Genomic DNA, 93,410 nt, shown 5'->3' on the forward strand with positions numbered 1-93,410 from the left:
TCTTTCTTTTTTGGTCGAAAGATCCGATCACCTCAAGGGCATTTAGTTCATTTGTTCTTATGCGCAGCTCAGGTTAAGTAACTCTTGGGCCATCCAGGCTGAGCGCATTAACCAGCGACATTGTGTGCAGTACATAATTTCAACTTTGTAAGACATACGTGTTCCTAATCGTTATTGCATCAGGTTTTAAACAGGCCAATTTCCCTTTGCTTCTGGTTGAGCCAGCTTGTGAATATTTGACTTCCTGAAAACTCAATGGTGTAGTCTTTTTCATCTGAAATAAAGACTAGTTGAGAACTTGTCATTCTAAATTATTCGATAATTTACCCAAATAGAAATTATTATCATTTATTATGATGTCACAGGTATGTTGATGTTGGCCGGTAACTGTTGGGTAAGATGCAATATACCTTGTATGTAATGAGTTACAGGATTCACCTCCGGGGAACATGAGCAATCAATATCACCGTGAACTTTACTTTTTCAGAGAATTACCGAGCAGATATGAAAACTAAATCAGATATTGGCCTTATTGGGCTGGCTGTGATGGGAGAAAACCTCATCCTAAATATGGCGAATAAAGGCTTCACCGTGACCGCCTACAATCGTTCGACTGACAAAGTCTCGCATTTTATCAATGGCCGGGCGAAAGGTTTAACTATTCGCGGTGCGGATAGCTTAGAGGCACTGGTTGATTCATTAGCTGTGCCGCGAAAAGTGATGTTGATGGTAAAGGCCGGCGCCGCGGTAGATGCTGTGATTGAGCAGTTGATCCCGTTGCTGGACGAAGGTGACATTATTATCGATGGCGGTAATACCTACTTCCCTGATACAAACCGTCGAGTCGCCTGGCTAAGAGAAAAAGGTATTCACTTTATTGGTACGGGGGTCTCTGGTGGTGAAGAAGGGGCTTTAACTGGCCCTTCAATTATGCCAGGTGGTGCAGTTGAGGCCTGGCCTGAGGTTAAACCAATATTTCAGCGCATTGCCGCGAAGGTCGAAGGGGATTTTCCTTGTTGTGATTGGGTGGGTGAAGATGGTGCCGGCCATTTTGTGAAAATGGTACACAATGGCATTGAGTACGGAGATATGCAGTTGATTTGTGAGGCGTACCAGCTCATGAAGCAATACGTAGGGTTAACCGCTGATGAAATTCACCAGGTGTTCGCGGAATGGAATAAAGGCGACCTGGACAGCTACCTGATGGAAATTAGCCGCGACATCATGGCATTTAAAGATACTGATGGCACACCGCTGGTCGAGAATATATTAGATACCGCAGGACAAAAAGGAACCGGCAAATGGACGTGTGTTGCTGCGCTGGAGCTGGGTGTGCCATTAACCCTGATTGGTGAAGCGGTATTCGCCAGATGCCTTTCCGCACAAAAAGATGAACGCGTTGCTGCTGCAAAAATCATTTCTGGCCCTGAGTCAACGTTTGATGGCGACCGACAGACTTTCATTGAAGATCTGCGCCAGGCTGTTTTTGCCGCCAAGATTGTAAGCTACGCACAAGGCTATGTATTGATGCGAGAAGCGGCTAAAGAACATGGCTGGCATCTCAATTATGGTGGAATAGCCATGATGTGGCGAGGCGGTTGTATAATCCGCTCAGCATTCCTGGGCAATATTAAAGAGGCTTTTGATAAGCAGCCCGGGCTTGCCAACCTGATGTTGGACAGTTATTTCAGTGAAAAATTACAAGCCGCTCAGGCGGGTTGGAGAAGAGTGGCGGCCGCTGCATTAATGAATGGTATTGCTGCCCCCACCATCAACTCAGCGCTGAGTTATTTCGATGGCTACCGCAGTGAAAGATTGCCGGCAAACCTGTTGCAAGCACAACGTGATTACTTTGGTGCTCATACCTACGAGCGCCTGGACAAAAAACGTGGTGAGTATTTTCACACGAACTGGACCGGACGCGGTGGTGATACCGCGTCAACTACCTATGACGTATAAGGCTTCAGAGCGATAGATGATAGCCATACGGTGTCTGACAAAATGACAACTCAGTTGCAACAGGCACCGGGTGATTCAAATGTGGGTGACACCTGGTCACCTGCATTACTATTGGTTACAGCAAATACTTAGACAAATACCTGGTCCTCGTTTAGAGTCTCAGTAAATTGTTGCCGGAGTAACCATATGAAAAAGCTCATTATTATTTTTATTGCAGCGCTGCTTTTAGTTGCCTGTTCCAGGTTGACTAAAGAAAACTACGATTTACTTAAATTAGGCATGAGTCAGGATGAAGTTCAGGCCATTATTGGGGCACCGAGCAATTGTTCTGAGACGTTAGGCACGACATCGTGTATCTGGGGCAGTGAAGATGGCAAACACATCAAAATCATTTTCCTGGGCGATAATGCCACAACCTTTAGCAACAACGGCTTAAAATAATCTCAAAGGAGTTTTACGATGAGAATTGCACTGTTTCTGGCTTGCTTTTGTCTGATATTTTCTTCAACTGGCTTTGCTCAAAATATCCTGAGAGTCTCAGGTCATGGCACCGTATTGACCGCGCCTGACGGCCTGCAATTTGACGTGATTATGCGTGAAAAAGGCCCCTTAGTGAGTAAGCTTTTTGCTTCTGTTTCACAAAAAACGGAACAGGTGCAAAGTCTGTTAATCAAGCAGGGCGTTGAAAAACAGCACATCCAAAGTATGCAGATCTTTGTTTCCCCGTGGATTGAATATGAAAACCAAAACAGGGAACAAAAAGGCTTTGAATTAACGCGCATCATTAAAGTAAATATCAAAGAAACTGAAGCATTAAGTTTGATTTTTGACCATGTTTTTCGCATCGCAAATGTTGAAATTAACAACATTCAAATGCTGGTCAGTAACGAACAACAACACTATGAAACCGCGTTGCTTAATGCTATAGCTGATGCCCAGGAAAAAGCTAAACAAATGGCTGGTAAGTTAGGGGTGTCTTTGGGGGACGTTGTTGGCGTATCAGAGATCTCTGCTAACCTGCCAGTGCATGAATCCGCAGGTATGATGCGGGTTGCTGCAAAGGATAGCTTTATGCCGGGCGAAACTGGAATTAGCGCGATAGTGGAAGTGCAATTCGCTATCAATTAGTGCCAGTTGATATATCTATATAATTAAGCAAACCTTGATCTTTGCTTAATTTCCCCAATATCGCTTTTCCCGAAAAAACAAATGCGTAATACAGCCCCTTTTTCTGTTTTACGCATACGAATGTAATTTGAAATCTGTTTTAAATTAATGCAAAACAAATTAAATTAGCATTCTCTTGAAATTGCAGGAAAGAATTATGGCGAAAACGAAAGAGCAGTTATACGATGAATTAGCGCAGGAAGCCGAAGCTATTTTGGCCGGTGAATCTGATATGATCGCTAATCTCGCGAACGTTGCCTCTCTTGTCTGGAATAAACTACCGTCCGTTAACTGGGCGGGTTTTTATCTTCTGAAAGGTGATGAATTGGTTTTAGGACCATTCATGGGTAAACCGGCTTGTGTGCGTATCCCGGTTGGTCGTGGCGTATGCGGTGCCGCCGCCAAAACTAAATTCCCACAGGTGGTTGAGGATGTTCATGAGTTTGAGGGGCATATCGCCTGCGATCACGCTTCAAATTCTGAAATTGTTATCCCGGTAATGGTCAATGGGGCGTTAATCGGTGTGCTGGATTTAGACAGCCCTGAAAAAGCCCGCTTCGATAAGATGGATCTGGTGGGATTGCAAAAAGTAGTTAAAATCGTAGAGGCTGCTTTAGCTTGAAGGAATTCTTTGATATTCACGTAGTTTTAGCTACGGCTGAAGACATGGATGTCTTTGATGAAGAGCAGGCAGAAGAAGCTGCTGAGCAGTTGAATACGATATTGCACCTGTTGTACGACAAAGCCGATGAAGACATCCCGGTAGAACAATTAGAGAATATGGTGCAGCACGTATGGGAAAATTGGCGAGAAGATGCCGATTTATTGTCAATTGATGCCCAGGATTTAAGTGATTGGGTTGACCAATTGCTGGCAACTTGGGATGATGCGCACATCTGAACAATTATTAACACAAGACTATTTCCATTAATGGATACTTCCGAAAAATTTTCTGACTCAAAACAAGTCATCCAATTCCTGACCGAAACATTTCCAGCGTGCTTTACCAGTGAAGGTGATGCAAAGCCGCTTAAGATCGGTATTTTTCAAGATCTTGCCGAGGCACTGAAAGATGAGCCACGGGTAAGTAAGACCCTTTTACGTAGTTCTTTGCGGCACTACACCAACAGCTGGCGTTATTTGTATTCCATCAAAGAAGGTGCAGATCGCGTAAGCCTTGATGGCAGTGCAGACGCTAAAGTTGAAAAAGACCATGAAGATCATGCGCAGTTGCAACTCAAAGAGAGTAAGCAAAAAGTCGCTGAGCGGAAAAAATCTGAAGCGAAAGCGCGGCAACAGGACGGTGAAAAGAAAAATTACAAAAATAAGTCAAAAGCTAATGGCAAGACTGCACCAGATAACGCTAAGCTAAAAGAACGCAAAGCGCCAGCTAACAGACCTAAACCTGAAAAGTTAACGGATTCAGATTTAGTAGCTGGTACCAAAGTGTCCGTAAAAGTCGGCAAGTCTCCGATGCCTGCGACGATAGTTGAAGTGGGCAAAGATGGCATTCAGGTTATACTTGATTCTGGAATGCAGATAAAAGTACAGCAAGACAACCTGCGACTTATAGCCAAAAAAAGGTAGTTGTATGAGAAAAGTAGTTCGTGTAACAGTTCTGTCAGCATTGCTGGCATCAATGGTATCCGGGAGTGTTTTCGCTTCTGACAATGCCCCCGAAGCACTGCCAGAGTTGAATCCGGAAGGACAACACAAGGTAGCTGCAAAGCGGATATCTGATCTGTTTACACGAGCTCACTACAAAGAAATACAACTCAACGACAGCACATCTGAAATGATCTTTGATCGCTATTTGCGTTCCCTTGATGCAAATAAATCGGTGTTTTTGGCATCTGACATCGAGCAACTGCGCAAATTCAAAGATGATTTTGATGAAGCCCTGTCAAAAGGCGATATGTCTGTCGCCTATAAAATGTATGAACAAAACCTGGAAAAGCGACTGGAACGATTTCAGTTTGCTTTGACACTGTTGGAGAAACCTTTCGACTTTGAAAAGGAAGGGGATAAATATTACTACGACAGAGAAGATGCCCAGTGGCCTGCAAATAATGCTGAATTAGACGAAATTTGGCGTCAGCGCATCAAATACGATGCGTTGAATCTGAAACTGGCGGGTAAAAACCAGGAAGAAATTAAAGATTTACTGGAAAAACGCTACAACCGCGCCATAAAACGATTACACCAAACCAAGAGCGAAGATGTGTTCCAGACGGTGATGAACGCGTTTGCACGCAGTATCGAAGCGCATACCAGCTATCTTTCGCCTCGCAACGCCGAACGTTTTCAGATGGAAATGAACCTGTCTTTTGAAGGCATCGGTGCCGTGTTGCAACTGGAAGACGATTTTACCGTGATCCGCAGTATTGTGCCTGGTGGACCGGCGGATTTATCCAAAAAAATAAAACCGGAAGATAAAATTGTCGGTGTTGCTCAGGAAGGCGAAGAGTTTATTGATGTCATCGGTTGGCGTCTCGATGAGGTGGTAGAGCTGATCAAAGGGCCAAAAGGTACCGAAGTTCGACTACAGGTTGTTAAAGCCACCGGCGATGTTGCTGCACCTGAGGTCGTCGCCATTGTACGCGATAAGATTAAACTGGAAGATCGCGCCGCTCAGTCGAAAGTGTATGTACCTGAAGTCGGTGTGCACAAAGGCAAAAAAGTCGGCGTGATTACCATTCCATCTTTTTACAATAACCTGCATCAGGATGTGAGAAATGAGCTGGCCTCTCTGGAAAAAGATAACGTAGAAGCTGTTATTGTTGATTTGCGCGGTAATGGCGGCGGTTCATTAACCGAAGCTACGCTGGTGTCCGGATTATTTATTGATGAAGGCCCAGTAGTCCAGGTGCGTTACAGTACCGGTAAGATCAGTGTAAACAGTGATACTGATGGTGTGACATACTACGATGGCCCGTTAACGGTTATGGTGGACAGGTACAGCGCATCCGCATCCGAAATATTTGCAGCGGCAATGCAGGATTATGGACGTGCTCTAATTGTCGGTGAACAGACCTTTGGTAAAGGCACGGTGCAACAGCATCGGGGACTGGGACGTATCTATGACTTTTACGACAATCCGCTAGGCAGTGTGCAATTTACTATTGCGAAATTTTACCGCATTAATGGTGGCAGTACCCAGCACAAGGGGGTAGTGCCCGATATTCTTTTCCCATCGCCAATTGAGGCTGCAGAATGGGGAGAAAGCCAGGAAGATAATGCGTTGCCATGGGACAGCATATCACGAGCGAACTACACGACTTTCGGTGAAACCAGCTCAGCTGTCACCCAGGTGAATAGCAAATATCAACAACGCATAGCCACTGACCCTGAGTTTGCTTATATCTTTAACGATATTGAGCGTTATAAAGAGAGCAAAGATAAAGACTACATCAGTATTGTTGAATCAGAGCGTAAGAAGGAAAAAGAAGATCTGGAAGCGCAGCAATTACAACGGGTAAATGAAAGACTGGTGAGAATGGGCAAAGAAAAGATCACGACATTAGATGATGTACCAGAGGATTTAGAAGAGTTAGACCCATATCTGGATGAAGCGGTAAATATTACTCTCGATGTGGTAAATACTGGCAAGTATGCCATTAACCGTTGATCTCGATTTAATTCACTAAAAAGGGCTTTCAGGCCCTTTTTTATTGGTTGCAAAAAATTCCGTACGCGGTGAAGATTGCAGATTAATTACAAAAATAACAACATAACAACAAGGAATTTACATGAATAACAGAGGCGAGTTTTCAACGAGAATAGGTTTTATTCTTGCCGCTGCCGGCTCAGCTGTGGGCCTGGGAAACATTTGGGGCTTCCCTACACAAGTCGCCAGCAATGGTGGTGCTGCATTTGTTTTGGTATATATCATTTTAGCGTTTGTACTGGCCTATCCGGTATTGATGGCTGAACTAATCATCGGCCGTGCCACACGTGCAAACATGGTGGATGCGCTCGGGCAGGTAACCGGCCACAAAATTGGGCGGGCAACAGGGGTATGGGGCTTTATAACCGTCTCTCTTATTTTGTCCTTCTACGCTATTGTCGCGGGTTGGATGATTTCCCATTGTATTGAAGCGCTGATGTCTTTCCTGGGGCAAGATTCATTGTCAGACTGGCTCACCAGCCAGTCCCAGTCACGTAACCTGATATTCTGCGCTATATTCATTTCGTTAACTGCATCAATCGTGGTTGGTGGTGTCAGCGATGGCATAGAAAAATGGTCAGTGCGTTTGATGCCAACCCTGTTTGTTATTGTCGGTATTCTGATTTTGTATGTTGCGATGCAGGACGGTGCATCGGAAGGAATGCGGGCTTATTTACTGCCGGATTTCAGCAAAATAGGTAATCCCGACCTGCTCATTAGTGCGATGGGGCAGGCGTTTTTCTCTATGTCGCTGGGGGTAGGGACCATGTTGGTGTATGGTTCGTACGTCAGTAAAAAAGAGAATCTGCCATCGTTAGGGGTGTCAGTGGCTCTGGTGGATATTGGCGTTGCCATTTTGGCCGGTCTGCTTATTATTCCGGCTATGTATGTTGCGATGCATAATGGCGTCACCATTTTCAATGAAAGCGGTGTGCTAATCGAAGGGTCTAATCTGATATTCGCGGTTCTGCCTGAACTGTTCAATACTATGGGTGATATCGGAAGCCTTGTTGGCTTTGCTTTTTTTGCGCTTATGATTATCGCAGCATTAACCTCGTCTATTTCAATGCTGGAAGTGCCGGTTGCCTATGTGGTCGAAAGTAAAAATGTAGCCCGTACAAAAGCGGTATGGCTTATCGCCGGAGCGATTTTATTGATCAGCGCCACGTTAGTATTTAATTTTGATTGGCTATTTGGCCTGGTGGTTTCACTGACAACAGAATATAGTCAACCCTTGTTAGGGCTTGTATTGTCTATTTACGCCGGTTGGGTTTGGAAAAGAAACGAAATTCTGCAAGAACTTAAAAATGGCAATGAAGCTGCCGAGCACTCATTTTTCTGGCGGGTATGGCCCTGGTACATTAAGTTTGTATGTCCGGTCATTATTGTCGTTATGTTTGTCCGCTCTTTCTTTTAAATTACCCGTTGTATCGAAGAGAATAAAAGATGTCAGAATCACAATATAAAGAACCTTCACTACTGGATTCCATTATCCCTATTGTCGTGCTTATTTCCCTGTTGGGCACGTCAGTGGTGGTATTCGGGAGTGACTCTTCCAGCGGACCCAATCAGATTGCATTACTGTTAGGTATGGCAGTAACGGCCATTGTTGGATTAAAGAATGGCTTTACCTGGAAAGAAATAGAAGAGGGGTTGATCAAGGGGATTTCAATCTCATTAGGGGCCATACTGATTTTGTTAGCTGTTGGCTCCCTGATTGGCACCTGGTTATTGTCCGGGACGGTACCCACGCTAATTTACTACGGCCTTGAGCTACTTAATCCTACGGTGTTTTATACTGCCTCTGTGGTTATATGTGCTGTTGTTGCCATGAGCATTGGCAGTAGTTGGACCACTGCTGCAACTGTGGGTGTCGCCTTAATTGGTATCGCCAACGGGATGGGAATGTCCGAAGCGATTACTGCAGGTGCCATTGTGTCTGGTGCGTATTTCGGTGACAAGGTTTCACCTCTCTCAGAAACCACCAACCTGGCACCGGCCGTCGCTGGTACGGATTTGTTTTCTCATATTCGATACATGCTGTGGACTACGGTACCGAGCATTGTAATCGCATTAATCTTATTCACCTTCCTGGGCTTTAATGCCTCCAATAACGTTGACTCAGAAAATATTGCTCAAATGCAATCTTTGCTACAGCAGGAATTCAATATTGAGTTTCATATGCTCATTCCCTTGTTTGTGTTGTTGGCAATGGCCATTAAAAAGGTACCGGCATTTCCTTCTGTGGGTTTCGGGGCGTTGCTCGGTGGCCTTTGGGCGATTTTATTTCAGCCAGAAGCCATAGCCCGGTTAGCGGATGGCGATTACTCCATTCCGATGGCGATTAAAGTCGTGTGGATTGCGTTGTTTGATGGCGTGTCGTTTACTACCACTGACGCTAATCTCAATGATCTACTTTCCGGTGGTGGCATGTCCAGTATGCTCAATACCATCTGGTTAATCATGTGTGCCATGTGTTTTGGTGCGGTATTGGAAAAAGTAGGCCTGTTAAAACGCGCTGTTAGCGCTATTTTGAAAGGGGCAAAATCCGCAGGGGATATGGTGACCAGAACTATTTTAACCTGTTTTGGAACTAACCTGATTACCGCTGATCAGTACATTTCCATAGTCATGCCGGGACGCATGTACAAAGAAGAGTTTAAAAAGCGCGGTTTACACCAGCTTAATTTGTCTCGTAGCCTTGAAGATGGAGGCACCATAACGTCACCGCTAATCCCCTGGAATACTTGTGGTGCTTACATGCACAGCGTATTGTTGGTACATCCCTTTGAGTATGCGGTGTTTGCCTTCTTTAATCTGATTAATCCGGTATTGGCAATTATTTATGCTTATCTCGGCATTAAGATATTGAGATTAGAGCCGCCTGAACATATACAAGTTACTACGAGTGATTCCCCAAATGGGACTTGCGGTCCCAATAACTAAAACAGGCAATAGATGGATAATTCTGCAGTAACGCCAGCCGCCAAACGGCTGGCTGACTATAAACCCTATGGCTTTGAAATTAAGTCAGTGGATTTGGTGTTTGATTTAGATCCACAGCGAACCCGGGTTACCAGTCGATTAAAAATTAAGAAAACCAACCTCAGCCAAAACAAGTTAATGCTTGATGGTGAAGGGTTGGCGCTGTTGTCTTTCAAAGTAAACGGTCAGGTTTACGAGGCATTCCGTGTTGTTGAAAATGGCCTGCAGGTGGTATTTCCCTTCGAAAACGCAGACGTTGAAATTGTTACAGAGTGTCTGCCGTCTGAAAACAAGTCGTTAGAAGGCCTGTACTATGCGGCCAATACTTTTTGTACCCAATGTGAAGCCGAGGGCTTCAGAAAGATAACCTACTTTCCTGACCGGCCAGATGTGTTGACAACCTACACGGTGAAAGTCATTGCCGACCAGGAAAAGTATCCCTATCTATTGTGCAATGGCAATAAAACCGGGCAAGGAGAGCTGGCAAACGGGCGTCACTGGGCGACATGGCATGATCCCTTTAAAAAGCCCTGTTATTTGTTTGCTTTGGTGGCAGGTGATTTTGACCAGGTTACCGACCAATATACCACTATCTCAGGACGTGATGTTGCACTTGAGTTGTACGTAGATAAAGGCAATGGCAGCAGAGGTCAGCACGCACTGGACTCCCTGAAAAAATCAATGCAATGGGATGAACAAACCTTTGGTCTGGAATACGACCTGGACGTGTACATGGTGGTTGCTGTTGATTTCTTTAATATGGGGGCAATGGAAAACAAAGGGCTGAATGTCTTCAACAGTAAATTTGTTCTGGCGAATGCGGAATCTGCCACCGACGAAGATTATTTCAACATTGAATCTATTATTGCCCATGAGTACTTTCACAACTGGACCGGAAATCGGGTTACCTGCCGGGACTGGTTCCAGTTAAGCCTGAAAGAAGGCCTGACGGTGTTCCGCGATCAACAGTTTAGTTCTGATATGTCTTCCCATATCAGCAACCGTATCAAACAGGTGCGGGTCATGCGGGAGCATCAGTTTGCTGAGGATGCCGGGCCAATGTCACATCCTATCCGCCCCGACGAAGTGATTGAAATGAACAATTTCTATACGGTGACGGTCTACGACAAAGGTGCTGAAGTGATTCGCATGATCCACACTCTGCTGGGGCAGGATGGATTCAGGAAAGGGATGGATTGTTATTTTGAACGTCACGACGGCCAGGCCGTAACCTGTGATGACTTTGTGCAGGCTATGCAGGATGCCAGCGGTGTTGATTTATCGCAATTCAGACGTTGGTATAGCCAGTCAGGTACGCCGGTAGTATCAGTGTCTAAACACTACGATCCGGCGAATAACACCCTGACGATAAGTCTAAAGCAAACTCACCCGCCAACAGCAGGTCAAAAAGAAAAACAAAACTTACATATTCCGGTGGCCTGGGAATTGTTCGATAAGCATACCGACGAGGTAAAAAGCGGGGTTTTCAGTTTATTGAATGACGCTGATGATCTGGTCATTGAAAATGTAAATGCGGAACAAAATATCGCGTTGTTTACCGACTTTTCTGCGCCAGTAAAGGTGCAGCAGGCAATCGATAACAGCGAGTCGCTGGAAATCATGTTGTATGCCAAAGACAGCTTTGCGCGTTGGGATGCTGCGCAGTCGGTATACTCTGATTTAATCTGGAAGCGAGCTGATACCGGGGGGGATGTTGCAGGTGACATAGCCGCCATTGCTCAACAATTGATATCTGCCGGTATTTCCGACCTTGGTCTGCTGAGCGAGCTGTTGTCTTTACCTGGCTTTGAATACCTGAGTGAACAACGTGAAAAAGTGGATGTTTTAACGCTGTATAGCGCCAGAGAAGCGGTTCGAAAATCTTTGGCCGATGCACTCAACACATTCGCTGTCGACTATATTGAAGGGTTTGAAAATAAGCCGTATCAGTATGAGACCAGCGATGCAGAAAAGCGCCGGTTGAAGAACTTATTGTTGCAATACCACACATTGGCCAGTGGCCAGACTGATTTGGCACAACAGCAATTTTCTTTAGCGAATAACATGACCGATTCGCTGGGCGCGTTACATGCGCTGAGAACCCCAGGGACCCTGGGTTGTTTTGAAAACTTGATGTTAGACTTTGAACAAAAGTGGCATGACGACGTACTGGTACTTGATAAGTGGTTTGCGCTACATGCCGGCACCGACAGAGACGATATCTTGCCCACTTTGGATTTGCTCACCAGCCATCAACGCTTTACGTTTGATAACCCTAACAGAGTGCGTTCAGTTGTTGGTACATTTGCTTTTTACAATGTTCCGCAGTTTCACAAAGAGGATGGTTCCGGTTACCAATATGTCGCCGATAACATTATTCGACTTAACAGTGTTAATCCCCAGGTTGCATCGCGCATAATTACACCACTATTGAAGTGGAAAAAGCTCACAGGTCCTCAGGCTGAAAATATGCGTCTGCAATTAACGCGTATCGCCGATACGTCAGGATTAAGTAAAGATGTGTACGAAAAAGTAACCAAAAGTCTTGGCTCTGATTAAATCAGAGCCATTTATTTAAAAAATATTCACAAAAATGAAAAGTTATTTTTTCAGCCTCAATATCAGTTATTTCGATTGTGAAAATCTTTATCGACCTCAATTGAACACCTGTTTGATGACGTCCGACTCAGGCGAAAAAGTGCAACTTCCCACCAAGAATCTCAGGCCGTATGTAACGAAAACAGGGATTCAGGGGCGATTTCGTCTAATCGTGGATGAAAATAACAAGCTCAAATCCTTTGAAAAAATTGCCTAGCCAGGCTATTACTTCGTTTACCTAAAATAAATAAATGTTGATATAACCGAACCTTACCATCATTTTAACTGGTACGATTAGTTCTTGCGTCCGTATTAAAATGATGTAATCATTTTGTTAATTATAAGCATGCACTCTGTGTTTATAGGGTACACACAACACCAGCCTGCAGAGACAGGGGAGAATAAAAATCATGATCAAAGGGCCTCGTATCTTCAAAAAGTCGCCTCTTGCCATTGGACTGGCCGCTGCTACCGTTATGTCGGTTCCAGCCCACAGTGCAAATTGGGAAGTCGGTGGTTTCAATATTACGTTCGATTCAACCTTTTCACTGGGAACCAGTTATCGGGTTGAAGACCGTGATTTCGGGAAAATTTCTAACAGTAGCCAACCCAACCTTGACTGGACCGGTTATAACATGACCACCAATATCATTTATGAGGGTGAGGATATCTGGAGACTGAATGACGGTGTTGGTGCCTATTCAGCGAACGGCGACCTGGGAAATTTAAACTTTGACAGGGGTGAAGCTTTTTCAACCGTATTTAAAGGCGTGCACGAATTAGACATCAATAAAGGTGACTGGGGTGTCTTCTTACGTGGCATGTACTACTACGACTTTGAATTGATGGACGGTGATCGTCCGTGGCAAAACCCTATCTCCAGCCAGTTGTCAGGTAACGATGGCCGCAGCGATCTGTGTGATGACCCAAGAGCGAAAGAAAACGCCTGTACTGACGTGCGGTTATTGGATGCGTTTTTCTATTGGGACACCTATCTGGGTGAAAAGCCATTCAGCTTGCGTATTGGTGACCAGGTGATTTCCTGGGGTGAGAGTACCTTTATTCAGCATGGTATCAATACAATCAACCCGGTGGATGTAGGTCGTGCCAGAGCACCAGGTGCGGAACTAAAAGAAGTATTTATTCCGGTGGGAACGGTATTTGCCTCATTGGGCCTGACTGACAGTTTTAGTGTCGACGCTTATTATCAGTATGAGTTTGAACGCAGTGTTTTACCCGTGTCTGGTACCTATTTTGGCACCAATGATTTCGCCGGTGACGGCGGTCACTTAAATAACATCCAGTTGAGCTTTACCCGTAACCCGGATATAGACCAGGCGTTTTTAATTAATTCTCTCAATCAAATTGGCGCAGCGGTACGTGCCGGTGCAGATCCAACAGCTATGGGCTCTGCATTGTTAGCACATGCAACCAAAGTGGCGATTCGTGCTGAAGGCGACGACTTCTACAACGACGCCAGTGACAGTGGTCAATACGGTGTTAAGTTTACCTACTTCTCTGAAGCGTTAAACAATACAGAGTTTAGCTTCTACCATCTGAATTATCACAGCAGCCGTCCATTACTTTCCGGACTTAGTGCTGACTACAGAGGACAGACTATTGCGCAAGATATAGGATTTCTTGCTGCTAATGAGATCACAGCGTCAAATATCACAGATTTAAAAATCTTCCCCAAAGCAGCGGCATACTTCCCGGAAGACATCAAACTGTACGGTATGAGCTTTAACACCAGCGTGGGTGAAACCTCTCTGGCGGGTGAAATTTCATTCCGTCCTGATGAGCCGATGCAGATTGACGATGTAACCCTGCTTTACGCGGCATTCCCGGAACAGTTAGCTGCAGCAGGACTGCGTCCTGATCTGGCGGGAATTTCTCAGTACGACTCGTACATAGGCCATGCACCGACTCCTGGTGAATTCATTGAAGGTTTTATTGAACTGGATAGCCTGCAGTTGCAGTTAACCGCGTCTCATTTATTTGGGCCGGTTGGATTCATAGATAACCTGATTGTTTTGGGTGAAGTGGGTTACGTAGAAATCCAGGATATGCCAGATCCAAGTGTGTTAGCGTTGGAAGCTCCAGGCACACACCGTTCAGTACCTCTGGTACCCATTACTAATCCTGATGGCTCAGTGTCTACCCGTGAAGGCTTACATGTCGGTTTATCTAACGGTCCGGAAACCGGTGCTCAGTTTGCGACTGATAATGCATGGGGTTACCGCTTACTGGCTGTAGCAGACTTTAACAACGTGTATAGTGGTATCAACTTAAGAGTGCGTTCTACGTTTGCCCACGATGTTGACGGAACCACACCAAATCCGTTGTTCCTGTTCACTGAAGATAGAAAATCGGGCAGCATCAGCTTCACTTTCGATTATCTGAGCAAGATGTCCGGCACCTTCTCCTACAATGCATTCTGGGGTGGTGGTCAGGCGAATGACTTATCCGATCGTGACTTTATCTCTTTTGACTTTAAGTATTCCATCTAAGGAGCGAATATAATGAAAAAACTGGCCCTGATTGCATCTGCAATTACCATGGCGCTGTCAGTAAACGTGGCAAATGCCAAAGTTTCTGAAGCAGAAGCCGCCAAGTTAGGAACCGAATTAACTCCGTTAGGTGGTGTCAAAGCTGGCAATGCTGATGGCAGTATTCCCGCGTGGGGCGGTGGTATCACGAAAGCGCCGGATGGTTACACACCCGGCGATTTCCACCCTGATCCATTTACTGCTGACAAGCCATTATTTGAGATCACATCCGCTAATCTTGAACAGTACAAAGCTTTTCTGACGCCTGGTCAGATAAAGCTGTTTGAAACCTATCCAGACACTTACCGCATGCCTGTGTACGAAACGCGACGCACAGCATCGAATCCACAATGGATCTACGATCAGGCAAAAGTAAATGCGGTTAACGCCGAACTGGTGCAAGGTGGTAACGGCATCAAAAACGCCTCAGGAGCAATTCCATTCCCGATCCCTTCAAATGGTCTGGAAGCTATCTGGAACCACTTATTGCGATATCGTGGCCAGGGAGTGCAGCGCTTCGGTGGTCAGGCAGCGCCGACTGCCAGTGGAGATTTCACTGTTATCGGGTTTGATGACGTTTTAATGATTAAATATTCTCAGCGCGATGCGACACCTGAGTCTCTGTTTGAAGAAAACGTACTGTTTAAATTCAAACAAAAAGTGACGGTACCAGCGCGTCTGGCAGGCACAGCGTTGCTTGTTCATGAAACCATGGACCAGGTAAAAGAGCCGCGGAAAGCCTGGACGTACAATACTGGTCAGCGCCGTGTGCGCCTGGCGCCAAACGTGGCCTATGATGCCCCGGGAACAGCGGCTGATGGCCTGAGAACCAGTGATGATCTGGATATGTTTAACGGTGCTCCGGACCGCTATAACTGGGAGTTAAAAGGTAAGCAAGAATTATATGTTGCTTACAACAACTACAAGTTGCACAGTGATCAGGTAAAATACGACGACATCTTAAAACCTGGTCATATCAATCCTGACCTGACGCGTTTTGAAAAACACCGTGTTTGGGTTGTTGAAGCCACACTGAAAGAAGGTGTCAGACACATCTACGAAAAACGCGTGTTCTTCATCGATGAAGATAGCTGGCAAATCCAGGTCGCGGATATGTATGATAATCGCGGCGAATTGTATCGGGTTAATATTGCTTATGGCGTAAATTATTATGAAGTTCCTACTCATTGGTCTACGCTTGATGTTAACCATGACCTCAACTCACGTCGTTATCTGGCGGTGGGACTTGATAATGAAGAGAGTATGTATGACTTCTCTGTAGAACTTCAGGATCAAGATTTCACTCCACAGGCGCTAAGAAGAGAAGGGCGTCGCTAAAATCTGTGTTGTTTGGTGGCCCACAAATGGGCCACCTTTTTCTATGTTGAAGGATTTATGAAATCAGCAAAAAGTATTCTCGTTTCTTGTCTTTTATTTTGTTCCGCGTTATCGGCAACTGAATCCTCTTATCTTGCCCCACTAGCTCACAAATCAATGTTATTGGATATCGTCACGTCAGACAGCCGTTTATTGGCCGTTGGTGAACGCGGCCATGTCCTGGTATCAGATGATAATGGCGCAAACTGGACGCAAAAGGTTGTGCCTACAAAATCCACGTTGACCGCTGCATTTGCAATGGGTGAGCAGCTCTGGGCGGTTGGGCATGATGCCGTAATACTTCATTCTGCTGACAATGGCGAAACCTGGCAAACTCAGCAGTTTCTACCTGAATTAGAGCGTCCTTTGCTGGATGTTTTTTTCTTCAACCCTGAGCAGGGAATTGCCATTGGCGCTTACGGGGTATTTTTCAGAACTCAGGACGGGGGACAAAACTGGGAGCGGGAATACCACCCAACGTTTCTGCACCCGGATGATCAAGCCTATGTTGAAGAGTTGAAAGTCGAGGATGAGGAATTTTACCGTCAGGAAATGGCGTCCATTTTACCGCATCTCAACCGAGTTACTGCCGATGGACAAAGATTGATTGTTGTCGGCGAATCTGGATTGGTGGCTTACAGCGAAGATTTTGGTCAGAGTTGGCAACGGGTAGAAACCAATTACTATGGTTCATTTTTCGGTGTTGCTAAACTGGCTAATGGTCACGTGATGGCGGCAGGATTGCGGGGTAGCCTGTATGTCTCTGAAGATGACATGGAGAGCTGGCGTCGTGTAGAAACTAAAACCACGGCGACGTTTAATTCTGTTATTCCAGTCAATGACTCCGGTGCAATACTCGTGGGTAATAACGGAACGATTGGATATTATCAAAACGGAACAATGCGACTCAAAAAACAGAAAGACGGTGAAAATGTCATCGATGCGATTGCTGCCGGGCAAAAGGCCATTGCAGTATCGGCTGTAGGTTTTAAATCTCTCCCTCTGAATTAAGGACATAAAACAGATATGAATTCGTTAACCGATCTTCTTGAGAAATTGCTGTTCAGGCATCGGCTTGCCGTTATCCTGCTGTTTTTTGTTGCGACAGGCTTTCTGTTTTTCCAGGCGATGCAACTTAAAATGGACGCCGCGTTTACCAAAAATATCCCGTTGAACCATGATTACATGGTGAACTACATGAAGCACAGCAAAGATTTTGGTGGTGCTAATAATGTGTTAGTTGCCGTGTGTGAAAAAGACGGTGACATTTTCAATGAGAATTTTTTCACTACCTTAAAGAATGTTCACGACCAGTTGTTTTTTATACCCGGTGTGGACAGAAGCCTGGTAACTTCGCTGTACTCACCATCTACACGTTTTACTGAAATTGTTGAAGGTGGCTTTGACGGTGGTCCGGTCATTCCTGCTGACTTTTCTCCTTCCAGTCCTGAAGCCTTAGAACTGGTTTCGGAAAATATCACCAAGGCAGGCATCGTTGGCAGACAAGTTTCCACTGATTTTCAATGCGCAATGGTGACGGCGCAGTTACTGGAACTGGACCCGGAAACAGGGGAAAAACTCGATACCCTGAAATTGGCCGCGCAGTTTGAAAATGAACTACGAGGTCAGTTTGAATCCGATACTATCAGTATCCATATCATTGGTTTCGCCAAGATGATTGGTGACGTGGCTGATGGTGCTAAAGACGTGGTGTTGTTCTTTACTATCGCGATTGCCATTACGGCCGTCATGGTTTACTTCTTTTCCAAGTCACTTATGCTGACCTTCCTGCCGCTGCTGTGTTCTGTAATTGCGGTGGTTTGGCAGTTGGGCTTGCTAACGGTAATAGGATTTGGTTTAGATCCTATGTCGATTCTGGTGCCGTTCCTGGTGTTTGCCATCGGTGTGAGTCATGGCGTGCAGATGATCAATGCCGTGGGCAAAGAAGTGGCCAATGGCTCTACTGCCAAATTGGCATCACAAAATGCTTTCAGAAAATTGTTAATACCTGGTGGTGTTGCACTGATATCAGACACTGTCGGTTTTATGACCTTGCTGGTGATTGACATTGGTATTATCCGCGAACTGGCTATCACGGCATCTATGGGGGTTGCAGTCATTATTCTGACCAACCTGATTTTGTTGCCGGTGTTAATGTCTTATCTGAAATTAAAAACCAAATGCGCCGAAGATGTTGTTAACAAAACAGAAAGTACAATAGACGCCATTTGGGAACGTATTTCATGTTGCTCATCAATGGGGGTTGCTAAGTATATTCTGGCGATTACCGCTGTATTGTTTGTACTGGGCTGGATACAGTCAAAAGAAATGAAAATTGGTGACCTGCATGCAGGTGCCCCGGCGCTGCACGAGTCGTCCCGTTACAATCAGGACACGTTTTTGATCACGGATAAGTTTGAAATCACGGTGGATTATATGTCCGTCCTGGTGGAAACTGATGCGGAAGCCTGTACGTCACACGATGTTATGAGCGCGATTGATGAGTTCCAGTGGAAAATGACCAACATTGATGGGGTGCAATCTGCTATCAGTTTACCGTCGGTAGCTAAACGTGTGAACGCCGGGTACAACGAAGGTAACTCTAAGTGGAAGGTATTACCAAGAAACGAGCAAACCATGGTTCAGGCCATTGGTCGGGTGCCCACATCCTCAGGCTTGTTGAACAGCAATTGCTCTGTTATGCCGATTATCTTGTTCATGGAAGATCACAAAGCCGAGACAATCAATCGTGTGGTTGATGCGGTCAAAGCGTTCAGAACCGAATATGAAACAGACAATCTGCAATTTAAACTGGCTTCCGGGCCGGTCGGTGTAATGGCAGCAACCAATGAAGCGGTTGCGGCGGCACAAGACCCTATGATGTTATATGTCTTTGGAGCCGTGATCATTTTGTGTCTGATGAGCTTCCGCTCACTACGGGCAACCTTATCCGTGGTTATACCCTTGTATGTGGTGTCAGTATTGGCTCAGGCATTGATGACATATCTTGAGATTGGCCTGACAGTATCGACCTTACCCGTTATTGCTCTTGGCGTAGGCATTGGTGTGGACTATGGAATTTATATCCTGTCTACCATGAGCCAAAAACTGAAAGACGGTATGTGTTGTCAGGATGCTTACCTTGAAGCCCTGAAGGAGCGGGGAAGTGCAGTACTATTCACAGGTATTACACTGGCTGTCGGCGTCAGTACATGGGTATTTTCGTCACTTAAGTTCCAGATGGATATGGGGATATTGCTGACATTTATGTTTGTGGTGAATATGCTGGGAGCTATACTGGTATTACCAGCTATCGCAGCCCTGTTCTGGCGTAAGCAAAAATAATATATTGCATAGCAATGCAAAAAATTAATAAAAAATGACCTTTCAGGTCATTTTTTATTTGAGAAGCCTGAATATTTATTTTTGGTGCAGTTTTGTGTTGTAAATTTCTCTTTAATATTCAGTAATATTCATGGAAAATATTGCAAAATCTAGTCTCTGAACCAGGCTTATCAGAGACTGGCAATTACCCTACATTAAGCCCAACATCACAAGGTATTGAAATGACGGTATCTACAAGCGCACATTCTGTTCTTTTGAACAACGTGTACCAACTTATTAAAAATAAAGTAGATAAAGAAAAACAAGAACTGGTATTTCAGTTCGCTAAAAATTTATATCAAAACGTCGCAAACACCGATCTTGATGGTCGTAGCGATAGTGACCTTTATGGAGCAGTACTCAGCTTATGGAATGAGTTTGCTACCTACAACAGTGATAAATCCTTTATTCGCGTATTTAATCCGGATGTTGCTAAGCACGGGTGGCAATCCACATATACCATCGTAGAGATTATCGTAAAAGATATGCCGTTCCTGGTGGATTCGGTGCGCATGTCGCTGAATCGATTGGGCATCACCTCGCATCTGTTGATCCATAGTCCTCTGAGTCTGGTGCGTGACGAGCATGGAAGCCTGGTTCAGTTTGGCGAAGGTGCCAAAAACCAAAACACCACTAAAGAAACGGTGTTTCTGATTGAAGTTGACAGACAAACTTCCCGTCGTAAATTGGACGCTCTGGCGAAAGAAATTGAGTCTGTAGTGGATGAAGTTTGTTTAGCGGTTGATGACTGGCAAGCAATGCGGGAACGCCTTAAAAGCATTATTGCCGATTTCAAAAAAGCCCCGGCGCCTTGTAGCAAAGAACAAAAACAGGAAGCGGAGCGCTTTTTGGCCTGGGTAGAAGATCACAATTTTACATTAATGGGTTACCGTCATTATGGTGCGAAGGCAATCAAAGGCGATTACCGTTGGATTGCTGACAATGAATCCAGTTTAGGATTGATGAAAAACTCCATCAGTGATCGGGAGCGCGTACTGTCCAGATTACCTTTATCTGCTCGCCAGGAAACCCTGAGCCATAAACCCCTGATCCTCACTAAAACCAATTCCAGAGCCCGTGTACATCGTCCTGCCTATATGGATTACATCGGCATCAAAACATTTGACGACAAAGGCAACGTGATTGCAGAAGATCGCTTCCTGGGTCTTTATTCCGCGTCTTTTTACAACAGCAGTGCCTTACAACTGCCGGTTCTTAAGGATAAGATCCAACGCATTTGTGATGCGTCGGGTTTTGAGCGAGGAACACACGCTTACAAGGCCCTGTTAAATATCATGGAAACCTATCCCCGTGATGAGATCCTGCAAACCACAGACGAAGAGCTGCTTAAAATTGTCGTGGGCATTTTCCAGATGCAGGAGCGCGGTATTTCCAGAATATTTGTCAGAAAAGATATCTTCGGTCGATTCTTCTCTTGCATGGTATTTGTTCCCAGAGAGCGCTACAACACGCAACTGCGTAAAGAAACCCAGGCGTTGCTGAAGAAGTCTCTTGGCAGTGACAAAGAAGTCGAATTTACAACCTATTTCTCTGAATCGGTTTACGCCAGAACCCATTACATTGTTCGTGTTGAGAACAATAATGTAGAAGTTAACGTGAAGGACATAGAGAAGAATATTGTGGAACTATCTAAATCGTGGGATGACAAACTGGGCTCCGCAATCAGAGCCAGCTATGGCCAGACGAAAGGCAAAGCGTTAGAACAAAAATATGAAAGCGCTTTTTCCCGTAGTTATATGGAACAAAATCTGCCAGGCACAACGGTAGTAGACATCGAAAAGCTGGAATTGCTGGATGATAGTCACCGTCTGGACATGCTGTTCTACAAACCTCAGGAAGAGTCCAGAGACAGTGAGGCTGTTCGTCTGAAACTCTTCCATAAGAAAGAGCCTATTCACCTATCTGCAGTGTTGCCGGTATTGGAAAACTTCGGTCTGCGCGTTATCGATGAAACGCCTTACGAAGTGAAGAGTGCCGACGGCGATGTTAACTGGATCATGGATTTCTCCATGTTACACAGTACCAGTGCAAAAATGGATATGGTGAAAGCGCAATCCTTGTTCCAGGACGCGTTTTCCAAAGTCTGGAATGATGATTTGGAAGATGATGCCTTTAACCGATTGGTTCTTGGAGCAGGGCTGACGGGGCGCAAAGTCACCATTTTGCGTGCCTACGCCAAGTATATGCGCCAAACCGGCAGCTCTTTCAGTAATAGCTATATTGCCCGTACTTTGGACAGATACCCAGATATTGCCACACTGATTATCAGTTTGTTCGAAGCGCGTTTTGATCCGAGCAAAGAGCAAGATGCTGACAAGATTGAGGCATTACAGCAGGATATCAAACACAAATTAGATCAGGTGGCAAACCTGGATGACGACCGTATTATTCGCCGTTATCTGGACATGATAATGGCCACACTGAGAACTAACTTTTATCAAACGGATAAAGAAGGGTTTGAAAAACCGTATATCTCCTTTAAGTTCCTGCCGGAACTGATTCCGGATATGCCCCTGCCGTTACCTAAGTTTGAGATTTTTGTTTACTCACCGCTGGTTGAAGGTGTGCACCTGCGTGGTGGCAAAGTGGCTCGCGGTGGCTTGCGCTGGTCCGATCGTCAGGAAGACTTCAGAACCGAAGTGCTGGGATTGGTAAAAGCCCAGCAGGTAAAAAATACCGTTATTGTTCCGGTTGGCGCTAAAGGCGGGTTCGTTTGTAAAAAACTACCGGTATCTGAAGGTCGCGATGCGATATTTAAAGCCGGTCAGGAATGCTACAGAATCTTTATCCGCAGCTTATTAGATATCACCGATAACATCGTAGATGGCAGCATTGTTCATCCGGAAAATGTAGTACGCCACGACGAAGATGATCCATACCTGGTGGTTGCCGCTGATAAAGGTACTGCTACTTTCTCAGATATCGCCAATGGTATTTCAGAAGAATACGGGTTTTGGTTAGGTGATGCATTTGCCTCTGGTGGTAGCGTAGGTTATGACCACAAAGGCATGGGCATTACAGCAAGAGGCGCGTGGGAGTCGGTTAAACGCCATTTCCGGGAAATGGGAGTTGATTGTCAAACCACAGATTTTACCTGTTTAGCGGTAGGTGATATGGCTGGTGACGTATTCGGCAACGGCATGTTGTTGTCTAAACACACGCGTCTGGTTTGTGCCTTTAACCACCTGAATATTTTCTTTGATCCGGACCCGGATGCGGCTAAAACCTGGGTAGAGCGCAAGCGTTTGTTTGATAATCCAAAATTGGGTTGGGATGATTACGATAAGTCTTTAATTTCTAAAGGCGGCGGCGTGTTCTCTCGCTCAGCGAAATCTATTCAGTTAACGCCGGAAATGCAAAAGTGGTTGGATACCAAAGCCACCAGTATGACACCGAATCAGTTGATCAATACCGCACTTAAGATGCCGGTTGATCTTATCTGGAACGGCGGTATCGGCACCTATGTGAAAAGCTCTAAAGAAAGCCATGCAGATTGCGGCGACAGAGCCAATGACGATGTACGGGTCAACGGTAGCCAGGTTAAGGCCAGGATTGTCGGTGAAGGTGGTAATCTGGGTCTGACTCAGTTAGGACGGGTTGAATATGCGTCAACTGGCGGACGGGTCAATACCGACTTTATTGATAATGTGGGCGGTGTCGATTGCTCGGACAATGAAGTTAATATCAAAATTTTGTTGAACTCTGTGGTCAATGCCGGTGATCTGACAGTCAAACAACGTAATCAGTTGTTATATGACATGACCGACGACGTCGCAGACCTGGTGATTCAGGATTGTTATCGTCAGACATTAAGCATGTCGATTACCCATCAAACCGGCGTCGGCTCCCTGAAAGAGCAGTTGCGCTTTGTACATGGCCTGGAGCGAGACGGGGTGCTTAACCGCGAGTTGGAATTTATCCCTTCTGACGATGATTTATCCGAACGTCTGACCCGTGGTAAAGGGTTTACGCGTCCGGAGCTTTCGGTACTGATTTCCTATGGCAAAATGGTACTTAAAGAACAGCTCAATATTCCTGAAATTACGGATAATCCTTATCACGCAAAACTGCTGCTTAGTGCATTCCCGAAAGTGCTGCAAGACAAATTTGCCGCCAAAATGGAAGAGCATCCATTGCGGGCAGAAATCATCGCTACGAAATTGGCCAATAACATGGTTAATGACATGGGACTGAACTTCCTGTTCCGTATGCGTGAAGAAACCGGCGCAGCAGTGCATGAAATTGCCAATGCTTATGCCGTGATCAAAGGTGTGTTCAAGATTGAAGCGCTGTGGGGCAGTGTCGAAGATTTGGACAACAAGGTCTCTGCTGAAGTGCAATTGCAAATGTTTGACAGCATACGTCGCACGTTGCGTCGCGGTTCTCGCTGGTATATGCGTCACGGTAAAAAAGGTCAGGAATTACAAGCCTGTATCGACAGTTATGCCGACACGTTCGACAACATCAGTGAAAATCTTGAAGCTTATTTAGTTCCGGCTGAATACAAGCAATTACAGCTCAATATTGACAATTTCGTGAAGCTTGGGGTTCCCAATGAAATAGCGACCCGAATTGCCAGTATGAGTAATCTGTTCTCATGTCTGGATCTGGCGCAAATCGTCGCGGAGCAGGATCGCGATACTTCGCTGATTGCCAGCTTGTATTACATGCTGGGTTCTGAGTTGGAATTACATTGGTTCCTGGATCAGATCAATAAACAGGCGGTTTCAAATCACTGGCAAGCACTGGCGCGTTCCTCTTATCGCGAAGAGTTAGACTGGCAACAACGCTTACTAACGGTTGGCATTCTTAAACATGCACCGGAAAGCAGCGATGCCAGGGAAATTTTAGATAAATGGATTAAAGAGCATCAATTCTTGCTGGAACGCTGGTATCATATGATGGCCGAGTTTAAAACCAGCACAACTCATGAGTTCGCTAAGTTCTCAGTTGCTTTACGAGAGTTGGGCTTATTGAGTTTGAATTGCGATTAGTAATAGTACTAAATTTGAATGTTTGAACGAAGGCCCGGTATTAACCGGGCTTTTTATTTTATTAAGGGATACTGAATGTATTGGTTAGCACAAAAGTTGCTGTTTAATCTGGATGCTGAAGTCAGTCACGACTTAACGCTTAATTTTTTAAAGCGTGCGCAAAACACACCTTTAGAGAACTTGTACAAACAAGACGTAGACGCTAAACCAACTCAGTTTCTGGGTATGACGTTGCCTAATCCGGTAGGACTTGCTGCTGGCCTGGATAAAAATGGCGAATGTATCGACGCCTTTGCTGCTATGGGTTTTGGCTTTATTGAAGTTGGAACCGTGACCCCATTGCCTCAGGCCGGTAATGATAAACCCCGGTTATTCAGGCTTAAAGATGCCCAGGCCATCGTCAATCGTATGGGTTTCAATAACAAAGGGGTGGATTACCTGGTTGAACAGGTAAAACGGTCGCAATATCGCGGTGTGCTGGGTATCAATATTGGTAAAAACAAAGTCACACCAGAAGAAAACGCGTTGGATGATTATCTGATTTGCATGCGTAAGGTTTACGAACATGCCAGTTATATCACGATCAATATTTCTTCTCCTAATACACCGGGCTTACGCAATCTGCAATATGGCGAAGCGCTGGAAGCCTTGTTAAGTGGTATTAAGCAGGAGCAACAGGTTTTAGCTGACAAGCATGGTAAACATGTCCCGGTTTTGGTGAAAATAGCACCGGATCTGAGTGCGGAAGAAATTGAAGGCATTGCCGATTCACTGAAAAAGTCGCAGGTGGAGGGGGTCATTGCCACCAATACCACTATTTCCCGTGACGGTGTGGAAGGATTGCGTTGGGCAAAAGAAGCCGGGGGATTAAGCGGTGGACCGCTAACTCAAAAAAGCCTTGAAGTTACCCGTTTACTGGCGAACGCCTTAGCCGGTGAAATCCCAATCATGGGGGTTGGAGGGATCGATTCGGCTCAGAGCGCCCAAGACAGATTAGATGCTGGCGCACAAGTCCTACAGGTTTATTCATCCTTTATTTACCAGGGGCCACAACTGATCACAGATATCGTGTCCGGTATTCAGGTGGCTCATTGAGTTTTTTGCTACCTTCTCCTCATTGGCAATGGGAGCTGGATCCTGAGTTTAAGTGCCTGACGCTCAACCTTGATACCGGGCACAAGGTGGTTACCGGCATTGCCGCTAAACAGTTGCGAGATAAAAACCTGAGCAGTGTCGCCTTTTCGGTAACTGATACCGAAATTTACAATGAACTGGTGGAGTACATCGAAATCTCGGTGTTAAATCAATGGCCTGAATTGGCCTTTCAGGTTGTGATCAACGCCACTGCTGCCCTTGTCTTTCACAAGGAAATTGCCGCAAAAAACTGGCTGTACGAAGAAAATGTGGACGCAAACTCAATGTCTGTCACCATACCCGGTCTGGCTTCAGTCACCTCCCGGTTCGATGGCGCTGATATATTGCTGTTAAACCCGGAAGGGCATTATGTGTTGGCCATGTTGTTGCAACCATTTCAGATTAATGAAACCAAACAATTAGCCGCTTTTTCTCTGATAAAGGTGGGTGTTGACAGATTATTTGCGTTTACCGGGGATAGCCTTGAAAACGCGGGAACAGATGAATATGTATAAAATTCTTATCACAACAGCATTGGGTCTGGAAGAGTTACTGGCGGCAGAAATAAAAGAGTTACTGCCAGAGTTGGAGTGTCAGCAAAAGCCCGGGCAGGTCATTACCAGCGCTGAGCTTGAAGCCATTTATTCTATTTGCCTGTGGTCACGGTTAGCTAACCGCGTCTTACTGGAATTAACCTCGGGCAGAATAGAGACAGGGGATGACCTGTATCAGTTGGCTTGCGAAGTCAACTGGCCTGGCCAGTTTGACCTGAAAAACACCTTTGCTGTAGATTTTTTCGGCACTAACAAAGAAATACGCAATACCCAGTTTGGCGCTCTGAAAATAAAAGATGCGGTGGTGGATAAATTCTCTGAAAACCACTCAACCAGGCCAAACGTAGACAAAAGCAATCCGGATATTCGCATTCAGGGTAGAATTCACAGTGATAAAGCCGCTATCTATCTGGATATGTCCGGTGGCAGCCTGCATCAACGCAATTACCGGCAGGAAACTGGCCCGGCACCCATTCGGGAAAACCTGGCTTTTGCCATGTTAATGCGCAGTGGCTGGACAGAGAATACTGACAAGCCTTTATGTGACCCCATGTGTGGTTCAGGTACTGTGGTGATTGAGGCGGCCCTGTACAAGGCTAAAATTGCCCCAGGGCTGCAACGCAAACAATGGGGCTTTAGTCATTGGGCAGGGCACAGTGAAAGTGTATGGCAAGTTATTTTGGGGTCTGCTGAGAAAAGGCAGAAACAAGCCGTTGGCAATATCTTTGCCGGTGAAATAAGCCATAAACTCATTAATATTGCGAAGCAGAATGCCAGAGTCGCAGGCGTGGCTGATATGATTCAGTTTACCCACAAAGATGCTACAGAATATGCGCCGGCAACTGAAGTACCGGGCTATCTGGTGAGCAACCCACCCTACGGTGAACGTTTAAGCGACTTCAACCGTTTATTGCCGATTTTCCAGCAATGGGGTAGCTGGTTAAAGGAGCATTATGCGCAGTGGCACTTAGCCTTGTTAACCTCAAACCGCGAACTGCTTAAACAACTCAAACTGGCTTCTTCCCGCAGTTATAAATTTAAAAACGCCAATCTGGATTGTGAGTTAGTGCTGTTTCACATGGCTGACAGAAATCTGGCTGAACTGAAACACGAAGCAAAACTGGAAGGTGATTTTGCCAACAGGTTACGGAAGAACTGGGATAAAACGCGACGTTGGTTGAAAAAACAAAACACCGAATGCTATCGCATTTATGATGCGGATTTGCCAGAGTACAATGTGGCAATTGACCGGTACAAGGATGCATTGGTGATCCAGGAGTATGCTGCGCCGAAAAACATTCCGCAGCAAAAAAGCCGTGCCCGCCTGCAAGAAGTGTTATTGGTGGCGCCTAAAGTCCTGGACATTGAGCCGCAAAATGTTGCGTTAAAAGTGCGCGAAGTTAAAAAGGGCAAAAATCAATACGAAAAAGTCTCCCGTCAAAATAAGATGATGGAAGTTCAGGAAAATGGCGCTAAGTTCTTAGTTAATCTGTTTGATTACCTGGATACCGGATTATTTCTGGATCATAGAGATACCCGGAGCATGATCCGCAATATGAGTAAAGGCAAGCGGGTGTTAAATCTGTTTTCCTATACCGGTTCTGTGTCGGTCTATGCGGCATTAGGAGGTGCTAAGTCGGTTACCACGGTAGATATGTCTAATACTTACCTTGATTGGGCAAAACAGAATTTTGCTCTAAATAAGTTGCAGGGAGATTTTGACTTTGTCAAAGCCGATGTCACCAGTTGGTTAAAACAAAACCGCTATCAATATGATTTGATATTTATCGATCCACCTTCTTTTTCTAATTCCAAAAGCATGGAAAACACCTGGGATGTACAGCGAGATCACGTCGAACTGTTAAGGGATGCGAGCAAGTCTTTAGCCACCGATGGCGTTATTGTGTTTTCCAATAATTTACGCAATTTTAAATTGTCTGGCGACGTGACGGAAAAACTCAATCTGACGGTGAAAAACATCACAGCAGATACTATTCCCGAGGATTTTAAACGCAATAGTAAAATTCATCATTGTTTTCTTTTACAGGGTAAATAATCCACATTTGTATGCATAAATTAACTTTGTTCTCAGGCACTGATTGCCATTTGTGTGACATCGCCAAAAGTATGTTGTCCACGTTGTTAGCAGACAGCATTACGCTTTCTGAAATTAACGTTAAAGCCGAGCGCCAGTATTTTCATCAATACGGCGCCAGAATACCGGTGTTAAGAAACGATGAGTCAGGGGCTGAATTAGGTTGGCCGTTTGATGAGGGGCAGTTACAGGAGTTCTTAAGATAATGTTGTTACAACTAAAAGACGCCTGTATTGCTTTTGGTCACAAACCCTTAGTTGAAAAAGGCAATCTGACATTAAACCCCGGTGAAAGAATGTGTTTAGTCGGACGCAATGGCACGGGGAAATCCACGTTACTGAAACTGATTGCCGGGCAACAGGCACTGGATGATGGCCAGCGCATAGTGAACAGTGAAACGGTGATTGCTGTACTGCCGCAGGACCCGCCGGCATTGGCTAATATCACGGTGTTTGACTACATCGCAGAAGGACTGCAGGAAATCGGTATATTGCTCAAGCAGTATCACGAAGTGGTAACGCTTGTGGCTGAAGATCCGTCAGATCAAAACCTGGCGACGCTGGATACCTTGCAAAAGCAACTGGATGCCCGTCAGGGCTGGCAATTAGAGCAGCGCATTGAGCAGGTGATTTCTCTGTTACAGCTTGATGCTGATGTCACACTGGAATCATTGTCTGGTGGCTGGCGCAGAAAGGCCGCGCTGGCTAAAGCGCTGGTGCGTAAGCCGGATATTTTATTATTAGATGAACCCACCAACCACCTGGATATTGAGATGATCAATTGGTTAGAAAATCAATTGATGGAATACCAGGGGGCCATGGTTTTTGTCAGCCACGACAGGGCGTTTATCCGTCGTGTGGCGAATAAAATTGTTGATTTAGACCGGGGTGTGTTGACCGAGTACCCGGGAGATTACGCAAAATACCTGATTAAAAAAGCAGAGGATCTGGAAGTGCAGGCCACTCAGGATGCGCTGTTCGACAAAAGATTAAGTCAGGAAGAAACCTGGATACGTCAGGGAATTAAGGCTCGCCGAACCAGAAATGAAGGTCGGGTGAGGGCCCTGAAAGCAATGCGCGACGAATATGCTCAGCGACGCAAAGTGCAAGGTAATGCCACTATCCAGTTAAGTGACGGTCAGAAATCTGGCAAACGGGTATTCGAGGCCAAAGGGCTTACCTATGCCATAGATGGACAGCCACTGGTAAAAAACCTGGATTTACAGGTAATGCGAGGTGATAAGTTAGCTCTGGTGGGCCCTAATGGGTGCGGAAAAAGTACCCTGATCAAATTATTGCTGGGGCAGATTACCCCTGATGCCGGTACAGTCAAGCAAGGCACCAATTTAGAAATCGCCTATTTTGATCAACACCGCGAGCAACTGGACCCTGACAAAGCGGTGATCGATGTGGTTGCAGATGGCAAACGAGAAATAGACATAAATGGTCGCGGGCGTCATGTAATTAGTTATTTGCAAGACTTTTTGTTTTCACCTGAACGGGTACAATCCCCGGTATCTTCTTTGTCAGGTGGAGAAAAAAACCGTTTATTGTTAGCCAAGATCTTGTCACGTCCCGGTAATTTGTTAATTCTCGATGAACCCACCAACGACCTGGATGTAGAAACGCTGGAATTACTGGAAGAAACCCTGGCAAATTACCAGGGAACCTTGATTCTGGTTAGCCATGACCGCGAATTTGTGGATAATGTAGTCACTTCGAGCTGCTTCTTTGAAGGGCAAGGTATCATTCAACAGTTTGTTGGCGGCTATCAGGAAATTCATCGCTGGTATGCACAGCAACAAAAAGACAAAAAAGCCAATGTAAAGATTGAAACTTCTGCCCCGCAGGAGAGTCGAAAGAGCGTTTCAGGTAATACAAAGGCGAAAAAGCTCAGTTACAAATTACAGCTGGAGTTGGATGAGTTACCGGAAAAAGTGGAACATCTTGAAAATAAAACTCAGGAAATTCAGGAACAAATAAGTGCTCCTGAATTTTACAGCCAGGATCAGGATAAGGTCTCAGCCACGCTGACCTTGCTGGCAGAAACAGAACAACAATTGGAACAGGCTTATTCTCGTTGGGATGAGCTTGAAAGTATGAAACAGGAATCAACGAGTTAATGAAATATTTTAAATTTGCCAGGGTTGCCTTGGTTTCAATGGCGGTATTTTCTCAGGCTTCACATGGTGCACTGTACCAGGTTACAGAAATTGATACTCATGCGGTGTCAAAAAATGCCTTCCCGGTGGATATGAACGAGTCAGGTGACATCGTTATGTCACTTACTTACAGTTCACAGTTCCCGTTAGCGGAATACAATATTCCCATTGATTTGTCGCTGATAGATTTTGAAAGTGAGACCTTACAGGATAATTTAACCGACATTGAAGCGGCTCAAAATGGCAACTTTAATCTCGAAGATTATCAGACTATTTTGAGTGTTATTCGCGCCGGTCAGGGTGTGAGAACCGTGCAACGACTGGTTCCCTGGCTTAGCTATGTGTCAGACACCGGGGCAGTGTCCTATATTCCCGGGTTTGATGTTGAAGACGCTGACTACTCAGGCTACACAAAGAGTGTTGATACCCGCGTTAAGGGGATTAACGACAGTGGTGTTATCGTGGGTAACTCTGAAGGAAACCCGGTAAAAGTTGAGTACGTCAATGAAGATGATGAGGAAATAACCTATCTGGTACGTGGACATACTACCCGAGGTTTTGTCGACCTCAATGGTAATACTGTCGGTCTGGTTTCCGATTCTGATTTGGTGGGCGGATACACTGAAGCCCGTGATGTTAACAACAGCCTGATGGTGGCGGGATTAGAAATCTTTAATCCCAGAGAAGCCATCACTGAAGCGGTAGAAACCTGTAATGATGAAGAGGACCGTGGTGACCAGCCATTGGAAACCTGCTTACAAAATTTACATGCGACGTTGTTCAGTACACACCACCGCAGAGCCGTAATCTGGCAGTTAGACACTGATGGCAATGTCACTGATACCATGACTTATGAAGTGCCTTTTGAGCCTGAAGAAGACGATGACCGTTTGTTTTCCAGTGAGGCACTTGCAATAAACGAAAATGGTGTGGCCGTAGGCCGAACCACCAATTTCTTTGAAGACAATACGGATTTTATGAGCCAGTATGCCGCGGTATTTTCCGGTGACGAAATCATCAGCATCACAGACAGAAATGAATACCGAAGCAGTATTGCGACAGACATCAATGACAGTAATCTTGTGACGGGATATGCGGTAAAACGTATTAACGGTATCGATCGCAGTAAGTTTTTCGTGTACAACACGGATTCTAATGAGATTAGCTTCCCCGATGACTTTTTCCCTGGTTCTTCCAGTGTCGCCCGGGGAATCAACAATAATGGTCAGGTTGTGGGCGAGGGCGAGGTAGAAACCACCCTAAGTAGCACGCGACGCAGAGAAGCGTTTGTCTATGATGTGAACGACAGCACCTTTCAGAACCTCAATGATTTATTGAGTTGTGATTCACCTTATACGATTATTCAGGCGCATAGCATCAATGACAGTGGGCAAATTGCTGCGCTGGCCAGAGTCAGACGGGCTGAAACTGATGTTCAGGGTAATCTGGCATTAGCTGATGATGGTTCTGAAAACCTGGTTGATACCTTTATCACTGTACGTTTAAATCCGATTCCCGGTGGCGAAATTGATTCCTGCGATGACGATGATGACGATACCAGCGCGCCTGATCGTCAGGGTGGCTCAACGGGATGGGGCTTGTTGCTGTTACCCCTTGTATTACTGATGAGAAGATTTAAACGCTAATAAACCAGTTGTTTTTACTTTGTCTGAAGCCGCGATTCGCGGCTTTTTTATGCGTTTTTAATCATAAAAATTAACCGCTAATTGCATGTAATTAAAAATGTAATTTTTATGAAAAAATGTTGTAAAGAAAAAGCTGTATGGATTTCATTTACTTATGTGTTGTCAAGTAGTCAGTGTAAAAATTAAACCTTGAACACAAGGTCAGGATCCTCTATTTCATAGGGGTGGGCATAAAGCCTACAAACAGCAATTGATAAAGAGGTGAAAATGAAAAGACAAAAGCGCGATAAATTATCTCGGGCCCACGCAAAAGGGTATCAAGCTGGTATTTCTGGTAGGGCTAAAGACAACTGTCCATTCCAGGCTGTAGAGGCGCGTTCTCAGTGGCTTGGTGGTTGGAGAGCTGCAATGGAAGATCGAAGCTTAGGTCTTGTAAAATAAAAACACAATCTTCAGTATTTTAGAGAGAACAAAAGCCCCGGTAGAGGGGCTTTTGTATATCTGGCACTAAATTAAAAGTTGCTGGTATCCTGAAACAGACCCACTTTCAGATCTTTTGCTTCATAGATTGGACGGCCGTCTACTTCTACTACTCCATCACCAATGCCCATAAACAGTTTGCGCTTGATGACGCGCTTCATGGTAATTTTGTAGGTGACTTTTTTAGCTGTAGGCAAGATCTGGCCGGTAAATTTCACTTCGCCCACACCCAGTGCACGGCCTTTGCCGGGGCCGCCACTCCAACCCAGAAAGAATCCAACTAGTTGCCACATTGCATCCAAACCCAGGCAACCGGGCATGACAGGATCGCCCGGAAAATGACAATCAAAGAACCACAGATCAGGTGTGATATCCAATTCAGCATGGATGTAACCTTTGCCGTTGTCTCCGCCATCTTCGCTAATTTCTACAATGCGATCCATCATCAACATATTGGGCGCAGGCAACTGGCTGTTTCCTGGTCCAAAGAGTTCGCCGCGACTACAACTAAGTAGGTCTTCTTTATCAAACTGATTCTTTCTTTCTGACATTTTTGCACTTCACTGTTTAAAAATTTGCGGCTAATTTAGCGAACACTTGTGCGCTAAACAAGTCTGATTAGTCTTTTTCGCCAGTATTTTTATGGTTTGGAGGATGACACAGGGTATTAATTGTGCAAATTTTCTGTGAAACTTTCATTCGTCGTGGGAAAGGGTATAGTTGCATAAAAGGGATGACTTTTCATAGACATGAGCAACGTTAAAAATCGTCTGAAAGCAAACGCAGATAAACAAAAGCGGTTCAGAGAAAAGCAAAAAGCTGAAGGCAAAAAAATGTTAAGAGGCTACGTAAATCCTGAAGCGGTTGATTGTTACGCCGAGTTGCGAGACAAGACTGGGTGGACTGACAGCGAAATTTTAAGTAATTCTCTGAGAATCACCTATGCAGCATATAAATGTGGTCAAATTAAACTGTTAAACGAATGGCTTAAAAAGAATCAAAAATGAGTTGGACAATCGTTTTCTGGTATACCTCAATATTGGTTGTGGTTTCTGTCATTGGACGCCTGTTTGATCTGTCTAATGGGACATGGCAGCAAAATACCAAAGGCTATAAGGTTCAGGATGTCATTGATGTCATCGTGGTGCTGTTTGGCCTTATCGGCTTGTTCGGTTTGGCCTTTAACGAGCGCTACTTTAGTCAGTCTCTGTGGCAAGGTTATTTTGTTGTTACCATGGTCTATATTCCCTTGTCTTTTTTCACCCCTAAATTCTCCGGTATGCGCCAGTTATACGGTAACTTTAATGTGTTTAAGGCGGTTGTCTCCAATACCTTGTTGATGGCACCTTCCCATATTGGACAGTACATTTACGCGTTTAATGTAAGCTGGGCTTAGTTTTCAAATCTCCATAGGAATTTAAATGAACACACTCGCAAACAAAGTGGCTATTGTCACGGGTGGGGCCTCAGGTATTGGTCTTGCTATCACTGAAGCGCTGCTTAAAGCCGGCGTTAATGTAGTTATTAGCTCTCGCCGTCAGGCACTGCTGTCAGAAACTGCGGATAAATTTAATGCCATATATGAGGCCAGGTGTTTACCAGTGGCTGCCGACGTACGAATAAAAGCGGATATTCAGGGGCTGGTTTCTAAAACGTTACAGTCATTTGGTACAGTAGACATTTTAATTAATAATTCGGGCCTGGGTGTTACGGATAAAATTATTGATTGTCCGGAAGAAAACTGGGATTTAGTCATGGAAACCTGTACCAAAGGGACTTTTTTGCTGAGTCAGGCAGTGTTACCCACGATGCAGGCGCAGAAAAGTGGATTTATTATCAATATCGCTTCTCAGGCTGCAAAAAATGGTTACGCAGAAGCTGGCCCTTATTGTGCGGCAAAATTTGGTGTATTGGGGTTGGGCCTGGCTCTGCAGGAAGAAGTCAGAGAGTTTGGCATCAAGGTCCACAGCTTGTGTCCCGGGTTGGTGCAGGTGCCGGCGGCAAACTCGGAAGACAACCAAAAGTCTGGTTGGTTACAACCGGAAGATCTGGCGCAGTCAGTATTATTTTTACTTCAACAACCCAAACGTGTCCATTTTGACAATATTGGTCTTTGGGGTTTCCCGGTATAAATGAGGAGCAAAGAAATGATGAAATCTATTCCGTTATCAAATTATTTTCCATCGGTGAGTTCGATTGGGCTAGGTTGTATGGGATTTGGCGGTGACTGGAGTGCAGAGCCGTTTACACCTGCACATATTACGGAATTGCACCAAGCTTTAGATGCCGCACTGGAAGGCAACATCAATTTTATCGATCACGCTGATATTTATACATTGGGCAAAGCCGAAGCGGTGTTTGGCGAAGTGCTTAAACAGCGTCCGGAATTGCGTGAACAATTCGTGATCCAAAGTAAGTGTGGCATTAAATTTGATGACGACAAAGGCCCGGCGCGCTATGACTTTTCAAAATCCTGGATAACACAGTCAGTGGAGGGCATTTTAGCGCGATTAAATATCGAGCAACTGGATATATTACTACTACATCGCCCAGATCCTCTGATGGAGTTGGATGATGTTGCAGAAGCGTTCAATCAGCTTATCGAACAGGGCAAAGTTAAGCACTTCGGCGTTTCTAATATGCATGATTATCAAATGGCATATTTGCAATCTGGTTTGCAACAACCCCTGGTCGCCAATCAGTTAGAAATGAGTCTGCGCAATCTGGACTGGTTAAATGAAAGTGTAAACGCGGGTATGCCATCCGGTACAACAAATCACTTTTCACCGGGTATTGTTGAGTATTGCCGCAGCAATAATGTGCAAATACAGGCCTGGGGATGTCTTGCACAAGGATTGTTTTCGGGGCGCAATCTCGATGGTCAGCCTGAAAATGTGATTGCTACCGCGAACCTGGTGGCTATGATGGCGGCAGAATTTAACGTATCTAAAGAAGCTATCGTGCTTGCCTGGTTAATGCGTCATCCGGCAAATATTCAGCCAATCATAGGTACGACAAACCCACAACGCATCCAGGCCTGTGCACAAGCCACTAAGGTGCAATTAAGCCGTGAGCAGTGGTATCAGCTTTACGTTACATCTCGTGGCGAGCGTATGCCGTAAGACGTATTATTCCAACGATGATCAGGTATTGAGCCAGATAATAACTGGCCATGATCCAAACCGTTGCGAAAGGGATGGGGTGCCGAAAGGCATTCCAGGCTATCAGGCTATCTGAGACGGCAAAAATCAGGGCGCCGTACAAATGAAGACGATGGGACGTTTGTGCCGAAAAGATTGCGCTGATACACATAAAACTGATAACGCCAACGTACACAATAACCGCATATCTCAAAACAACTTCCTCCGGCATCACCCACTGGGCCATAAACCAGGAGTAGATCAGCACCGCGATAGCACCCAGGTGACGATACCTGGCCGGGTGTAACTGTTTTTCGCTGACAAAACGTGCAAAGCTAACGATATAAAAAATATGGGCGATCAGAAAAGCGCTTAAGCCTGCCATAAAGTTTTGTTCAAACTGCATTGCCAGTAATACATCGCCTAAACCGCTAAATGTCAATGCCAACAAGGGATAAGTACGATGCCCCGCAGGGAGCTGCTGGTAAGCCACTAAGGCTAAAACAACGATTGGGAATACCTTTACCAGAGGACTCAGGGGGTAGGGTGCCAGAGGGCTGCTGAGCGTATATATAACAGCAATGATAAAAAATAGTGAGACGTAAAGCTTATTCATGATTTTATTTTTTGTGATTCATCATCCGATAGCCAAGGTATAAGAAAATACCGCAAAGCAGCCAGGTGAGTCCAATCAATAAGTTACTCAGATCTACCAATTCTGGATGGCGTATTTTTAACTGTATTGGCAAGATGCCTCTGATAACACATAGCGAGGAAATTGTGATTATCGCGGCTTTTAACAGCGGAAGCACGCGAATAAACCCCGCGGCTGACAGTGCATACGCTGTAACTGCTAAAAATAGTGCGGAAACAAAAATGGTGCCAAGCGGAGCCAGCAGTGTTCCTTGTCGGGCAGATTCGACGATTTCCATCGGAGCATACTGGGCCTCAAAGCACTGAGGCCCTAAATATATACAGGACAAATGAGCTATCGCTGTGCCCGCTGCCACAATGGCTACTACCAGCAGCAAGCTAACTGCCAATGTACGCTTGCTGAGTTCATTTTCTTTTTTCATTGTCTTTTAAGGCTTTAAACTGTAAGGGACCTATTGGTTGTGCTGTTGCAGTTTTTCTCCGGCGGATTGCAGCTCTGTTTCCAGTTGTTTAGCGTTGTCTTTGCGGGGTTTAACGAATCGGGCAAGCCAAAAATATAAAACAGGTGTGAGAAACAGGGTAAATACCACCGCTAAACCCAGTCCGCCAAACACTACCCAGCCAATAGCGTTTCGGGCCTCTGCACCGGCGCCACTGGAGACGATTAAGGGGATACCTCCCAGAATCGTAGACATTAAGGTCATCATAATTGGGCGCAGACGCACTTCACCGGCTTTTAATATCGCGTCTTTTACTGAATGTCCCTGGTCTCTGAGTTGATCAGCGAACTCCACCAGCAGGATGGAGTTTTTTGCCAACAGGCCAATCAGCATCACCAGACCAATCTGGGAATAGACATTGATGGAAGTGCCGGTTAAAAATACAGCGTAAATAGCCGCTGCGATACCGAAAGGCACAGTGATCATGACAACCAGCGCACTGTTAAAGCTTTCGAACTGCGCGGCTAAAACCAGAAGTACTATGATAAAGGCTACCAGGTAGGTGATGTTAACCTGTTGATCGGTTTCTCTGAAGGTCAGTGCTTCGCCCAAAAACACCAGGCCAAAGCCATCCGGTAACACATCTTGTGCTAGTTCTCGCAGGCCGGTAACGGCTTCTTCCATGGAAATACTGTCAGGCAAGTCCACATCTACTTCAATGGCCCGTCGCTGGGCATGACGCTCTAACTCTGCGGCAACGCCTTCTTCAGTGATGTAGGCAATACTGGAAAGTGGTACCAAACTGCCATTACCTGAGCCCACATACAGGTTTGTTAAATCGGCTGGATCTGCAATGTCCTTATAGGTGGACTGCAACATAATCGGAATAGCCTGATCACCGACATTGAGATCACCCAGATCGTAGCCACCAATGGCAGATCTGAGCGTGTTGGTAATATCAGAAAAGGGCACCCCCAACTCTTCTGCTCTACGACGATCGATATGCACCCGCATTTGTGGTTGAGTAGGTTGATAGGATATTTCGGCCCGCCCCATTTGTGGAAAACGGTTTTCCAATGCTTTACTGAAATCCTGTGCGACATCGTATATTTCGTCATAATCATTGCCGGTGATCGCAAATTCTAAACCGCCTCCCTGTCCCCTAAGGTTTAGAGAGTTGGGACCAAATGCTCGCCCCGGTGCGCCTGGAATCTTGTTCAATTCAGGTCTTATTTCGGCGATGATATCTTGCTGTGATTTACTGCGCTGCTCCCAGTCTTTGAGATTGACCGTAATGTAGACAATATTGGGGTCCCACTGACCGACCACCGTCTTGATGGTTTCGATGTTGCCATCTTGCATATAAGGCAGCAAAGTGTCTTCCATCTTTTCAGCTTGTCGGTCCATAAACGCGATACCCACACCATCAGGTCCCCGGGCGAAAATACGGACATTGCCCCGGTCTTCGGGTGGAAGCAGTTCTTTTTTCACTGAGTCATAGATGGCGACAGCGCCCCCGGCTGCCACAACACTCAATAACAACACCACAAAACCGCGGGTTAAGCACCAGCCCAATGCGGTTTTATAGCCTGTTAAACAGGCATTGCCAAAACCGGAGAACATGGTCTTATTGTTGCCTGTGGGTATTTTGGCCTTAAAGGCTGGCACCAGCGTTAGCGCAACAAACGAGGAAATGATCACCGAAGCTGACAACACACCGCCGAATTCTCTGAACAGTCGCCCCGCTGTGGAAGGTAAGAAGGCGATAGGCACAAATACGGCCACTAACACTGCGGTGGTGGCGACCACGGCGAAAAACACTTCCCGGCTACCTATAACTGCCGCTGCCTTGCTGGCCAACCCCAGTGATTTTCTGCGCTGAATGTTTTCCGATACTACAATGGCGTCATCTACAATCAGACCCGTTGCCAGCACTAAGGCAAGTAAGGTAAGTATGTTGATGGAGAAGCCCAGCATCCACATAACTGCAAGTGACCCGATAAGTGATACCGGAATAGAAAGCGCAGGGATGATTGTGGCTCTGAAAGAACCCAAAAACAGCCAGAGGGTAAAAACTACTAAGGCAATAGTGAAGGAAAGAGAGGTTAACACCTCCTCAATGGAACCGCGAATAAACTGGGCGTCATCATCGGTGATGTGTATTTCTAAGGCCGGAAATCGGTGTCGTAATTCTTCAACCATCGCCTGAGTTTGATCAGATATCTCGATGGTGTTAGCGCCAGCCTGGCGCAATATTTCTAACCCGATGACGGGCTTGCCGTTGAGGCGTACAAAACTGTTTGCGTCGGCAGGACCAAAGTACACATTGGCAACGTCCCCAACCCGGGTATTCCCTGATATCAGGATGTTTTCTACTTCGCTGGCGGTTATAGAGGTGGCATCAGCTCGCACAATAACCTGCTGATCTGTAGAACGCAGGCTGCCTGCCGGGACGTCAAATGGCGCTGTACGCAGGGCACTGGCGACGTCGGAAAAAGACAGGGCAAAACTGGCCAGGCGAATAGGATCGACAGTGACTCTTAGCACCTTTTCCCGTTCACCATTGATGCGAATATCCGCCACCCCTGGTATAGACAAAAACAGCGGTGCAATATCCGTTTCCACCATCTCGGTGAGCGATTCCATTTCAATACTATCGCTGGACAGCGTCAGGCTTACCACGGCGCCGGCATCATTATCGGCTTTCACGATGGCAAGTCGCTCAACTTCATCAGGCAGTTGCCGTTGCACCTGACTGATAGCTTCCCGCGTTTCGTTGGCGGCATCTTCTATATTGATACCGGGTCTGAATTCTATGACAACCCTGGCAAAGCCTTCTTCACTTTGCGCTCTGATACTTTTTACACCACTGACTCTGGCAGCAGCGCCTTCCAGCCGACTGGTAACTTCGGTGTCCACGGTTTCGGGGGCACCCCCGGGGTAGGAGGCGCGAATTGACACTACCGGGCGGTCTACATCGGGCAATTCCCGCACTTCCAGACCCAGAATGGCCGACAAACCGGCAATAATGATCAACAGATTCAGTACTATGATCAGTACCGGACGTCGAATTGATAAAGACGGGAGATCTTCTTTGTGACTGGTATGTAACTCAGACATTAGCCGGGCTCCACACTGGTTAGTTGTTTCTTGCCGGTATTGCTAAAAGCCTGCACCGCCTGACCTTCTCTGAGTTGCTGAATTCCTTCAATAACCAGCGATTCGCCACGTTGTAGTTGGCCTTCGACCAGTATATTGCCACGCAGGCGTTGCACAATATTAACCCGTTCGCGGTTTGCTTTTCCTTCCCGAACTATCCACACGTAGGCACCGGTTGCTCCCCAGGAAAGTGCGGCTTCCGGGATCACAGGATAGGGTTCACCATCAAGCTGCAAGGTGACTTTGAAACTCAATCCCGGACGATAAACATCATGTTGGTTATCCAGAATCGCCCGCACTTTGAGTGTCCGGTCCTGGATATTGATGCGTGAATCAATTTGCGCTATCTCAGCCGTTATTTCATTACCGCGATTATTCCAGGGCGATAGCGTCACAATCGCCTCATTGTTAAGAATTGTCAGCGCGGATTCAGGCGCAGAAAAATTGATATAGAGGTTGGAACGATCATCGATGGTGGTGATTAAGGTATTGGTATTGATCCGATCACCTGGTTCCACATCGGTCAAACCAAGGTAGCCGGAAAATGGTGCGTTTACCGTTCTGTCTTCAAGATCCGCTGCAGCTGACTGTAACTGAACTTTTGCCAAATCACGTTCTGTGATGGCATCATCGACATCGCTTTGTGTGGCAGCGCCCCGGGTTTTGCTTTCTTTCAGTCGGGTAAGTGTACGCTCTCTGTCAGCGAGTTCTATTTTGGCGCGCTCAACTGCGATTACCTGCCGTCGATCATCGAGTTTTATTAATACCTGACCGGACTGTACAAAGTCACCAGGCTGAAATAATACCTCAGTGACAATGTCGGATGTGGCAGGGTAGATACTGACCGAGCGTTGAGCCTCCGCCGTACCAATGGTGTCTATTGCTGATTTGAGAGGTTGAAATTGCAGTGGTTGGGCAATGATGTTCGCTGCCCGTTCAGGTCCATTACCGGATTGCGCGCTGACCATTGCGTTGAAGAAAAAAGCCGCAGCTATAACCACACTGAAAACCAGCTTCGATGTCATCCAAACTCATCCTTATCAAATTAGCATTTACGCAGGCTAACAGTGTAAGGATCAGTGTGGCGATGTACAGTATATTTACGTAAATTTACAACATGCTGACCGGGTGGCTATTTCCTGATGGCCTCATGATACCAGTCGGTAATTTTCTGGCGTTCCTCTTCAGTCATCTCTGTTTTATTCAAAAAAGGCATGTCTTTGGTCACAGATACCCGGTGGTGGATTCGTGGAGCCCATTGAATAACCTGTGACCAGTTGTCCAGCTTTAATCCCAGTGGCGCAACCACAAAGATATCATCGCTGGGGGTCTCGCTGTGACAATTGCTACAATGTTTTTGCATTAAGGCCATTATGTCCTGATTTACCGGAATTGTGGGGGCTGATTCCACTGAAGTTTGCACCGGTGTGGTTTGAGGTTTTGATACCCAAATGGCGATAAATAACATACCTATTGCGCCGGTAATCAATATCGAAGGCCGGACTATGCCTATGTGGCGCAGATTGAAAAAATGCCTAATCCAGGCTGATACCGCAGCAATAGCCACTAGTACTAACCAACTTTGTGGGTGCTGGTAGGTCATAGGGTAGTGGTTTGAAATCATTAAAAAGATAATGGGCAGTGTGAGATAGTTATTATGTACTGAGCGCAGCTTGGCACCGGCACCCCATTGCGGATCAATGGGCTCTTTATCTGTTACCGCCTGGACCAGTTTTCGCTGCGATGGAATGATGGTAAAAAACACGTTGCCGGCCATTATCGTGCCTATCAGGGCGCCAACGTGAATGTAGGCACCGCGACCGCTAAACCACTGAGTGGCCAGCCAGGCCGATAAACTTAAAAACAATACTAAAAATACCGCAAAAAGACCGGCCGATTTTGCCAGCGGGCTGCGACAGGCAATTTCGTAAATAAACAAACCGCCAAAGATAAACCCCAGGCCCAGGCTGATGGCTGTGGAGGCCTCCATGGCTTTAACACCCGGATCAATCAGGTAAGCTTCGGCGCCCAGATAATACATCCATATCAACAGCAACATGCCACTCAACCAGGTGGCGTAGGCTTCCCATTTAAACCAATGCAGGGTTTTGGGGATTTGCTCCGGGCCGTATTCGTATTTGGCGACTTCGTAAAAGCCACCACCATGCACAGCCCAAAGATCACCTTTAATGCCTTTGTCTTTTTTCCATTGTGGCGGTTGACGAAGATTGTTATCCAACCAGATAAAATAAAAGGACGCGCCTATCCAGGCGATGCCTGCAATGACATGAAACCAGCGAATAAATAACGCAACCCAGTCAGCCCACATAAAAGTCCCCTTAACTTATTGTTTTTAGCTATCCCTGTTATTTGTAGTTTGCCTTCACTAAAGGCTATTCCGTTTTAGTTTTTATTATTGTGCCTGCCATACAGGATTACCTGCAATCCAGGTAGCGACGGTGGCACGTTCGTCGGCCAGCATACTCAGCGCGAATAAAATATCTTCTGCATCGTCAGAGTCCTGTAAACGCAAGGAAGATAGCTCATTAAAATGCGGATCTAACACGGTAAAATCAGCAAATGTACCGGCGTTAAAATCCCCGATATCAGGTAACTTCAGGGCATCTGCTGCGCCCCGGGTCATCATGTACAGGCCTGATAACGAATCCATGGTGATGTTTTGTAACTGAAATACCTTGTAGGCTTCGCCCAATGTGCGCAACATGCTAAAACTGTCGCCACCACCTACATCTGTGGCCAGAGTCGTTTTAACGTTAAACGCTTTGGCTTTATTTAGATTGTATAATCCGCTACCCAAAAACAGGTTTGACGTGGGGCAGAAGGAGACAATCGCCCCTTTTTCTGACATCAGTCGCCATTCGTCATCTTCCAAATGTATGCAGTGACCGAACAAAGAGCGCTCTGTCACCATTTGGTAGCTGTCATACACGTCCAGATAGTGTTTACTGTTGGGATACAGCTCTTTTACCCAGGCAATTTCCTGTTGATTTTCACTCAGGTGAGTTTGCAAATAGACGTCTTTGTAACTGGACATCAGCTCGCCCATCATGGCCATTTGTTTTTCGGTACTGGTGGGGGCGAATCTTGGCGTTATGGCATATTTCAGACGGCCTTTGTTATGCCAGGTGGCAATGAGATCAGCAGAGTCCTGTTGCGCTGACTCAGGGGTATCCTGCAAGTAGTCTGGGCAATGGCGGTCCATGCATACTTTGCCGGTTAATATCTGCATATTGCGTTCGTAAGCAGCACTAAATAATTGTTCTGCTGAGTTTTTATGTACAGTTGCCCATACTGCTGCCGTGGTGGTGCCGTTGCGCCACAATTGGTTCAGGAAAAAATCGGCAATCTTTCGGCTATAGGCTGGATCTTCAAATTGGCGCTCTGTGGGAAAGGTGTATTTGTTCAGCCAGTCAATTAGCTGCTCCCCGAAACTGGCAATCATTTCTGTTTGTGGAAAGTGCAGGTGGGTATCGATAAAACCGGGTACCACCAGTTTGTTGCCGTAATCTATCACTTCCGCATCGGGATAGCGTTGTGTTAACTGCGCAGCCGTATCCGTTGCCAGGATTTTTTCACCATCAATGGCTAACGCACCTTGTTTGATTTCCACTACATCCTGTTGCGGCGATTCTGTGCTGTTTGGGAAGTGGACAATATGACCGGTGATTAACTTGATACTCATAATTAACTTATTCTCTGAATTTTTTACTTAACTGCCGCGGTAACTACTAAAACCGAAGGGCGAGATTAACAGGGGAATGTGGTAGTGGCCGCCACTTTCTGTCATTTCAAAATGGATATCGACAAAAGGATACAGGCTGTCCGGGGCGTAACTGTCCAGGTATTCCTTACACATAAAGCGCAAACAATAAATCCCGGCCTCGTAGTGCGCTATGCCCCAATCTTTACAGCGACCATCGCTATCGGTTACCCCCTGATGCTGTGTCCCATCTGGCGAGGTTAAAATTAAGGCCATTTCTGCTGCAGGTCGCCCTTTGGTGGTATCTAAAACATGGCTGGATAACGTGATCATACTAAGCCTTCCATTTGCAATTGTTTGTTAATTCGAAGCAGGGTAATTTTAAGTTGTTCGGCAGCCGCCAGTTGAATTTCAGTTTCGGTATCATTGGGCAGCCGCTCTTCCAGTATTTGTAACATTTCCCCGGCACTTTTCCCCGTCGCAAACACGATAAAGATAAAACCATGTTTTTCCAGATATTGCTGATTTAGCCGGTGTAGCGACTGCAAGGTTTCTTCACTGGCACTTTGGGCGCCGGATTGTTCATTACTGGCTATGCCTTTCGTACTGGCGTATTTTTCTCGCAGGCTGTTGACATCGCCAATCATAGGGTGGGCTTCAAAGGCTTGCAGGTAGTCCTGGTGACTACATTGTTGCCAAAAGAATTCCGCTTTGGTTTGTAATTCAGATAAACCTAAAAAGGGACGGGCTTGTGTCATTTTTTGACACCAGTTTTGCGCCGCACAGGTTTGTTCAAACCAGTTAATGCAATCGTCAATATTGAGCTGATTGAGTTGCTGTAAGGTCACGCGTGAGTGTCCTCCTGAATGTATTTTTCTGTGTCAGTATCCGTGCTTTGCTGTTTCGATTGATGCAACAACTGGGTGATTTGGGCCGCCATGGAAATGGCCACTTCAATGGGGGTTTTTCCCGGCACCGAGAGTTCACCTACCGGGCTCACCAGCTTGTTTATTTGGACATCGCTCAGCTCTCGTTGTTTTAATTTGTAGCGAAATCGTTTGGCTTTTGTTTGCGAGCCTATCATGCCTACATATTGAATATCATCTCGCTTGAGTGCCGTTTTAACCAAATCGAAATCCAGCTGATGATTGTGGGTCATGATCAGAACAAGCGTATTTGCTGGTAGTAACTTTAATTCGCTGACAGGGCAATCAGTGGCGATGATATTGACGTTGGCTTGCATTGTTGCCGGGAATAAATCAGAACGTTCATCAATCCAATGTATTCTTACTGGCAAGCGCTGCAGGATAGGCAGCAATTCATTAGCAACATGGCCTGCGCCAAATACGGCGATTTGTTGTGTCTGGATCTGATGGCTTTCCAGTAATACCTTGGCAAAACCACCACAGCACTGGGCCAGCTTAGCTGATAAGGGGTACTCTTCGACTTTTATCGCCGTATTGTTTGCCAGTAGCATGGTCTGAGCGCTACGCGTAACCATGTGTTCCAGGTTGCCACCGCCGATAGTGTCAAAAGTCTGGTCCTGAGTGATCACCATCTTGGCGCCACTGTCTCGTGGTACCGAGCCTTTGTGTTCTATGACTGTGGCCAACACAAAGGGGTGCTGTTTCTCCTGACAATAGCTGATGGCCTGCATCCAGTTGCTGATCTTCATCGGCTTAACACCTCAACAGTGAGGCTGTCAGCAGGCAGTGACTGAATAGCCTTTAACACTTTTTCTGGCGTGGCAGGCGGATCCAGCTTCGGATCTTCTTTGTAATCAGTCAGGCTGGAAATGGCATCTTTAAGTGCACACCAGACACTCATGGCCAACATGAGGGGAGGTTCACCCACAGCCTTGGAGTGATAGATACTGTCTTCTTCGTTGGGGTAAGGATATAAATCGACATTGAATTCCCGGGGCGTATCCCCAATAGCTGGAATTTTATAGGTTGCCGGATTATTGCTGAGCAATCTGCCGTTGTCGTCCCACAACAATTCTTCGGTAGTCAGCCAGCCCATCCCCTGAATGAACCCGCCTTCAATCTGGCCAATATCAATGGCCGGATTTAAGCTGGTGCCAACATCATGCAAAATATCAACCCGGTCAACCCGATATTCACCTGTTAAGGTATCCAGGGTTACCTCTGAAACCGAAGCGCCATTGGCAAAGTAGAAAAATGGGCGGCCGGTTCCGGTGGTGCGGTCATAGTGAATTTTAGGGGTTTTATAAAAACCGGTAGAGGACAAAGAAACCCGATTCATGTAAGCCAGTTGCACCAAATCGGAAAAGGGGATTTGCGCCTTATCCAGGCTAACCACACCATCTTTGAATGTAACCGCGTCGCTGTTTCCCTGATTTTGCTCGGCCCAGAAATCCGCCAGACGTTGTTTTATTGTTAAACAGGCATTTTGCACGGCCTTGCCATTGATGTCGGTGCCGCTGGAAGCAGCAGTAGGCGAGGTATTAGGTACTTTGTCCGTGCGGGTGGCGGTAACTTCGATATGCTCAATATCCAGACCAAATTCATTGGCGGCAATTTGCTGGATTTTAGTGTGCAGGCCCTGGCCCATTTCGGTGCCACCGTGATTTACCTGAACACTACCATCAGTATAAACATGTACCAATGCACCCGCCTGATTCAGGTGCTTTGCGGTAAAGGAAATACCGAACTTGACTGGAGTTAGCGACAGCCCTTTCTTGAGAACGGTATTTTGCTGATTAAATTGCTTAATGCTTTCCCTGCGTTGCCAGTATTCTGATGATTCAGTCAGTCGCTGGATAAGATCCGGCAAGTTGTTATGCTCAATCTTCATGCCGTATTGAGTCGTATCGCGCCCAGCACCACCATACAAGTTGCGCTGTCGTATAGTGAGGGGATCTTCTCCGGTTTTCCGGGCGATAGCCTCAATCATGGTTTCAGCTAATACCATGCCTTGCGGTCCACCAAAGCCGCGAAACGCAGTGTGAGATACGGTATCGGTGCGACAGCGGTAGCCCACAATGTCAGCTGCACCGAGGTAATAGGCGTTGTCACAATGAAACATGGCTCTGTCGACAATGGCTTCAGACAAATCTGCTGAATGGCCACACAGCCCATTGATATTTGCCTGCGTGGCCTGAATTACCCCTTGCTCATCGGTGGCCACAGTAAAGCTGTTCTGGAATGGATGGCGTTTACCGGTGAGCATCATGTCCTGCATGCGAGGTACCCGCAATTTAACCGGGCAGCGGTTGCGTACGGCTAGCAAGGCTGCAATGCAGGCCCATTGCGCGGCCTGCGTCTCTTTACCGCCAAATCCACCCCCCATGCGGCGCATATCAACAGTAACCTTGTGCAGTTTGATATTTAGCACTTCGGCAACCAGTTTTTGAACCTCACTGGGATGTTGTGAGGAAGTGTAAATGCTTATTCGGTCTTCTTCCTCGGGAATGGCCAGCGCAACCTGTCCTTCCAGATACATGTGTTCCTGACCGCCAATTTTGACCTCACCGCTTACGGTAATGGCCGCCGAAGCACTGCTTTTTTCAAAATCCCCTTGCTTCATTTGGTGCGTCGGGCGGACGAAGTTTTGCTTCTGGTGAGCCTGATGGATATCTAAATCCGGTTTTTCGGCGTCGACTTCTAACTTTCCTAAACCAGCCGCTTTTCGGGCAACATTGGTGGAGGTGGCTAATAGTGCACACCAGGGCTGACGATGAAATAAAATCTGTTGGTGCGCCAGCATCGGGTCGCCCTCGAACACCGGAGCAATATCCAGATGACCAGGTACGTCTTCTGCTGTGATAACGTCCACAACGCCGGGAAACGCTTTAATTGCACTGACATCTTTAGTGCGAATGATGCCCTTGGCAGTGTCGCTCATTGCCACCGCTGCATGCATTAACCCTGCGGGCTCAGGCATATCGTCGATGTATCTGGCTTTACCGGTAACATGGCGTTCAGCGCTTTCGTGCTTTTTACTGGTGCCGACTGATTTAGTGCTGAAACCGGGTGTCGTGTTGTTGTCTATTAATTTACGCATGTTGCAACACCCTCAATTCCGTGTGGTTGTGGTTCTGAGACTCCAGCCAAAAGCGCTGCCACAAATTAACCAGCATATCCTTGCGATATTGAGCTGTAGCTCTGACATCATCAATTGGATTGAAAGCATTGGCTAATATGGCTTTGCCTTTTAGCATAGTTTCTCTGTTCCAGGTTTCTCCGGTGATGGCTGTCTCCAGTGCAGTGCAACGAGAAGGAATGGCCGCTACGCCGCCAAATCCGGTACGCAGGTTACTGACAACGCCATTTTCCAACTGTAGATTAAAAACGGCACATACCGCAGAGATATCATCTTCGATACGCTTGGATATCTTGTAAGCGCTTAAAAAACTATCATTCACTTTTGCAGGAATACGAATATCGCGCAGCCATTCTCCGGAGCGAAGGGCCGTTTTTTTGTAATCTAAAAAGAAATCCTGCACCGGCAAGCTTCTGCTTTGCTCTCCGTCGTCTAAGGTCAGGGTGGCATCTAATGCCAATAAGACCGGCGGCATATCACCAATTGGCGATGCATTGGCGACATTGCCTCCCAGTGTTCCCTGATTGCGGATAGGTAGTGAACCAAGTCGGGTGAGTAGCTCACTGAGTTCAGGATATTCATTTAACAAAGTATCTTGTAACTGGCTGTAGGTGACAGCGGCACCAATAACTAAATGCTTGTTATCTATTGTCAGGCTATTAAGTTCAGGGACATAACGTGTGCTGATCAACTGCGGCAAGGTTTTGTACATTTGTGTCACTTCCAGCGCCAGGTCGGTGCTGCCAGCCACCAGTCGTGCATCAGGATATTTGTTGATTAGCGCAGCTAGTTCAGTGCGGCTTTTGGGTAGATGCAGTCCGTCGACTCCTTGATTGTCGGGCAAAGCCTTCAGAGACTGAACGACATCGGACTCTGTTTTGGAAAATTTATCGGGGGCAGGCTGATCGCAAGCCTGTAATGTTGCATCGATGATAGGGCGGTATCCGGTACAACGACAAAGATTGCCTGACAGGGCGTGTTCAATGTTATCTCTGTTTAAATCATCGTTGCTGTCTTTGCTTCTGTCTTTATACAGGGCAAACATAGACATGACGAATCCCGGAGTACAAAAACCACATTGTGAGCCATGCTTATCCACCATGGCCTGTTGTACCGGGTGTAATTGTGATTGCTCTTCCAAGTGTTCGACGGTGAGAAGCTGTTTACCGTCCAGCGCCGACATAAACGTAATGCAACTGTTGATGGCTTTGTAATTCAGACCATCGTCGGATTTATTGATCTCTGCTAATACAACCGTGCAGGCACCACAATCACCAGAACCACAGCCTTCTTTGCTGCCAGACAGTTTCTTATCTTCTCTGAGCCATTCCAAAACCGTGCAATTGTTATCAATATTGCTAATATGGATGGGTTCATTATTCAGCAAGAAGCTGATCATCAGGTGCCTCCGGGTTAAAATATATTGCAAAACTTGACCGTTTGGTCAATATATTGGTATTTCAACAGGGTTGCAAGTGAACAATTGGGTTGTCTGAATAAACGCCAGGCGCTAACTAAAGTCAGACAATGCCTTTTTGTTATAGCCTAAATTAACTGTAGTACCTGTTATAGTATGGCGCTTTCTGCGAAGATTAATATATATTGTTTGCAGCCATCGCTATCAGAAATTGGAATACCGATAGAGGAAAAGAATCAGTGCTAGTGCAAAAAAGCGTCAAAAAGAACGTAAAGGGCAGTGTCAGACAGGCAAATTACGGTAAAATTATTAAAGCTGCGGTGACTGTATTTGCCACGAAAGGTTATCAGGGAGCTACTGTACAGGAAGTGGCAGAAAAAGCCGGATTACCCAAAGCTAACGTACTTTATTATTTCAAGTCCAAACAGGGCATCTATGAAGCCGTGTTGAGCGATATTTTGTCTCTGTGGAATTCCAGTTTTGATCACGCAACAGCGCAGGATGATCCGGCGGTCGCCTTGTCGCGTTATATCCGCGAAAAACTGGAAATATCCCGCACTTACCCCGAAGCCTCTAAAATCTTTGCGATGGAAATGATCAAAGGAGCAGAGCAACTGTCTGATGAAATTAAGGCCGGCATGGTTAGCTGGTTTCAATCTCGTATTGCCATTATTCAGCAATGGATTCAGGACGGCAAAATGGCCAATGTGGACCCGGCGATGTTGATGTTTCAGATTTGGGCTACCACCCAGCATTATGCTGATTTCTCCTCTCAGATCAGTATATTAAAGGATGGCAAGATGTTGAATAAAAAAGGCTTCCAGGATGTTGGCGATTACCTGTGTCGCTCAATTTTGAGCAGTTGTGGCCTGAAAGTACCGGAATAAAAGTTATGGCCAGTTATCCCAGAGATTTAAAGGGTTATGGCGCCAATCCGCCGGATATCAATTGGCCCGGTGGGGCGCAGATTGCGGTACAGTTTGTACTTAACTATGAAGAAGGCGGCGAAAACTGCGTTTTACACGGTGACAGCCACTCAGAAATATTTCTTTCAGAAATTATAGGCGCCCAGGCTTATCCTGATCGCCACCTGTCCATGGAGTCCATCTACGAATACGGCAGCCGCGCCGGATTTTGGCGATTGCACCGATTGTTTCTGGAGCATCATATCCCAATCACGGTGTTTGGTGTCACTATGGCGATGCAACGCAACCCGGAAGCGGTACAGGCCATGTTGCAGGCAGACTGGGAAATTGCCAGTCACGGATTGCGTTGGATTCATTATCAGGATATGGACATAGCTCAGGAACGCCAGCAAATTGATGAGGCCATCAGACTGCATACACAGTTAACCGGCAAAGCGCCGGTTGGCTGGTACACAGGCAGAACCAGCCCAAACACACTTAGATTAATCGCCGAACGAGAAGATATCCTCTATTGCGCAGACAGTTATGCGGACGATTTGCCTTATTATGATACTCAAAATGGCAAACCCCTGTTGATGGTGCCTTATACCCTGGATACTAACGATATGCGCTTTGCAACCGCGCAGGGTTTTAATAGTGGGGAACAGTTCTATCAGTATCTCAAGGATGCCTTTGACATTCTCTATGAAGAAGGGCAGATGCAGCCTAAAATGTTATCCATTGGCTTACATAATCGCATCATTGGCAGACCTGCCAGATTCGCTGCTTTAAAACGTTTTGTAGAGTATGTAAAAGCAAAAGATCACGTTTGGTTGTGTACCCGGGAACAAATAGCCCGACACTGGGCGGCGGAGCATCCATTGAAGTAATTTATTTATTATCAAATCGTATGTGCATATTTTTTGCTTTGATAGACGACGTTTGACGTTTTTCTTAAACACATCAATGGTGTTGGTTCTGATACCTGTATTTACAGGGGTAAAAAATAAGGCTAAGGTGTTAAAAATGTGAAATATGATAAATGTCTTGTTTACGTAGTACATTTGTCATCTATAAAGATCTTGTGAGTAAATTAGGAATTGGTCACATATGGATAATGTTGAGTTAGAACGCCGAGCAAAAATCACACATGAAAATTGTGATGGAATTCAACCAATGCATATGGCTTTTTATAGACAATCTATTCATTATTCCGCAGAACGTTGTTTAAATGCTTTTGAACGATATGATTCTATGGTTGGTAGCGATGATGCTTATGAATTGATTAGTTCAATTCAGGAAGCTATTGGTCACGCAGCGGCACTGTCTCGATACTTTTGGCCAACCACAATGGGGAAAAAGAAAGAAATCCCCGAGCAATTAGCCATGAGGCAAAGCCGAGGAATAAAATTAAAAAAACATTTTGGTGTTACCGATGATTCTCCTATTGCAAATAGAGACATACGTAATGCTTGGGAGCATTTTGATGAGAAATTGGATACATATGTAATTTCTCATGATGCTGGCTTTTTCTTTCCTTCTCCAATGATTGGTCATCATGAAACCGTTGACGAGCCAGCAGGAAAAATATTCAAGCTAATTGACCCCAGCAATGAAGTACTTATCTTACTGGGTAGGAAATTTTTTTATCGCCCCATACGTGATGAAGTAGAAAGAATTTTTAAAAAATAGCACGGCTTAGTTTACTTATATCAAGTCGCTTATAAGGACAAAAAACAGTTGGCTGTTTTCGATTCTCAACATTTTAGCCAACAATATTTTGCTTCTTAACGAGGCGTTAAGTTTATCTCAGGGTTAATCATGACTGTAATTGAAAAGTATAAAGTTGGAGACACTACATCAGGCGGAGAAACTATATCTCACATATTTGGTTGTAATGAAATAGCCATTGTTTTCTATAACTCTGACGATTTACTTCGGTGGGAAACCACTTGTGAAAATAATATTTTTTCGACTGCTGTTGATAAGTTTTATTCCTTAGATAGTCAAATTCCTTCAACACTGCCAGAAGAAATAAAGATGCCTATTGAAACTGAATTGGCTTCAGCTTTGCATCACGCATTTTCATGTGAAAAACCGGATGAAATAGATAAATTTTTCCAAAATGTGGAAAAACGAATATCGTTATTGCTATCGCCAAATCAAGCGAAATTATGGTTAGTGTTGTATGGCTTAAGCTCATCTGTCGCGATAATTTTGTTGCTATTATTCATATCAAGAATCAGCAGTTCGTTACATTTAAATTTATTTCTTTGTGGTGGGGCAGGTGTACTAGGCAGTACAATATCTCTCATGCAAAGAAATACTAAAGTTTCTATAAACTTAGAAGATGGTAAAGGGTATATTTTTCTTCAGGCAGCATTTATTCCCATTTTAGGGTTGTTCTCTGGTTTATGTCTTTACTTACTTTCAAATTCAGATCTTGCCTTTAGTTTTGCCAAAAACAACATATATAACTTAATGTCGCTAAGTATAGTGGCAGGCTTTTCTGAAAGATATATCCCTGACCTTTTTCAAAAAGTAAGTAAATAGAATTAACAAGTGCCTAAACCAAAGGGGCGCGATACAGCAGACTGCGCTCCTTCGTCGCTAAGTTTAGTCTCTATTTTTCTCCGGTTAGGCAAACGTTAGGAATCGCAATAGGTTAACGGGATAAAAAAGGGCAGGTTTGTTGAAAATCAACATTCTTCCTTCAAAGAACTTGACTCCTTTGTTTACATCAAAAACAAAAGATCACGTTTGGTTGTGTACCCGCGAGCAAATTGCTCAACACTGGCAGACAGAACATCCATACAGCCAAGATTAGTTCGACGAGTTGCTACGTCTGTTGGAAGATGCGTTTACCACTTGCTAGTGGCAAATTTACAGGAGTTATTTGAATATGAATGGCATGCTCATCGTCTTTATATCGCTTAACCTGTTATCAGGTATTTTTGTCTATTTGGGTTACCTGATCGCATTTGGCCACAGGCGCGATCTTATTTCTGGGTACAGAGAAGGGGAATATAAAGAGCCTGAAAAGTTTGGCAAGTTGATGGGCATGTCACTGTTCTTCTCAGCCGCAATTAACTTTGCTATTTCAATTGCGTTAGTCATGTATTTTGAACAGTCAGACTTTTTCGCTGGTTATGGTGCCTTGATTGTCGCACCGCCACTTATTGCAGCCTTGTATGGCAATATTAAGTATCGCCATTAGCTATTGGTAGAACCTGTGTAATTGACCTAAAATCGGAACAATCGGAACAATCGGGACAAGAACAGTTCAATGGTGAAGTAGTTTGACGCACAATAAAAATACTGACAAAACGCTGTTTACCATTCCTGAGACGCCGCGAACTCGCACCTCTGATGTCCTTGTTTCTCTGATTGAGCAGTGCGGTCAGGAAAAAATCACTTTGCGAATGTTGACGGACCGCATGGGAGATCGGACTTTCGGTTTGCTACTGATACTCCTGTCTATTTTTAATGTGATCCCGTTTGTATCCCTGTTTGCTGGTATCCTGATCATGTGCCTGGGTATCCAGATGAGCTTTGGGCGCACTAAGGCCTGGTTACCCAAATTTATCCTGGAACGCCCGCTTAGTGGACCCAGTGTGGCTAAAGCCTTACTGACTTTTGAGCCAAAAATCAGGGCGATAGAGCGTTTTTTAAAACCGCGCTGGCAATTCACCGAAGCTTTTATTGTTGACCGTATTAATGGTTTTATCATTATCTTGTTGGGGGCCATTATCACATTGCCGGTACCATTTACCAATTTAGGACCTGCTCTGGTGTTGATGATTATGGGACTGGGATTGTTAGAGCGTGATGGTTTAGTGCAAGTTGCAGCGGCGCTGCTGGGAGTGAGTGTGATGACCGGATTGTTTTTCCTGGTTTTTTGAACATCACAGAATTTAGAACGATAAAGTAAAAGAAAACTGCAATGAAGCCAATTGAAACAGGCAAAGCCTACGACCAAATTACCCATTTGTGGCAGCGAGAATCCTTTAATCGCCAGAATGGTATTGCAGCCCATGAAAAAGCGCTGGGCTTTGCACAACCCGAGGGAAATGCGTTGGATATTGGTTGCGGCTGTACCGGGCGGTTTCTTGATTTATTGGTATCTCGTGGCTATCAATATTCGGGATTAGATGTTTCGGCAAAGATGATTGAGCTGGCTCGTCAGCGTAATCCTGATGTGTGTTTTTATCATCAAGACATCTGTGAGTTTAATTTAACGCAGCAATACGATTTCATCACAGCCTGGGACAGTATCTGGCATATTCCATTGGATATGCAAAAACCAGTGCTGAATAAGATTATTGCGGCACTTAATCCCGGTGGTGTATTTATTTTTTCTTTTGGTGGTACGGAAGAGGCAGGGGACCATCAAAATAAAGCAATGGGGCCAGAAGTCTATTATTCCTCGTTGGGCTTAAATGGGTTTTTAACTCTGTTTATGGACGCCGGTTGTATTATTCGCCATCTGGAGTTTGATCAGCATCCCGAATTACACACTTATCTGATAGTGGAAAAGGCGATATCAGAGCAAAACAATGATTAATCTGTTTCCCACCGTTTTATACTCCTGCATGCTGGGCATGGTGTTAACGGCCTTGTTGCAGGTTTTTAAAAGACCAGCACAAAAGCAAAACTTTTATCTTCAGGGACTGTTTGTGTTATTGCTCGTCCATTTGCTGGGTGAACTGTTCATTTATTCCGGTGCCTACGTTTATGCGCCCGGTTTGGCAGGGTTGCAATTGCCTTTCAGAATACTGTTGGGGCCAGCTTTGTATCTTTATGCTCATGCCACTATGTCTGCTGAAAAAGCCGTGGATAAAAAGATTTTGTGGTTAGCTGCTGCCGGTCCGATTTTGGTGGTTGTGGCGATGTTGCCCTTTATGTTTTTGATTAGCCCGGCAGAAAAGCTGGCACTGGCAAGTCCTGCCATACGCGATCCAGAATTGTGGCGCATTGCATTGTTTACCTGCTTGTTTAGCACCGTAACATTTATCGTGTTTACCGCTGTTTTTCTAATATTATCGCTGAAATTGCATAGCGCTCACGTGCAACAACTTATGGAGCGGTTTTCTGAGATAGAGCACAATTCACTAGCCTGGTTTAGATCCATTTTGTGGGTTTGGGGCGCCGTATGGCTACTGTTTTCAGTGGAGTTTATGGCGGGGGCGATGGGTTGGTTGTGGGTTGGCTCTGGTAAGCTGCTGCCAACACTTGAAGTTATTGCCCTGGGAATTTTTATTCAAAAATCGCTGGCACAGAAAATATTAGAGCAATCGGAAAAAGGCGCACCTCGCACCAGTCAACCTCGCGAAGCCATTATCAGCAGTGAGAAGATGCAATTAATTGCTTCCAAACTTCACAGGGCTATGGTTGAAGACAAGCTGTTTTTGCAAGACGACTTGTCGCTGAACAGGTTATCTCAGGCAATAGCAGAGACGGAAAACCATATTTCAGAGACCTTATCGCAACATCTGAACACGCGTTTTTTTCAGTTCGTCAACCGTTATCGGGTGGAAGAAGCAAAGCGGGAATTAGCGCAGAGCGACAAATTAATCACGACTATCGCCTTTGTTGTCGGTTTCAACTCTAAATCCACATTTAATACCGCCTTTAAAAACATGACGGGACATAGCCCGTCAGCTTATCGGAATCTGTCTAATCAACAATGTTAACCTGCTTACCCGGCGACTTTTTTAGGAAAATGCCAATGGCCAAAAAGGCTAGGGCAATAACACCGTTGGTATAGTAATCCAGCGATAGCGCCGTCTCTAGTCCTTTGAATAAAGCTACCAGTAACATTAATGCCCACATGGAAACCGGAATTAAAAGTAATACTCCGGCTTTCTTTTGCGTTCCCTGTTTTAAAAAGGCAATTCCATAACTTAAAAAAGCCAATACCATGGATATCATAAATAGGGCGATGAGAGCTGATAGTGCTGGAGGTGTGGGATCTGGTAGACCCTTACCGAACAAAGCTACTGCGAATATCCAGATTGCAGCCAGGCACAAACACAGGCTTGCGAGCATTGCAAAGAGTAGGCCTCCTCGGGCCGGTGATTGAGCTTGAAGGGATACTCTGGGATACAGTTTTAACAAACCAATCAGACTAAATGTGAAAGCGGTAATAGCTGGAATGGCAGCCCACATAATCGATAATTGAAAGTCTGAGAAGTAACGAACCCACAGTAAAACGGTGTTTAGCAACAAGAATAGACTGGCAATCAAGAACATAGCAGCGTCCCATGAATATGGTTTATTTGTCTTCATTGATAACTCCCTTCCTGAGTTTCTGGATTTTGTTTCCAGGTAATCGCTAAATAAATAATGAGCAGGCCGGTACTGATCTCAAAAAAACTAAAAAAACATATAGTGCAGCGTGCCTCCCATGAATACGGTAAAGGCTTGCACACTTGTGGTAATTACACCTGCAATGATGTTGCTGTATTTATTGAGTTTGGTAACCAGTATCAGGGATAGCGGAATCATCAGCATCGGTATTTGCAAAATCACTGAAAACATCAATAGAAATTCTTCCGTGATAGGCATGCCTGAGGGGCCTCCGGCTAAAATGACTTCTAAGCTTTTTGCCAGATGTAGGGTAAACACATCGCAAAAGATGTAGTTCACCGTCAGGAAAGTCCAAAGTAAAGGCAACAGGTGTTTGCGGTTACCATCCCAGTCAAATATTTTCATAGCTATCCTTTGTTCACTTAACAAAATTCGATATGAAATTTGCCTTAAACAAGGTGTGTCGTCGTCTGAATGGGCCTATTCGAACCTATTTTTTGTAAAAACAGGTTTAGGTGATGGAGTATTGAACAATTGAGGGGAGATTAATCAGATCAAAAAAGGCGGTGTTAAACCGCCTTTCTAAATAAACTTTTAAGATTAAACATTAAATCTGAAGTGGATAACGTCACCGTCTTTAACCAGGTAATCCTTACCCTCAAGACGCCACTTTCCGGCTTCTTTAGCACCTGATTCTCCATTGCAGGCAACGTAATCGTCGTAGCCAATCACTTCAGCACGGATAAAACCTTTTTCAAAATCCGTGTGAATTTTTCCGGCTGCCTGTGGTGCAGTTGCACCTTCAGGGTAAGTCCAGGCCCGCACTTCTTTTACACCGGCGGTGAAATAGGTTTGCAGGGTTAACAGACTATATCCACCGCGAATTACGCGGTTAAGGCCTGGCTCATCCAGGCCCATTTCTTCCATAAAGTCTGCTTTTTCGTCGTCTTCCAGCTCGGCAATTTCGGATTCGATAGCAGCACAAACAGGCACCACTACCGCGTTTTCCTGTTCTGCAATTTCACGTACTTTGTCCAGATACGGATTGTTTTCAAAACCGTCTTCATTCACATTGGCAATGTACATGGTTGGCTTAAGCGTAAGGTAGTTCATGTAGCTGATCGCAGCAGCTTCTTCTTTGCTCAGAGAAAGTGAACGCAGTGCTTTACCTTCATCCAGATGAGGCTTAACTTTTTCCAGTACTGTCATCTCAAATTTGGCATCTTTGTCACCACCTTTGGCGCGTTTACCAACGCGAATTAACGCTTTTTCGGTGGTTTCCAAATCTGCCAAAGCCAGCTCGGTATTGATAACTTCGATATCATCTTGAGGGCTAACCTTGCCCGCTACGTGCACAATGTTGTCGTTTTCAAAGCAACGTACAACGTGGCCAATAGCATCAGTTTCACGGATGTTGGCCAGGAATTTGTTGCCCAGACCTTCACCTTTAGACGCCCCGGCAACCAATCCGGCAATATCCACGAATTCCATGGTAGTGGCGATCACTTTTTGTGGCTTGACGATTTCAGCCAGCTTGTCCAAACGCAGATCCGGTACCGGCACAACACCGGTGTTTGGTTCGATTGTACAAAACGGAAAGTTTGCCGCTTCGATACCCGCTTTGGTGAGTGCATTAAACAGAGTTGATTTACCTACATTCGGTAGGCCAACGATGCCACATTTAAAACCCATTGTTTTTCCTTTTTAAGCAGAGTCAGCCTTTAAATGAATGCAAGCGATTCATTGCGGCTTTAATATCTTGTTTAAACAGTATATCGATACAGCGCAACGCTTCGTCTATTGCCGCATCCATTTTATTTTGATCTTTCGCCGAGGCTTTACCCAACACGTGACCGGTTACACGATCACGGGAGCCTGGGTGTCCGATGCCAACGCGCAAGCGCAGGAATTCTTTGTTATTGCCAAGTGCTTTGACAATATCGCGAATGCCGTTTTGGCTGGAACTGCCACCGACTTTGAATTTAACGATACCAGGTTCGAGATCCAGCTCGTCAAAAGCCACTAACAGATTCTCTGGTTGTAATTTGTAGAACTGCATTACCGCACCGACGGATTGACCGCTTTTATTCATATAAGTGGTGGGGATAAGCAAGCGAACATCCTGACCGGCTATAATGCCTCGACCAGTTAAACCAAAAAATTTGTTATCAGCTTTAAGGGGAATGTTTGATTGTCGAGCCAGTTGTTCTACTACCCAACTGCCCGCATTATGGCGTGTGTTTTGATATTCGGGGCCCGGATTTCCCAGGCCCACGATAAGACGAATATCTGACAAGCAGATTATTCCTCTGTAGTCTCTTCTTCTGCTTCTTCAGCAGCACCGCCTTTAGCAGCCTTGATAGTTACAACTGCAACATCATGGCCTTCACCTTTAGCAAGCTCAACTGAAGTAACACCTTCTGGCAATTTAAGATCAGAAAGGTGAACAGTTTGACCTAACGCAACATCCATCAGATCAACTTCGATGAACTCTGGCAGGTTAGCAGGCAAACAGCTGATTTCGATGTCAGCAATATGGTGCTCAGCGTGACCGCCGTCAGTTTTGATCGCAGGTGCAGCTTCTTCATTCACGAAGTGCAATGGAACGTTTGTAGTTAAAGCGTGAGATGCATCTACACGTAAAAAGTCTAAGTGCATGATCTTAGGCTTGTACGGGTGACGTTGCATGTCTTTAACCAAAGCTTCAACTTTCTCGCCACCGATGTTCAGTGTTAAAACGTGAGAATAGAAAGCTTCAAACTCTTGCGCCTGGAAAACTTTGTTATGAGCTAAAGTTAATGAAACTGGCTCTTTGTCGGCACCGTACAGGATCGCAGGAACTTTATCAGCGTGACGAAGGCGGCGGCTCGCACCTTTCCCTAAGTCAGTTCTGACTTCTGCATCCAGATTAAAAATTGCTTCTGGCATAAATTACTCCAATAAATCTTAAAATTACGAAAATTTCGCGACCAAAATTTTCGTCGAACGCACTTTACTGCGGAATTACAGCTGTGCTTACCCTCAAAAAAGGGCGGCGAATTCTAACATTAGCAAAGGGGTAGCACAATCAATAGTTTGATATTTATGGAGATTAATGTGCGGGGCGGGGAGGAGTGGTCTGCAGCAGACCACTCATAGCAATATTAATGCTCGAACATTGCCGAGATAGATTCTTCGTTGCTCAGACGACGAATGGCTTCGGCTAACATTTTGGACAAGCCAAGCTGTTTAACTTTACTGACTTTTTGCATGGCCGGAGATAACGGAATACTGTCAGTGATAACGATTTCGTCAATTACTGAGTTTTCCAGGTTGCTGGCGGCATTGCCGGAGAATATAGCGTGGGTGGCATAAGCGTATACGCGATTTGCGCCATGGGCCTTTAATGCATCTGCAGCTTTTGCCAGAGTGCCGCCGGTATCAATCATGTCATCGACGATAATACAATCACGGCCTTCTACTTCACCGATAATGTGCATTACCTGAGCTACGTTGGCTTTTGGACGACGCTTATCGATGATAGCCAGGTCGATATCGTTCATTAGCTTGGCAACAGCACGTGCTCTTACCACACCGCCAATATCAGGAGAAACTACAACCGGGTTGTTAAAGTCGCGCTTGCGCATGTCTTCTAACAGAATTGGCGTACCAAAAGCATTGTCTACTGGTACGTCGAAAAAGCCCTGAATCTGTTCAGCGTGTAAATCGATAGTGAGTACGCGATCAACACCGACGTTAGATAGAAAGTCGGCAACCACTTTTGCAGTAATTGGCACACGGGCAGAGCGAACTCGACGGTCTTGACGGGCATAACCGAAGTAGGGGATTACCGCGGTGATTCTGCCAGAAGATGCGCGGCGCAGCGCGTCTACCATAACAATCAATTCCATCAGATTATCGTTGCAAGGCGCGCAAGTGGATTGAATGATGAACACATCCGCTCCCCTGACGTTCTCATGAATTTCGACACTGATTTCACCATCGCTGAATCGGCCAACGCTGGCGTGACCTAATTTAGTATATAGTCTGTCAGCGACTTTTTGAGCCAGGTCAGGCGTCGCGTTACCGGCAAAAAGCTTCATATCGGGCACTACGTTTTTCCTCAGAAAAGTAGGTGGAGCCTGTTGTTCTAACATAGGGGAGAAATAGTAAAAGCTAATGTCCCGACCCTGAAAGCAACAACTCCGTTAATGTAATTGTGTTATGGTCGGGTAAGCGTGAATTTTCGCCAGATAATCATGGTAAAAACCTGCTGCCAACTCGGTTTTAAAATTCGGGAAGTTCCTGACTTAGCCGCTTGTGTAAAGGCGATTCGACACACCCTTGAGCGACAAAACCTGAGCAATGTTCAGGTAAATCATGCAGCGCCTTTTGGGCATCTTCAGGGTGATTAAATACACCGAAAATGCTGGCTCCTGTTCCCGTCATTCTTGACGGCGCGTATTGTAACAACCACTGTAACGTATTTGCAATAACTGGATGCTTTTTACAAACCAGTGCCTGGCAGTCATTGCGGGTGTCTTCAAAACGGTAATGAGCTGTGTCGAGCAGCGCGCTATTTCTGGGTAACTCCGGATCAGTAAAAACCTCCGCGGTGGATACATGTACACCTGGGTTTACTACCAGAAAGGTTTGCTGTGTTTCTGGCGCTGCCTGAAACTGCTCGCCAACTCCGGTGGCAAACGTGGTTTTACCGTTGATAAATACCGGTACATCGGCACCCAGTTGCAACCCCAGATGTTGCAATTGTTGGTTGGTGAGATTGCATCGCCAAAGGTGGTTTAAGGCCACTAACGTCGTGGCCGCGTTGGAAGAGCCCCCACCGATACCGCCGCCCATTGGCAATATTTTGTCCACTTCTATTGTGCAGCCCTTTGAGACACCACAAAATGTTTGTAGAAGTTTGGCGGCTCTGACAATCAGGTTTTGCTCATGGGGTACTTCGGGAAAGTGGCTTAACAGTAAAATTTCAGGATCGTCGGTGATATTAAAGTGCAGTTCATCACCTACATCTAACATCTGGAACAGCGATTGCAATTCGTGATAACCGTCTGAGCGGCGACCGGTAATATGCAGAAATAAATTGAGCTTTGCCGGACTGGGCCAGTGTCGGGATAGGAACATAGCTAATTTGTTAACCTTTAAAATGCCATTCGCTAATGCGGATTTTTAATTGCAGTTTATTGTGACTCAGTAAAATGTTGTGGGGCAGCGCTGTGCCAGAAAACACCTTATAGTTTTGATATTTGACTCGCCAACCATCCTGGCTGGTAAATGACCAGAGCCTGCCATTCTCGTCCCGCTGAACAGCCTTCACGGAAGCACCAGCCTGGTTAAGACGGCCAGAAATCCAGTATTTTAAATCGTCAACCGGAATGTTCCATCCGGTATTTTGATAAATAAGGCGTGTGGCATTGCTGTCGGTAAATGTGTTGTCGTCTACTTCCAGCAGCACGCGCTCGCCCGTTTTTTGCATGGTTAGCAGTGTACCACCAATGAGTTTCGACAATCTCAACAAGTAGTCCTGATCATCTTGTTCCCAGGTCATTGAGGCGCTGAATTTTTCTTCCGGAGATTTAAACGCAATGCGACCGTCTATGGTCCAATGTTGCGGAAACTTACCGGCTACAGAGGCATCCTGGAAGCGTATTTCAGGCCTGGTCGCACAGGCTGAAAGCAACAATATTGACAGTATCACCAGTATTTTATGCAAACTTTTTCTCGCGTTGTGCAACATTAAGGACAATATCAGATGTTAATTTGTGACAGGTGCAAAAGGTTAACGTAAATCGGATAAAAGATACCACTTTAATTTTGTTAATCTATTTTTCTAATAACCGAAATAGATTATTAAGTGTTGAGCTATAGAGTAGGGTACTTTTAAATAGCTTAGGATTTGCGTAAAATGTCGCGCCTTTTGCGCCGCCGATGGCATAGTTTATTTCGGCGCGGGCTAAAATTAACATACCAGAGAACAACGGGATTCAATGTCGCTACTTACGATTGGCGTTAACCATGATACCGCTCCAGTGGAAATTCGGGAGAAGGTCGCCTTTTCTCCAGAATTATTGCTGGAAGCCTTAACAGAGTTAAATGCCTGGCAGCAAGTCAATGAAAGCGTGATCCTGTCTACCTGTAATCGCACTGAAATTTATATTGATGTAGATGATGTTTCCGCGGATGCCCTGATAACCTGGTTAGCTGATTTTCACCGTTTGCCGCACAAAGAGTTGCGGGAAATGACCTATTGCCATCAGGATACCGAGGCTGTGGCGCATCTGATGTCAGTGGCCAGTGGTTTAGACTCCCTGATTCTGGGCGAACCACAAATATTAGGGCAGCTAAAACAAGCCTATACCAGTGCCAGACATGTCGGTACGGTAAACAGTGGCTTTGAACGACTATTTCAAACTGCCTTTGCGGCGGCTAAACGAGTGCGTACCGAAACTGAAATCGGCGAAAACGCGGTATCAGTGGCGTTTGCCGCCGTACAATTAGCCAGACACATATTTACCGATGTTACCAAAAGTAAAGTGTTGTTAATTGGTGCCGGGGAGACCATTGAGTTAGTGGCCCGGCATTTGGCTGACCAGGGGGTGAAAGACATGGTTGTCGCAAACCGAACCCTGTCTCGCGGAGAGGAATTGGCCCGCCAGTTTGGTGCTTCTACTATTACTTTATCGCAACTGCATACCCGTCTGGCCGACGCCGATATTGTGATCAGCTCCACGGCAAGTCAGTTGCCTCTGGTGGGTAAAGGTATGGTGGAATCGGCACTGAAGCACCGTCGTTACAAACCCATGTTGCTGATTGACCTGGCGGTCCCCCGGGATATTGAAGAAGAGTGCAACGAATTAGATGGCGCTTTTTTGTATACGGTCGATGATTTACAAACGATAGTGGCGCAAAATGTAGCTTCCCGGCAAAAAGCCGCTGATGAAGCGAAAAGCCTGATTGTCGAAGAGGTAAACAAATGGGTTTCGTGGCAAAATCGCCAACAACACAGTGATTTGATCCGGCAATTGCGGCTAAAACACGAGAACGAAAAGCAAAAATTACTGCAACGGGCGAGGAACCTGTTGAGTGAAGGGGCTGAACCTGACATTGTGCTTACAGAGCTTGCCAATAAGCTCACCAACACGCTAAGCCATGCACCAACGCAAGCGATTAAGCAGGCCGCAGAAGCACAAGATATGACACTGTTAAACAAGTTGTCAGAAGTTTATAAACTTGAACCGAATAATGTAGAAGAGAATTAACTGTAAATGAAAGCATCTGTTGTTACTAAACTAGAAACGCTGATAGAACGTTTTGAAGAAATTCAGGTGATGCTGAGTGCGCCTGAGATCATTTCCGATCAGAACAAGTTTCGGGCGCTATCTAAAGAGTATTCGCAACTGGAAGAACTGGTTAAGTGCTTTAAGTCCTGGCAGCAGGCGGAAGAAGATTTAGCGACAGCACAGGAGATGATGCAGGAAAATGATCCTGAGTTGCAGGAAATGGCGCAGGAAGAATACAAACAAGCCAAAGACAACATCGCACAATTGGAGCAGGAACTGCAAATTCTGCTGTTGCCCAAAGATCCCAACGACGACATGAGTTGCTTTTTGGAAATTCGTGCCGGTGCTGGCGGTGATGAAGCTGCTATCTTTGCCGGTGATTTGTTCCGTATGTACAGTCGCTATGCAGAAAAACAAGGCTGGCGCATTGAAACCATCAGCGCCAATGAAGGCGAACATGGTGGCTACAAAGAGATCATCGCCAACCTGGTAGGTGATGGCGCCTATGGCACCATGAAGTTTGAATCTGGTGGTCACCGGGTGCAACGGGTACCAGAAACCGAATCTCAGGGACGCATCCATACTTCTGCTTGCACGGTAGCCGTCTTGCCAGAAATCCCTGAGTCTGAAGCAATCGAAATTAATTCTGCAGATTTGCGGGTGGATACCTTCCGGGCCAGCGGTGCCGGTGGACAGCACGTAAACAAGACCGATTCTGCAATTCGTATCACTCACCTACCTACGGGCCTGGTAGTGGAGTGTCAGGATGAGCGTTCACAACACAAAAACCGCGCCAAGGCGATGTCGGTATTGCAGGCTCGTTTAAACCAGGTGGAAGAAGATAAACGCGCCGCTGAGGAAGCCAGCACTCGTCGCAGCCTGGTGGGAAGTGGTGACCGCTCAGAGCGAATTCGCACCTATAACTTCCCGCAAGGCCGGTTGACTGATCACCGTATCAATCTTACTTTATATAAACTGGAAGATGTGATTGAAGGGGAGCTGGACGCTGTGCTGGAACCCATCAAGCAAGAGCATCAGGCAGACCTGTTGGCGTCATTGTCTGATGACCTGTAACACCTGAAATTTGTGGACAATCTGACTATCCAGCAAGCGCTTGATATGGGCATTCAGGCGCTAAAAAACCATTCAGACAGTGCAAAAACAGATGTTGAAACACTGCTTTGCGACGTTCTGCACTGCAATCGCACCAAACTCATTGTCGATGCTAATTATATATTAACTTCTGAACAAGCCTGTCTTTGGCAGGATTATCTACAGCAACGAATTCAGGGGTGTCCTGTGTCTTATATTATCGGGCATCAGGATTTCTGGACGTTGTCGCTGGACGTCAATGAATCTACCCTGATACCGCGCCCGGAAACAGAGTTGTTAGTGGAGTTAACCCTGGACCTGACGGTTGCAGATAACAGTAGCTGTCTGGACCTGGGTACAGGCACCGGGGCAATTGCTCTGGCGATAGCCAGTGAGCGCAAAGGCTGGCAGGTTACCGGTTGCGATCGGATTTCTGAAGCGGTGCAACTGGCCGCCCATAATCAACGCAAAAATCACGTAGAAAATGCCAGATTTCTGGTAAGCCATTGGTTTTCCGCGTTGGGTGAGCAAGCTTTCGATGTGATAGTGACAAACCCGCCTTATGTAGAGTCTGATAGTGCGTATCTAACTCAGGGGGACTTGCGTTTCGAACCCGGCAGCGCTTTGACATCGGGCCAAGACGGGCTGGATGACATCCGACTAATTATTCCGCAAGCGCGACAACACCTGAAATCTGATGGTTGGTTGCTGATTGAGCACGGATTTAAACAGGCTAATGTCATCCGGGAATTATTTGCTGATGCAGGGTATGAGCAAATTCAGACCCGTCAGGATTACGCTGGTCACGACAGGGTGACATTCGCTCAATTCAAGTTGCATAACCCTTTATAAAAGACTAGTTTAAAAGGTGTAAAACTAGTTATTGTCGTTATTGAGGGAAACTGGATGTCTGACGATTTTCTTTTCGCTGATGATTCTGAAGAAGAAGAAATTGAAGAGCGGGGCTCATGGAAAATTTTAGTTGTAGATGATGAACCTGAAGTTCATGCCGTCACTAAGCTGGCACTAAGCGACTTTGTGTTTCAGGAAAAAGACCTGGAATTTATCAGTGCCCACAGTGGTGAAGAGGCGAAAAAGGTCTTTATGGAGCACGATGACATTGCGGTCGTGCTACTGGATGTGGTGATGGAAACGGATGACGCCGGTCTCAAGGTGGCTGAATTCATTCGCAATGAAGCCAACAATCATTTTACCCGCATTATTCTCAGAACCGGGCAACCGGGCCAGGCTCCTGAAAAACACGTCATCGTCAATTACGATATCAACGACTACAAATCAAAAACCGAACTCACTGCGCAGAAGTTATTTACGGTTATTATCGCTACCTTGCGCTCCTACCGGGATATTATTTCTATTGAAGAAAGCCGCAAAGGACTGGAAAAGATCATTTCTGCCTCAGCAGATTTATTTAGTATCCACTCTTTGGAAAACTTCATAGATGGCATAATTCAGCAGCTCAGTTCATTACTGGGAGGCGCTACAGACGCCGCCTATATCACCAACGCACTGGCGTCTACCAGAGGTGGCAGTAGCCACGAGCTCAGTGGCTTTGTTGTCTTCTCGGGTATGAATGACAATGCCGCGGAAGTTGAAAAAGCGGTTCGCCCACTGGAAGAGGTCGTTGAAGGCGATATTCTGAACGCCTGTAAAAAGGCGTTGAGAGAAAAAGATGTGGTGTACGCTGATGATTATGTGGTTGCCTATTGCCAGAGCAACACAGAACCGGGTTCGCTGTTATATTTGTCCGGGATTCCGCGAAAACTCAATGCCAACGATAAGCATTTAATTGAGATCTTTGCCAGCCATGTGCAGGTGGCTTTTGAAAATGTGTTGCTTACAAAAGACATCGAGGACACCCAAAAAGAAATACTGCAAAAAGTGGGGCAGGCCATGGAATGCCAGCTTAGTGGTGGTCGGCATATCGAACGTATGACTATCTTATGTGAGCTGTTAGCCAGAGAGCACGGTTTGTCAGAAGATGAAATCGGGATTCTTAAGCTGGCTGTGCCGTTACACGATGTGGGCAAACTGCGTGTTCCGGTGGAGATACTTACTAAACCCGGGCCATTATCCATAGAAGAAATTGAACTGGTGAAAAAGCATGCCAATGATGGTTACGAGTTGCTCAGAGACAGTGATAAGCCCATTATAAAAACCGCCGCTTTATTAGCCAGAGAGCATCACGAGCGCTGGGATGGCAGCGGCTATCCGCGAGGTATCAAAGGCAAAGAGATCAATCTGTTCTCACGCATTGCGGCCATTGCCGATGTTTATGACGCACTGCGAGGAACGCGCTGTTATAAAGAGCCCTGGACCGTTGAAAAGGTGGTGGAAAAGTTCCAGCAAGAGCGGGGAAAACATTTTGATCCGGCGTTAGTGGATACCTTGCTGGATAATATTAAAAAGTTTGAAGCGATAATATTTGCCTATCCCGACAAACAATAATTACCATAACTGTTGTAACAATAAGAAAAACAGGAGTCTGCAGTGTACTTAATGGTTAAACATATTCATATGACGGCAATCGCCGTCAGTTTTTTACTTCTGGTATTGCGTTTTATTTGGGTGATGTCTAACAGTGGAATGATGTCGAAAAAGTGGGTGAAGGTAGTCCCTCACGTGATAGATACCGTCTTGTTAGCCAGTGCCATCACCTTGTGCATTTTGCTGGCACAATATCCGCTTTACAACGGCTGGTTGACAGAAAAAGTGATTGGCCTGATTGCCTATATTTTGTTGGGATTATTCGCATTGAAGCTGGGTAAAAACAAGGTGATAAAAAGCGTTGCTTTTGTCGGCGCGGTGGCGGTTTTTGCCATGATTGGCAAAATTGCAGTTACCAAACAAGCTTTCATTTTCTGATAAAGGATTTTCCTGCCAGTCCGATAACATCTATAAGTGTGATGTATAAAGGACAAATACCGTGATAGAGCTTAAACATGCGATTCAGCAGCATAATTTATTTAAATCTGCGCTGTTGATTTCGCGTTGTTACAAAAGTGATTTGGATATCGCGCAATCTATTTCCCAAATGGAGCAACTTATCAATCAGGCCGCTAAGTTTGTCGGTAATGTAGACGACAAATTTGCTGCTTTTGAACGCCTCAGAACCTTCTTTTATCAGCAACTGGCTTTTAGTGGCGACAGTAAAAACTATTTTGCAGCCCGCTATAATTTATTGGATGAAGTACTACAATATCGCACCGGTATCCCTGTAACTTTGGCCATCGTCTTTTGCCAGTTAGGTAATGCGCTGGGATTAAAAATGCAGGGTGTTAACTTTCCCGGGCATTTTCTGGTGCGGTTTCAGGTGTCTGACTCAAAAATTGTGTTTATCGACCCTCTCAATGGCGAATGCCTTAACTGGCAGCAACTGGAAAAAAACTATTTTAGTATCCTGGGAGAGCAGGCTGAAAAAGAGATGCCTCTGGAAACATTAGAGCCCACGGGATGTGAAGAAACCATCTTGCGGCTGCTGCAAAATCTGAAAGCTTCTTTTATCAATGAACAAAAATACCACAACGCCTTATCTACCATTGATTTGTTACTGAGCTTGTGTCCCGATGATCCTTTCGAAATTCGAGACAGAGGCTTTTTGCTACATCAACTGGATTGTCCTAAAGTCGCTGCGGCAGATTATGAGTATTTTGTGGAACGTTGTCCCAAAGACCCGTCAACAGAACTACTGCGAGCACAAATTCAAAAGTTGCGGGAAAAAATTGTCATCCACCATTAATTGGTGTCAACAGAAAAAGGTGAGCCTGCGCTCACCCTTGCGTCTTTATTGCTGTTACTTCAGTCGGTGCAGAATGCAACACATTGCCACTTCATCAAACAGCGCCGTGCCGTAAACTTCAACAAGATCCCGAGCACCGACAAACAGTTGTTCAATGTACACAGCGTTTACGCCCAGCATCGTCAGATATTCTTCCGTAACCAGAATGTACTGTGTTTTGAAAGGAACAAGAACTTTACTCTTGTCTGCCAATAGTGCCTGTTTTGCCTCTTCTCTGTTAGCAAACCATAGATTTAACAGGGTGGCGCACTTGGGGTGATACCAAAGTGACCCATAGTCCTGTGTGACTTGTCCTGTGCCGGTCAATACCTCAGAGGCGTGATGCCAATGGTTAAACCCAGCCTCACATGCGATCTGTTGTTGGCACATTGTGAGTGGCTGCGGAGTTCCTGTTTGCGCCAGCCATTTTTGTTGTTTTTTAGCTTTAATTTTGAGTTCGGTTATGGACTTTTTCATCAGGCATCTCCCTTCGATGAAAAATGTGAGCGGCACAAATTCTGTTCTGCAAGGCGATACAAGCAAATCACTAAAATAAGCAGCGCAATATCTGTCATCTGACAGGGAAGCAGGTTTGTGGAAACTTTAAATAGGCCAGGGCCAAAGATTAATTCGGTCATAATGTGATTCCTAAGTAATTTGGTTTCCGCAGGGCCAACTTAGGTTCATCAGAACCGGTACTTTAATCCTTGTTAAAAAGGAGGTTGTTCAGAGTGATGTCATCTTGAGCGGAACAGGCGCCTCTGCCACCTGCGGCACAAAGTACTCTTCATTTTTTAAATTGTCAATGTTGAAGCGAATTGTTATCGGTTCTGCTGCATACGTATTCATGCGGCTTTACATACGTATGCATATGTTAATGCCTTGTAAATAAATGTTTAAAAAACTAATTTCCCGCGTTAGGTCCATTTAGTTGCTCTTTGAGCATACCAGGTGTTGCAAATTCAACCGGAAATGATAATGAAAATACCATCACTCAAACTGAAGTTACTGACTTCGACATTGATGAGCATGGCACTGCTGTCTTGTTCGTCTGATAAACTGGAACTTCCTGATATTCCACCGCCATCCACAAACCCGGATACGCCTGCACCGCTGTCATGTGATGCACCGGAAGTGGTCAATGCAGACGGTGATGCTTGTGAATTACCAGCTCCCACTGTGGTTGCTCAGGATAATGAGGCGGTTATTTTTTACAATCGTCCGGATGGAGAATATGACGGTTGGGTATTGCACCTTTGGAATAATGAAAACTGCCCCGATACGGTAGCCGAGCCAACTACATGGCCAGAGGGGCCATCCGTGATGGGTACAGATCCTGTGTATGGTGGCTATTTCATCGTACCGTTACTGGAAGGCTACTCAGATTGTATGAACTTTATTGTGCATGACGCCGATGGCAATAAAGATATTTCACAGCAAGATTTGATGATGGATTTATCCGGTGAACGTATGGCCTGGACGCTGTCGGGTGTGTCAGATGTATTTTATGAGGCCATTGTTGAAATACCGGTCACGGTGCAAAACGCCGAGGTTCATTGGGTATACAGTGATACCTTAGTTTGGGGAGCCGATACCAGTGAATACGCCGATATTCGCCTGTACTGGTCAGAAAGTGCAGATCTGGAATTCGATCCTGAAAGCGGCATAGCCGGAGACAATTACGTATCTCTGACAACTTCTGAGACACAGAACAGCGAAGCGGCATTGGCGTTAAATCAGGCAGACTGGGATAGCCTGACGACAGACGCTGAAGTCGATCAGGTTAAGCAAATGCTGAAATCTCAGTTGATCGTTGTCGCTATGGACGCTGACGGTGACGTTGCCGCTGCAACTCGTGTGCAAATAGCGCCGGTGCTGGATGATCTTTATACCCGCGGTGAAAGTGATGCCGATGAGGCCAGTTACGGTCCACACTATGAGGGAGATACCGTCAGCTTAAATCTATGGGCTCCTACAGCGCAAAATGTCAGCTTAAAATTGTATGATGCTGATAAAGCCTCGCTGAATACGACAGCCATGACCTATGACGGGACAACTGGTATTTGGAGTTATAGCGGAAGTCGCGCCGAACTGGATCGTCTCTTTTACCGCTTCGAACTGACGGTTTTCCATCCGCTTGAGAATGACCTTGTTACTGTGGAAAGTACTGACCCTTATTCTGTCAGTGTTGCAACTAATGGCCGTTATTCGCAAATCGTTGATCTCAATGACGATGATTTAAAACCGGCCAACTGGGATAGTCACTCGTCACCGGTGATAGAACACTTCGAAGATGCTGTTATTTATGAAGCACATATTCGTGATTTCAGCGCGTTAGATAGTTCGGTGTCGCAAGACTATCGCGGTAAATATCTGGCCTACACTGATGCCAGCTCGGTGCCGGTGCAACACCTGCAAAGCCTGGTGGAGAAAGGATTAAACTTCTATCACATCATGCCGGCAAACGATATTGCCAGTATTAATGAAGATCCCGCGCAAGTGGTGAATCTGGAAGACACTGTGGCGGACTTATGTGCATTAAATAGCGGTGCGCCGGTGTGTGGTGTTGAAGATGATTCTGCCACTTTGTTATCCGTATTTGAAAGTTATGATCCGGCGTCAGAAGATGCACAGGCTCTTGTTGCGGCAATGCGTGGTTATGACAGTTTCAACTGGGGTTATGATCCGCATCACTTTAATGTGCCTGATGGCGCCTATGCTTCCGACGCTGATGGGGTAGCGCGTATTGTAGAGATGCGCACCATGATTAAAGCTCTGCATGACATGGGGCTGCGTGTCGCGTTGGATGTGGTATACAACCATACCTCTTCCTCTGGTACTAACCAAAATTCGGTGTTTGATAAAGTGGTTCCTGGCTACTATCACAGGTATAACCCCGTTACCGGCGATATCGAACGCTCAACCTGTTGTGAAAATACCGCAACAGAAAACCGCATGATGGCCAAATTCATGTCTGATTCTTTGGTGTTGTGGGCGGAACAATATCGCTACGATTCCTTCCGTTTTGATCTGATGGGGCATATCCCTAAAAGTGCCATAATGGACTCCTGGGCGGCAGTTCAGTCCGTGGACCCCGATAATTATTTCTATGGTGAAGGTTGGGACTTCGGTGAAGTGGGCGGTGACCGTCTCTTTGAACAGGCTACCCAAAAGAACATGGCGGGTACCGAAGTGGGGACCTTTAACGACCAGATCCGCGAAGCTATCCGCGGTGCAGCCATGTTCAGTGGTGACACTGGTTCTGGAACATTGCGGGTTCAGGACAAAATCAGAATGTCTTTAGCTGGCACGCTGACTGATTTTCAGTTCGTGAGTTCCACGAATGCCTTTATCAAAACCAATACCATCGGAGGTTATGCACAGGACCCGGCAGACATTATCAACTATGTGTCTAAACACGATAATGAAACCTTGTGGGATCAGCTAAATTACACCCTGCCGTCTGATATCTCTATTGAGAACCGGGTCAGAGCGCAGAACATTTCGATGGCGACCGCGATGCTGAGTCAGGGCATTCCGTTCCTGCAGCAAGGTGGTGATTTATTGCGCTCAAAATCCATGGACCGCAATACCTATGACGCCGGTGACTGGTTTAACCGAATCGACTTCTCGATGAATGGCAATAACTGGAACGTGGGTATGCCATTGCAATCGGAAAATGGCAGTCGCTGGGATGAGATCCGTCCTATCCTGGCAGATGCAGGGCGGGCGGCCGCCATGTCAGATATTCAGTTTGCGGCTGAAGTCTTTAAGGAATATCTGGATATCCGCCAGTCAACTAAACTGTTCCGCCTGACCAGCGGTGAGCAAATCAAAGCGCGTATTGGCTTTCATAACGTGGGGCCCGAACAGGAATCAGGCCTGATTGTGATGAGCATAGATGATGGGGCAGACCTGGAGGATATCGATCCACTTTATGATGCTGTCGTTGTGGTGATTAATACCACAGACAGTGCCATAACCCATGCAGTCCCATCGGCATCCGGTTTCAGTTTGCATCCGGTTCAAATGAACTCGATTGATCCTCAGGTGGCTGCTGCCTATTTCTCTGAAAATGGCGAACAGGGAGAGTTTACTGTACCGGCTTATTCATTGGCGGTGTTTGTTCAACATCAGCAAGGTGCTCAGGGAGTTGGACTTAACCAATACGCTACCATCGGCACACCTGATCTGCCGGTTTATGGCAACACCGCAGTCTACATCCGCGGAGACATGAATGACTGGGGCACGTCCAACCCATTGAGCTATCAGGGGGAAGGCATTTATCAGGTGTCCATTAGCCTGGTAGAGGGGGTAACGTACGAGTTTAAATTTGCCAGTGAAGACTGGGCCACAGTTAATTTTGGCGCCGGTGACAATGGTGAAGTCATCACTACCGGAGAGAGTCTGGCCTTGGGTTATGGTAATAATCTGATGTTCACTCCCGATTCTGGCGAATCCTATATTTTCTCTGTAGATGCCAGCGATGCACAGGCACCATCCATTACTGTCAGAGTGGAGGAACCTTTCGCGGGAGTCGGTGTATATTTGCGCGGTAGCATGAACGACTGGAGCGAAAACAACCGGTTTGTTTATGAAGGCTCAGGCATTTACGGTGTTCAGTTGCAAATGGCGGCCGGTGATTATGAATTCAAAGTTGCCTCAGCAGATTGGGAAACCGTCAACCTCGGCGGCGATGGTTCAGCGCTGTCTTTGGAGTCAGATTACGGCTTATATGCCGGTGCCAGTAATGTACAAATTACAATCCCCACTGACGGTGTTTATATCTTTACCATGGATGCCGCCGATTTGAATGCGATTAGTCTGAGTGTGTTTGAAGGGGGGATGTATGGCAGTACGCCGGTGTTTATTCGCGGTACGATGAATGACTGGAGTACGGTGGACGAACTGCAGTTTGATGGTGTTAAAACCTATTCGTTGTCATTGCCTCTGGCAGCTGGAAGCTACGAGTTTAAAGTTGCCAGTGAAGACTGGGCTACCGTAGACCTGGGCGCAGGTGCACAAGGCAACAGTGTTGTTGTTGGTGAAAGACTCACTCTGGCGCCGGTAGGGGGGGATTTGAGTCTGAATATTGCTCAGTCTGGTACCTATTTGATTGAACTGATTGGCCCGGATAAAGCGTCTCCGGATTTGCGAATCACTTTGCAATAATCTGAGTGAGGAAAAAACGCCACATATTTTGTGGCGTTTTTTATGTCGTTTGATTTAGTCGAAACAGGGTGTTTTTTCGACTAATTTTGAAAGCCACTTTCAATGCATATTATGTAAATATGCTGTTAAAGTTCCCATGAAAAAGTCTTGTGATGGTTTCACTTGTTCATCACAAATGTTTCTCAAAATTACCCTTCCTTTAATTTAAATCTATATTAAACAATGGTTTAAGTACTTCAGGTAAAAATAATTCCAAAAATGGAAATGTTAAAAAAATGTACGATAATGAGTATGAATACGTATGCAAGAAGTTGTCACGTTTCAAATTCAGGCGTTAAAATCTTGGTAAATAAAAATAAGAGAAACGCTGAGAAAGGAAATCAATTTTCAGCCTGACCCTTAACTCTGGTAATAAAAACGGGAAAACACAATGTCACAATTCAAAAAAAGCATGTTGGCCTTTTCGGTATCTGCTGCGATGACAGGCCTGACAGCAACTACGGTTGTTGCTCAGGAAGCTGAAGACGCTGCTGATAATACTGAAGTCATTCAGGTCACTGGTATCCGCGGTGCACTACAACGTGCACAAGCAATTAAGATGGACGAAACCTCCATCGTAGAAGCACTGTCTGCAGAAGATATCGGTAAGTTACCTGATACCTCTGTTGCCGAATCGTTAGCGCGTTTACCTGGTCTGGCCGGTGAACGTCGAAACGGTCGTACCAGTGGCTTATCTGTTCGTGGTTTTAATGAAAACTACGTTGGTACTTCACTAAATGGTCGCGAACTTTTGGGTATGGGTGACAACCGTGGGGTTGAATATGATTTGTACCCAACAGAAATTGTTGCCAATATCTTAGTCTACAAAACACCTGAAGCAGGTATGGTATCCCAGGGGATCGGTGGTAGCGTTGATTTGCAAACCATCAAACCTTTGAGCGCTGATCCTACACTGACCATTAACGGCAATATTGAGAAAAATGGTGAAGACGCCGGTAACCCGGACTTCGATAATGATGGGCATCGTTTGTCTATGAACTTCGTTGACCAGTTTGCTGATGATACTTTAGGTGTTGCATTAACAGTGGCAACCATGGAGTCTCCACGTCAGGAAAATCAATTTAGAGCCTGGGGTTACGATCCAATTCTAAATGGTGGAACGCCACCAACAGAAGGTGAAGGCGTTGCTATGACTGACGAACTAGTCTTAACAGGCCATGACTCTTTCACTCGCTCAGCGATGCTTGAAAGAACCTCAATTGCCGGTGTTATTGAGTATGCACCTAATGATGATCTGAAAGTTCAATTTGATGCTTTGTACATTGATTTTGAGGAAAATGATGCTCGTCGTGGTCTTGAAGAAGGTGGTGCTGTTTGGGGGGGAACTCCATGGGCGCCTACAGCAACGGATAATGGATTAGTAACGGCTGGTTATTTTGACAATTTTTACTCCGTAGTGCGCAATGATGTGCGTCAACAAAAATCAGAGCTGACAACATTTGGCCTGAACATTGAGTATGCAATTAACGACAACTGGACCCTTATTGCTGACTTATCGACAAGTTCTGTGGATAAAGAACTTACAGATGTAGAAAGTTATTCTGGTGTGGGCAGAGCGGGTGTTGATGGTCGTCCTGGCTCAGCGCGTTCATGGGTTATGACACCGAATGGACCTATGTATAGTGCGCATCCAACATTACCCAGCGCCGACTTAACCGATCCAAGTCTTATTTCCCTGGCAGGGCCTCAGGCATGGGGTGGTGGACCAATTGCCAGTGACGCACAAGATGGATTCGTTAACGCTCCGATTTTTGACGAAGAGTTAGACAGCGTACGTTTTGAAGTTGAAGGCTTAGTTGAATGGGGCATCTTTAACAAGGTTACTGCAGGTGTTAACTATTCTGATCGTGCAAAAACTAAGATCAATAAAGGTTTCTACCTGACTGCGCCTGAATACCCAGGACAAGGTCCGATTCCGGAAGTATTGGGTGTTGCAGATATGTCCTTTATCGGCATACCCGGTGTTCTGGCCTATGATTCTCTTGGCTTGTACAACAGTGGTTACTACACTGCAACTGATGCAGAGCCTATTGACGCCGGCCGATTAGGTGACACTTACACTGTAGATGAAGAAGTGACTACTCTGTTTGCGAAACTTGATATTGACACTGAAATCGGTGGAAAGTTATTAAGAGGTAATATCGGTGTTCAGGTAGTTGACGTAGATCAGAGTTCATCTGGCTTCAGTACATTTGCTGGTGATGACGGTTTTATCGTTGCTGTACCAGTAACAGGAGAGGATTCATATACTGATGTCTTACCAACATTAAACTTGAGTCTGGAAGTGGCTGAAGATCAATTTATTCGTACTGCGATGTCAAAAGTTATGACGCGTCCAAGAATGGATCAAATGAAAGCTAACAATCAGGCAAACTTCCAATTTAACGATCCTGTGATTTTGGCAACGTCACCTGCAAGTGGTCCATGGTCAGGTAACGTTGGTAACCCTGCGTTGCAACCGCTGGAAGCAAACCAGTTCGATTTAGCCTATGAGAATTACTTTGCAGATGACGCTTACTTTGCCGTTTCATTCTTCTATAAAGATCTAACCAACTGGCACACCGAAGGCAAAGCCGTGGCTGACTTTAGTGAAGTTTATGTTCCTGGATTTCATCAAACATCTGATGGGCAGGCTCCTGGTACACTGCTGGGTTTAGTTGACTTTACTCAAGATGGAAGAACCGGCTATGTAAGAGGTTGGGAATTGCAATTGAGCTTGCCATTTGCCCACATTGCAGATGTGCTTGATGGCTTTGGTATGTTTGCCAGTGCAAGTTTCCTGGATGGTCAGTTGGATGAAGTGACAGGGGATACACCTGCACCTGTTGAACGGGTACCTGGATTGTCTGATGAGTCTTATTCATTAACAATGTACTATGAAAATGCCGGTTGGGAAATTCGTGTATCGGGTACAAAACGTGATGCGTTTGCCACCGAAACACGTGGACTAAGTCTCAGTCTGCAACCTAGTACCGGTCAAGGCGGAGAGCTTTGGGATGCGCAAATTGGTTATGATTTCAGCGAATCTGACATTGAATATCTGCAAGGGTTACGTGTAACCCTGCAAGGGCAGAATTTGACGGATGAAGATGATATTCAGTTTGCCAATGGCGACCCTCGTCAGGTTACATTGTTCCAGTCATACGGAAGAAACTTCCTGGTTGGCTTCAACTATTCTTTCTAAATGTGATTGATAGGTTGCTCGACGCATTATGGGTCAGCAACACTTAAATGTGTCATAGCCCCAATTAGCTTGCTGTTGGGGCTTTTTTAATAATAAGTGGCTATTGCTCTTCGTTGTCTAACTTGAGAGGGTAGAGCAATAGCTCCTCTAGTTTGGATTGTCTTAATGAATAATAAAATTAAAAAGGTCGTCATAGTCGGTGGTGGAACTGCAGGTTGGATATCAGCCGCGACTCTAAAAAAGTTGCTTGGCGTACAAATTCAGGTTGAGTTGGTAGAAAGTGAAGAAATAGGGACCGTTGGCGTAGGCGAAGCGACGATTCCTCCGATACGTTTGCTCAACAACATGTTGGGTATTAACGAAGCTGATTTTATTCGTGAAACCAAAGCCAGTTTTAAATTAGCAATTAAATTTGAGAACTGGAAAACACAAGGCCATAGCTACTACCACACATTTGGTGCCCCGGGCAAATCATACGCATTTTGCCTGTTCCATCATCTTGTTAAGAGGGCACAGCGTCACTATAACGAACCTTATTCAATCTGGGACTATGACCTGAATTATTTGGCCGCGGAAGCCGGTAAATTTGGCATTATTAAAACACAGGACCCGGTTGTTGAAATGCCATTTGCTTATCACTTTGATGCCGGTTTGTATGCGAAATTTTTGAGGACTCATTGTGAGAAAATGGGCGTTACACGCACTGAAGGGTTAATAGAGCATGTAGACCAGGACGCTGAGTCCGGATATATCACCAGCCTCCGCTTGAAATCAGGACATGAAGTATCTGGTGATCTGTTTATTGATTGCACCGGGTTTAGGGCAATTTTATTACAAAAAACACTAAACGTAGGTTATGAGGATTGGGGACATTGGTTGCCTTGTGACAGAGCTGTAGCCATTCCAACTGAGCGTGATGAAATTACAAAACCTTATACCCGTGCGATTGCCCACGATGCGGGATGGCAGTGGCGAATTCCGCTACAACACCGAAATGGTAATGGACTGGTTTATTCAGGCAACCATTACAGTGAGGAAGCAGCGTTAGCCAAATTAATGTCTAACCTCGAAAACAAAACGCTACAGGACCCCAATTTTATTCGTTTTAGAACCGGGCGTGCCAGAAAGCAGTGGCATAAAAATGTGATTGCTGTTGGGTTATCAAGTGGTTTCCTTGAACCTCTGGAATCTACCAGTATCCATTTAATTCAATCTGCTGCGACCCGACTCGTACATATGTTTCCGCAAAACGGTATTGACCCTCAAATGGTTGCAGAATTCAATAAGCAATCACAACTTGAATATGAGCAAATAAGAGACTTTATTATCCTGCACTATCATGTCAATGAACGGACTGACTCGCAGTTCTGGCGTGATTTAAGAGAAATGCAGGTACCTGATTCACTGACTCACAAGATTGAGTTGTTCAGAGCGAACGGTAAACTTTTCAGGGAGCAAAACGATTTATTTCTCGAGCCGTCATGGCTACAGGTGATGATGGGGCAGGGTATTGAACCTCAGGATTATCATCCGCTGGCCAATAATATCGCGCCAGATAATTTACCTGAATTAATGAAGCAGTTGCGCAGGGTTAAAAATGAACCATTAACCCGGCTGCCCTCTCACGATCAGTTTATTGAATCTTTGTGTAAGCAATAGTCATGTCTATGTTAAACATTATTATTGCCGGAGGCGGAACTGCAGGCTGGATGGCAGCCAATCTCATGATTAAAAAGTGGGCGTCATTGCCGGTAAAAATTACTCTGGTGGAGTCCCCTGATATTGGGACTATTGGTGTTGGTGAGGGTTCTACACCCTCCTTAAAACGCTTTTTTGAAATGCTGGAGGTGCCCGAAAAAGACTGGATGCCGGCCTGTAATGCGACGTACAAAGTGGGCATCAAATTTAATGGCTGGAGTCCTGAATCTGGCATTGAAAGCTACCGTCATCCCTTTATTTCACAGACAGATGTTTTTACTCAACGGGCATTTGAAGTGAATTGTCGCACCCGTCGTCACGGCCTGGATACCCATACTGTACCCGAAGATTTTTTGATTAATGGGGCGTTGGCCAAAAGCAACCTGGGACCAATAACCCCGGATAACTTTCCGTTCAAAATGGAATACGGCTATCACTTTGACAGCGCGTTACTGGGCAACTATTTACAAAAACTGGCGTGTCAGCGGGGTGTACAACACGTTTGTAAACGTATTCTGACAGCAAAACAACACCAGGACGGCCGTATACAATCTTTAATGTGTGAAGACGGAACTGAGTTGGCCGGTGACTTTTTTGTTGATTGTACTGGCTTTAAAAGCCTGTTACTGCAAGAAACCCTCAATGTCCCATTCAACTCTTATCAGGATTGCTTGTTTAATGATGCGGCGGTAGTAGTGCAAACGCCGGGCTCGGAAGATATTGCAAATGAAACAGAAGCCATAGCGTTAAGTCATGGTTGGTGTTGGCGAATTCCACTTCAAAACCGGGTGGGGAATGGTTACGTTTACAGCTCAAAACACCTGAATCAGCATGATGCAGAACAAGAGTTCAGAACACATTTAGGTATACAAGACAGCGATTTAACTTGCCGTCATCTGAAAATGAAAGTGGGACAGGTCGCACGTCACTGGGAAAAGAATTGTCTGGCTGTCGGATTATCACAGGGGTTTATGGAGCCGTTGGAAGCGACTGCCTTACACCTGGTGCAAATCTGTATCGAAATGTTCATTATCAAGTTTGAAGAAGGCCAATTTAGCGAGCAATTCCAGGCTCAGTTCAATCGGTTCGCGAAAGATCGTTTTGACGGCGTGCGTGATTACATCGTTGCTCATTATAAACTTAACACCCGCACAGATAGTGAATATTGGCGACAAAACCGGGAAAACCAACAATTGTCGCCTTCACTGGTACGCCTCTTGGATGTCTGGTTTAAACGCGGAGAAATAAGTAAAGAAATACAACGTCAGGATATTGCTAAACATTGGGATAATATTTCCTGGCATTGTTTACTTTCGGGTTATGGCGCGTACCCGGCGCTTGCACCTAATCAACCAGGCAAAGGGGATTTGTACCTTGAGCAACAGATCGAGCAGTATGTGCAAGGCTGCGCCTTAAACTTTAAACCGCATCATGACAACCTGGTGGCACTGCGCCATGATTGATTCTAAAAAGCGTTTTAGTAGTGCCTGGCGTTGGCTTAGCAATGTGTTGGTATTTTGCTGTATTCTTTGTCCGTTGGCAGCGTATTCCTTGGGGGCCAAAGAATACCTGGACCATACATTTATCGGAAATACGCTGCAGGTTCAAACCACCGAGGGGGCAATTCAGATAACCCCCTTAAGCCAGGCGGCGGTGGAAGTTTTATATTTACAAGACGACAACACCACGGCCCCGTCGTTCGCCATTTCCCCTGATCTGAAACGACCCGCGTTTGGTTTGTATGAAGAGCCCGGAGCGTTGCTTTTGCTTGGCAAAGAGTTACGGGTTGAAATCAACAAGGCCCCCTTCTCAATTGCGTTTTTCCACAATGATGTGCCGCTGCTGAGTCATGAGTCAGGCTTTTTTCAACAAAAGGGCCTGCAAGGAGTGCGTTTTAACCTGCAAAAAGATGAATTTCTGATTGGCGGTGGACAACGTGTATTGGGTATGAATCGTCGTGGTCATCGACTGCCCTTATACAATAAAACCCATTGGGGCTATACCACGGAATCAAGCCAGATGTACTTTGGATTACCGGCGCTGTTGTCCTCCAATGGATACGGGTTGATTTTTGATAATGCCGCAAAGGGTTTTATGGATTTAGGTGCCTCAGATAGCAATGTTATGCAATTTGAAGCTGTTGCCGGACGCAACGCTTACATCCTGGTGACAGGTATCGTTGACAACAAGGTGGATTACCCGCAACTCATTAATAATTTTACCGAGATCACCGGACGACAACCCTTGCCACCTGCCTGGGCCTTTGGAAACTTTGCCTCCCGCTTTGGTTATCGCTCTGAAAAACAGGTACGGGATGTGGTTAAACAATATCAGCATGCTGATATTCCTTTGGATACCGTGGTGCTGGATCTCTACTGGTTTGGTCCTGAAATGCAGGGGCACATGGGCAACCTTGACTGGGACAGGGAAAACTGGCCAACGCCGGAAAACATGATTGCCGATTTTAAAGACCAGGGTATTAAAACCGTTGTAATCACTGAGCCATTTATTTTAAACACCTCTAAAAACTGGCAAAGTGCGGTAGACAATGCCGCTCTGGCTACGGACATGTCTGGCAAAAAGCCGCGCGTGTTCGACATGTTTTTTGGCACCGCAGGCCTGGTGGATGTTTTCAGTGAATCTGGTCAGCAGTGGTTCTGGCAACGCAATAAAGATATTTTAAGTCAGGGAGTAGCCGGAGTATGGGGCGACCTCGGGGAACCGGAAGTACACCCTGAAAATACCCTACATGCCATAGGGACGGCCAACGAAGTTCACAATGCCTACGGGCATCGCTGGGCACAGCTCTTGTACGAAAATCATCTACGGGACTTTCCCGACGACAGATTATTTTTACTCATGCGCTCAGGGTTTGTGGGGTCACAGCGTTTCGGTATGATCCCCTGGACCGGAGATGTGAGCCGTTCCTGGGGTGGATTAAAGCCGCAAGTTGAACTTACCCTGCAAATGGGCATGCTCGGATTAGCGTATACCCACTCTGATTTAGGTGGTTTTGGCGGTGGCGAAGATGTCTTTGATAAAGAGATGTACATTCGCTGGTTGCAGTATGGGGTATTTCAACCTGTTTACCGGCCACATGCGTTTGAATCTGTTCCTTCCGAACCGGTTTTTCACGATCAACAAACTCAGGATATTTTGCGAGACTGGATTAAGCTGAGATATCGCTTATTCCCTTATAATTATTCCCTTGCATATGAAAACGCGACGACCGGAATGCCCTTAATGCGCCCGGTTTATTTTGCCGAGCCGGACAATATCGATTTGTTGCAAGAAAAGGCGAGTTATCTGTGGGGAGACGCCTTTTTCGTGCATCCGGTAACCGAACCCGGTGTGGATTCCGTAACTACTCGCATACCTAAAGGTATTTGGTTTAATTTTTGGAACAATGAGGTTGTCGAAGGTGGCAAAGAGCAGCAAGTTGCAGTGTCTTTGAATACCATACCACTATTTGTCAAGGCGGGAAGTTTTGTGCCTTTTAGCCATAGCACCAAGCCTTTAAGCCAGTATCGCGGTGACGCGCTTGATATTCATTATTATCATCACGATTCTGTCAGCACCGGAACCGGGCTGTTGTATGAAGACGATGGTAAAAGCCGAGATTCTCTGACTGAGGCTTTACATCTGACCCACCTTAGCGCCGCGCGAAGCCCATCAGGTCTGAATATAGAAATTAACACGGAAGGACAAGGTTTTCCTTCTATGGTTGGCAACAGAACAATCCGATTTAGCCTGATTAATGTTGATACTCAAAATGTGAAGGGTATCAGGGTCACGCAGAAAGGGCACAAAGTCCCACATCTCATTACTTCATCCGACAATGAAAATCTGCGGTTTTCATTTGATTGGAACAATCTCGACGTAAGCATTCAAATTATCACTAATAACAGCCTGATCAAGGAGCAAATTCAATGAAAAAACTGGCAACCGGACTTCTGGTAGCGTCAATGCTGGGAGCATGTAGTAAGCCTGTCTCTGATATCGGGGTGAGCAAAGAGACTCCGGCTAATTTTGCAGCACATTGGCTATCTGCAGAGTTACTGTTAATCCAACCCGATGCTGAGGCTGAATCCTTTTCCTTGTTTGTTTCAGCAGAGGCTCAGTTAGATGACGGGGTAAAGCCCGATGTAGCGCTGGCGCTAAAAGCAACCGAAAAGCCGGATTGGCTGGCCACTGTTGCACCGCACCTGACGGAATTTAATGCGCTGACATTCACGGAGAAAGGCGCAGATCTTAAGAAACTTTTGAAAGGGCAACTGGCGGTGGCACAACACAATGCCAGTGGTGAAGTGATCCGTGTTTCTTATGTGCAAACCGCCAGAGTGCTGGATGCCTTGTACACTGAAAAAAATAATGACGCTGATGACGCCAGTGATTTGGGGGCAACAGTTCAGGGGACTGGCAGTGAGTTTGCACTTTGGGCACCGACTGCGAAAAGCGTAAAGGTCAATCTGTATGACGACAGCAAATCGCTGTTGTCTTCACTTACCATGGTTGAAGATGAAAACGGCATATGGCGCACATCATCAGATTTAGGGCAGGGTACCTGGTATCGTTATGATTTGGAAGTTTATCATCCCCGTTCGCAGGCCATAGAGCATTATGAGGTCACAGACCCCTATTCATTGAGTTTGTCTCGCAACAGCCTGTATTCTCAGGTTGTAGATTTGGGCAGTGAAGAAACCCAACCTGCCAACTGGGAAAAACAATCGGTTGCCGAACTTACTCATCCTGAAAGCCTGATCTTATATGAGACTCATATTCGCGATTTTAGTGCATCAGATAAAAATTTGTCTAATCCTGATTATGCCGGTAAATACAAAGCTTTTACTGAAACTGCCAGTGACGGTGCAAAGCACCTGACTGCGCTGAAACTGGCCGGTTTAAACACGGTTCACTTGTTACCCACCTATGACATATCTACTGTAAATGAAGATCCATCAAAAGTGATCTTCCCGTCAGATCCAATGACTAAGGTGTGCCAGATAGCGCCACAGGTGGCGGTTTGTAACAGCGCTATTGATAAAACCCAGTCGTTACAAACGCTGTTGCAGAGCTTTGATCCAATGACCGGTGACGCGCAGGCAATTATAGAAGTGATCAGGCCCTATGACCCATACAACTGGGGCTACGATCCTTATCACTACACGGTACCTGAGGGCAGCTATGCGCTGAATCCGGAAGGCATTAATCGCATACTGGAGTTTCGTGAAATGGTGCTAAGTCTTCACGAAAAAGGCTTTCGGGTGATCATGGATGTGGTCTATAACCATACTTTTGCTTCTGGTCTGGATGATAAATCGGTACTGGATAAAGTGGTGCCAAACTATTATCACCGCCTGAATCCCGTTTCCGGCATAGTGGAAAAGTCTACCTGTTGTGAAAACTCGGCCACTGAGAATCGTATGATGGCTAAACTGATGACAGACTCGTTGGTCGTCTGGGCGCGAGATTACAAAATTGATGGCTTTCGCTTTGACCTGATGGGACACCAACCTAAGGCGGCAATGCTGGCATCACGCGACGCTGTCAGAGCGATAGACCCCGACACCTATTTTTATGGCGAAGGCTGGAACTTTGGTGAAGTGGCCAATAATGCACAATTTGAACAGGCGGCCCAAATCCCCCTGGCAGGGACTGAAATAGGTACCTTTACTGACCGTCTTCGCGATGCTGTGCGTGGTGGCTCCTCGTTTGTCAGTGCTGATGAGCTAAGGTTCGGGCAGGGCATTGGTAACGGTTTACTGGTGCAACCCAATGAACTGCAAACCGAAGCACAACAGGCGGCTCAGTTGGCTGAATACTACTTGTCTATGGATCAGATCAGAGTCGGACTGGCAGGTAACCTGGCAAACTTTCCGTTAGTGAATGCACTCGGAAACTCAGTGACAGGTAAGGATATTCCGTATGGCGGGGCACCTACAGGTTACGCGCTTGACCCCGCTGATACCATTAACTACGTATCCAAACACGACAATCAAACCCTGTGGGATAACAACCATTATCGCATTGCGTTTGACGCTACGACCGAGCAACGGGTCAGAATGCAGAACCTGTCATTGGCTTATCCTCTGCTGTCTCAGGGGATTCCGTTTTTGCACATGGGGGGTGAATTGTTGCGTTCCAAGTCCTACCTTCGGGACAGCTATGATTACGGTGACTGGTTTAATGCGGTGGATTTTGGCAAACAGTCAAACAACTATCAGGTTGGTTTACCGCCAGCGGTTAAAGATGAAGCCAACTGGGATGTGATCACCCGGATTATTGCTGGTAACGAAGGGCGCGATAAGGTTAAACCCGCGCATATTCAGTTCGCAGCAAGCGTCTTTATGGACTTTATTGCAATTCGCGCTTCCTCCCACTTGTTTAGCTTACAAACAGAACAGGAGGTTATTGAGCGGGTTGCTTTTCACAACACCGGAAAGGCACAACAGCCTGGACTCATTGCTATGAGTATTGCAGATGGTGAAGGTCAAAAGGATATCGATGCGGCGTTCGATGGCATCATGGTAATTTTTAACAATGACATTAAGCCTCAATCGTTTGCCTTTGAAGGCGCCGGCGAATATACACTGCACCCTCGCCAGGCTGGCGGCGCTGATCCGGTAACGGCGTCAGCTCAGGCCAATGCTGACAGTTTTGTAGTACCAGCACTCACCGTTGCTGTATTTGTTAAATAACGTCAGGGATATCAGGAGGCTCCCTTAGAGCCTCCTGATCGTGTTTTAACTTACAGGCTGTTCATTATTTTGATGTGACGCCTTAGATCCAGAACGGTGAAGGCGGCAATAACAGCCAGGCTCACCTTAAAGATCAAACCCACATGCTCAGTGATGCGCGGGTCCAGACTTTCAGAAATACCCATAATTACTGTGTGATCTGCATGGGCGAGAAGCAGCCCCAAAATAATCAGTCCAACAACGTCAATCAGCAGGGCCAACACAACCGTAGACTTGTGCCACAGTTGGCTGAACAATTGCCAACCATACAAAGCGATAGAGCACAGCAACAGAATATTTACCGGCCAGTACATCAGGTGAAAAATATCGTGAAACTGGATCGTTAAACTGTCTATTGTGTAGGTTGCATCCTGCGAAAAGTCCAGCCAGTGATTCCAGATAATAAAGATTGCTACATCGCTGATCACGTTGGTGACGGCATCCTGCTGATCTGATTTACTTTGCTTTATTCCCTGGGCTTTGAGCGGGTCCCAATCTTCCTTGAAATAATCGGTTTTGCCCTGGTATTCCAAAACGGCAAAAATCAGGGTTGTCAGGGCAAAAGCAATCAGCCCCAATTCCATTAATCCCCCAAACCAGCCGGACGTGAGGAACAGATCGCTGGTGCCGGTGACATAGCGCAACAGCCCATTGATGAAGAACAGGATGAGTACCAGAGTCAGTGCGATTCGCACGCTGTAGCGCCAAACCGGAAACAGCTCAGGTCCAATCAGATATTGCTGTTTTCCGTATTTGGCGGCAACCGTGCGGGGCGAGCCCAACTTCCTCAAAACTTCAGCGATTTCTTCATCAGAGGCATCTCGTCCTTTTTCTTCGGCAATGGTCTCCAGATGCTCTTCGATGCTGCTTTGCAGTTCAGCTAAAACATCTCTATCCGCTGAGTCGGGTAAATTCGACTCTACCTGGGTCAGGTAAGTTTGCACCAGATTCATTTTTCCACTCCTTGCAGAATTTGCTCAATGTTAGTATTTAGGATTCGCCACTCACTTTGCATGGCCTGTAAAGCAATAACGCCGTCTTCAGATAACCAGTAAAAACGCTTTTTTCTTTTTGTTTCTTCGCGCCACTCACTGTTGAGCAGGCCTTGTTTCTCAAGGCGCCTTACAAGTGGGTATAGCGTACCTTCATCAATATCTAAGCCATTCTCAATCAGTGCTTTCCTGAGAGAATAACCATAGTGCTCTTGCCTGAGTTGCATAAGTACAGCAAGCACCAAAATTCCGCGGCGCAATTCTTGTTTTAATTTATCCAGTTGTTCGGTTTCCAAAGGTCATCTCCTGAACGCGGTCACACTAATACTTTAATATGCATGTTGCCCCCAGACTTAGCCAGGGAGTTTATACTGGTTACTGCATACTGTTTGATAAATACTGTGTGATAAACAGTGTCAATACTATGCGCCGTATAGTATGTGTCGTCAAGTAAATTATTAAAAATATCACTGTAATGGCAGGCAAGCGATTGATACAGTTGTACTTTTATTTATACAGGCAGTATTAGTTTTTACACGGAGACGGAATTATCTGACCGTTGAACTGAATCAGACTGAACTGCTATTGTCCATTTCAGGAATTGCTGCAAATAGGGAAAAGTGTGAATAACGACTCGTTACCCGTGTTAAAAAACATCAGGTTTATTTTACTTAGTGCGCTGCTACTGTTGCTTGCGGGATGCAGTACTCAACCCACCGTACATATCTATGGCAAATATCTGAAGGTTGATACTGTTCAGCAATTAGAACAACAGTTTGTGGAACTGGGTTACCAGGCCGAAATCAATCAACTGGATACCCCGGTGTCTATTACAGAAAACACCATTTTGTATTCGCTGATGCTGGAAGAGCAGGCGACATTAGATAATGCAGTGGCGGCATTGCAACAGAGTGGGTTTGAGGTGAATCTGTTGCAACCTATGGTAAGGGGCAATCATTGGTATACTAAAAACTCGTTAGCCCTGATTTTGTTTCCAACTGACAGCAGTACAAATAATCACTTTTATCAGCAGGATCTGGTGCATCAATATCAGGTGTCTGAATGCAAAACACCGTTGCGGTTGCAATTAAATGCAGATTTCAGCTATCAGCTAACAGGACGTGAGTGGACCCAGGAGGAATTGCCTTTAGTTAGAGGCAGTTGGCATTACCGACAGTACCCTTATGTGGAACTACGGCCTGGCAACAATACCCAATGGCATATGTATTTTGAAATTAGCCGCTCTACTACAACCGATCAGATCAGTCGCATTGAGATGCAAAAACTATCCCCCCTCGAGCCCTATAAATTGATTTCAGGCTGTACTTTTGAAGTAGGGGAGCGTATTTAAAGGGAAAGCGCTATTGTTATTGTCAGAGTAAAAGACCGGCGCGAGCCGGTCTTGTTTAAGCGTTAAACTCTTAAAAATCTACCATTCGGTTGTAAATCTGACACCGAATTCACTGGCATCGTTAGACAAAATTCGCAATACATAGTCGCCGGTATTCAGGCGCGCATTGTCGTAACGCTCATCAAAGATATTTCGTCCGTATAACCCTACTGTATAGGCTTCATTGCCTGGCGTGTAGGAAATATCCATGTTCACCAGGGTGCGGTCTTCAATCAACGTCATACGCTCAGGTGCTGAGCTGGGCTCGCCATACATATCATCACGCCAGGAGTAATCCACTCTGACTTTCACAGAGGCGCCGTCTTCCATAAAGAACTCGTAGGCGGGGCCAAATGCGATTGTCCATTCAGGGGTTAACGGTGCAACCGGGGTGAATACAGTGCCATCCACCAATTGCTCGTCTACTTCAACATCCATAAAGCCAATGCTGGTTTGCAGGCTGAAATTGCCCAGTGTCAGGTTGCTGTCGAATTCTACACCACGGGAGGTTTGCGACACTACCAGGTTAGCAGTATCAAAACCGGCATCACTGACCTGACTTACCTGATAAGGCAGGTCATCATATTCTGTATTGAATAGGGCGATGCTCATATCCAGATAGTCAGTTAAACGGCCCTTAACACCCACTTCATAGTTCACGGCAGTGATGTTTTCAGTCGCAGTAAAACAATTATTTGCGTTTACTGTTGCAATTGCATTGTCCAGGTCATCAAAACCTCCGGCGCCAAAGAACTGACCAATCAAACAATAAGGGCGGGCAGGATATTGTCCCCCCTGATAACCCGTCTGAATGGTGGCGTAAGCATTCATGCCATTGTCAAACGTGTAATTCCCGGCCAACTCCCAGCTCAGTTCATCCCATTCATCAGCGTCATAGATAGTGCCAAGCGCCGGGAAAACGTTGGCTGATGCGTCTTTTTCATCTTCTGTATAGCGCAGACCACCTGACAGACGAAGTGCGTCTGAAACGTCATAACCCACATTCACAAAGGCTGCTTTACTGGTCGCTTTTTGATCCAGTTGCAGGGTATTGCCTCCTGCGTCGAAACTGGAGTCAGCACCCTGACGGTTGTCACCTTCCTCCTGGAACCAGTACAAACCGGCCACAAAGTCAGCGCTTTCTCCCAGGTAACCACTAAACTGCAGTTCTACAGAGTCTTGTTCAGCGCTGCCACGCTCAGGATAATGATCCAGCGCGTACACCGTTGCATCGTCATCCAGGCCAGCTTTGTACTCTGAAGAGCGATGGCTGGCGATAATTTTCATCATCAGGTCATCACTGATATCCCACTCAGTTGTAAAAGACACGCCATGAGCGCTATTGGAAACTTCATTAACGGCGTCAGTACCAGTGGCATTGTCATAGATGTCTGCTGCGACGTCGTCATTCGATAACATCACGCCGACACCGTTGTTACCTGAGGTGTAACGCGTGTCAGGGCCCAGTTCGTCAATGAGTGCGGTGTAGGGGCGCAAGCCACCGTCACCGTTATTGCCATCGGCTGTCAGAATGAAGCGCAATGAATCAGAAGGTTCATATTTAACGGAGAAACGACCGTATACTTCCTGAGTTTCACCCACATCCCATTTAGGGTTTTCCAGGTTGTAGAATTCACCCAGACCATCGCGTTCGGTATAACCAATATTCATGTTAAACGCCAAACCTGGCGACAGTTCACGGTTGGTGAAAATATCGGTGCGCAGACGACCTCGGGTGCCTGCTTCCAGATTGACTTTAGTTGAGTTTACCTCGTTGGGTTGTTTGGTGATGATATTGATTGCACCACCGATAGAGTTTCGGCCATACAATGTACCTTGTGGGCCACGCAAAACCTCAATACGTTCGATATTTGACAGGCTCCAGTTTTGTCCAACCTGGCGACCCAGGTAAACCCCGTCCACATAAACACTGACGCCTGGATCTGTGGTGATCAGGTGGTCTTGTAAACCGATACCGCGAATAAATGGATTGGCTGATGAAGTGTGGCCAGCCGAAAACCCGGTAACATTCAGGTTGGGAACAAACTTGCCGACATCCGTCAGGTCGCTGATGCCTTGCTCTGCCAACGCGTCACCCTGAAAAGCGCTGATGGCAATGGGGACCTCATAGATAACCTGCGCCCGTTTTGTGGCGGTAACGGTAATTGCTTCGAATTCTGACGCCTCGTCTTCGGATTCCTGGGCGTTGACCGTGCCTGAAAGTGCAAGTTGAATTGCTGCGCACAGAAGTGATGTTCTGAGCAGCCTGTTGCTGTCGCGGTGTGTGTTCATGTTTTCTCCGTTGCAACACCACATAGATCTGGGCCGGTGTTGCGATTGTGTGTATGTTTTATTTGTTGCCTACAGCTTCCGGGCTTAGCAATATGCTGATGGCTTTGCTGTCGGGAAGGTGTTTTTGTAAGGCATTATTTGTGTGGCAGCTTCGTGATGAAGTGCTTCTTTACGCGGGAAGGTATTTTAGCGCCATTTTTGCATTATTGTTAATTTTTTTTGACCAAAAGGTCGAATTTTGTACTTTTTGTTTGATAATTTTCTATTACACCCTGTTCCCAGAGATTGTTCGCTGTTCAATTCGCCGCAAATTAGATAGAATTCCGGCCCTGTTTTTGAGGTAAGTAAAGAATAAATATGTTTGAAATCAATCCTGTGCAAAATGGTATCGCAGACGTAAAAGCGCGTACTGAACTGCTTAGGGGGTATCTTTGACTTTGCTGTAAAGTCAGAGCGCCTTGAAGAAGTTAATCGGGAGCTGGAATCTCCTGATGTATGGAACGAGCCTGAACGCGCGCAAGCCTTAGGTAAAGAGAAGGTTGCATTGGAAATCGTAGTGGATACGATTTTGCAGTTAGACCAGGGCGTTGAAGATGTAGAAGGCCTTCTGGAATTGGCGATTGAAGCCGAAGACGAAGAGACTTTCAATGAAGCTCAGGAAGAACTTAACGCGATGATCGGTAAGTTAGAAGAGCTGGAATTTCGCCGCATGTTTTCCGGTCCAAATGACAGTAATGATTGCTATCTGGACATTCAGGCTGGCTCCGGTGGCACCGAAGCACAAGATTGGGCAAATATGCTGTTGCGCATGTATTTGCGCTGGGGTGAAGAACATCAGTTCAAAACCGAACTGATTGAAGTGTCTGACGGGGATGTGGCCGGAATTAAAAGTGCTACAATTCGCTTTGGTGGTGAGTATGCCTTTGGCTGGTTGCGCACAGAAACCGGGGTGCATCGTCTCGTGCGTAAATCACCGTTTGATTCAGGTAATCGTCGTCATACATCTTTTGCATCAGCGTTTGTTTACCCTGAAATCAATGACGATATTGAAATTGAAATTAATCCGGCTGATCTACGCATTGATACCTATCGGGCCTCAGGTGCCGGTGGTCAGCACGTAAACCGAACGGATTCAGCGGTGCGTATTACTCACTTACCCACCAATATCGTGGTGCAGTGTCAGAATGACCGGTCGCAGCATAAGAATAAAGACCAGGCCATGAAGCAGTTAAAAGCGAAGCTTTATGAGTTTGAGTTGCAAAAACAAAACGAAGAAAAGCAAGCGATGGAAGATAACAAATCGGATATCGGTTGGGGCAGTCAGATACGCTCATACGTATTGGATGATTCGCGCATCAAAGATTTGCGTACCGGTGTAGAAACCCGAAATACTCAGGCCGTCCTGGACGGTGATTTGGATAAGTTTATTCAGGCCAGCTTGAAATCTGGTCTTTAAATCAGGAAATTATAGACACATGTCTGAGCAACAACTCGATGAAAACAAATTAATCGCGGAACGCCGTGGCAAACTGGCGACTATTCGGGAAAATTGTCCTGCGAATGCACACCCGAATAAGTTTCGCAGAGAGAACTACAGTGCCGATTTGCAAATGGCTTTTGGCGATCACGATAAAGAAAGCCTGGAAGAACTGGCCGTTCAGGTGTCTGTTGCTGGGCGTATTATGTCCAAACGCGGCCCCTTTTTAGTCTTACAGGATATGAAAGGCCGTATTCAGGCCTATGCCGCCAAAGATGTGCAAAAGGACTTAAAAGCGAAATACGGGCAACTGGATATCGGCGACATAATCGGTGTCACTGGAGCGCTGCATAAATCCGGTAAAGGCGACTTATATGTCAACATGGAAAGCTACGAATTGTTGACCAAGTCTCTAAGACCATTACCTGAAAAGTTCCACGGGCTGGCAGATCAGGAAACCAAGTATCGCCAGCGTTATGTGGACTTGATCATGAGTCCGGAAACCCGTGATACCTTTGTGATGCGCAGCCGCATTGTTGACGGCATTCGCCGTTACCTCAGCGATCGCGATTTCATGGAAGTCGAAACTCCGATGCTGCAGGTTATTCCGGGTGGTGCAACGGCTAAGCCATTTGTAACTCATCACAATGCGTTAGATATTGATATGTATTTGCGTATTGCTCCGGAACTATATCTGAAGCGATTAGTGGTGGGTGGCTTTGAACGGGTATTCGAAATTAACCGGAACTTCCGTAACGAAGGTCTGTCAACGCGTCACAATCCCGAGTTCACCATGATCGAGTGGTATCAGGCTTATGCCGATTATCACGATTTGATGGATTTAACCGAAGACATGTTGCGTACCTTAGCGCGGGATATATTAGGCACAACAGATATTCGCAACACTACAAAGAATGAAGACGGGGAAGTGATCAGTGAAGTGATCTACAACTTTGGCGAACCCTTTGCCCGTTTGAGCATGGCAGACGCTATTATCAAACATTACCCGGAAGTGGATGCTGCCATCATTAATGATGCAGAAAACAATCTGGAAGGTTTACAAGCCATTGCCCGTCAGTTGCACATCAAAGAGCCGGAAGTGGATGGTATTTGGGGACCAGGAAAATACCTGTGTGAGATCTTCGAAGCGGTAGCGGAAGAAAAGCTGGAGCAACCCACATTTATCACTGAATATCCGTGGGAAGTGTCGCCCTTAGCGCGTCGCAACGATGACAATCCTTTTATCACTGATCGTTTCGAGTTCTTCGTAGGTGGTCGTGAACTGGCCAACGGTTTCTCCGAGCTTAATGATGCTGAAGATCAGGCGGCGCGCTTTAGAAAGCAGGTGGAAGAAAAAGAAGCCGGTGACGATGAAGCCATGCATTTCGATGACGACTACATTCGCGCCCTGGAATACGGATTACCGCCAACAGCAGGCGAGGGTATAGGTATCGATCGCCTGGTGATGTTGTTCTCTGATTCACCGACGATTAAAGATGTGATCCTGTTCCCGCACATGAAACCGGAAGTCACTGAATAGTCCCGCGGTTCAATGCGACAACGTTCAAAACAGGCGCTGAAAAGCTGTCTCTTGATCACAAGTCTGATTCAAGAGACTTAGCCAATTCATAGCCTTCAAGGATGGCTTGTAGTTTGAGC

Annotated in this window: 76 protein-coding genes; 50 read left to right on the forward strand and 26 right to left on the reverse strand. The window is 45.8% G+C overall.

What is annotated here, in order from left to right; genetic code table 11:
• Positions 1–57 precede the first annotated feature (57 nt).
• On the reverse strand, positions 58–156 hold the full coding sequence (locus AC0J20_RS12210) for an Rdx family protein (RefSeq protein WP_473021851.1): 99 nt from the start codon (positions 154–156) through the stop codon (positions 58–60).
• 348 nt (positions 157–504) lie between these two features.
• On the opposite strand from AC0J20_RS12210, the gene gnd reads away from it, so the two are divergent.
• The 23 genes from gnd (at position 505) to rmf (ending at position 32,732) form a co-directional block, all read left to right on the forward strand.
• Positions 505–1,959 carry a decarboxylating NADP(+)-dependent phosphogluconate dehydrogenase gene (gnd, locus tag AC0J20_RS12215; RefSeq protein WP_473021852.1) on the forward strand — a complete coding sequence of 485 codons (1,455 nt, stop codon included), beginning with the start codon at positions 505–507 and terminating at the stop codon, positions 1,957–1,959.
• 186 nt (positions 1,960–2,145) lie between these two features.
• Complete coding sequence (locus tag AC0J20_RS12220) at positions 2,146–2,400, forward strand: DUF3862 domain-containing protein (RefSeq protein WP_229527614.1); 255 nt, start codon at positions 2,146–2,148, stop codon at positions 2,398–2,400.
• A gap of 18 nt (positions 2,401–2,418) precedes the next feature.
• Positions 2,419–3,087, forward strand: a complete 669-nt coding sequence (locus AC0J20_RS12225; RefSeq protein WP_473021853.1) for an SIMPL domain-containing protein — start codon at positions 2,419–2,421, stop codon at positions 3,085–3,087.
• 196 nt (positions 3,088–3,283) lie between these two features.
• Positions 3,284–3,748, forward strand: coding sequence for a GAF domain-containing protein (locus AC0J20_RS12230; RefSeq protein ID WP_229527612.1), 465 nt, complete (start codon positions 3,284–3,286; stop codon positions 3,746–3,748).
• On the forward strand, positions 3,745–4,026 hold the full coding sequence (locus AC0J20_RS12235; protein ID WP_229527611.1) for a hypothetical protein: 282 nt from the start codon (positions 3,745–3,747) through the stop codon (positions 4,024–4,026). Before AC0J20_RS12230 ends, AC0J20_RS12235 begins: the two co-directional genes overlap by 4 nt.
• Positions 4,027–4,056: 30 nt before the next feature.
• Positions 4,057–4,713, forward strand: a complete 657-nt coding sequence (gene proQ / locus AC0J20_RS12240; protein ID WP_229527610.1) for an RNA chaperone ProQ — start codon at positions 4,057–4,059, stop codon at positions 4,711–4,713.
• Between the two features lie 4 nt (positions 4,714–4,717).
• Positions 4,718–6,754, forward strand: a complete 2,037-nt coding sequence (prc, locus tag AC0J20_RS12245) for a carboxy terminal-processing peptidase (protein WP_229527609.1) — start codon at positions 4,718–4,720, stop codon at positions 6,752–6,754.
• Between the two features lie 121 nt (positions 6,755–6,875).
• Positions 6,876–8,210 (forward strand): sodium-dependent transporter, encoded by a 1,335-nt coding sequence (locus tag AC0J20_RS12250; RefSeq protein WP_229527608.1) that lies wholly within the window; start codon positions 6,876–6,878, stop codon positions 8,208–8,210.
• A gap of 29 nt (positions 8,211–8,239) precedes the next feature.
• Positions 8,240–9,739 carry a Na+/H+ antiporter NhaC gene (nhaC, locus tag AC0J20_RS12255; RefSeq protein ID WP_229527607.1) on the forward strand — a complete coding sequence of 500 codons (1,500 nt, stop codon included), beginning with the start codon at positions 8,240–8,242 and terminating at the stop codon, positions 9,737–9,739.
• Positions 9,740–9,751: 12 nt separating this feature from the next.
• Positions 9,752–12,337, forward strand: a complete 2,586-nt coding sequence (gene pepN / locus AC0J20_RS12260; RefSeq protein WP_473021854.1) for an aminopeptidase N — start codon at positions 9,752–9,754, stop codon at positions 12,335–12,337.
• Positions 12,338–12,371: 34 nt separating this feature from the next.
• Positions 12,372–12,593, forward strand: a complete 222-nt coding sequence (locus tag AC0J20_RS12265; RefSeq protein WP_229527605.1) for a DUF2835 family protein — start codon at positions 12,372–12,374, stop codon at positions 12,591–12,593.
• A 193-nt stretch (positions 12,594–12,786) separates the two neighbouring features.
• On the forward strand, positions 12,787–14,886 hold the full coding sequence (locus tag AC0J20_RS12270; RefSeq protein ID WP_229527604.1) for a DUF1302 domain-containing protein: 2,100 nt from the start codon (positions 12,787–12,789) through the stop codon (positions 14,884–14,886).
• A gap of 9 nt (positions 14,887–14,895) precedes the next feature.
• Entirely contained in the window at positions 14,896–16,263 is a 1,368-nt protein-coding gene (locus tag AC0J20_RS12275) for a DUF1329 domain-containing protein (RefSeq protein ID WP_229528033.1), read from the forward strand.
• Positions 16,264–16,419: 156 nt separating this feature from the next.
• On the forward strand, positions 16,420–17,313 hold the full coding sequence (locus tag AC0J20_RS12280) for a WD40/YVTN/BNR-like repeat-containing protein (RefSeq protein WP_473021856.1): 894 nt from the start codon (positions 16,420–16,422) through the stop codon (positions 17,311–17,313).
• Positions 17,314–17,328: 15 nt separating this feature from the next.
• Positions 17,329–19,647, forward strand: a complete 2,319-nt coding sequence (locus tag AC0J20_RS12285; RefSeq protein WP_473021857.1) for an efflux RND transporter permease subunit — start codon at positions 17,329–17,331, stop codon at positions 19,645–19,647.
• Between the two features lie 221 nt (positions 19,648–19,868).
• On the forward strand, positions 19,869–24,701 hold the full coding sequence (locus tag AC0J20_RS12290) for an NAD-glutamate dehydrogenase (RefSeq protein ID WP_473021859.1): 4,833 nt from the start codon (positions 19,869–19,871) through the stop codon (positions 24,699–24,701).
• Between the two features lie 75 nt (positions 24,702–24,776).
• Entirely contained in the window at positions 24,777–25,796 is a 1,020-nt protein-coding gene (gene pyrD / locus AC0J20_RS12295) for a quinone-dependent dihydroorotate dehydrogenase (RefSeq protein WP_473021860.1), read from the forward strand.
• Positions 25,793–26,350, forward strand: coding sequence for a hypothetical protein (locus AC0J20_RS12300; RefSeq protein ID WP_473021861.1), 558 nt, complete (start codon positions 25,793–25,795; stop codon positions 26,348–26,350). Before pyrD ends, AC0J20_RS12300 begins: the two co-directional genes overlap by 4 nt.
• Positions 26,343–28,445 carry a bifunctional 23S rRNA (guanine(2069)-N(7))-methyltransferase RlmK/23S rRNA (guanine(2445)-N(2))-methyltransferase RlmL gene (gene rlmKL / locus AC0J20_RS12305; protein WP_473021862.1) on the forward strand — a complete coding sequence of 701 codons (2,103 nt, stop codon included), beginning with the start codon at positions 26,343–26,345 and terminating at the stop codon, positions 28,443–28,445. The genes AC0J20_RS12300 and rlmKL overlap by 8 nt, the downstream gene beginning before the upstream one ends.
• A gap of 11 nt (positions 28,446–28,456) precedes the next feature.
• On the forward strand, positions 28,457–28,690 hold the full coding sequence (locus AC0J20_RS12310) for a glutaredoxin family protein (RefSeq protein WP_473021863.1): 234 nt from the start codon (positions 28,457–28,459) through the stop codon (positions 28,688–28,690).
• Positions 28,687–30,606 (forward strand): ATP-binding cassette ATPase Uup, encoded by a 1,920-nt coding sequence (uup, locus tag AC0J20_RS12315; protein WP_473021903.1) that lies wholly within the window; start codon positions 28,687–28,689, stop codon positions 30,604–30,606. The genes AC0J20_RS12310 and uup overlap by 4 nt, the downstream gene beginning before the upstream one ends.
• Positions 30,606–32,291: a DUF3466 family protein gene (locus tag AC0J20_RS12320; protein ID WP_229527596.1), complete on the forward strand. Its 1,686-nt coding sequence runs from the start codon at positions 30,606–30,608 to the stop codon at positions 32,289–32,291. The genes uup and AC0J20_RS12320 overlap by 1 nt, the downstream gene beginning before the upstream one ends.
• A gap of 267 nt (positions 32,292–32,558) precedes the next feature.
• Positions 32,559–32,732: a ribosome modulation factor gene (gene rmf, locus AC0J20_RS12325; protein WP_229527595.1), complete on the forward strand. Its 174-nt coding sequence runs from the start codon at positions 32,559–32,561 to the stop codon at positions 32,730–32,732.
• A gap of 71 nt (positions 32,733–32,803) precedes the next feature.
• Here rmf and fabA read toward each other — a convergent pair whose 3' ends face one another.
• The gene (gene fabA / locus AC0J20_RS12330) at positions 32,804–33,322 is read right to left on the reverse strand and encodes a bifunctional 3-hydroxydecanoyl-ACP dehydratase/trans-2-decenoyl-ACP isomerase (RefSeq protein ID WP_229527594.1); all 519 of its coding nucleotides are present in this window, start codon (positions 33,320–33,322) and stop codon (positions 32,804–32,806) included.
• 198 nt (positions 33,323–33,520) lie between these two features.
• Between fabA and AC0J20_RS12335 the strand changes: the two genes are divergently transcribed.
• Genes AC0J20_RS12335 through AC0J20_RS12350 form a run of 4 tightly spaced genes read left to right on the forward strand, consistent with a single transcriptional unit; the run spans position 33,521 to position 35,893 of the window.
• Positions 33,521–33,778: a hypothetical protein gene (locus tag AC0J20_RS12335; protein WP_229527593.1), complete on the forward strand. Its 258-nt coding sequence runs from the start codon at positions 33,521–33,523 to the stop codon at positions 33,776–33,778.
• Entirely contained in the window at positions 33,775–34,167 is a 393-nt protein-coding gene (locus tag AC0J20_RS12340) for a hypothetical protein (protein ID WP_229527592.1), read from the forward strand. Before AC0J20_RS12335 ends, AC0J20_RS12340 begins: the two co-directional genes overlap by 4 nt.
• A 25-nt stretch (positions 34,168–34,192) precedes the next feature.
• Entirely contained in the window at positions 34,193–34,903 is a 711-nt protein-coding gene (locus AC0J20_RS12345) for an SDR family oxidoreductase (RefSeq protein WP_229527591.1), read from the forward strand.
• A gap of 18 nt (positions 34,904–34,921) precedes the next feature.
• Positions 34,922–35,893, forward strand: coding sequence for an aldo/keto reductase (locus AC0J20_RS12350; protein ID WP_473021904.1), 972 nt, complete (start codon positions 34,922–34,924; stop codon positions 35,891–35,893).
• Here AC0J20_RS12350 and AC0J20_RS12355 read toward each other — a convergent pair.
• From AC0J20_RS12355 to xdhA, 11 genes are all read right to left on the reverse strand, one after another.
• Positions 35,865–36,527 (reverse strand): lysoplasmalogenase, encoded by a 663-nt coding sequence (locus AC0J20_RS12355; protein ID WP_473021865.1) that lies wholly within the window; start codon positions 36,525–36,527, stop codon positions 35,865–35,867. The genes AC0J20_RS12350 and AC0J20_RS12355 overlap by 29 nt on opposite strands.
• Before the next feature lie 4 nt (positions 36,528–36,531).
• Positions 36,532–36,987: a hypothetical protein gene (locus AC0J20_RS12360; RefSeq protein WP_473021866.1), complete on the reverse strand. Its 456-nt coding sequence runs from the start codon at positions 36,985–36,987 to the stop codon at positions 36,532–36,534.
• Positions 36,988–37,017: 30 nt separating this feature from the next.
• A complete protein-coding gene (locus tag AC0J20_RS12365; protein ID WP_473021867.1) occupies positions 37,018–40,125 on the reverse strand; it encodes an efflux RND transporter permease subunit in 3,108 nt (1,035 codons plus the stop codon).
• Positions 40,125–41,189, reverse strand: a complete 1,065-nt coding sequence (locus AC0J20_RS12370) for an efflux RND transporter periplasmic adaptor subunit (RefSeq protein WP_229527587.1) — start codon at positions 41,187–41,189, stop codon at positions 40,125–40,127. Before AC0J20_RS12370 ends, AC0J20_RS12365 begins: the two co-directional genes overlap by 1 nt.
• A 107-nt stretch (positions 41,190–41,296) precedes the next feature.
• Positions 41,297–42,493, reverse strand: a complete 1,197-nt coding sequence (locus tag AC0J20_RS12375) for a urate hydroxylase PuuD (protein ID WP_229527586.1) — start codon at positions 42,491–42,493, stop codon at positions 41,297–41,299.
• An 84-nt stretch (positions 42,494–42,577) separates the two neighbouring features.
• Positions 42,578–43,867, reverse strand: a complete 1,290-nt coding sequence (gene guaD / locus AC0J20_RS12380) for a guanine deaminase (RefSeq protein ID WP_473021868.1) — start codon at positions 43,865–43,867, stop codon at positions 42,578–42,580.
• 27 nt (positions 43,868–43,894) lie between these two features.
• Positions 43,895–44,218: a hydroxyisourate hydrolase gene (gene uraH, locus AC0J20_RS12385; RefSeq protein ID WP_229527584.1), complete on the reverse strand. Its 324-nt coding sequence runs from the start codon at positions 44,216–44,218 to the stop codon at positions 43,895–43,897.
• A complete protein-coding gene (uraD, locus tag AC0J20_RS12390) occupies positions 44,215–44,733 on the reverse strand; it encodes a 2-oxo-4-hydroxy-4-carboxy-5-ureidoimidazoline decarboxylase (RefSeq protein ID WP_473021869.1) in 519 nt (172 codons plus the stop codon). The genes uraH and uraD overlap by 4 nt, the downstream gene beginning before the upstream one ends.
• Positions 44,730–45,560, reverse strand: coding sequence for a xanthine dehydrogenase accessory protein XdhC (gene xdhC, locus AC0J20_RS12395; RefSeq protein ID WP_473021870.1), 831 nt, complete (start codon positions 45,558–45,560; stop codon positions 44,730–44,732). The genes uraD and xdhC overlap by 4 nt, the downstream gene beginning before the upstream one ends.
• On the reverse strand, positions 45,557–47,911 hold the full coding sequence (gene xdhB / locus AC0J20_RS12400; protein ID WP_473021871.1) for a xanthine dehydrogenase molybdopterin binding subunit: 2,355 nt from the start codon (positions 47,909–47,911) through the stop codon (positions 45,557–45,559). The genes xdhC and xdhB overlap by 4 nt, the downstream gene beginning before the upstream one ends.
• Positions 47,904–49,349: a xanthine dehydrogenase small subunit gene (gene xdhA / locus AC0J20_RS12405; RefSeq protein ID WP_473021872.1), complete on the reverse strand. Its 1,446-nt coding sequence runs from the start codon at positions 49,347–49,349 to the stop codon at positions 47,904–47,906. The genes xdhB and xdhA overlap by 8 nt, the downstream gene beginning before the upstream one ends.
• 257 nt (positions 49,350–49,606) lie before the next feature.
• On the opposite strand from xdhA, the gene AC0J20_RS12410 reads away from it, so the two are divergent.
• From AC0J20_RS12410 to AC0J20_RS12445, 8 genes are all read left to right on the forward strand, one after another.
• Positions 49,607–50,254 (forward strand): TetR family transcriptional regulator C-terminal domain-containing protein, encoded by a 648-nt coding sequence (locus AC0J20_RS12410; protein WP_473021873.1) that lies wholly within the window; start codon positions 49,607–49,609, stop codon positions 50,252–50,254.
• 5 nt (positions 50,255–50,259) lie between these two features.
• Positions 50,260–51,162 (forward strand): allantoinase PuuE, encoded by a 903-nt coding sequence (gene puuE, locus AC0J20_RS12415; protein ID WP_473021905.1) that lies wholly within the window; start codon positions 50,260–50,262, stop codon positions 51,160–51,162.
• A 220-nt stretch (positions 51,163–51,382) separates the two neighbouring features.
• Positions 51,383–51,964 carry a hypothetical protein gene (locus AC0J20_RS12420; RefSeq protein WP_473021874.1) on the forward strand — a complete coding sequence of 194 codons (582 nt, stop codon included), beginning with the start codon at positions 51,383–51,385 and terminating at the stop codon, positions 51,962–51,964.
• Positions 51,965–52,093: 129 nt separating this feature from the next.
• Complete coding sequence (locus tag AC0J20_RS12425) at positions 52,094–52,825, forward strand: hypothetical protein (protein ID WP_473021875.1); 732 nt, start codon at positions 52,094–52,096, stop codon at positions 52,823–52,825.
• A 349-nt stretch (positions 52,826–53,174) separates the two neighbouring features.
• Complete coding sequence (locus tag AC0J20_RS12430) at positions 53,175–53,489, forward strand: hypothetical protein (protein ID WP_473021876.1); 315 nt, start codon at positions 53,175–53,177, stop codon at positions 53,487–53,489.
• 82 nt (positions 53,490–53,571) lie between these two features.
• Positions 53,572–54,174: an exopolysaccharide biosynthesis protein gene (locus AC0J20_RS12435; protein WP_473021877.1), complete on the forward strand. Its 603-nt coding sequence runs from the start codon at positions 53,572–53,574 to the stop codon at positions 54,172–54,174.
• A 41-nt stretch (positions 54,175–54,215) separates the two neighbouring features.
• Positions 54,216–54,836 (forward strand): class I SAM-dependent methyltransferase, encoded by a 621-nt coding sequence (locus AC0J20_RS12440; RefSeq protein WP_473021878.1) that lies wholly within the window; start codon positions 54,216–54,218, stop codon positions 54,834–54,836.
• Complete coding sequence (locus AC0J20_RS12445) at positions 54,829–55,965, forward strand: helix-turn-helix transcriptional regulator (RefSeq protein ID WP_473021879.1); 1,137 nt, start codon at positions 54,829–54,831, stop codon at positions 55,963–55,965. The genes AC0J20_RS12440 and AC0J20_RS12445 overlap by 8 nt, the downstream gene beginning before the upstream one ends.
• Here the strand turns inward: AC0J20_RS12445 and AC0J20_RS12450 are convergent.
• The 9 genes from AC0J20_RS12450 to lolB form a co-directional block, all read right to left on the reverse strand.
• Positions 55,949–56,560: a hypothetical protein gene (locus tag AC0J20_RS12450; RefSeq protein WP_473021880.1), complete on the reverse strand. Its 612-nt coding sequence runs from the start codon at positions 56,558–56,560 to the stop codon at positions 55,949–55,951. The genes AC0J20_RS12445 and AC0J20_RS12450 overlap by 17 nt on opposite strands.
• Positions 56,557–56,703, reverse strand: a complete 147-nt coding sequence (locus AC0J20_RS12455) for a DUF6326 family protein (RefSeq protein WP_473021881.1) — start codon at positions 56,701–56,703, stop codon at positions 56,557–56,559. Before AC0J20_RS12455 ends, AC0J20_RS12450 begins: the two co-directional genes overlap by 4 nt.
• On the reverse strand, positions 56,648–56,986 hold the full coding sequence (locus tag AC0J20_RS12460) for a DUF6326 family protein (protein ID WP_473021883.1): 339 nt from the start codon (positions 56,984–56,986) through the stop codon (positions 56,648–56,650). Before AC0J20_RS12460 ends, AC0J20_RS12455 begins: the two co-directional genes overlap by 56 nt.
• A gap of 195 nt (positions 56,987–57,181) precedes the next feature.
• On the reverse strand, positions 57,182–58,273 hold the full coding sequence (gene ychF / locus AC0J20_RS12465) for a redox-regulated ATPase YchF (protein ID WP_229527573.1): 1,092 nt from the start codon (positions 58,271–58,273) through the stop codon (positions 57,182–57,184).
• Between the two features lie 22 nt (positions 58,274–58,295).
• Positions 58,296–58,877, reverse strand: a complete 582-nt coding sequence (pth, locus tag AC0J20_RS12470) for an aminoacyl-tRNA hydrolase (protein WP_473021884.1) — start codon at positions 58,875–58,877, stop codon at positions 58,296–58,298.
• Positions 58,878–58,882: 5 nt separating this feature from the next.
• Positions 58,883–59,509 carry a 50S ribosomal protein L25/general stress protein Ctc gene (locus tag AC0J20_RS12475; RefSeq protein WP_229527571.1) on the reverse strand — a complete coding sequence of 209 codons (627 nt, stop codon included), beginning with the start codon at positions 59,507–59,509 and terminating at the stop codon, positions 58,883–58,885.
• Between the two features lie 215 nt (positions 59,510–59,724).
• On the reverse strand, positions 59,725–60,672 hold the full coding sequence (locus tag AC0J20_RS12480; RefSeq protein ID WP_229527570.1) for a ribose-phosphate pyrophosphokinase: 948 nt from the start codon (positions 60,670–60,672) through the stop codon (positions 59,725–59,727).
• 175 nt (positions 60,673–60,847) lie between these two features.
• Positions 60,848–61,705 (reverse strand): 4-(cytidine 5'-diphospho)-2-C-methyl-D-erythritol kinase, encoded by an 858-nt coding sequence (gene ispE, locus AC0J20_RS12485; protein WP_229527569.1) that lies wholly within the window; start codon positions 61,703–61,705, stop codon positions 60,848–60,850.
• 10 nt (positions 61,706–61,715) lie between these two features.
• The gene (gene lolB / locus AC0J20_RS12490) at positions 61,716–62,294 is read right to left on the reverse strand and encodes a lipoprotein insertase outer membrane protein LolB (RefSeq protein ID WP_377307039.1); all 579 of its coding nucleotides are present in this window, start codon (positions 62,292–62,294) and stop codon (positions 61,716–61,718) included.
• 274 nt (positions 62,295–62,568) lie between these two features.
• Here lolB and hemA point away from each other — a divergent pair, with 274 nt between their 5' ends.
• The 6 genes from hemA (at position 62,569) to AC0J20_RS12520 (ending at position 68,710) form a co-directional block, all read left to right on the forward strand.
• Positions 62,569–63,840 (forward strand): glutamyl-tRNA reductase, encoded by a 1,272-nt coding sequence (hemA, locus tag AC0J20_RS12495; protein WP_473021887.1) that lies wholly within the window; start codon positions 62,569–62,571, stop codon positions 63,838–63,840.
• Positions 63,841–63,846: 6 nt separating this feature from the next.
• Entirely contained in the window at positions 63,847–64,935 is a 1,089-nt protein-coding gene (gene prfA, locus AC0J20_RS12500; RefSeq protein WP_473021888.1) for a peptide chain release factor 1, read from the forward strand.
• Positions 64,936–64,947: 12 nt separating this feature from the next.
• The gene (gene prmC / locus AC0J20_RS12505; RefSeq protein WP_473021889.1) at positions 64,948–65,805 is read left to right on the forward strand and encodes a peptide chain release factor N(5)-glutamine methyltransferase; all 858 of its coding nucleotides are present in this window, start codon (positions 64,948–64,950) and stop codon (positions 65,803–65,805) included.
• A gap of 54 nt (positions 65,806–65,859) precedes the next feature.
• Positions 65,860–67,419, forward strand: coding sequence for a response regulator (locus AC0J20_RS12510; RefSeq protein ID WP_229527564.1), 1,560 nt, complete (start codon positions 65,860–65,862; stop codon positions 67,417–67,419).
• A gap of 51 nt (positions 67,420–67,470) precedes the next feature.
• Positions 67,471–67,836 carry a SirB2 family protein gene (locus AC0J20_RS12515; RefSeq protein ID WP_229528028.1) on the forward strand — a complete coding sequence of 122 codons (366 nt, stop codon included), beginning with the start codon at positions 67,471–67,473 and terminating at the stop codon, positions 67,834–67,836.
• A gap of 61 nt (positions 67,837–67,897) precedes the next feature.
• Entirely contained in the window at positions 67,898–68,710 is an 813-nt protein-coding gene (locus tag AC0J20_RS12520; protein WP_473021890.1) for a SirB1 family protein, read from the forward strand.
• A 54-nt stretch (positions 68,711–68,764) separates the two neighbouring features.
• Here AC0J20_RS12520 and AC0J20_RS12525 read toward each other — a convergent pair whose 3' ends face one another.
• Positions 68,765–69,226 (reverse strand): hypothetical protein, encoded by a 462-nt coding sequence (locus AC0J20_RS12525; RefSeq protein WP_473021891.1) that lies wholly within the window; start codon positions 69,224–69,226, stop codon positions 68,765–68,767.
• Between the two features lie 501 nt (positions 69,227–69,727).
• Between AC0J20_RS12525 and AC0J20_RS12530 the strand changes: the two genes are divergently transcribed.
• The 6 genes from AC0J20_RS12530 to pulA all read left to right on the forward strand — a co-directional run bounded on the left by AC0J20_RS12530 (position 69,728) and on the right by pulA (position 85,561).
• Complete coding sequence (locus AC0J20_RS12530) at positions 69,728–73,921, forward strand: alpha-1,6-glucosidase domain-containing protein (RefSeq protein WP_473021892.1); 4,194 nt, start codon at positions 69,728–69,730, stop codon at positions 73,919–73,921.
• A gap of 430 nt (positions 73,922–74,351) precedes the next feature.
• Positions 74,352–77,165 carry a TonB-dependent receptor gene (locus AC0J20_RS12535; RefSeq protein ID WP_473021893.1) on the forward strand — a complete coding sequence of 938 codons (2,814 nt, stop codon included), beginning with the start codon at positions 74,352–74,354 and terminating at the stop codon, positions 77,163–77,165.
• 165 nt (positions 77,166–77,330) lie between these two features.
• Positions 77,331–78,824 carry a tryptophan halogenase family protein gene (locus AC0J20_RS12540; RefSeq protein ID WP_473021894.1) on the forward strand — a complete coding sequence of 498 codons (1,494 nt, stop codon included), beginning with the start codon at positions 77,331–77,333 and terminating at the stop codon, positions 78,822–78,824.
• A 2-nt stretch (positions 78,825–78,826) separates the two neighbouring features.
• Positions 78,827–80,326, forward strand: coding sequence for a tryptophan halogenase family protein (locus AC0J20_RS12545; protein ID WP_473021895.1), 1,500 nt, complete (start codon positions 78,827–78,829; stop codon positions 80,324–80,326).
• A complete protein-coding gene (locus AC0J20_RS12550) occupies positions 80,319–82,796 on the forward strand; it encodes a glycoside hydrolase family 31 protein (RefSeq protein WP_473021896.1) in 2,478 nt (825 codons plus the stop codon). Before AC0J20_RS12545 ends, AC0J20_RS12550 begins: the two co-directional genes overlap by 8 nt.
• On the forward strand, positions 82,793–85,561 hold the full coding sequence (gene pulA, locus AC0J20_RS12555) for a pullulanase-type alpha-1,6-glucosidase (protein WP_473021897.1): 2,769 nt from the start codon (positions 82,793–82,795) through the stop codon (positions 85,559–85,561). Before AC0J20_RS12550 ends, pulA begins: the two co-directional genes overlap by 4 nt.
• Positions 85,562–85,611: 50 nt before the next feature.
• Here the strand turns inward: pulA and AC0J20_RS12560 are convergent, their stop codons facing one another.
• Complete coding sequence (locus AC0J20_RS12560) at positions 85,612–86,553, reverse strand: HAAS signaling domain-containing protein (RefSeq protein WP_473021900.1); 942 nt, start codon at positions 86,551–86,553, stop codon at positions 85,612–85,614.
• The gene (locus tag AC0J20_RS12565; RefSeq protein ID WP_229527554.1) at positions 86,550–86,888 is read right to left on the reverse strand and encodes a PadR family transcriptional regulator; all 339 of its coding nucleotides are present in this window, start codon (positions 86,886–86,888) and stop codon (positions 86,550–86,552) included. The genes AC0J20_RS12560 and AC0J20_RS12565 overlap by 4 nt, the downstream gene beginning before the upstream one ends.
• A 326-nt stretch (positions 86,889–87,214) precedes the next feature.
• Here AC0J20_RS12565 and AC0J20_RS12570 point away from each other — a divergent pair, with 326 nt between their 5' ends.
• Positions 87,215–87,943 (forward strand): hypothetical protein, encoded by a 729-nt coding sequence (locus AC0J20_RS12570; protein WP_229527553.1) that lies wholly within the window; start codon positions 87,215–87,217, stop codon positions 87,941–87,943.
• 78 nt (positions 87,944–88,021) lie between these two features.
• Here AC0J20_RS12570 and AC0J20_RS12575 read toward each other — a convergent pair whose 3' ends face one another.
• A complete protein-coding gene (locus tag AC0J20_RS12575) occupies positions 88,022–90,274 on the reverse strand; it encodes a TonB-dependent receptor (RefSeq protein WP_473021901.1) in 2,253 nt (750 codons plus the stop codon).
• Between the two features lie 357 nt (positions 90,275–90,631).
• On the opposite strand from AC0J20_RS12575, the gene prfB reads away from it, so the two are divergent.
• A protein-coding gene (gene prfB / locus AC0J20_RS12580; protein WP_229527551.1) for a peptide chain release factor 2 occupies positions 90,632–91,730 on the forward strand; the annotation gives its coding sequence in 2 pieces (ribosomal slippage) (positions 90,632–90,706 and positions 90,708–91,730; 1,098 coding nt in all).
• A gap of 19 nt (positions 91,731–91,749) precedes the next feature.
• Entirely contained in the window at positions 91,750–93,291 is a 1,542-nt protein-coding gene (gene lysS / locus AC0J20_RS12585) for a lysine--tRNA ligase (protein WP_473021902.1), read from the forward strand.
• The last annotated feature ends 119 nt before the right edge of the window (positions 93,292–93,410 follow it).

The organism is Planctobacterium sp. R6, from assembly GCF_055755215.1.

Coding starts and splice junctions, on each gene's coding strand:
- AC0J20_RS12265 (WP_229527605.1), top strand. CDS start 12,372: ATGAAAAGTTATTTTTTCAGCCTCAATATCAGTTATTTCGATTGTGAA.
- AC0J20_RS12225 (WP_473021853.1), top strand. CDS start 2,419: ATGAGAATTGCACTGTTTCTGGCTTGCTTTTGTCTGATATTTTCTTCA.
- xdhC (WP_473021870.1), bottom strand. CDS start 45,560: ATGAAGATCAGCAACTGGATGCAGGCCATCAGCTATTGTCAGGAGAAA.
- AC0J20_RS12230 (WP_229527612.1), top strand. CDS start 3,284: ATGGCGAAAACGAAAGAGCAGTTATACGATGAATTAGCGCAGGAAGCC.
- AC0J20_RS12540 (WP_473021894.1), top strand. CDS start 77,331: ATGAATAATAAAATTAAAAAGGTCGTCATAGTCGGTGGTGGAACTGCA.
- AC0J20_RS12210 (WP_473021851.1), bottom strand. CDS start 156: ATGTCTTACAAAGTTGAAATTATGTACTGCACACAATGTCGCTGGTTA.
- AC0J20_RS12420 (WP_473021874.1), top strand. CDS start 51,383: ATGGATAATGTTGAGTTAGAACGCCGAGCAAAAATCACACATGAAAAT.
- AC0J20_RS12515 (WP_229528028.1), top strand. CDS start 67,471: ATGGTTAAACATATTCATATGACGGCAATCGCCGTCAGTTTTTTACTT.
- AC0J20_RS12575 (WP_473021901.1), bottom strand. CDS start 90,274: ATGAACACACACCGCGACAGCAACAGGCTGCTCAGAACATCACTTCTG.
- puuE (WP_473021905.1), top strand. CDS start 50,260: ATGGCCAGTTATCCCAGAGATTTAAAGGGTTATGGCGCCAATCCGCCG.
- AC0J20_RS12340 (WP_229527592.1), top strand. CDS start 33,775: ATGAGTTGGACAATCGTTTTCTGGTATACCTCAATATTGGTTGTGGTT.
- AC0J20_RS12440 (WP_473021878.1), top strand. CDS start 54,216: ATGAAGCCAATTGAAACAGGCAAAGCCTACGACCAAATTACCCATTTG.
- AC0J20_RS12345 (WP_229527591.1), top strand. CDS start 34,193: ATGAACACACTCGCAAACAAAGTGGCTATTGTCACGGGTGGGGCCTCA.
- AC0J20_RS12350 (WP_473021904.1), top strand. CDS start 34,922: ATGAAATCTATTCCGTTATCAAATTATTTTCCATCGGTGAGTTCGATT.
- xdhB (WP_473021871.1), bottom strand. CDS start 47,911: ATGCGTAAATTAATAGACAACAACACGACACCCGGTTTCAGCACTAAA.
- AC0J20_RS12460 (WP_473021883.1), bottom strand. CDS start 56,986: ATGAAAATATTTGACTGGGATGGTAACCGCAAACACCTGTTGCCTTTA.
- fabA (WP_229527594.1), bottom strand. CDS start 33,322: ATGTCAGAAAGAAAGAATCAGTTTGATAAAGAAGACCTACTTAGTTGT.
- AC0J20_RS12370 (WP_229527587.1), bottom strand. CDS start 41,189: ATGACATCGAAGCTGGTTTTCAGTGTGGTTATAGCTGCGGCTTTTTTC.
- AC0J20_RS12285 (WP_473021857.1), top strand. CDS start 17,329: ATGAATTCGTTAACCGATCTTCTTGAGAAATTGCTGTTCAGGCATCGG.
- AC0J20_RS12335 (WP_229527593.1), top strand. CDS start 33,521: ATGAGCAACGTTAAAAATCGTCTGAAAGCAAACGCAGATAAACAAAAG.
- prfA (WP_473021888.1), top strand. CDS start 63,847: ATGAAAGCATCTGTTGTTACTAAACTAGAAACGCTGATAGAACGTTTT.
- prc (WP_229527609.1), top strand. CDS start 4,718: ATGAGAAAAGTAGTTCGTGTAACAGTTCTGTCAGCATTGCTGGCATCA.
- hemA (WP_473021887.1), top strand. CDS start 62,569: ATGTCGCTACTTACGATTGGCGTTAACCATGATACCGCTCCAGTGGAA.
- AC0J20_RS12320 (WP_229527596.1), top strand. CDS start 30,606: ATGAAATATTTTAAATTTGCCAGGGTTGCCTTGGTTTCAATGGCGGTA.
- pulA (WP_473021897.1), top strand. CDS start 82,793: ATGAAAAAACTGGCAACCGGACTTCTGGTAGCGTCAATGCTGGGAGCA.
- proQ (WP_229527610.1), top strand. CDS start 4,057: ATGGATACTTCCGAAAAATTTTCTGACTCAAAACAAGTCATCCAATTC.
- AC0J20_RS12360 (WP_473021866.1), bottom strand. CDS start 36,987: ATGAAAAAAGAAAATGAACTCAGCAAGCGTACATTGGCAGTTAGCTTG.
- AC0J20_RS12550 (WP_473021896.1), top strand. CDS start 80,319: ATGATTGATTCTAAAAAGCGTTTTAGTAGTGCCTGGCGTTGGCTTAGC.
- ychF (WP_229527573.1), bottom strand. CDS start 58,273: ATGGGTTTTAAATGTGGCATCGTTGGCCTACCGAATGTAGGTAAATCA.
- rmf (WP_229527595.1), top strand. CDS start 32,559: ATGAAAAGACAAAAGCGCGATAAATTATCTCGGGCCCACGCAAAAGGG.
- AC0J20_RS12365 (WP_473021867.1), bottom strand. CDS start 40,125: ATGTCTGAGTTACATACCAGTCACAAAGAAGATCTCCCGTCTTTATCA.
- pepN (WP_473021854.1), top strand. CDS start 9,752: ATGGATAATTCTGCAGTAACGCCAGCCGCCAAACGGCTGGCTGACTAT.
- guaD (WP_473021868.1), bottom strand. CDS start 43,867: ATGAGTATCAAGTTAATCACCGGTCATATTGTCCACTTCCCAAACAGC.
- uraH (WP_229527584.1), bottom strand. CDS start 44,218: ATGATCACGTTATCCAGCCATGTTTTAGATACCACCAAAGGGCGACCT.
- AC0J20_RS12545 (WP_473021895.1), top strand. CDS start 78,827: ATGTCTATGTTAAACATTATTATTGCCGGAGGCGGAACTGCAGGCTGG.
- AC0J20_RS12530 (WP_473021892.1), top strand. CDS start 69,728: ATGAAAATACCATCACTCAAACTGAAGTTACTGACTTCGACATTGATG.
- AC0J20_RS12535 (WP_473021893.1), top strand. CDS start 74,352: ATGTCACAATTCAAAAAAAGCATGTTGGCCTTTTCGGTATCTGCTGCG.
- AC0J20_RS12220 (WP_229527614.1), top strand. CDS start 2,146: ATGAAAAAGCTCATTATTATTTTTATTGCAGCGCTGCTTTTAGTTGCC.
- gnd (WP_473021852.1), top strand. CDS start 505: ATGAAAACTAAATCAGATATTGGCCTTATTGGGCTGGCTGTGATGGGA.
- AC0J20_RS12475 (WP_229527571.1), bottom strand. CDS start 59,509: ATGCCAGAAGCAATTTTTAATCTGGATGCAGAAGTCAGAACTGACTTA.
- lysS (WP_473021902.1), top strand. CDS start 91,750: ATGTCTGAGCAACAACTCGATGAAAACAAATTAATCGCGGAACGCCGT.
- AC0J20_RS12280 (WP_473021856.1), top strand. CDS start 16,420: ATGTTATTGGATATCGTCACGTCAGACAGCCGTTTATTGGCCGTTGGT.
- AC0J20_RS12250 (WP_229527608.1), top strand. CDS start 6,876: ATGAATAACAGAGGCGAGTTTTCAACGAGAATAGGTTTTATTCTTGCC.
- AC0J20_RS12270 (WP_229527604.1), top strand. CDS start 12,787: ATGATCAAAGGGCCTCGTATCTTCAAAAAGTCGCCTCTTGCCATTGGA.
- AC0J20_RS12425 (WP_473021875.1), top strand. CDS start 52,094: ATGACTGTAATTGAAAAGTATAAAGTTGGAGACACTACATCAGGCGGA.
- AC0J20_RS12525 (WP_473021891.1), bottom strand. CDS start 69,226: ATGAAAAAGTCCATAACCGAACTCAAAATTAAAGCTAAAAAACAACAA.
- xdhA (WP_473021872.1), bottom strand. CDS start 49,349: ATGATCAGCTTCTTGCTGAATAATGAACCCATCCATATTAGCAATATT.
- AC0J20_RS12355 (WP_473021865.1), bottom strand. CDS start 36,527: ATGAATAAGCTTTACGTCTCACTATTTTTTATCATTGCTGTTATATAT.
- AC0J20_RS12310 (WP_473021863.1), top strand. CDS start 28,457: ATGCATAAATTAACTTTGTTCTCAGGCACTGATTGCCATTTGTGTGAC.
- AC0J20_RS12445 (WP_473021879.1), top strand. CDS start 54,829: ATGATTAATCTGTTTCCCACCGTTTTATACTCCTGCATGCTGGGCATG.
- ispE (WP_229527569.1), bottom strand. CDS start 61,705: ATGTTCCTATCCCGACACTGGCCCAGTCCGGCAAAGCTCAATTTATTT.
- rlmKL (WP_473021862.1), top strand. CDS start 26,343: ATGTATAAAATTCTTATCACAACAGCATTGGGTCTGGAAGAGTTACTG.
- AC0J20_RS12430 (WP_473021876.1), top strand. CDS start 53,175: ATGAATGGCATGCTCATCGTCTTTATATCGCTTAACCTGTTATCAGGT.
- nhaC (WP_229527607.1), top strand. CDS start 8,240: ATGTCAGAATCACAATATAAAGAACCTTCACTACTGGATTCCATTATC.
- AC0J20_RS12510 (WP_229527564.1), top strand. CDS start 65,860: ATGTCTGACGATTTTCTTTTCGCTGATGATTCTGAAGAAGAAGAAATT.
- AC0J20_RS12375 (WP_229527586.1), bottom strand. CDS start 42,493: ATGTGGGCTGACTGGGTTGCGTTATTTATTCGCTGGTTTCATGTCATT.
- AC0J20_RS12450 (WP_473021880.1), bottom strand. CDS start 56,560: ATGAAGACAAATAAACCATATTCATGGGACGCTGCTATGTTCTTGATT.
- pyrD (WP_473021860.1), top strand. CDS start 24,777: ATGTATTGGTTAGCACAAAAGTTGCTGTTTAATCTGGATGCTGAAGTC.
- AC0J20_RS12560 (WP_473021900.1), bottom strand. CDS start 86,553: ATGAATCTGGTGCAAACTTACCTGACCCAGGTAGAGTCGAATTTACCC.
- AC0J20_RS12290 (WP_473021859.1), top strand. CDS start 19,869: ATGACGGTATCTACAAGCGCACATTCTGTTCTTTTGAACAACGTGTAC.